A 115,343-nucleotide genomic window follows, 5' to 3' on the forward strand; every position below is an offset into this window, starting at 1 on the left:
AACAGGATTTGTGATAAACCGGGCTACATTTTCCGCAAACGTCGGTTCAATCGTTTCCACTTTTGCTTTTTCCAAATTTAACTGACTCAGAAGCTCCGTACGATCTTCTGCAATTCCTTCCGCATACTCAACCTCTACGGCTTCATCCGCCCTTAACGTTAAAAATTCTCCTTCAGGTGCACGATACTCTGGTAAATCAATGGAAGCATCAGCCATGGCTCTTGCATAGAGAGGGTTTCGGTTATTATGTTCAGCAGCAGCTGTTATATCAGCTATCCAGGCTGATTGTGCCTTTTTATCAGCAGCCGTACCATCCGAGTTAATCACTCCGGATGCACCCATTGTAGCTGTAGGCTTCATATAAATTTGCCCAGCATTCAAAGCAATATAAGAACCCGCTGATAAGGCTTCATTTAATACATAAGCTGTATTCGGGATTTCGAGGTTTAATAAAAGATCAGCTATCTCACCTGCTGCATCAACAGCACCGCCTGGTGTATTAATTTCAAAAATAATATGGTCGGCTCCATTTTCCTTTGCCTCTGTTATACTTCTTTCCAGAAATGCTGCCAGGCCCCGCTCAACTTCATTTTCTACCGGTACCACGTATACCAGATCCCCTTGTCCGGTTTCTTCTGCAAATGATGCTTGCAAGGGAACCAGAAGAAGGATGAGTCCTATGAAAAAGAGTAAGCCCTTTCTTCTTTTAAAATTGGCCAACTCTTGCCCTCCTTTCTTTGCCTTATAAAAGATTTACGATTGACTTAAAAATTGGTTTCAAAAAAGATACAGGAAATTCTTTAGATCATCGAAAACTTGCTTTTCTGCTCGAATGATAACGAACGTATATGTATTGTTCCTCCATAAACTGAAGCTGTAACAACAATATCAGAATCCATTTCAGCTTCATACTCAGCCTATAAAAAAAGGTTGCCATAGGCAACCTTTTTTATCCGACCTCATTTTTCTGAGACAGAAATTTTTATATACTTTCTGATTTAAGATAAATATTTCATAACGAGTTGATTCACTTTTGAGCCGTCAGCTTTTCCTTTCACTTTCGGCATCAAAGCTCCCATTACTTTTCCCATGTCGGATTTTGATTCTGCTCCGACAGTCTTTATTGTATCTTTCACTAACTCAGTCAATTCTTCATCAGATAACTGTTCAGGCATGTATTTTTGTAAAACACTCAGCTCATCATTTATCTTTTCAACTAAGTCTTCACGGCCGGCGTTCTTGAATTCCTGGAGGGAATCATTTCTTTGCTTTAACTCGCGCGATAAAACAGACATTTCTTCTTCTTCTGTCAATTGGTCTTTTCCCAATTTTATCGCTTCATTCTGAATGGAAGCTTTTACCATGCGGATAACACTTAAAGCTTGTTTATCCTTGCTTTTCATTGCTTCTTTCATATCATTATTAAGACGATCAAGCAAAGTCACTTATTTACACCCTCTTTATTTTTTACGCTTCCTGGCAGCCTCTGATTTCTTTTTTCTTCTTACACTTGGCTTCTCGTAGAATTCACGCTTGCGGTACTCTGATAAAGTTCCGCTTTTAGAAACCGAGCGTTTAAAGCGACGAAGTGCATCTTCAAGAGACTCATTTTTACGTACGCGAGTATTTGACATGCTTTTTTCCCTCCCTCCAACTACACAAACAGATCATGATATGTACCAGGGTGATACACATCTCCTTGTATTATATTAGAATATAGGATTATGGTCAACTTTATCTTTCCTAAATTCATGATTTTACTCCGTATAAAATAAAAATCGGGCATGAAAGTTCAACTTGTCCATAAAATGTATTGAGGTGAACAGATGTGGAAAGTATCGTGACCATGTTTATTGTCTATATATGGATCTTTTTATTTGGACTATTTATCTTAAAAACAGGTATCCAGCAAATTTCCTACCATAAAATGAAAATGTGGATTAAAAAATATACCTCAAATCCAATAAAAGGATTTTTGATTGGTGTAGTAATAACAGCTATTTTACAAAGCAGTTCCACAACCATTGTTATTATTGTCAGTCTTACATCACTAGGGCTGCTGTATTTTCCAAATGCGATCGCCATTATACTTGGGGCCAACGTTGGCACAACCCTCACAGCCGAGCTTCTGTCTTTTTCAAACTTCTGGCTCATGTGGATTCTATTAATCAGTGGTTTTATTCTTTTATGCATTCATAAACAACGAATCTTTTCCATCGGATGCATGTTATTTGGATTAGGAACAATATTCACTGCCTTATATGGATTTGAAAGTTTAGCAGAGCCCATCCGTCAGACTCCTTACATGGAAGAGGGCTTGTACGACATTAGCAGAGAGACAACCTATAGTATTCTGTTCGGCATGGTTGTAACCGGAATTACTCAGTCATCAAGTGCATTTACCGGTATGATCATGAGTTTTATGAATCAGGAGTTATTGTCACTGCCAAGTGCTATTGCCATGGTACTGGGAGCAAATATTGGGACATGCTTTACTGCGCTGCTTGCAGCGATTGGAAGTAAAATGGAAGGGAAATGGACAGCCTATGCTCATTTATGGGTCAATATTCTGGGCGTTCTATTTTTCATCCCGTTTATAAATTGGTTAGGCGATTTCGTCAGCCACCTGTCGGCAATACCAGGAAGACAACTGGCGCATGCCTCGGTTATTTTTAATCTTATTATAAGCAGTTTCTTCCTGCTGTTCATTAAGCCATTGTCTGCCTTTATTAAAATGACAAGCAGAAAAGCTTAATGTTGAAGCAGATTTTTAGAGTGGGAGTCTTGTTTTGTTAACATAAAAGACGAATTTTGTGTTTAATCCGTCTGTTTGGCGGATTTATCCGTCTGTTTTTGGCCGGAATCAATCAAATGAAGGATTTTATCAACTGGCGGAGTTCGGGGGAGGAGAGTATCTGTCTGCGGGAGCGATGAATCTGTCGTTTTTTATCGGATATCAGGCTGTTTGATCCATATATCCATCAGTAATCATATTCTATCGGTCAAATTGCAAATGTTATCCACCAAGTCAGGATATATCCGTCAAAAGCTTCCGTTTATCAATTAAATTCCTTATTCAATCCCTCGAAATTACTAAGCCATCCGTCTAATCTACCAATCCATCCGCCGTAGCCTCAATGATACGTGGAGTAGGAGAAAAGCCATTAAAAAAAGCCCCTGTCTACTATACAAGGGCTTTTCTCCAACAATGTTAATAAGCTTCGGTTCCTTCTTCACCTGACACAATAGCTACACCTGCACTTGCACCGATACGGGTGGCGCCTGCTTCAATCATATCATTTGTGGCTTTCCCATCACGGACACCACCTGAAGCTTTTACTCCCATATCCGGGCCAACGGTTTTCCGCATTAATGCTACATCTTCAACCGTTGCTCCTCCGCCTGAAAAGCCGGTGGATGTTTTAACAAAGTCAGCACCAGCTTGTTTGGCAATCTCACAGGCCAGCACTTTTTCATCGTTGGTTAATAGGGATGTTTCAATAATTACTTTAACAAGCGCTTTTCCTTTCGCCTCGTTTACAACCGCTTCGATATCCTTTTTAACAGTCTCACGATCACCATCTTTAAGGGCTCCTACATTGATGACCATATCAACTTCTTCAGCCCCATTTTCAATGGCATTTTTTGATTCAAAAGTCTTTACTGCTGTGGTTGTTGCCCCTAAAGGGAACCCAATAACTGTACATACTTTAACTGGTGTATCCTTTAATTTTTCATAGCAATAAGATACCCAATATGGATTCACACAAACAGAAGCAAATTCATAGGTGGCAGCTTCTTCACAAATCTGATCAATTTTCTCCTGCTGTGTTTCCGGCTTCAATTGTGTGTGATCAATTTTTTTTGCTAATTCCTTGTTCATATCTTTCACCTGCTTAAATAAAATTTTATCTGCCTCTTATGATAACATTCCCTGTATATGAATGCTATTTAACACTTTAACGAAAAAAATGGATGCCTGTTTTAAGACATCCATCTTGGAGGAGTATTCTTATCATAATAGATTTCACCGATGTTATGATGCTTTTCAAATTGGTCCTCTTTTAAATGATAGTGAAAATTAAACCAATATCCTTCATGAGGGCGATTTTCCCTTCTCACATCAAACCGGGCAATCTCAGTGTTTGTCCGAACATCATATAAAACAAATATCTTCTCACCATAGCCACTCACAGCTTCCTCGGAAACTCCATAATAACGAATATCCTGTTCATTTATGTTTTTTAATAGAGTATGAATAGCCCTCTCTATGTTTGGGAGAATTTCCGTAATAAACTCATCCTCAACCTGATCCATAATTTTCGGCCCAAGCTTGGCTTTCGTTTGTTCCTTGGCAATTTCAGTAAGTGCTGATTGCGTTGTATGGTGATCATCTGCTTGGGGAACAGGGATCTTGCTTAAATCGAAGTAGTCATTGATTTCATGGGTGATCGTATCGTTTTCTGTCTGAGTATCATTATTTGATTTCGTCTTTGAGGAATCAACCTCTTCACTCTCCGCTGCATCGGCTTCCAGCAAGGCGGGCGGAGTGTACATTCCTAACGTTAATATCGTTATCGCAATTAATAGAAATTTCTTTATCTCGGGTTTCATAGTAAATTTCCCCTTTATCAGATCCTTCTTTTATTTTACCATGATTGAGATAAATGTCTATGAAGCAATCGTAACATGTTCATTACAATTTCTTTTCATAGAATAAAAATACTGGCATAAGTAAGATTTTTTATACAACTTTTCTCTGAAAGTAAATCAGGCCTCCAACGAAAAACAGTAAGAAGCTTCCCCCTACTATAGTGAGAACCTGTTCCCACGGGACAAAAAATACAGCATCTGTTCCCCCGCCGGCATACATCATCAGAAATGGCTGTCCCCATGGATAGACAGGCCCAAATGTTTTTGAATTCACCGCTAAAATCGCCGGTAAAGTAAAAATAACATTCACGGTAAAAGGAGCTGCAAAGCTTTTCCACATCATGGACATCCAGAGCTGCAAAGCAACTAATGGAAAAGTAGCAACCCAACCGCCCAATATACTTTTCCATACAATCGTCATTGGAAATGGATCCGTAATTCCCTTAATTGTTCCAACCAAATAAAGAGAACCCAGAAATAACAATTGAATAAAAAATACAAGACTCATGATCAGTAAAAATTTAGCAATATAGACACGGCCTCTTGTTACAGGCAATGATAACAGCTGCTTCCATCCACCTTCCTGATGTTCGTATCTGCAAATAAATCCGGCAAGTACACCCGTAACTAATGGAAGAAACAGCAATGCATACGTCAGTGTCATCGCCATTAAACTGGCATACCATCCGTTTATTTCCCCCATTCCATCAGCCAGACCTGACGACAATCCAGCAAACAATCCAACTAAGGGAGCTGCCAATATAATAAAACCTATTTTGGATTTTCTGAGCTTATACCATTCAGACCGGAGAATCGAATAGAGCATATTACTTCACATCCCTTCTGGCAAAATCCATCATTCCTGCCATATAAAGCAGAAATCCAACGCTTATTCCAAGCCAGACATTTATCATCGGATCATTCCAATGGTTATTTAAAGAAGGCCATTTCCAGATCACCCAGTCCGGGAGCACATAGGCAGAATAAGCTAAAATCGTTCCTAAAACACCTGCAGTAATCGGCAGTCCCTGATTGGTACTGACCGTTGCAATCCAAAGATGCAGGGCAAGAACGGGTAATGCTGCAAAAAAAGGCAAGAAGCTGGACTTTAATATTTCCACCCATGGAACCTGATCACCCAAGTCCAGAAACAGCCCATAAGCCAATGTAAATACAGCTAGCAGAAACGTTGATAGAAACAATAGTGTGGCCAGCACTGTGAATTTTGATAAATAAACACTCATTTTTGAAACAGGTAAAGCAAGCAGTTGTTTCCATGCATTGGTTTCATTTTCGACACTGGCCGTAAAAGACGTTAGAATCGCAATCCCTAACACAAGTGCCAGCGGGGTAAACACGCTAACATTGCCCATATAGTAGAGCCAATCATTCTCACTCTGCTTTAATAAATAATCCTTGCGCAACCCATAGTTCACCATCTGTAAGGCTACAACACCAAAGGGGCCTAAAAAGGTTAAAAACCAGAATCCTTTTCTTCTTATCTTCATGAAATCAACCATCAACAGCTTACCGATCATTAGGCATCCTCCTTTGACGTCATCTGAAGGAAAATATCCTCTAATGATCGTTTTTCCTCTTCCACACGATAAAGCGAATAACCTTCCTGTACGAGGGAATGAACCACACGGGCAACTTGTTTATCAGTATGGTCATCCAGATAGATGATACCGTCCTGGAAATCAGCCTTTTCTCCTTTGGCCGCTAAAAATTGATAGGCATGATGACTATCATTTACTTTCAGGCTAATCCTCTGTTGAGCATGCTCCCTCATCGCTTCGATCGTATCCTGAAAGATCATTTTTCCTTTAGAGATAATTCCTGCAGAAGTTGCAATCTGATCAATTTCTGACAGCAAATGACTGGATATAAGAACGGTCATTCCATACTCAGCTGGTAATCGTTTAATTAAATCCCTCATTTCAATAATTCCGGATGGATCAAGCCCATTAGTAGGTTCATCTAAAATTAACAGCTTCGGGTGGTTCAATAGAGCAGCTGCAATTCCAAGTCTCTGCTTCATCCCGAGTGAATAACCTTTCACTTTTTTATGAGCAACATCTTTTAATTTAACAATCTCCAAAACTTCATTCATTCGATATTTCGGAACGCCTACAATTTTCCGAAGAGCCTCTAAATTTTCATAACCTGTTAAATGGGGATAATAAGAAGGGCTTTCTACCAGCGAACCTATTCCTTTTAGAATATTTATTTTCTCCTTGTTTAAGTCCTGACCAAAAATCTTCACAGATCCTGATGAAGGTTTCATTAGTCCCAACAGCATCCGTATCGTGGTTGTTTTTCCTGCTCCATTTGGTCCTAAAAAGCCGTAAATTTCCCCCTTTGGTATTTTCATTTCCAAATTCTCTACGGCGGTTTCACTGCTAAACCGTTTCGTTAACCCTTTTGTCTCCAAAATATAATCCATTAACCTCACCTCACATCTATCATAAATAACAAAGGTTAAAATCCGGTATCACCAAAGGTTAAAATTCGTTTAAAAAAGCCGATTGAATTCTCTGTTCAACCGGCTTTGCTATCATTGCTATCATGACAGCTTTTTAGGGCGTTTTATTTTAATTACGGTACCCCGATGACCTGATTCCACTTCCCATTCAAGATCCATTTTCCTGACCATTAAGTCTACAATCGTTAACCCAATCCCTGCTCCTTTTCCATTTGAATGAACCGACATTCCGTTTCCTTGATCGGCTATGATGATGGCTTCATAATCTTTCCCGGCTTCGGTTCTGACCGACAGAAACTTACCGCTTTTGGCGTGCCTTAAAACATTCTGGAGTAAATTGTCGATGATTCGATCCAGCCATAATGGATCCACATTCCACTCGGTTTCATTAAATGGTTTCAGTTCTACATCAATTTCAAAACCTTCTTTTTCGAAAATAGAGTACCAGGATGCCATAGAAGTTCGCAAATGACGAATGATATCAATGCTTTCAGGTTTATAATTCATTTTCCTCGCTGTCAGTAGCGTGTAAGACATAAGATTTTCAATTAACCGGTCAAGCTTTTCCATGGCTTCCTCCATAACCTGTACCGCCTGTACTCCATTCGCTGATAATGTTTCCTTGGAAATTGAATATAGATGAGCCCTCATTTTCGTTAATGGGGTTCTTAAGTCATGGGATAAATTCGCAATCAATTCCCTTCGAAGCTGCTCTTCCTCCTGTTCCCGCTGTTTACTCTCCCTTAATTCACTCACCATTTGATTAAAGGTTGATTCCAGCTGACCGATTTCATCATTCTTTTTTACATCAATCGAAACAGGAAGCCGGTCTGTGTCCCTAATCTCCATGGCTTCCTGCAAGGCAACTAACCGCTTTCTTATACCTCTGAAAAATAGTAGAGAGATCATTATAAAGAATAGAATAATCGTTAAAGCAATGATGGAAAATGTCCGGCCTCCTAATTGGCTGAATTGGTTCGTATCCTGAGATAAAGCTGACCGGGGCAGTTCAAAAACAATAAACCCATGATTCTGGTTATTCCCTGCAAAAGCAATGACTGTAAAGGGATCCTCATCATACCGTTCCTTGATAAATTGCGCTGTAAATGCAGGTGTCCATTCATCCGGCAACTCTGCTGTTACGTCGAGTTGAGCAGACAAATTACCATGGTTATCCACCCAGAACATGGATGATTGAGGATACTGCTGTTTCCATTGTTTAAAATGGTCCAGAATTGTTCCCTTTGTCATCCGTTCTATATCACTTGCTTCATTATGCCACTGTTCCTCGATTGACGCTGCCTGCCTTTCCGTTTCCTCTTGATTACTGGTAAAAATGAACAGGAAGGCAGGTACAAAAAAGCCAATCTGTATAATAAATAAAGCGGTAAGGATGATTAATATATACTTTGCCAGTAAGGATTTAAAGAATTTTTTCATTGTTTTACCCTGTACCCAATGCCACGAATGGTTTCAATAATTTGAGGCTTGGCCGGGTCCTTCTCAAGCTTTTCTCTTAAATACCGTATATGTACCATTAATGTTTTATCCCCTTCTAAGAACTCCTCGCCCCATACCGCTTCATACAATTGCTCTTTTGTTAAAATCTGATTTAAGTGACGGAGAAAATACTGAAAGAGCTGGTATTGCTTACCTGTTAATAAAATTTCTTCATCCGAATCCCGATTTATAATTTGTAAATCCTTTGTATGAATCGTTAGGTGGTGAAGATGGATATGCTCATCACTTTTGTTAAAGCGCCTTAACAGCACTTTAATTCGTGCCGCTAGTTCATCCGGATGAAAGGGTTTGGTTATATAATCATCTGCAAAGCTGAGTCCTTCCACTTTATCCTCAATGGCTGTACGTGCGGAAAGCATTAAGACGGGCAAATCCCTGCTCGTATTTTTTATCCGCTTACCAATGGAGAAGCCATCTAATCCAGGGAGCATTACATCCAGAATGACTAAATCGGCATTGATCATATAGAAATCAATCTCTTCCCCTGATTTGAGCCACTTCACTTCATACCCTTTTTCCATTAAATTCCGGGTGACCCATCTACCTATCTCAACTTCATCTTCTATGTACAAAATATGAATCATTTTATCCTACCCCTGTGCTATTTTTCTTTACTTCATTAAGCAATATCTGTTAACATCGCGATTCATTTGGATGTTTTATAATTCTAAAGGATGTGGAATCTAGGAATTTAGGTACCAAAGATTTGTATAATCAACCCATCCTAACGCATTTATGTGTATGCCTTTTAGATTCCTGGGATATATAGCAAATTGTTGTAAGCGATATAATTGATTCAGTCCGTTTTGTTTGTGAACTCGATCTTCTAAATCCTTTAAAGAGTTTAAAAGATCATATTCTCTCCTTGATTGCAGCAATAAATCTATTTCTTTTAGAAAGCAATCAGGCAGGTGTTTCCTTAATAAACTTTGATTCCCTTTGAAAGTTGATAGATAAGTATAGAGCAGGCTTTCATCAGTAAGCTGTTCTTCTAATAACATATCTGCATGTTCAACTAAATGCTGCTTGTGTAATTCTTCATAAGGTAAAAAGTGAAGGGATACTTTAATCCCTAATTGCTGCAGTTCTTTTTGAATCCATTTTACATCACTTTCATTCCCGGCACCATTATAAGTGAAGAGATTTAATTGCTCTCCATTGTAACTGCTTCTTTTAAGGCAAATCTTTGCAATCGAAAAGTCACGGTCTATAGACCTTTCGTCTTCAAATTGGGATACCATTCGGGAAGCTGGAATAAATCGATTTCCCTTTAAATCACGAATCAACTTTTCAGGTAAGAGAGAATGAAAGATTGCTTTTCGAAGTAGTGGATCATAAGCAAGTATTCCCCGATTCATATTTAAAATCAACTGTTTGCTACCCCGATCAATGACTTTATATTGTTCGAAATACTCTAACTTCTTTTGTTTATATGGATAATGATAAAAGTTCAATTCATTCTCATTTGTAAAAGGGCTCGTATCTTTATTTTCATAAAGCCATGGAAAAAAATAGATTGATACTTCATCTAATAACGGTCGAATATCATAATAATTTTTGAATGCTTGCAATATAAGCTTTTCTTTATTATTTTCTCTTACTTGGAATGGGCCTGTACCAATAGGAATACGTTTAAAGTTCCTTATTTTTTCATTTGGAACAACACTTCCTCCTAAGGAAGCTACTAAATGCAGGAAATATGGAACAGAGGATTCGAGTTCAAATTTTACTGTATACCTGTTAAGAGGAAGTACATTATGTATAAAATCGGTCATCCATTGATAGCCTGAAAAATTATTTCGATGTCTTTCAATACTGTAACAAACATCATCAGCTGTCATTTCTTTACCGTGGTGAAAATAAACATTTTTTCTTAAATAAAAAATCCACGTAGTATAGTTATGATCATGCCGCCAATGGTGTGCCAACTGAGGAAGATGTTGATTCTTTTCCTCATCATAGGTTACTAGTTGATTAAAAATATGCCTCATAAAATGGTTTTCCGTACGACGGTTTATTAAAGCCGGATCCAGTACTGGTAACGTTCGATAAGAGGGGAACTGCAATCGGTCGATTTCACCCTCTTTATAATCGTTACTCTCATCTAAAAAGGAGTAAAAAATCCAATCTATAAATTCTTGTTGTATTTTTGGGTAGTAACTAAACTTACGTATGTAAGTTATGGATTCATCAATTGACTTTAAAGCAATCTCTTTCGCTTTATTCATAACTAAATCATCCAGATTCGCTAATAATCGAATTTTAGAATAATGCCCTCTCCCCTGGCCTGGTTTCCACATAATCCACCCCGCCCCTTCAAGGTTTCGAACAATAACTTTAGCATTGCGAAGTGTGCATGATAATACATTAGCCAGAGTATTCATGGTAATGGGGATATCTTTATTCATTTCTTTTAAATGGTAAGTTAAAACTTCATAATGTTCCAACAAATTCATAAACGTAAAATCCTCCATTTAAAAAAAGGTGAAATAGAATTAAAATAATTATACACTTTTTTTCCTCTTTTAAAAACGTAGAATAACACATAGGAGGATGATGTTATGAATTTTGTACAATTACCCGTAAAAGTCCATAAGAAACAGCAAATGAACTTCATGAGCGACAAATGATGGTTTCCCAAAAGAGTAGAGTTGTCGGTATTGCATTAATAACAGCCATTGGAGTAATGGGCGACTCCATGTTATTTGTTGTTCTCCCTATCTACTGGGAAGAGTTTGGCTTAACCGCTCTCTGGCAAATCGGAATTCTTTTATCTATTAACCGATTTATCCGGTTACCTATCAACCCTTTAGTTGGCCTATTTTATCAACATTATCAGATCAGGACAGGTATGTTCTTCGCTGTAATATTAGCTGTACTTACTACTATGTCTTACGGACTATTACATCAATTTTGGCTACTGGTCATCATGCGTGCTCTGTGGGGAGTGGCCTGGTCCCTTCTTCGCTTAGGTGGATATCTGACCGTCATTGATGTGGCCAATCATCAAAATAGAGGAAATTATGTTGGTTTGTATAATGGATTGTGGGGCCTTGGTGGCTTAGTAGGTATGCTCGCAGGCGGACTCCTTGTTGATCAAACATCAGTTGTTTTTGTTACATCATTGTTTGCTCTTGTTGGATTATTGGTGTTACCAGCGATTTCATTTTTAGTACCAGGGATAAAACACACAAAAAACGAGGAAGAAAAAGAAAAAGATTACGAAAGAGCAAATTGGTTTACGCCTTATATTGGAATGGTCTTACTAACAGGAATGAGCATGGGTTTTATCGTATTCGGACTGTTCGCTTCCACATTAAGTCCTCTTATTGAGCGAGTTTATACAGATGAATGGACGATCTTACAAATCACCCTTGGGGCAGCTACGCTTGCAGGTATGATTCAAGCTATACGCTGGGGATGGGATCCGTTTATAGCTCCATTAGTTGGAAAAATACTGGATTCAGCCAAGTCTATGGTCAGCATTTTGTTTATTCCCTTATTTGGTGGTGGAATACTGCTCATCTTTTTGGGAAATATCGAATCTATCATTATACTAATTGTTGGTCTATTGGTTTTTCAACTCATATCCACGATGTTTGTTACAACAACAGATACCTTGGCTACAAGTGCCGCTGCACGAACTGATCGGGTAAAAATGATTACAGCCCACACCGTTGTGGTTGATGTAGGTGCCGCTTTAGGACCATTTGTTTCCTATTTAATACTTGAATTATACTCATTAACAGCGATTTACTATATTTCAGGAAGTTTGTTGATTTTATTAGGGGGATCCTGGTTCATCTTTAATAGACGACGGCTAAGTGAGTAGTTCTTTCTAAATCACAAAAAAGAGGTTAACTATAAAGTTAACCTCCACAATTTTTAAGAAGATAAAGAAACCTCATCATCAACTGGTGCATCATCCATTACCCTGACAAACTGTCCTTCATTATATGGATAGCCTGATTTGGTAATCTTCACTCTGACAAGTTTTCCAATCATGTCCTCTGTTGCTTCCACTTTTACTTTCAGATAATTATCTGTATATCCAACATAGATATTGCTGTCGGGATCTTCTTTGGAGTGTTCTTCCGGAATAACCTCCAGTACTTCCCCTTCATATTTGGATGCGTATTCTTTAGCTAATTGATTGGAAAGCTCAATTAAGCGATGAACACGGTCATGCTTTGTTTCATCATCTACCTGATCCTTCATACGCGCTGCAGGTGTACCTGTACGCTTTGAATATGGAAATACGTGCAACTCTGAATAACCGATTTCTTTAACAAAGTTATAGGTATCCATAAATTCTTCTTCTGTTTCCCCCGGGAATCCTACAATGACGTCAGAAGTAATCGCAAGCCCCGGAAGAGCTTTTTTGATTTTGTCAATTCTCTGCTTATAAAAATCGGTTGTATATTTTCTGCGCATTCTCTTTAAGACTGTATCTGAACCTGCTTGTAATGGAATATGCAGGTGACGGACAATTTTCCTGGATTTATCCAACACATCAATCACTTCATCGGTAATCTGACTTGCTTCAATGGAAGAAATCCGGATTCGTTTCAGTCCATCCACCTTGCTTTCCAGATCACGTAAGAGCTGGGCGAAGTTATAATCCTTCATATCCTCACCATAGCCTGCTGTATGAATACCCGTTAACACAATCTCTTTATAGCCTGCATCCACCAGCTGCTGCGCCTGTGTTAAAACATCTTCCGGATTACGGGAACGGAGCAGACCACGGGCCCACGGAATAATACAGAACGTACAGAAATTATTGCAGCCCTCCTGAATTTTAAGAGATGCTCGTGTCCGGTCCGTAAATGCGGGTACATCCATCTCTTCAAATTCTCGGGTTTTCATAATTTTTTGTACGCCATTAATCGGCTGACGGGTTTTCTTATATTCCTCTATGTATTCAATCATTTTTTTGCGATCCTGTGTACCTACAATAACGTCCACACCCGGTATTTCCATAATTTCACCGGGAGATGTTTGTGCATAGCAGCCGGTGACACATACTACAGCATCCGGATTTTTACGAACTGCACGACGAATCGTTTGACGACTCTTTTTATCACCTGTATTCGTCACTGTACACGTATTAATGACATATACATCTGATTTTCGATCAAAATCCACTCGTTCGTAGCCGTGTTCCTTGAAAAAATTCCAAATACCTTCCGTTTCATAATGATTTACTTTACAGCCCAGCGTATGAAAAGCTACAGTTGGCACGACCATCACCTCAATTCCTCAAATTGGTACGACATTACAGAAAGAAAATACAATGGAGCTGTTTCCGTTCTTAAAATTCTCGGTCCAAAGCGTGTAAAATAAAAATTCTCTTTCATAAGCTGTTCCAATTCCTGCTGTGAGAATCCTCCTTCAGGGCCTACCACGATGAGAACATGCTCATCAGGTTGAATGGTACTGATAATATTCCCCAAAAGAGTCGGTGATTCCTTTTTTGCTTCTACTTCACTGGCAACAATCAGGTGATCAAATTGATCCGCAGCCAGCAAAAGTTCTTTAAAACTTTTCATATGGTGAATCGATGGAATAGAAGTCCGGTGTGATTGCTCACCCGCTTCCTTTGCTATTTTTTCCAGGCGTCTGATTTTTTTATCAGCTTTCTTCTGATCCCATTTTACAATGGAACGATCACCTTTAAAAGGGATAAAAGCATGTGCCCCCAACTCTGTTCCTTTTTGAACAATTAAATCGAGTTTATCCCCTTTAGGCAGAGCCTGGGCGATCGTAACTTTAACAGGCATCTCTTTATGCTCATTCAGCCAGTCCAAAATTCGTGCAGAAACCTCTTCTGGTGAAACGTCTTCAATTTGACATAAAGCTGCTCTTCCCTTTGGATGATTACATATAATCTGGTCTTCTGCTGTCATCCGCATGACATTGGATATATGGTGTGCATCATCATCTCTTAAAACGACTTTGCTGTCTGTCCATCCAGACTCTGGAACAAAATATCGCTGCACAGTACCGTACCTACTTTCATTCAGAAGGTTTTTTTGCTACAAATGAAATCCAATCCTCCATTTGATTGGTTTCAATAATTTCAAAACCAATCGACTCTAAATTGTTTCTAACCTCTTCTTTTTTGCCTTGTATAATACCTGATGTGATAAAGACACCACCTGGCTTCAGAAGATTAAAGGCTTCCTCGGTAAATTGAACAATGATTTCAGCTAAAATATTGGAAACAATAACATCTGCCTGCACATCTACACCTTTTAGCAGATCGTTCTGCTTCGCTTCGATTTGTTCATGTACTTTATTCAGCTTGGCATTAATGGTTGTGCTTTTTACTGCTATATCGTCTAAATCATAGGCGTAAACCTGTTCAGCACCGAAGAGTACCGATGAAATACTTAGAACACCGGAGCCGGAACCCACGTCCAGAACCGTGTCATCCTTTTGAACGTATTGTTCAAGCGCCTGCAGGCTGAGGACCGTTGTTGGGTGAGTTCCGGTACCAAAAGCCATTCCCGGGTCAAGTTCAATAATAATTTCATCACTTTCCACCGGCTCATAGTCCTCCCAGGTAGGAATAATCGTTACTTTTTCTGAAATTTTTACAGGCTTGTAGTATTTTTTCCAGGCGGTTGCCCATTCCTCTTCATGAATTTCACTGATGGTTACTTTATTTGCACCAATGTCAATGTCAAACTGAATCAAATTATTAATGGCCTGTTTAATTTGATCCACGGTCTCACCCAGGAAACTGTTGACAGGCAAATAGGCTTTTACGTAAACACCCTCTTCCGGATAATCTTCCGGGTCAAGTTCAAACACTTCACCATACATCGAGTCATGATCCTTCACTAAATCATACGCATCTTCAATGACCACACCACTAGCCCCGATCTCATGTAAAATATTCGAGATGGGCTCGATTGCCTCATTTGTCGTATGGATGCAGATTTCAGACCATTTCACAGGTAATCAACTCACTTTATTTTAATTTTACTAACTATACCCTTTTCCACCGGTATTATGCCTCACCTTTGAAAGCCCGTTTCATACGTTGAAAAATATTGTCCTGCTGCTCATCAGTTGCTTCATTGCCGCTGATTTCATTAAATTCACGAAGCAATTCTTTCTGACGGTCACTAAGGTTTTTCGGTGTGATCACGCGAACTTTAATATGCTGATCACCTTGACCACGTCCATGGACATTCGGTGCTCCTTTGCCTCTCAGCCTGAAAAAGGTGCCTGTTTGCGTACCAGCTGGAACCTTTAATTTCACTTTCCCATGGACAGTTGGTACCTCAAGCTCGTCGCCTAAGGCTGCTTGTGTAAATGTCAGAGGAAGCTCACAGCGAATATCATCGCCATCACGCTCAAAGAACTCATGAGGCTGTACTCTTGCTACGACAAACAGATCACCCGCAGGTCCACCATTCACACCAGGTTCTCCGTGACCCGCTACACGAATTTGCTGACCATTATCGATACCAGCTGGAATGGAAATGTGAATCTTTTTGTGGGTTTTCACTTTACCAGATCCACCGCAAGTATTACATTTGTCTTTAATAATTTTTCCAGTTCCCTGACAATAATGACAAACACGACGGTTAACCACGCGACCAAACGGAGTATTCTGCTCCTGATTTAGTTGGCCTGAACCGCCACAGTGAGAACATGTTTCCGGATGACTTCCAGCCTTTGCTCCTGTTCCGTTACACGTATCACAGTTTTCCTCTTTTGGTATTTGGATATCAGTTTCTTTTCCAAATATAGCTTCTTCAAATGTTAAATCCATGGTGTACTGAAGATCTGCACCCTGTCTTGGTGCATTTGGATCACGACGTCTGCCACCGCCGAAGAACATATCAAAAATATCACCAAATCCGCCAAAGTCTTCGGCACCAAAGCCACCGAATCCACCCTGACCGGCACCACCATTGGCACCTGCATGACCGAATTGGTCATACTGAGCCCGTTTCTGCTCGTTACTTAATACTTCATATGCTTCTTTTACTTCTTTAAATTTGTCCGCTGCATCTTCTTCTTTACTTACATCCGGGTGGTATTTTCTTGCAAGCTTCCGGTATGCTTTCTTAATTTCGTCTTTTGAAGCATCCTGGGATACTCCAAGTACTTCATAATAGTCTCGTTTACTCACTTGCCAATCACTCTCCCGACTCTTCTCACATAAAGTTTATCATAACATTACTGGTTAATGATGTGCAATCTAACAGCGATTTACAGTTACTGAACTTAACGTGTAAAAAAGCCAAAGCCAAGATATCCCCTGACTTTGACTTTTTCAATAAATAGATCAGTTAAATGGAAGCTTTATCATTTTCAGCTTACTTATTTTGATTATCGTCGTTTACTTCTTCATAGTCTGCATCTACTACATCATCGTTTGAACCTTCTGCAGCACCCTGCTCTGCTCCCTGAGCCTGATCAGCTTGCTGTTGAGCCTGCTCGTAAAGTTTTACAGAAAGAGCTTGAACCTGTTCTTCCAATGCTTCCTTCTTCGCTTTAATCTCTTCCATATCTTCGCCTTCAAGTGCTTTCTTCAATGCTTCTTTTGCATCTTCAGCCTTTTGCTTTTCTTCGTCTGTTACTTGTTCACCTAAATCCTTGATGGTTTTATCTGTTGTAAAGACGAGCTGATCAGCTTCATTACGAAGATCAATTTCTTCACGACGCTTTTTATCTTCCTCGGCATTTTCTTCCGCTTCTTTAACCATACGCTCTACTTCATCATCGGAAAGACCGGAAGAAGATTTAATGGTAATAGACTGTTCTTTATTTGTACCCTTATCCTTCGCACGAACATTTACAATACCGTTCGCATCAATGTCAAAGGTTACTTCAATTTGTGGTACACCACGTGGTGCTGGTGGAATATCGGTTAATTGGAAACGGCCAAGAGTTTTATTGTCTTGTGCCATTTCTCTTTCGCCCTGCAGTACGTGAATATCAACAGCAGTCTGATTGTCAGCGGCAGTTGAGAATACTTGAGATTCACTTGTTGGGATGGTTGTATTCCGTTCAATCAGTTTGGTTGTTACGCCACCCATCGTCTCGATACCAAGAGATAGTGGGGTTACGTCTAATAGTACAACATCATTAACGTCACCTTGCAGCACTCCACCTTGAATAGCTGCACCAAGAGCTACTACTTCGTCCGGGTTTACGCCTTTAGAAGGATCTTTTCCGATTTCCTTACGTAGAACTTCCTGAACAGCTGGAATACGGGTAGATCCACCTACAAGAATAACTTCATCAATATCACTTGAACTTAAGTCTGCATCCTGAAGCGCACGGCGAGTAGGTCCCATGGTACGTTCGACTAAGTCATTGGATAGCTCTTCAAACTTAGCACGGGTTAAATTCATTTCCAGGTGTAATGGGCCTGCATCTCCTGCTGTAATAAATGGCAGGGAAATTTGGGTCTGACTTACACCAGATAACTCTTTCTTCGCTTTTTCCGCGGCATCTTTCAGGCGCTGCTGAGCCATTTTATCTTTGGAAAGGTCAATACCATTTTCTTTCTTAAATTCAGAAACCATGTGATCAATAATCACCTGGTCAAAATCGTCACCACCAAGACGGTTATCACCTGCAGTGGAAACAACTTCAAAGGTACCGTCACCAATATCCAGAATAGATACGTCAAAAGTACCTCCACCAAGGTCATATACTAATACAGTCTGGTCTTTATCCTGATCGATTCCGTAAGCTAAAGCGGCAGCAGTAGGTTCGTTAATAATTCGCTCTACTTCCAGACCGGCAATTTTACCTGCATCTTTAGTTGCCTGACGCTCTGCATCGTTGAAATAGGCAGGTACAGTAATAACCGCTTTTTCTACCGTTTCACCTAAGTAATCTTCAGCATAGGACTTTAGATGCTGAAGGATAATCGCAGAAATCTCCTGAGGCGTATATTCTTTACCTTCAATTTCTACCTTATAGTCTGTTCCCATATGACGTTTAATAGAAATAATCGTATTTTCATTGGTGATGGCCTGACGCTTAGCCACTTCTCCTACTTGACGTTCACCATTTTTAAACGCTACAACAGATGGTGTTGTACGGTTTCCTTCAGGGTTTGGAATTACTTTTGATTCGTCGCCTTCCATAACAGCAACACAAGAGTTTGTTGTACCTAAGTCGATTCCAATAATCTTACTCATAATCCTTCTTCCTCCTTTAATTCTATTTATGTAGACAGGTTACTGGTTTACTTTCACCATTGCCGGACGAATGACACGGTCCTTTAACATATAACCTTTTTGCAAAACTTCCGTAACGGTGTTCGATTCTTTTTCCTCATTTGAGTCCTGCATAACAGCCTGGTGTATATTCGGATCAAAGGTTTTTCCTTCTGCCTCTATTTCTTCAACTCCAGCCTTTTCCATAGTTGAAACGAGCTGGCGATAGATCATATTCATGCCATCAACGAAGTTTTCCATTGATTCCCCATCAACATCCACCTGCAGGGCACGCTCAAAGTTATCTAATATTGGCAGAAGTTCTGTAACCACTTCCTGAGATTTATACTTAAGGTCATTTTCCCGATCTTTTTTTGCACGACGCTTAAAGTTATCAAAATCAGCTTGTACTCTTAATAGTTTATTTTGCATCTCATCTTTCTCTTTCTTTACAGCTTCAAGCTCTTCCTCATGTGCCTGAGAATTGTTATCTTGTGTATCATCCTGCTGTATTTCCACTTCTGCATCTTCAACTGTCACTTCTTCTGCAGTGTTCTCCTGAGTGTCATCTTCAGTTCTGAGTTCTTCCTGTTCATCCATGTTTTCCACTGCTTCTTCTTTGTTTTCCTCGCTCATTACTGTCACCTCTCTTTCCCTCAAACAAAATAACCGTTTTAGAATATATCATGAAACATTAAAGATTTAAAGAACAAAGCATATAGAGATGTAAGTCTTGATTATAAAAATATACTAAGTAATATACCAAGTTAGTTAAACCAAAAAGATGGATGGGGCAAAACTGCCATCCCCATCTATTATCTATTGCCTATTCTAAGAGTTTTGATACCATGCTCTGAAGGTTTTACTCATTTGTCCAGAAAGAACATTTAACAGTGACACCACTTTGGAATAGTCCATACGGGTCGGACCTAATAAAGCAATGGTTCCCATGTGCTCATCACCTAATGTATACGAAGCAGTAATTAAACTGCAATCCTTCATAGCCTCCAGTTCATTCTCATGGCCAATGACAACATTGACTCCCTGATTGTGGGACCTGAGCAAAGGAGCAATTTCTCCTTCTTCATCAATCGCTGAAAATAAATCCCGCACCTTATCGATATCTTTAAACTCCGGCTGATTCATAATATTTGTCCGGCCGCTCACATAAAGCTTGGCGGGCTGCTCACTGAATAGTGCAGCCTGAATATAGTCATAGGTATTCTTAAAATTGTTCGTATGCTTCCTCAGTAATGTCACCACTTCACTCTCAATCTTCTGGTTTAATTTATAAATAGGTACACCCTGTAGCTTCTCATTTAAAATACGAACCGTTTTTTCAATCTCAGATGGATCCAGTTCAACCGGAATTGTAAAGGAGCGATGTTCTACATGTCCAGTATTGGTAACCAGAATCGCAACAGCTGAATGTTTATTTAATGGCAGAATTTGCAGTTGTTTGAGTTCTGTCTCAAATACTTCCGGTCCTAAAATAATCGACGTATAGTTGGTCAGATCAGAAAGAATTTGGGCAGACTTATTTACCACTCGTTCAAATTCCATCAGCTGTTCGCCAAACATCGTATGAATTCGTCTGATGTCCTTATTTGATAACGAGAATGGTGACATTAAGTGATCAACATAAAACCGATACCCTCGTTCAGAAGGTACCCGGCCGGATGAGGAATGGGTTTTCTCCAAAAATCCAAGATCCTCCAAATCAGCCATTTCATTTCGAATGGTTGCGGAACTATACTTTACATCATCTCTTTTGGCGATGGCTCTTGAACCTATCGGCTGAGCACTCTGGATAAAGTCATCAATTATCACTTGTAAGATAAGCAATTGACGTTCTGTAAGCAAGATGATCACCTCTGTTAGCACTCTTTCTTATTGAGTGCTAATTCTAATAATAACTTATCAAACGGATATAGGATTGTCAATAATAAAGCTGATAGCAGGAAACATCATAAAGTGATGTTAATGCGTGATAAAGTTAACTGAAGATGACGTCATCATCAAGCAGAAAGGCTGCGAAGACATCATTTCCGAAAAGCCTGCCCTGAGGTGTAAGTTTTACAGCACCCTCTTCTTCTATTAACCAGCCCTTCTCCTTTAGCTCCGTCATTTCTTTGTGATAAAGGTTGTTCATCCTTGTTCCATATTTTTTATAGAAGTCTGCTTTGGATACACCACTGGCTTTTCGTAATCCCAGAAACATTTCCTCTTCAATTTGTTCTTTTTTCGTTATGACCTCTTCATGTAAAACAGGTTTTTTATTTTCCATTAAAGAATCAATGTAATGGTTAACTGGACGAAGATTAACCAGCCGTTTCCCTTCGATATAGCCATGGGCGCCGGCTCCAAAACCAAAGTAGTATGCATTATCCCAGTATACGAGGTTGTGCTGGCTTTCATAGCCGGGTTTCCCGAAGTTACTGATCTCATAGTGGAAGAGACCGTGACGTTCCATTTTGTTCACTAGACTTTCATACATATCTGCTTCAACCTCTTCAGGCGGTTTGCTTAATTTCCCTTTTTTGTATCGAATATAAAAAATCGTCTTCGGTTCAATTTGGAGAGCATACGCCGAGTAATGCGGCAATTGATAGTCCAATGCCGCTTGTAAAGTACGATCGAAATGCTCCCGGGTCTGATTTGGCAAAGCATAAATAAAGTCCATGCTAATATTTGTCAAACCATTCGATTGCAGCGCATGTACGGTCTGATCAACGTCTTTTACCTGATGATTTCGGTTTAGCATTTTCAAGAAATCATCATCTAATACTTGAACACCCAGGGAAATGCGATTCACACCATAATGTGAAAGCATTTTTGCTTTTTCCAGGGAGAATTCACCCGGGTTTGCTTCAAGCGTAAATTCACTGCTGCTCACATCAAAGTATTTGTTAACGATTTGCAGGAGCCTTTCAAATTGAGCATTGGATAGACTTGTCGGGGTCCCTCCTCCAATATAAATGGTTTTGACTTTTCGTTTGTTTTCCCCTATATAAAGTTCAATCTCTTTTTGCAGGGCATCCAGATATTGGCTGGCCAGAGATTCATTATAGTAAATTTTTGTGAAATCACAATAATGACAAATCTCATGACAAAAAGGGATGTGAATATAAACTGATTGGACCACTGGCCTCTCACCCTTCGTTATAATTTATTCTAATAGGAAAACCGCAAGAATATATCCTGCGGCAGCTCCTTTCGCTTATCATTAATCATCATCATCCATTTTGAGGACTGACATAAATGCTTCTTGCGGAATTTCTACTTTCCCCACCATCTTCATGCGTTTTTTACCTTCTTTTTGCTTCTCAAGCAGCTTTCTCTTTCTGGAGATATCACCACCATAACATTTGGAAAGCACATTTTTCCGCATTGCTTTAATGGTCGAACGTGCAACAATGCTATTTCCAATCGCCGCCTGAACAGGAACTTCAAATTGCTGTCTTGGTATAATGTTTTTCAGCTTTTCCACAATACTTTTTCCCCGTTCATAAGCGAAATCCCGATGGACAATGAAGGATAATGCATCAATTTGTTCTCCATTTAGAAGAATATCCATTTTTACAAGATTGGATGGTTTATATCCTTTTAATTCATAATCAAAGGATGCATAACCCTTCGTTTGTGATTTAAGCTGATCAAAAAAGTCATAAACAATTTCCGACAGCGGGATATCATAAACAATATTTACACGATTTTCATCTAAGTATTGCATATCCATAAATTCACCACGTTTACCCTGACAAATCTCCATCACCGGTCCGACAAAATCGTTCGGCACCATGATTGTAGCATTTACAAAGGGCTCACGAATTTCAGAAATTATTTGAGAATCAGGCATTAAAGAAGGATTCTCAATGGTTTTTACTTCTTCATTCTCTACCTCTACTTCATAGATAACACTTGGAGCAGTCGTGATTAAATCAATATTAAATTCCCGTTCAATTCTTTCCTGAATGATTTCCATGTGTAAAAGCCCCAGAAATCCACAGCGGAAGCCAAACCCAAGTGCCTGTGAAGTCTCAGGCTCATACTGAAGGGATGAATCGTTTAATTCCAGGCGCTCTAATGCTTCCCTCAAATCATTATAGGCATTCGAATCAACCGGGAATAATCCGCAGTAAACCATTGGGTTCAGCCGCTTATAGCCCGGCAAAGGCTCCTTAGCCGGGTTATTCGCCAGTGTAATGGTATCCCCTACTCTGGAATCTCCTACATTTTTGATAGATGCCGTTAAGAAACCTACATCCCCAACGGACAGCTCATCTTTTGGAACAGGATTGGGATTGAATACACCAAGTTCATTTACTTCAAATTCTTTCCCATTGGCCATCATTTGAATTTTATCGCCAACCTTGATACTGCCTTCTTTTACCGTGATATAACAAATTACACCTCGATAGGAGTCATATAAGGAATCAAAAATAAGTCCTTTAAGTGGTTCGTCCGGATTGCCTTGAGGGGCAGGAATATCTTCAACGATACGATCCAGGATTTCATCAATTCCTATACCTGACTTGGCAGACGCTAAAACAGCATCATCAGCATCAATTCCTATTACATCCTCTATTTCCTGTTTAACCCTCTCTGTATCCGCACTTGGCAGGTCAATTTTATTAATAACCGGAATGATTTCCAGATCATTATCCATCGCCAAATAAACGTTGGCAAGCGTTTGTGCCTCAATTCCCTGCGCGGCATCCACAACTAAAATTGCACCCTCACAGGCTGCCAAACTACGAGATACTTCATATGTAAAATCCACATGCCCTGGGGTATCAATTAAATGAAACACATAATCTTCACCTGATTTTGAGGTGTATTGCAATTGAACAGCATTCAGCTTGATGGTAATTCCCCGTTCACGTTCTAAATCCATACCATCAAGAAACTGTTCCTTCATCTCTCTTTGAGACAGAGCTTTTGTTTTTTCCAAAATTCGATCAGCCAAAGTAGACTTTCCATGGTCAATATGAGCAATGATCGAAAAGTTTCGTATGTTCTTCTGGTTTACGTTAGTCAAAATCCTCACTCCTGTTTTTTGCAACCACAATGCTATGTTGATTATAGCAATAGGAGGAAAATCATTCAATCAAACATCATATACGGGAGGATTTTTCTTTTTCCACCTGCGTTACAATCGGTAAATCAAATCAGATATCTGATAAGCACCTGTGACGAGCAGGTTATAAAACCATTTTACCCCAGTTTCTATGGCAGAAGCTATTTTTCCCGTTAATGATCCTCCTTGAATCTCCTGATAAGATTCTTTTTTTTCCTCTATTGATTTTTTATCCAGTGATTGTCCCATCACTTCAACTTCGTAGGGTTCTTCATTGTTATTAACAACCAGAGCATCATAGTTTTCCGTTTCATTCCCACTTAATTTATTCATTCCTGTTCCAGCCTGATCAAAACCAACAATGACACCTGTTAAAAACAAAATAATCATGAAAAAGAAGATTAACGTAAACCGAATCATTCTATCAGCTCCCCATTTCCTTCATCATCCGAAAAAACTATTCTATGAACTCTATTAAGACTATATGTAAGTGAGATAAATGCTAGAACCTGAAAATATAGAAAAGACATTTACCAGGTCATGCTAAGGAAATTGCGGTTACAGTTGTGGGATGTTTTTGGTTTCAGGTAGGTACGGGGATAAGCCAAAGCCATTCCGTGGCCAAATACATGCCACTCCATGTCTTCGTCTTATCCCGCATGACCTGAACAGTCGCCTCCGCTTTTCTTTGTCCAGCTGCGGCTCCTAGGTCAAGGCGGATATAAGCCAAAGCTATTCCGTGGCCAAAAACATGCCACTTCATGTCTTTGTCTTATCCCGCATGACCTGAACAGTCGCCTCCGCTTTTCTATTTACCTTGTAAAGTTTTCTTTGTTTTCTTTTTGGACGGCTTCGTGGAGGGCTCCATTAATTCCGGATGCTAATAAATGGGCGGTGTCTTCGATAAAACCATCAATTTCTTTTGGTGTAACCATTAGATTGTGTCCTAATGGGGAAAGAACTTCCTTAATTAGCTGGCGTTTTTCGTCTACTGACAGGCCTCCAACAACTCCCATGAAGGTTTGTCTTTTTTCTTCATCAGGTAAATCTTCATCTGTGAATTTTTTCTTTTCTCCAAAATTCAAACCTGCAGGGGTTAATGCCTTAGAAGGTTTTCCCTGTTCATTCATCTCCCGGCCAAAATGCTTCAGAATAAAATCAATGGTGTCACTCGTAATCGTTACAGCATCAACAACGGTAGGAATTCCAATAGAAATGACAGGAATGCCCAATGTTTCTTCACTTAAATCCTTTCGCTTATTCCCTACCCCGGAACCAGGGTGAATACCTGTATCCGAAATCTGAATGGTTGCATTTACGCGCTCAATTGACCTTGAAGCCAGTGCATCAATAGCAATAACAAAATCAGGTTTAACTTTATTGATGACTCCAAAAATAATGTCGCTCGTTTCAATTCCTGTTAATCCCATAACACCAGGGGACAGAGCTGAAACAGGGCGATACCCGTCTGCTACATACTCAGGCTGGAGTTTAAAAAGATGTCTGGTTATAAGAAGATCATCTACCGTATAAGGGCCAAGGGCGTCTGGTGTGACATTTCGATTTCCCAGACCAACAATTAAACAGGAAGCGCTATCGTCTATATTTCGCTTGGCTAAATACCTTTCAAGCTCACGTGCCACGATATTCGCTGTATCTGTCTGCATTTGGGTATCCTGTGTACGTATACTCTGTGTTTCCAGGGTTAAATACGAGCCCGCTTTTTTACCGATGGCTTCAGAGCCTTCTTCATCTATTTCCACATAAGTAATTTTCATGTCGCCTTCTTCCCGTTCCTTAACCTTTACCCCTTTGATCTCTTCCGTTTCCTGTTCTTTATCCTCCTGCTCGACGACCATTTCCCGTGCTTCAATGGCAAGGTCTGTACGAACTTTATATAATTTTTCATTCTTTTCCATCCAACGTCCCTCCATTCATTAACTCATGATTTCCAACTGAAATCTTTCTTATACGATAGACTTCATGACCTCTGATGTGACAAGCATAATTTCTTTACTGATCTATTGAAAACTTGTCTTCGCTTTGGTAAAATGGCTTTTGTTCAACTATCAGAATTTCATAGGTAAAGGATGATAGGTTTACTTCACAAAGTAACTGAAATAACGTATATTTCTTCAGGAGGTGAATCAATTGGCAAATATTAAATCCGCTATTAAACGTGTAAGAATTAATGAAGAATCACGTAACCATAATCAGGCATTTAAAACAGAAATGCGTTCTTCCATTAAACGTGTTGAACAGCTTGTTAACCAGAAAAATGCAGAGGATGCAAAGGCTGCATTAAAAGAAGCAACACGTAACATTGATAAAGCCGTTCAAAAAGGCATTATCCATAAAAACAATGGAGACCGTAAGAAAGCCAACCTAGCGAAAAAAATTAATGAGCTTGGAGCGTAACCGTCTCCAAAGCACAAGCGCCCGTTTGTTCAGCAATCGGGGGCCGGGCTGGACATGGTCATAAAAAAAGGAGCATTCCCTTAAGGGAAATGCTCCTTTTTATTATCTCCTTATTTCGCTGATCTTTTCTCGACAAAACGATACAACAGCAATTCGAATGCCAGCTCTTTCTCCATTTCTCCTCTTTTCATTTGTTCATCCGTATTGGTCAGCAGTGACATCATTTCGTATAACTGCTCCACACTAAAATATCGCTCCCGATCAAGGGCCATCTTTATTGCGTATGGATGTGCCTTAATCTGTTTATCCATTTGCTGTTTGGTATAGCCTTTATTCTTCATCAGTTTACATTGCAGAATTAAGCGTATTTGGGAAGCAAGCAAAGCCACGAGGGCTATCGGCTCTTCATTTCGCTTCGACAAATCTTTAAAAACCGCAATAGCCTCCGTAATATCTTTTTTCATTAAAGCATCAATCATCTTAAAGGCAGATGATTCCGTGTGCCGTGACACTAATTTTTCGACCACTTCAATTGTAATGGGCTCTCCCTCATCTACATAAAGAGAAAACTTCTCCAATTCCTTTTGAACAGACATTAAGTCAGTACCAATTTCCTCTATGAGCTTTTGTGTTGCCTGAGGTTCAATATGTATACCTAAATCTTTGGCTAGCATATCAATCCAGGTTTTCAAATCATATTCTCTTGGGGACTCACATTTTACCACACGTCCGGTTTTTTTCAGTTTCTTTACGATTTTTTTTCGTTCATCAATTTTTTCATATGGGGCAATGATAATGATAACCGTGTGATCCACCGGATGGTCCAGATACTTTTCCAGGACACTCAAATCATGTTCCACCTTGATTTTATCCAGTTTAGCCTTAAAGAATGAAGCGTTTTTTAATAGCAATACCTTTCGATCGCCGAAAAAGGGAAAGGTTTCGGCATCAAGAATTGCTTCCTGTATCGGGGTTTCCTCCATATCAAAGGCATTAAAATTCATACCTTGTTCAGGCTCTTCATCTAAAACAGACTGGATAATTTTATGTTGTAAATCCTGTATTAAATAGGATTCATTACCAAATAATAAATAAAGAGGAATATATTTTGACTCTTTCAGGGATTTTACAGCTTCTACATAAGACATCTCTCTCACCTCATATTATGCTTGTCCTTTAAGTATAAAGAATTTTTATTTATATGACTATAATCCGAGATGAGAAAAAATTTTCAAGAGCTCTCGCTTTGTGATATGATAAAGAGGGAAACGGTGGTGGCCATTTCCCCCAAAATCTATATGAACGTCTGAATCACAGTCCCGGGAAACTGACATTCAGACGATGTTTGCTTACATAATTAGAATGTGTTTTTAAGTATGGTTTTATAGGTGTTAAGTGTTGACAAAGCAGGAATTGGAAAATCATTTGTGAACTTTTTTTAAATCATATAGATTTTTCAGAGCATTTTGCTTATACTAGGAAATGATATAGGAGGGGTAATCGTGAACGAGTTTGAAAAAAATGTTCAATCTAAAAACCACGATGTGATTGACTCAATCAAAGGATTCACCTTTTCATTTTTATTCTTTATGATAATTTTCTTTATTGGTGTTGTTTTTCAAGTTATAGGCGGTTAAGAAGAGAGACTGTTTTTACAGTCTCTCTTTTTTTATGGCCTCATTAAGTAAACCATTTATGGCTAAGAAATCATGAGAGGCCACGTCCGGCTCCAGCGCCCAGCGACTAGCGAGACTTCCTTCACTTCCGTCCGATAAGTCAACATCGACTCACGCTGTTCGTCGTGTTTCCGTTATCTCCTCCGGCTCAGTCCAGTCCGTACGTCGCTAAACGGGCGCTTCCGCCTTTGTTCTATTATATTTTATGGATTCATGGTCCGGAATGTGCTACCCATTTTATGAAACCGATACTGAATCGCTCCGTGAATGTCTGTGCGCAGAATTTTCGTATGATTTTGCTGAAGTCGGGCAAGGGTTTCAGGAGCGGGATGACCATATAAATTATGTTCACCTGCTGAAATCAGGGCAAAATCAGGTCTTAATGCCTCCAGAAATAACTGAGATGAAGAATATTTACTGCCATGATGAGGAACTTTCAGAATATCCACCTGTAACTCAGGATAGTCTGCAATGATTTCTCTTTCTGTCTCCGAGCCGATATCGCCGGTAAACAGCCAGGTCCGATCTCCTAATTTGGTATATAAAACGATGGAGCGGTTGTTTTGATCTAATGGTGAAGTACCCTCATCATGCGGAGATAAAACATGAAAAATATAATCATCAATCATTAATTTCATCCCTTTTGTGAGTATGTGTGGGTTCAACGATGGCTGAGCAGGCAAAAATTCTTCAAAATCAGGGTTTGTATACAATTGGTCAATATTGAAATGCTTTTGCAAATAAGTGTAACTGCCAAAGTGATCCTGATCAAAATGAGTAACAATAAGATGATCAATGGTTGTGATTCCTTTTGACCATAAGTAAGGCTTTATCGCATATTCTGCCGTTGGATTGCCAGGATTCTTTTCATCGCTTTTATTCAAAGACATTTCCTTTGCTGCATCAATCATGACAACCCCCTCTCGATAAGGCAGTTCAATCACAATTGTATCTCCCTGCCCTACATCCAGCATGGTAACCGTCCCTTTACTGTCCAGATAAGGCTGAAGCTGAACCACGATCAATAGAACAATAAGCAACGTGGCTGTAAAAAGTGCTTTCATTTTCTGATTGACCTCAAGCAGCTTCATAAACAGAAACAAACCGGCAAAGTAAGCTATTATTGCAATCACTGATATTTCTCCAATCACCCATAAAAGCTGAATTTCTTTAACTTCATTCAAAAGCCAAACCAGCATTGGCTCATGGAACCTGGAGAAATAAAAATCAATCACATCTGTAAAAGGAGGTGGAAGCCATGAAAATAAAACAGCGATTAAAGACACAGGGATGACCAGGGCGGAAAAGTAAGGAACAAAAAACAAATTGGCAAAAATGGACAAGGGGCTGATGTAATAAAAGTTGAGTATTTGAAGTGGGATTAAGACCATTTGGCTGATAAAGCTGATATAAATCATCGTCCAGAGGTATGAAGGAAGTCTGCGGAGAATATTTCCGGACATGATTAGACTGAAGGTAACCAGAAAAGAAAATTGAAATCCTAACTGATAGATAAGCAGTGGATTCTGCAGTAATAATAAAATAGCGGTTATACTCACAACATCCGTGACTGGCCATCTGCGTCCCAGGATTGAGAAAATAAACAATAACTCAGCCATCATTACCGCTCTTAATACAGGCGGGTTTCCACTTGCAAAAACAGCATAGACAGGAAGAAAAATCATGATGATATATCTGCTCGTTTCGATGGAAAGTTTACACACTCGATTAAGGATTGTATAGATAAAAAGTATGATTAATCCTGCATGAAGGCCGGAGATGGCTAACAAGTGGGACAAATTCCAGTGCTGAAACTCCTGTATGATCTCCTCGGAAAGAAAATCCTTATCACCGAAAATCAAAGCCTGTATCCAATGATAGCTCTCATCCGTGTACTGCTCCTTTAAGAACTGTAAAAGATGATTTTTGACTTGTAATGGATAGGCCATCCAGTCCTTTCCCACACAATGGATATCCTTTTGCTGAATATTCATTTGCAGATAAATCCCCATACTTTTTAAGTAGGAACGATAGTCAAATGCCCCTGGATTTCGTGCTTCTTCAGGTACCTTCATTTTTCCTGTTACCGTACACTTGGCCCCGTGCTGGTAAGAAGACTTTTGGAGGGATTCCGATTGCTCACTATAGATGTTAATTAGCAGCTTTTCAGACGTATTCGTTTCTTCAAGAGTTAAGGAGATGTAGCCTTCCTTTATGCTTGGATTGGATGTGATCGTTCCCTGAATGAGGGTGGATTCCTCATGTGAATGGTCTTTCCATAATGAGGATTCAAAGGGAGGCAAGAGGGAGAAGTAGATCAAAAGAACAGAGGAGAAAAAGAAAAACAGCCAGGATCCAGGTCTATTCTTATACAGAATGTACGAAATAAATAAAAAAACCCACAATCCCAGCCATAATAATAAGTACTCATTCCAAATTGAAAACAAGGCTATCAACAAAAGATAATGCCATTTTCCTTTCAATAACTTCACCTGGTTTCTTAATTAAGGGTGGTAAATAGGTGATGGGCCTCTTCACGCAGTTCCTTCATCTCTTCTTTACCGGCACCTGAGGCCTCCAGTTTGTCCAGCATCCTGGATAAAAACTTCACCTTTTCCTGTGCTTTTGTATCAATATTTAAGTATTCAAGCTCTACTTTTTTTACTTCAACTCCAGCTTCTTTAAAAAGCTCGATAGCATAAGGATGGTTATGATAATCTGTTGCATAAAATAGTCGTTTAATCCCGCCTTGTATAATAGCCTTCGAGCACTGAAGGCATGGGAAATGAGTAACATAGAGCTCAGCACCTTCTGTCGGTACACCAAATTTCGCACATTGTAACAAAGCATTAACTTCAGCATGAACCGTTCGGACACAGTGGCCATCAATAACATAGCATCCTTCATCTATACAATGGACACTGCCTGTCACACTCCCATTGTATCCGCCTGCAATAATTCGTTTATCTCTTACAATCGTGGCCCCGACAGCTAATCGCTCACAGGTACTTCGCATAGCAAGCAGATGACTTTGAGCCATGAAATATTGATCCCATGCTATTCGTTCCATTTGTATCCCACCTTTTGTCGATTAATGTTCTTTTACAAGTTTACCTATTCTGTATCATTCGTGCAATTACGGAATGAGAATTTCATCTTTAAAATTTTCAACCGTTTTTTCACCAATGCCTGAAACATTAACTAATTCTTCGGTATTACGGAATCGGCCATTTTCTTCCCGATATTGAATAATTGCCTGTGCTTTGGCCTCACCAATTCCCCTTAACTCCATCAGTTCCTCCGCAGATGCATCGTTTATACGGATTTTACTGCTACCGTCGCTTTTTTCTTCAGCCTCTCTGTATTGATTGGCCTCCAGGACGACAATCGCCATCTCATCATAAACTTTTTCTGCTAAATTCACCGATAATGGATCTGCTGTTTCAGATAGTCCTCCTGCCATCGTTATGGCATCATCTACTCTGGCATTAGCAGTCAGCTCATAAACACCCGGGTTCTTAACCGCTCCTTTTATATCTACGACTATAGCAGAATTCTTCTTTTTCTCTTCTGCATTCAAATCTTTTTCTTCCACCAGATTGCTGTCAGAATCAGCCACACCCGTATCTTCCTTCACGACTTTCATATCATCCTGATTGTTACTTGTAAAAATCAAAATCAGCATAAAAGTGACGATGATACTACCTAACCATATTTTAAATAAAATTTGCTTATTCACTTTCATTTTTATTTTCATGACCTCTTTTCATAAATAAAGATTTATAATCATACAAATAGAAAAGACAATAGGCTGTAAAGGAGGGTGCGGAATGAAATGGGGAGTCATCGGAACAGGAAACATGGGAAGTGTGCTCATTGACGCATGGTTAACAAGCGGGGTAATTGAACAGGATGATTTGTGGATTCATAATCGAACATTATCCAGAGCCTTTGACATTGCAGACCAGTATCCTTCCATTCATGTATCGACCACTGCAGAAAAAGTTGTTAAGCAGTCGGATATTATTTTTATCTGTGTAAAGCCATTACAAGTGATTCCTTTACTGGAGCAAATCCATAAATATTTACGCCCTGAACAATGTATTGTGTCCATTACCAGTCCAATTTCAGTTGAAGAACTGAATAATACCGTTCCATGTCAGACTGCCAGAATTATTCCAAGTATTACGAACAGAGCCTTACAAGGAGCAACTTTACTGACCTTTCCTGAAGATATTCAGCCGACCATGAAGGCCTATCTTATTCAAAGCTGTAAATTATTTTCAGTTCCGGTTGAAATAGATGAATCCATAACGAGAGTTTCTTCTGATATTGTGTCATGCGGCCCAGCATTCCTTAGCTATTTAATCCAGACGTTTATTCAGGCCGCAAATGACTACGCTCATTTAGACAAAGAACGGGGAATGATTTTTGCTGAACAAATGATTGTAGGGTTTGGAAAGTTGATTGAAGAAGGTCACTATTCACTAAAAAGTCTGCAGGAAAAAGTAACTGTAAAAGGTGGAGTTACCGGCGAAGGTCTTAAAGTGCTGGAAAAAGAAGTCGGGGACTTATTTCATCATATTTATGAGGCAACCCATACTAAGTATTCTCATGACCGAAAAGAAGTTGAACAACAGGTTACTAAATCATAATTCGACATAACCTGAGGAAATCCTTTTATTTTTTCAAATCATCTCCCATATCAGTACAAAGGCACTTAGCAAAAGAGCTGCTAAGTGCCTTTGTGTTTATATATTTCGACCAAGAATCATTAAGTCTCTTTTTGTTCCGTCCATCTCTGCAACACCTGATAAGTGTCCCCATTTTTCAAAATCAAAATGGGAAAACAATCGTAAACTCCGTTGATTATGAGCAAATATAAAAGCAATCAAAACATCAATATTAAGTTCTGGAGATGTACGGATAACTTTCTTCAGCATATCCTTTCCTAGTCCTTTTCCGCGAAATGCCTGGTGAATATAAATACTTATCTCGGCGGTAGCATCATATGCTGGTCTTCCATAGAAAGATTGAAAGCTTATCCATCCGCATAATTGTCCTTCATATTCAGCCACCCACAATGGTCTGCGGTCAGGGGTGTGCTCCTCAAACCAGGGCAAACTGTCACTAACAGTCACAGGCTCCGTATCCGCTGTTGCCATTCTGCCAGGTATGGTTGAATTATAAATATCAATAATGGCTGGCAAATCCTCCGCCCTGGCGTTTCGATATGTAATTGCTGCTGTCATAAAAGGCCTCTCTTTCTACTTCCTGCAGACAAAAAAGATCCGGTCTCCCTGTTCATCCAATTCTTCAGTCGAAAAATCACTATAAATACCGAGCACTTTAAATCCTGCTTCCTCTGCTTTTGATTTATAAAATTCAATAGGGAAAGTCCGCTGAACGTGATACTCATCAAATCTGCTGTAAGAATTATGATCATCCCTGATAAAAAACGTTAAATCATGCTCTACGGATGAAGGATATTCACCTTCATCACAAAACCAGATATAGGATACCTCTTCCCGTACCTCGGCAAAGGTCTCATTAGCAAGAACTTCATTCATGTAAAATTCCGAATGTACATCAAATACAAATAATCCATCCTTTTGAAGCTGCTTATAGACCTGCATAAAACTCTTTTGGATCTCTTCTTCTTCTGTAATATAATTCAGTACATCGCAAAAACTTATCGCCACATCATATTGCACAGGACTTTCAAACGACCGGATATCCTGGTGGACCCAGGTCACGTCGGTACTTTTATTTTGAGCTATCGAAAGCATCTCCTCAGATAAATCCATCCCTGTCACCTCATAATTCAGAGCGTCCAGACGAACGGAGATCTCCCCTGTACCACACCCAATATCCACAATGGAAAGAGCTTCAGGTCGATATTTTTTAAGTGTACTCATGATAAATTGAATCCACAAATCATAAGGGGCCTCACTCATTAATTCATCGTAAACGTACGCAAATTTTTGATAAGACATCGGCTACTCTTCACTCTTCACAAATAAAGTTTCTTCAGGTACCCTCTGTGCATCGCCCCATAAACGTTCCAAGTTATAGTAATTACGCTCCTCTTTATGGAAAATATGACAAACAACATCATCCAGATCGACTAAAACCCAACGAGCCTGCTCATAGCCTTCAAGCTTTTTAACATCCAATCCACTTTCTTCTACTTTATCCTTGATTGCACGGGCTATGGACTGAACCTGACGTTCATTATTCCCATGACATATCAGAAAATAATCAGCAATGAGGGAAACGTCCTTCATATCCAGAGCCACAATGTCTTTGCCCTGTTTATCTTCACATGCTGCTGCTACGATCTGTAATAGATCTTTACTCTCCATTCCTTCCATTCCTCCAATTATGAACTCAAGATTTTTGTAAAATGATTATAAGCATAGAATGTATCAGGATAAATCGTTGCCCCTTTACTCATTAAGAACTCAATTGTATTATGCAGGGACATTTGACAAGCCTCATCCAGGTCCTTCCATGCCATTTCTCTTACTTCATGAACTCCGGGAAAACTCCTTCCAGGCTCAATATAATCCGCTAAAAACACGATTTTTTCTAATTTACCCATATGAGCCCTTCCTGTTGTATGGTACCTGATGGCATCAAGGATTTCCTGGTCTTCTATTCCGTACTTTTGCTTGACTAAATAAGCCCCGGCAGGCCCATGCCATAATTCATGATGGTAATCCAGTAAATCTTTCGGCAGATAGCTTACTGTCTGAATGATTTGTTTCATTTCTTCTTTAGGCCAGTATTTGGCAAGATCGTGAAAGGCTGCCGCTATTTCTGTCTGATATTGATCAGCCTTATAAATCTGTGCAAGCTTGACAGCTGTATCTACTACCCTCTTCGTATGATCAAATCGTTCCTGTTTTAAATACGGCCGAACCTGTTCCAAAGCATCATTCAAATCCATATAAACCCTTCTCCCTTATATAGTCTAATACATCTTCTTTCATCCAGTAATAAACCGGCCTGCCAGCTTCCAGTCGTTCTCGTAGCCGGGATGAAGATATTTCAACAATGGGTACATTTACAAATTTAATCGGATAGGGACTCGATAAAGGATAGCCCTGTCGCTCAACCCCGACAAATTGAACAAGGGAAACTAATTCATCAATTTTATGCCAATGAGGCAGATATTCCACCATGTCTCCACCGATGATAAAATAAAAATCATCATCCGGGTAATCCTCTTTTAGAGCTTTGATGGTATCAAGAGTGTAAGAAATCCCTGCCCGTTCAAGCTCAATCGTTTCCAGGCGAAAATGAGGGTTCCCGCGTATTGATCGTTCAACCATATTTTTGCGATGGTTTGAATCCGTTGTTTTTGTGTCCTTATGAGGTGGAACATAGGTCGGAATAAACCAGATTTCATCCAGTTGAAGCTGTTCATAAATTTCCTCAGCGATAATTAAGTGCCCAATATGCGGGGGATCAAATGTACCACCAAATAATCCGATTCTTCTCATGTTCATCTACCTTTTCTATGGTAATTCAATTTGTTTGTTTTCCGATGATTCCTTGTAAAGGACAATCGTATGGCCGATAAGCTGGACGAGCTCACTTTCAGATTTTTGGGCTATTTCCCTGGCAACATCATTTTTATCCTCAAAATTGTTTTGCAAAATACTGACCTTTATTAATTCCCGTTTTTCCAAAGCTTCCTTTACCTGAATAATTAAATTGTCGTTAATCCCGGCCTTTCCAATTTGAAATATTGGCTTTAAATGATGGGCCTGAGAACGTAAATATCTTTTCTGTTTTCCGGTTAACATGGTGAACCACCTTTCAATTTCTGCTCTAATTCCTGAAGTATATGCGCTGGATGAATGCTTCTGCCTGTCCAGAGTTCAAATGCAAGGGCTGCCTGGTATAGAAGCATTCCATGACCATAATGAATCCTTGCACCCTTTTCCTTTGCTGTTTTTAAAAAACAGGTTTCGATTGGATTGTAAATAATATCACTAACTATTGTGTTCTGTTTTAGGGTTTGTAATTGAAGCGGCATCATTCCATCATTTGGAGCCATTCCAATACTGGTGGTTTGTATAATCAAATCATATTGATGAAGATTCTGCTCTGCTTCTATCAGGGTGTATAGGCTGGTTTTTACATGAGCTTCTCTGATATCAAGCAATCCTTCTGCACGTTCCCTTGTTCGATTTGCTATATCGATAACCGGAAACGCCTCCTGATTTAAAGCATCGTATATCCCTCTGGCAGCTCCCCCTGCACCAATTAGTAATACAGATTTCACACTTGTATCCAACTCAGGGAAGCTTTGCTTTAAAGACCTGATGTAGCCTCTTCCATCGGTATTATACCCTTTCCATGTCCCATCCTGATTTACAACTGTATTGACTGCACCAATGGCTCTGGCACGAGGATCCAGGATATCAGTAAACCGGGTGATCGTTTCCTTATACGGGATCGTAACATTAAACCCATCCACATTCATCCTTCTGAAAGTATCAAAGCTCTCCTTAAGTTCTTCTTCCTTAATTTCATAAGGGCGATAAATTCCATTGATTCCGGTTTCTTTCATAAATTGCTGATGGATCCACGGAGACAGCGTATGTTTTATCGGATTCCCAATCACACCTAACAAGTATCCCACTATAAAACTCTCCCTATGATTGAAGTTTCACTTTTCCTATGTTCATGATTCCCCTTTTATTACCGGGCCAGCAGGCAATATTCATCGATCCATTCTAAATTAATGCCTTACGTACAGATACCCGTACTCCATCCGGAATATAGGCCGTAACTGTCGTATTTCCTTCTGTAACAGTGACCCAGCCCAGCCCGGAGAATACAATATCGGATTTTTCTTTAATATGAAAGGTTTTCGGTTTTAATTCCGGCAGATGTTGCAACGTCTCGTTATTGGGTGGAGACAGCATATCTCCCACGTGATCGGCATACAGTTGATCAGCCTTCTCCGTTTTGGTCCGGTGAATCATTAATTCATTTGAAAAATAACAGACATAGGATCCGTTATTCCCCTTTTCAATATCCAGTCGGGCCAACCCTCCAAAATATAAAGTCTGCTGTTCATTTAATTGATACACACGTGCTTTAATTTCCTTTTTCGGTGTTATCGTCTTCAAATCCTGTTCCGATATATAATGAGCCATCTGATATCGATTGATAACACCTGGTGTATCATACAAGGATGCCTGGTCATCAAGAGGAATATCGATAAACCCTAAAGTTGTACCTGGAAAATAGGACGTTGTAATGGCCTCTTTTTCTCCTGTGGTATCCTGTATCAGATAATTAATAAAGGTGGATTTTCCTGTGTTTGTAGCCCCTACAACATATACGTCCCGTCCACGTCCGAGATCTTCCATTCCTTCTTTGACTTCCTCAATCCCCATTCCTTTTTTTGCGGAAATTAAGAAAACATCCTGAACCTTAAGCCCCAAATCTTTGGCCTCTTTACGCATCCACTGCTTAATTTTATTCGGATTTGTCGATTTCGGTAACAAATCCGCTTTGTTTCCTACTAATAAAATTGGATTATTTCCTGTAAAACGAGGCAGACCTGGAATAAAGCTTCCATTAAAATCAAAAATGTCCACGATATTTACAATTAAAGCATCGGATTGACCGATTTCATTCAGCATTCTTAAAAAGTCATCATCCGTTAAAGACACATCTTGAACCTCGTTATAATGCCTTAATCGAAAGCAGCGTTTACAGGTTATATCTTCACGATTTAATGCGGATGCAGGGGCATATCCTACCTCATTGGGATCCTCTGTTTGTATCTTTGCCCCGCATCCCTGACAAATGATCTCTTCCATATGTTATTCCTCCCAGGTGATTAGGCCTTTTTTGCGGAACCAATTTAAAATCAGTCGCTCTATTTTACGATTCACCTTTGTCATCGCTCCATCTGTTTCTACAACCGGTACGACTAAAATGGTATAGAAACGTGAGGAATTACCGCCTAACACATCTGTTAATAATTGATCACCAACAACCACGATTTCCTCTTTTTTTAAGTTCATTTCTTTTTGTGCTTTTTTAAAAGCTCGGGATAATGGCTTTCTGGCTTTATATACAAAAGGGACATTTAAGGGTGTAGAAAAATGACGAACCCTTTCTTCATTATTATTAGATATCACAGTAACCTGAATACCATGATCTTTCATTAACTTAAACCACGCGACAATCTCTTCTGTGGCATCCTTTTGATCCCAGGCTACCAATGTATTATCCAGATCTGTAATAATCCCTTTAATGTTCTTTTCCTTGAGATTTTCCGGTGTGATTTCAAACACCGTTTTCACATGTTCATTCGGCAGGAACTTCTTTAGCAACACCTTCACCTCTGATTCTACTCTAGTAACAATAACATCATATACAATTTATACATATTGTTCAAAGAAAATTCGTCTATTTAACCTAACTATTTATATGCTGTTCGGTTTTAGTTTTGCCAAAAACCTTTCGACATTTTCCACAAAAATTCGAGTGTGGATAACTTTATTCACACAATCAACAGCTATAAACCAGCACTTTTTATCATTCACACACAACTTATACACATCTTTGTGTGGATAGGTGAATGATTGTGCAATCTTTTCTTTCGTGATAAAGTAAAAATATAAAATTGACAAGCACATGAAAACCGCTCTGTGACAGCGTTTGTCCCTGGTTTTTTATATTATTACAAGGGATGTCAGGAGTTTATGTTAGGAGGTGACCTGCCTTTTATTGGCTTCCCATATGGAACATTTATCTGACGAGCTATTAGTTGAGTCCTATTATAAGGCATGTGAATTAGACTTAAGCAAGGAGTTTATTGCATTAATTGAAAAAGAAATAAAAAGGAGATCCCTTACTCATAAAATTAGACAAACCAGTTAATATGGATGCTCCGTTTATATATTCATCCCCTGGTACAAATAACTTTGTCCCAGGGGATTTTATTTGCTACCCTGCAGGTTTTGTTTGTAGAATAAATGGTATATGAGTCATAGATTCATGATAAAATGAGAAAGATATGTGTGTTCAATCTTTGGCAGGGAGGATTTCGATTCAATGATTTATGCAGTTTTTGCCCCATTAATCATTACATTACTTATACCTTTATTCAGTAAATGGAAAGAAAAAATACATACAGGGTGGTTCCTTCTTCCTGTACCGTTTTTCATTTTCCTTTATTTCATTCGATTCGCCGGTGAAAACTTTACACCTGTATCTGAAGTCTATCCATGGATTCCTTCTTTAGATATTTCCATTGACTTTTATCTTGATGGTTTAAGTCTATTATTTGTTTTATTGATCAGCGGTATTGGCACTCTTGTTGTACTTTATTCCATTTACTACTTACATAAGTCAGAACAACTGAAGCAATTCTATATCTATTTATTCTTGTTCATGTTCTCCATGCTCGGTGTCGTTCTTTCCGATAATGTTTTTGTTCTTTATACATTCTGGGAATTTACATCCCTTTCATCTTTCCTTTTAATCGGGTTTTGGCACCATCGTGAAGGGTCAAGGTATGGAGCACTCAAATCTATGCTAATTACGGTGTTAGGCGGATTTAGTCTATTGGCCGGAATCATTATGTTATCCGTTATAACAGGTACGACAAGCATTCAGGAAATGATTGCACAGACCGATGTGATTGTGAACCATCCGTTCTTTCCACTTTTATTTGTGTTTCTTGTTCTTGGTGCTTTTACCAAATCAGCTCAATTCCCATTCCATATCTGGCTTCCGGATGCAATGGAAGCTCCTACTCCAGTGAGTGCTTATCTGCATTCCGCTACAATGGTTAAGGCTGGTATATTTCTAATTGCCCGTTTCTCACCAATCCTGGGCCAGGAGCCATTATTCTTTGGTGTTATTACTACGGTCGGCCTGATTACTCTGTTCTGGGCTTCCTTTATGGCTGTACGCCAGACGGATTTGAAGGGGATTCTGGCCTTTTCTACAGTCAGTCAGCTCGGTATGATTATGGCTATGCTAGGCTTTGGAACGGAAGCAGCGATATTTGCCGCTGTCTTCCATATTTTAAACCATGCCACTTTTAAAGGAAGCTTATTTATGATTGCCGGAATTGTAGATCATGAAACCGGAACGAGAGATATTCGTAAGTTAGGTGGACTTATGACCTTTATGCCGATTTCAGCAACACTTGCTGTATTTGGGATCTTTTCAATGGCCGGTTTTCCTCTCCCATTCCTGAACGGTTTTTACAGTAAGGAAGAATTTTTAGGGGCCACAGTAGACTTAAATGAATATACAGGCGGATTTCTCGGATTCTTGCAGGAAGCCGTACCTTACATAGCAGTCATCGGAAGTATTTTTACGTTTGTTTATTCTATGTATTTCTTCTTTGGAACCTTCAGAGGCAAATATAAAGAACAGGAGTTGGAAAAGAAACCACATGAGGCACCTGTTGGCATGCTGATTCCTCCTGCTATACTTGTATTAGGAGTTATCCTGATTGGTTTATTCCCAAATGCAGTGAACCAGCCTTTCCTGGTCCATACTGCTGAAGCCGTGTTAGGCGGGGATATCCATACGCATGAATTGAAATTCTGGCATGGGTTCTCTCCAGCCTTTATTATGTCGTTGATTATCGTGGGTGTCGGAACCATTCTTGCTGTAACACGGAAGAAATGGTCCACCGTTTATAACATCTTTCCGCGAAAAGGATTTAATGAGCTCTATAACTTTATCGTGGATTCGATTGAAAGTGGATCAAAGAAGATCACCAATACCTACATGACAGGATCCTTACGCCACTATATGGCCTATATTTTAGGCACAATTTTCGTAATCAGCTTTATCATAATGCTTATGTCAGATGGTTTTGCCATTGATTTCAGCCAGACAGCTGCTATTACCATTCCGGAAATCCTGGTTGGGCTAGTCATGGCGATTGCTGCCATAGCTACCATTTTTACAACCAATCGTTTAGCTGCCATTATTACGGCTGGAGTTGTTGGCTATGGATTATCCATTTTATTTGTACTTTATCGGGCACCTGATTTAGCCCTTACCCAATTGATCGTAGAAACGGTTTCAATGGCATTATTTCTGCTCTGTTTCAAGCATTTACCTGAGTTCAAAAAACTTCCAAGTCACCCTGGTGTTAAATCTGTAAACAGCCTGATTGCCATTGGTTTTGGAGGTTTAATGACATTAATTGGAATTAGTGCACACAGTACAAAACTGTTTAGTCCTATTTCCGACTATTTCTTAGAACAGTCTGTTCCTCAGGGCGGAGGACACAACGTCGTCAATGTGATCCTCGTTGATATGCGTGGGCTTGATACACTATTTGAAATTACCGTTTTAGGTATAGCAGCCCTTGCCATATATGGACTTATTAAATTACGGCATGACAAGGGGGCGAAATAAACATGGAAATATTAATGTCTATTTTAGCTGGTATTCTTTTCGCAACCGCTATTTATAACCTGTTACAAAAACAAATGCTGCGAATTATCATAGGAACCCTTCTTCTGTCTCATGGTGCCCACTTATTCATCCTTACCATGGGACAGCTAAAGGCAGGGAAACCGCCTATTATTGTGGAAGGGGTTGAACAATATACCGATCCCTTGCCACAAGCACTTATTTTAACATCCATCGTTATCAGCTTTGGTGTAACCAGCCTATTATTAGTACTGAGCTATCGGGCATCCAAGCTTAACGGATCAGACAATATGGAAGAATTAAGGGGAAGTGAACATGAGTAATCTAGCCGTTTTACCAATTATCATTCCATTAATATCCGGAATTCTGGCTATATTTTTTGCCAAAAAAACGATAGCTGTCCGGGTCTTTGCACAGGTACTTACAATTGTCAATTTAGCCGTTTCTGTCGGAATTGCGCTTTACGTTATACAAAACGGAACTGTCACTCTGGAAACAGGTGGTTGGTCAGCCCCCTTTGGGATCATTCTGGTCGCTGACCCACTGGCCATCTTTTTGGTGGTCACAACAAATATTATTGCAACAGCAAGTGTGTTTTTTGCGCCAAATTCCTTGTCCCAAAAGCAGGAGCAGTTTTATTTTTACACCTTTTACTTTTTATTGATAAGTGGTGTATCAGGAGCATTTCTTACAGGGGATTTATTTAACCTGTTCGTGTTTTATGAAGTATTACTAATGGCTTCCTATGGCTTAATTGTCTTAGGTGGAGAAAAAGTTCAGTTACGTGAGTCGCTTAAATATGTATTGCTGAATTTATTTTCCTCCATGCTGTTTGTCACAGCTATCGCCTTCATTTATTCCGTTACGGGGACGGTTAATATGGCACAGCTGGGAGAACGCATCCAGGAGGTTGAGCAAACCGGAATTTTAACGACTATCGGGGTAGTGCTGTTCTTTGTTTTTGCGACCAAGGGAGCAATTTTCCCACTTTATTTCTGGATGCCCAAGTCCTATATCGTCCCAAATGCTGTGGTGTCCGCTTTATTCGGTGCCTTACTGACCAAGGTGGGGATTTATTCCATTCTCCGTACCTTTACATTAATATTTTCTCATAATCCTGAAATCACTCATGAGCTGTTCCTATGGTTAGCTGCACTTACGATGATTTTTGGTGTGATTGGTGCCCTTTCAACAGACAATGTAAAGTTGATTATCGTATACAACATTATTCCGGCTGTCGGATGGATGCTAATGGGAATCGGATTATTGAATCATGATGGACTTGCAGGATCTGTCTATTATCTGTTACAGGATATTATCATAAAGGCTGGCCTCTTTTTAATGGTTGGAGCCCTTGTTTATGTAGCTGGAACTTCTGATCTTAAGAAGATGAAAGGACTGATCCATCATTACCCCCTGTTAGGATGGATGTTCTTTATTGGGGGACTTGTCCTGGCAGGCGTACCACCATTCAGCGGTTTTATTGGAAAACTGCTCTTATTACAAGGAGGTATTCAGGAAGGTCGATATGGAATAGTGATCATTGGTTTACTTTCAAGTCTGCTCATTTTGCTATCCATCATGAGAATCTTTACAAGAGCTTTCTGGGGAGAAAAAACAGAGCTTACGAATCCGAATATACAGCTGAATAAGGCACGTCGACTTACGATTCCTGCCTTGGGATTATTGTCCGTTACTGTCATTTTAGGAGTCGGCGCGGAGTGGTTTATGCCTCACATAGAAACGATAACCACCCAATTGATGAATCCTGAAATCTATATTGATTCTGTGTTAAAGGAGTAACCGACTATGGCATTGCAAATTCTTTTTAACTTAATTATTGCCTTTATGTGGATGTTTTTGGAGGAACAATATCAATTTTCAACGTTTTTCTCAGGTTATCTGGTCGGGATTTTACTATTGTTTCTCTTAAGACGTTTTATTCCCGATGCCTTCTATCTGAAACGTGTTTTTAAAGTCATTCGTTTAATTCTCTTGTTTGTTAAGGAACTGATTTTATCAAACTTTAACATTCTAAAGCATGTTTATAAGCCAAAATTCAACGTTAAGCCCGGGATTTTTGCTCTTCCTACAGAATTAAAAAGCCAATGGGAGATAACATTGCTTGCAAATTTAATTTCCTTAACCCCGGGAACCTTGACAATTGCTGTGTCTCATGATTATTCACACCTCTACATACATGCTATGGACATACCAGATGTAGAAAAAGAAATCCGGTCAATTAAGGATACGTTTGAGAAGGCTATATTGGAGGTGACAAGATAAATGGGAGAGGAAGCATTTTTATCCCCAATGTTACGAGCGGTAACGATCATATGTATAGTTGGTATTTCGGTTTCCATTTTTATTTTAATTTATCGGGTTCTAAAAGGGCCTACTAACCCTGACCGTGCTGTTGCACTGGACGCTATTGGTATTAATTTAATGGCTCTGGCTGGTTTACTGGCCATATTATTGGTTACTACTCAATTTAATGATGTTATTCTGCTCATTGGAATTTTATTATTTATTGGTACCATAGCAATAGCGAAATTTTTAGAAAAGGGTGTTATCATTGACAGAGATCGTGATTAGTGTCTTTCTGATTATCGGTACCTTTATAACATTATCTGGTTCTTTAGGTATTTTACGCTTTCCTGATGTCTATACAAGACTACATGCATCCACCAAGGCTTCTACATTAGGAGTGGCCGGCATTCTCATCGGTGCGTTTTTATTTATGTACTTTGATGTTGAAATCATCAGCGGAAAATTGATCCTGGGTATTATCTTTATTTTACTTACTGCTCCTGTCTCAGGGCATATGATTTCCAGGGCAGCCCATAATACAGGTGTAGAGCTTTGGGATGGAAGTATTAAAGATGCTTACAGTGAAGAGAAACAAGATCAGAAGAAATAATGAACATGAGGCTGGAACATAAAAGTTTTCGCTGAAGTAAATTCGAATTATGATAGGTGCAGGGACCACCGCTACAGAAATATACTTCGCTTTCACCCAAGGGCACAAGTGCGACATCTATTCAAACTCCCAAAGGTCGTTTTCATAGTGTCTTCTTTGCCGTGGGCGGCTGGTGAGCCTCCTCGCGCTATCGCGCTTGTCCTGTTACGGCTCTCTCAGGCCCAAGCAGTCATAAGCAGAATCCACTACGTGACAGATAGCGTGTCACTCCATGGATTGCTTATGCTGTCGGGCCTAAACGGTCGCCTTCACTTTTCATTGCGAAGTCTCACCTAGGCCTTCCTCCCACGACGAACAGGACGTTCTAGTGTCGGTGTTGGCACAGGACGTGCCGTTTTAACCGACCAGGAGTCTACGTATATTTCCTCCGCTAAGGTACCCTATACTCTATAATTCGGTTTATGACAAGGCGAATTAGTTATGTCACGGCCTCTTTTTTTTTGATTAATTAAAAATAGAAGTTGATTGCTCATACTTCAGCACTGGCAAAACAAAACAGGTACTTTCACCTATTGTTAAAAATAATTAAAGGTCGGACAGACACAATATTGCACACCTCCTCATAGGCTTTACAATATAGGCTTTTGCCTAAATGTCTCATGGAGGTGTCTTGCTTGTTAAGTATCTTGAAAACACTCGCTGTATTTTTAAAAGAAATGTTCTTTTTTGCCTCCTACATTAAAAACAATGCTTTTCCTCAGCCACTGTCTTCGGAGGAAGAAGCAAAATACTTAAAATTAATGAAGCAGGGAGATGAGCATGCCAGAAATATGCTGATTGAGCATAACCTGAGACTTGTTGCACACATCGTGAAAAAGTATGAAAATTCCCGTGAGGATCAGGAAGATCTTATTTCGATTGGAACCGTCGGATTAATTAAAGGTATTGAAAGTTATTCTCCTGATAAGGGTACAAAGCTGGCAACGTATGCAGCTCGTTGTATTGACAATGAAATTCTTATGTTTTTAAGATCTCTGAAGAAAACACGAAAGGATGTGTCCTTGCACGATCCCATAGGTCAGGATAAAGAAGGAAACGAAATTTCATTAATGGATATTTTAAAAATGGATAATCCAGATATGGTTGAACAAATTCAGACGAACATGGAAATTCAAAAGGTCCATGAATTCTTAAACTTATTAGATGAACGGGAAAAAGAGGTTATAATGAAGCGTTACGGATTAGGCCGTTATAAGGAACTGACTCAACGGGAAATTGCAAGGAACTTAGGGATTTCAAGAAGCTATGTTTCGAGGATAGAAAAACGTGCATTAATGAAGATCTACCATGCCTTTCACCGGGAAAGCCGTAATACAAAGTAATTTTTCACCAATTGGGGGAATGTCCTGTACAGTTTGTTTGTCCCGTGAATAATTTATAATAAACCCAGGGACTAGAGGTGATGGGCAAATGTTCTATGGTGGGTTCTATCCCTATGGATACCCATTTGGATATGGCTCTCCGTACGGTTATGGCAGTTACGGAGGATACGGATACAGCGGTGGAGGATACTGGCTGGCTTTAGCCGTTGTCCTTTTAATCCTGTTAATCATTTTCGGTGGATATTACTACTACAATTACTAATCAGGAGGGTGCCAACATAGCACCCTCCTGATTTTATAATTTGTTCAGCATACTCATAATTAACGTTGCCGCGTTTTTTGCAGCTTTATCTAAAAACTGATCAAAGGAAACAGAGGATTCCTTACCAGCGATATCAGACAATGCACGAATGATCACAAAGGGTGTTCCATACTGATAGCATACCTGGGCGATCGCTGCCGCTTCCATTTCAGATGCCTGAATTTCCGGAAACTGACGACGAACAAACTCCACTCGCTCAGGCTTATCCATAAATGAATCCCCAGTTGCAATTAATCCTCTGACAGACTCTACATCCTGCAAATTAGAAACAGCATTAACTGCCAGGGAAATAAGTGTCTCATCTGCCTTAAAAGAAGCAGGCATTTGAGGAACTTGTCCATATTCATAGTTAAAGGCCGTAACATCTACATCATGGTGGACAATGCGATCTGAGATGACCAGATCTCCCACATCCAATGCTTCGGCAAACCCTCCGGCGGAACCTGTATTGATGACATAATCAGGCTGGTAGCGTTCCAATAAAATGGTTGCAGACATTGCGGCATTAACCTTTCCAATGCCTGATTTTAACAGAACGACACCATGTCCCTCTAAAGTACCTTTATAAAATAAAGAACCAGCTATCTTTTCTTCATGTTCAACTGTCATACGACTCTTTAAAAGTTCAATTTCTTCATCCATTGCTCCTATAATACCGATCATCATGTTCATTCACCACTTTCCTGTTGTTGACCTTCCTCTTTTTCGCTTTCCTCCTGGTCTGTATCTTCCCCTTCAATGTCATCACTAAAATGCTTTTGTTTGATATCATTTTCCTTTAATACTTCGACTTTTTCCGGTTTCCATCCTTCATTTGGGACCCATTGCAAATAGACTCGGTAGGTTTGAGTCTCAGCTTTATCTGAAATAGTTATCTTCACCCTTTGCGGACCGCCTCCATTGGTTACCCACCAGGAAATATAATCTGATCCAAGGCCGGTTGCATAAGCCGCTGCACTCCACATTTCTTCCCAGTCAGCTGTACCTTTTTCGTATGTTGTTTCGTGGGGTTCCTCCTGCTCGGTTCCAATAGGTTCCCAGTCCTTTTCAATGACCTTTAATACATTCGGATCTTCGCTTTCAGTTACAGTAGCTTCTTCTGTGTTCAAATCTGAATTCTCTTCTGTCTGTGAAGAGGATTCATCGTCAGCATTTTCCTGACCTTCATCACTCGTCCCGTTTTCGGTTCCTGCTTCAGATTGCTCTGATGAATCATTTTCATTACCAGTATCAGCTCCTGTTTCTTCTGACTCTGTCTGCTGCCTGGTATCAGACTCACTCTTATTGGCCTGCTCTTCATCATCATTAAAGACAAACGTAAAGACTAAAAATACACTAAGCAGTACAGCTAGTACAATTAAAGTATTCATCAGTTTGGTATTTTTTCTTCGTTTACTAAAACGATCAACTCTTGAACCGTCATCAAAAAATGAATTTGACACCGTATCTCTCTCCCTTCTTCCTTATTATACAACGGTTTTGGCTTGTAACCAACCGCTTTTCGCAGGGGTATTATAGTCCTTACTCCATGACATATGGACAAATGTCCGTCGATTTTCATTTTTTTATGTCTAAATTCTTCTAGTTTTGACATAAGAGAAGGACTTGCCACATATACATCTAATATTCTATGAGAAAAGGGGGCTTTACTATGAAAAAAACAAGTTTTGACCAGGACTTGTGGGGACTCACTCAATTTAATGAAATTGGTTATGATAAATGTCAGGGTAAATTATTTATCTTTTACTTTTCTGGAACAATCCTCGAATTTCAGGAGGTAACAGAAGAGGATGTCTTTAAAATCATTACTTCCCCTAATAAGGAAGACTTGGTTGAAAACGCCTTTAAGAAATGTTTCCCTTTTGTCCACCATCAAAGTCAGGCAGCACTTTCAGGATAAAATGAAAATTGTCATAAAAAACTCCCTTTTCATGGCTGCAGGTTTCCATGAAAAGGGACGTGACAGGTTATTAGGTTATTCATTCTTCTTTAAAATAGCGTCAGCCATTTTCTTATAAATTTGTAAATGGTGTGTTTGTGCTCCAGGTTTATGTCTTAGATCTACTACTGCCATGGCATATTTCGGTTTTTTCTCAGGAAAATAACCGACAAACCATGAATTCTCAAATTCAATCTTTTCATCGTCATCGATATTCAATTCGGCTGTGCCGGTTTTTCCTGCAATGGGCAATTCTCCTAGTGTACTTGCTGTTCCGGAATTTCCAGTAACCAGCTTTAATAAGGAGCGTAGACGTTTAGCTGTCAGGGGACTAATTTGCTGTTCCTTATCCTTATTATTTTTTTGTGAGAATGAAGCCATTTCGGCACCATTTTGATATAAAATCTGATCAGCTATGCGTGCGTCCTGTCTTTTTCCATTGTTTGCAATGTTCGCCATCATATTGGCTGCTGCTAAAGGAGTCACCTTCACATTTTTTTGTCCAATAGCTGTTTGAAAGATGGCGTCTTTTACATGACGGTCAGATTCATCTGCCCAGATTGTTCCTTGTTCTTCATCAGGAATCTGGGTAAAATCCTCATAACGAAACACATCACCTGACCAACCAACCGGACCTATGATTCCTAATTTTTTCGCATACTTATCAATAATCTGTCTATCAGACTCCATTAATTCCAGTGCCAGCTTTGCAAATGTACGATTGCAGCTCTGAGCAAAGCTCTGTTTAAAATTCAACCTTCCTAAATCACGGTCAGCCTCTTCTTCTCCATAGACACCTTTGGAACAGTTAAAACTTCTTGGTTCATCAACAAGTCCCTTTTCTATAGCAGCAGCGGCAATCACTGTTTTGAATACGGAGCCAGGAAAATCTGCCGTAATCGTGTGGTTTCGTATACTATCATTTCCGTATGGATTCTCTGTATCTACATTCGGGCGACTAACCATCGCCAGCACATCTCTGGACTGAACATCCAGCAGAACAAGGCCGCCCTGATTCACTTCATACTGATTAAATAAATCCTCAGCTTTTTTCTGTAGTGGTACATCTAAGGTTGTTTTAATTTTAGCCGGATAAAAATGATTATTATCTCCGGCATACTTTAAATCAAAACCAAACATCGGCCTTCCATGACCATCAACATGAAACAAAAGCTTTTCCTGTTCCTGCGCGACCAAAAAAGGATCAAATGCCTCTTGAAGCCCTGAAATTCCAACAGGTACGGTTTCCTTTTGAGAATTTTCATCATACCTTTTCTGATAAAGAGCGGGATTTTGCCTGACAAATCCCAGCAGATGCTGAGCTAATTGAGGATCTTCATTTTTAAAACGTTCCATCAGGCGAATTCCTTTTAAGTCCATTTTCTTTAACTCATTAAACTGTTCGGACTTTATGCTTGTATCCATCAGACTTGTTAAAAAAGCAGGCTGATCCAGGTTATGTATCTTCTTTTGCAGTGATTGGGCGGAAATATTTAATACCCCGGAAATCTTTTTATAGGTTTGTTCAGCGTTTAACTTTGGAAACAGGATGATATCAAATATTTTTTTATTGGTTAGCGGTTCTCCCTGTCTGGATAGTATTTGTCCCCTGCCGGTCGATAAAACCATTTGATGAGAGCGCTGAGCTACACTTCTTTCTAACAGATTAACATTATCCGGACCAAAACTCTTCGTTGAAAACAGCTGAATATCTGCCAAACGATATATAAGAATACCAAATAGAATGAGGACGATTGATAATAAAATATAGAGTCTTTTTTTCATTGCTGTCACCCAGTAAAAGTGTACCCATGCGGACTGCAATTAAAACAAAAAAAGAGCAAAATGCGTTTACGCACTTGCTCTTTTTTTCTCTAATCCACTTTAATAATTTTTACATTGATTTCCCCGGCTGGAGTGGCTACGGGAACTTCTTCACCCACTTCGCGGCCAAGAAGGCTTTTCGCCATTGGAGAGTCATTGGAAATCTTTCCTTCAAAAGGATCAGACTCTGCACTTCCTACAATGGTGTATGTCTCTTCATCTCCATCAGGGAGTTCCTGAAATGTGACAGACTTCCCTAACTGAACAACATTCTGATTTTCGGTATCATTTTCTATAATCACAGCGTTACGAATCATTTTTTCAAGCTGGGCAATCCTGGACTCAACAAAAGCTTGTTCGTCTTTAGCTGCATCGTACTCAGAGTTCTCGGATAAATCACCAAATCCCCGTGCAATCTTGATTCGCTCTACGACTTCCTGACGCTTTTCCGTTTTTAATTCATGAAGTTCCTGTTCTATTTTTTCTTTTCCTTCTTCTGTCATGTAATAACTTTTTTCTGTTGCCATACCCCAAAACACTCCTTCATCATTAACCATTCAATCAACATTTATGAATGTATTCCAAATTCATTACCAAATTATAGTTACTCTTCTATACTATGGCAGATTTTTTTGATTTTTTCAATACCTATGTTCATATAATCGAACGTTTTTCAAGTATACTACGAACTTTGGTTGTCATCAAATCGATGGCGACCAGATTTTGACCGCCTTCAGGTATAATAATATCGGCATAGCGTTTTGTCGGCTCAACAAATTGCAAATGCATAGGTCTGACAACATTTTCATATTGTTCAATAACCGATTCAATGGATCTTCCTCTTTCTTTAATATCACGCATTAACCGACGAATAATCCGAATATCAGCATCCGTATCTACAAAGACCTTAATATCCATTAAATCTCTAAGGGCCTTATCTTCAAGAACTAAAATCCCTTCAATGATAATAACATCTCTTGGTTCAACCGGAATAACCTTGTCCGATCTTGTATGAAGTTTATAGTCATAGACAGGTTTTTCAATCGACTCACCATTTATCAGCTTCTTAAGATGTTCAATTAACAGATTATTATCAAATGCCAGCGGATGGTCATAGTTTGTATTTAGTCGCTCTTCCAGCGGTATATGACTTTGATCTTTATAGTAATAATCCTGTTCAATGATTAAAATGGACTTATCGACAAAATGCTGGTGTATTGATCTTGTGACAGTAGTTTTACCAGACCCTGTACCTCCAGCAACCCCGATCACAACTGGTTTTTCTGACATGCCGTATAAGCTCCTTTCTCGCCCAATAAGCTAATTTTTCATTCATCTTCTTTCACACTCACCGCAACTCCGTCTCCCACAGGAACAATCGTTGTGGAAAAACTCGGCTGCTGTATCAGCCAATCGTTATACACACGAATTTTCTCACCAATTTTCTTCATTCGGGTGTTTTCTCCGGGTGTTGAAGCAACATATCCCTTAAAAAGGACGTTATCTGAAATAATCATACCACCCTTAGGGACAAATTTTTCATATAGGGTGAAGAATTTCTGATATTGACCTTTGGCCGCATCTATAAAAAGGACATCATAGGGTCCCTTTTTCTCAACAAGGTTCGTTACCTCCAGGGCATCTCCAAAAATAACATCCACATGGTTCTCTTCCTGAGCCTTATGTATATTTGACAGTGCATCCTCATAACGATCTTTGTCTCTTTCAATCGTTACAATATGTGCTGACGGTGCAGCTTCAAGCATACGTAACGCAGAATAACCAATGGCCGTACCAATCTCTAAGATGTTTTCCGGCTGTTTTATACGAATCATCTGCTTTACAAATTCCATGCTTAACGGTTCCATGATGGGAACCTGATGTTCTTTCGCATAGGCTTCCATCTCTTTAGTTAAATTACTTTTTACTGGTAACGTCCCTTGCAAATAACTTTCCAGAGAATCATCTCTCACACTAAGACCTCCTAAGAGCAGTGCTAATAACGATATTAGTTTATCATAAGAAAAGTAGGGTATGCGAATGAAATTCACATGACCCTACTTAAAAGTTTTGCTCATGTAACGACATTTAATCGATATATTGAGCTTTTTTCCTATTATGTTCTTCCAGGGATTTGGAATAGTGAATTTTTCCATTGTCTGTTGCAGCAAGGAAGTATAACCAGTCAGATTCAACAGGCTTTACCACTGCTTCTAATGAGGTCTCGGCAAAATTGGATATAGGACCAATAGGTAAATCTGCATACATATAAGTATTATATGGGGAATCAATTTCCAAATAATCATAGATAACTTTTTCTTTGTGTTCTCCAAGTGCATAGAGAACAGTAGGATCCGTTTGCAATGGCATGCCTTCATCCATACGATTATAAAATACGCCGGCAATTTTTTGACGATCTTCAAAAGTAGTGGCCTCATTTTCTACAAGAGATGCCATGGTTATGGCTTCATGTACAGAAAAATTATGAGCCTCAAATTGGTCCATATATTGAACCACTACCTCTCTCGTTTTATCCAGCATCTTATGAACAATCTGGTCTACAGAAGGATCCTCAGTGTAAAAATTGTATGTAGCGGCAAATAAGTATCCTTCCAGTGGCGCTTTAATGCCTTCTTTTAAAATTGCATCACTTAGTATAACAGGATATGCATCAATCAGATCCTTAACGAATTCTTTATCATTCACCTTCTCCAGAAATTCTTTTTCTGATACTGATGAACGTTTCGAGTAGATATTTGCAATCTCTTCAACGGTTTTACCTTCTGGAATGGTTACCGTAATAACAGGATCTTTCTGCACTGTTCCTGTCTTCAGGTTATCTATAATCTCATCCAGGGTCATCGATGGTGATAGCTCATACTCCCCGGCCTGAAAATCATGTTCATTTTTAAACTTTACATAATAACGAAAAATGGTATCATTTTTGATAATGTCCGCTTCTTCCAGGGTACTTGCAATTGTTGAAACGGTTGATCCTAATGGAATTTCCACTTTTTTAGTTTTATCACTTGAAGGATCGACTGGTTGTAACGCGGATTTTACATAGAAGTATCCTGAAAATCCAATTGCAGCTATAACAATAACGGCTATAGTTAATACAGTGAAAACGATTTTCCGAACCGTTCTGGCCTCTTCATATTGAGTTTTTTTCTTCTTTTTGAAATCATTATCCGAAGTAGACACTTGTCTCCTCCTTTCATCTGGTACATTATACTACAAAATATAGCATGATTCTATTTTTTTAATAAAATTCTCATATTCCCTTTTCATCAAATTATGGGTTCCTAAGATCAAAAAAAAACTGCCTCTTAAAAGGCAGTTTTTCTTCTCACACTCTTTTTCAGGATTCTTCCTCATCTTCCTCTGTAAATGTATTTAACATCTCTTCAATCATATCCCACTCTTCATCAGTCTCAATTTGATAGAGCGTCAGATCATTATCCTTTTCATCCTCTTCAAATCGAAAAGCGAATACCTCCTGCTCTTCTGCCTGTGCCTGTTCTACCGGGACAACAACCATATAAGATTTTTCTGTCTGATCCACATCGAATGTGAATAGTACCTCAAAGAGATGTTCTTCACCTGCTTCATCAGGGATAATAATACGCTCTTTCTCATCTAAAGCCATTCCAATGTCCTCCTTAGCTTTTTGCATCTAAATAACTCTGTAAAATCATCACGGCAGCCATTTTATCGATGACCTTTTTTCGTTTTGCCCGACTCATATCAGCCGATAGTAATATACGTTCTGCAGCCATTGTTGTTAACCGCTCATCCCATAGTTCAACGGGTAATTGGAACTCTTCCTCCATTTTACCGGCAAAATCTTCACAGGCTTTTCCTCGCTCACCAATTGTACCGTTCATATTTTTAGGATGACCCACGACTACCTTTTTTATTTGATGCTGAGTAATGATTTGACGAAGCTCGTCCACTACCTGATGAAACTCTTCTGTCCAGCGTATGGTTTTAATACCCTGAGCTGTCCAGCCAAGCTCATCGCTGACAGCTACGCCAATTGTTTTTTCACCTACATCCAATCCTAATATTTTCATTTATTCGCCTCTTCATGTTGTTCCAGGTAATATTTTACTAACTCCTCAATTAACTCATCCCGCTCAATTCTGCGGATTAACTTCCTGGCATCCTTGTGTCGAGGAATATAGGCCGGATCCCCTGATAACAGGTATCCGACAATTTGGTTTATGGGATTGTAGCCTTTATCCTGTAAAGCAGAATGTACCGTCAATAATATTTCATTAACATCCTGCTCAAAAGGTTCTTCCGAAAAATTAAACTTCATTGTTTGATCATTTGAGCTCATGCCGATTGACACTCCTTATTGGAAAGAAATTCATTTATATTCATTATAAAGCTTTTAGGGTCAATCAGGAAACCGTTTGAACATATTCTTTTGCATATTCTATGGCCTCATCAATCTTTTCAGGCTGTTTTCCGCCTGCCTGAGCCATATCCGGACGGCCGCCACCGCCTCCACCACAGCGGGATGCAGCTTCTTTAATCAGATTACCTGCATGATAACCCTGATCCATTAGATCTTTGGATACGCCTGCAGCTAATTGTACCTTACCATTGCTTACCGCTCCCAGTAAAATAACTGCTGAACCCAGTGTCTGTTTCATTTCATCCACCATGTTTCTGAGAGCATTCATATCGGAAACATCAACTTTGGCAGCAAGCACAGAGACACCGTTAATTTCCTCAACAGAATCGGTAATACTCTTGGCCTCTAAGCTGGAAAGTTTGGCTTTCAGTGACTCATTTTCCCGTTCAACATCTTTCATTTCTGCAAATAATGTGTCAATACGAACCGGAATCTGTTCAATGGTTGTTTTCAGTTTTGAACTTGTTTCCTGAAGAAGCTGTTCACGGCCTTGCACCCATTCATAAGCACCTTTTCCTGTTAATGCTTCTACACGCCGAGTACCTGCGCCAATTCCTGATTCAGAGGTAATTTTGAACATTCCAATTTCAGCAGTATTGGAAACGTGACAGCCTCCGCATAGTTCGATGCTGTAATCGCCAACGGATACAACACGGACTGTATCCCCGTATTTTTCACCAAACAGAGCCATGGCTCCCATTTCTTTTGCTTCTTTAAAGGATTTGATATTGATATTAACAGCGATTGACTCCCATATTTTCTCATTAACTTTTTGTTCAATTTCCTTTAATTCATCTTCGGTTACAGCGTTAAAATGGGAAAAATCAAAGCGTAAACGGTCCGGTGCTACCAGCGATCCTGCCTGATTTACGTGGTCACCGATGACATCTTTAAGTGCCTGATGCAGAAGATGAGTGGCCGTATGGTTTTTAATCGTATGACCCCTTAAGCTTTGATCCACTTCTGCTTCAACCTGATCACCTTTTTGTAAAGTGCCCTCCTCAATGATGACTCGGTGCATGTTTTGTCCATTTGGAGCTTTTTGCACATCTTCAACACGTGCTGAAGCATCGCTGGTTTTAATCGTCCCCTTGTCGGCAACCTGACCTCCACTTTCCGCATAAAAAGGAGTCTGGTTCATGAACAGATAAATTTCTTCGCCTGATTCAGCTTTGTCTGTCCGTTCATCATTCTTAACCATTTCCACAATAGTGGACTGGGTTTTCAGCTGGGAATATCCTGTAAATTCACTATCAAAGGTCAGGTCACGAAGAACACCACTTTGTACCTTCATGGACTCAACCTTTTGTCTCGCCTGCCGTGCACGGGAGCGTTGTTTTTCCATTTCCTGATTAAAGCCTTCTTCATCAATGGTGAAACCTTCATCCTCTACGTATTCTTCGGTTAGCTCTTTAGGAAATCCGTACGTATCATAAAGCCTGAAGACTTCTGTACCCGGAAATACAGAGCTTCCCTTTGTTTTCTCTTTTTCAATGACTTCCTTCAGAATAGCTAAACCATCATTTAAGGTTTCATGGAATCGCTCTTCCTCTGTCTTTATCACGTTGGCTATGAAGGATTGCTTTTCCGTCACCTTTGGATAGAAATCAATCATAATGTCAGCTACATCTTTCACTAACTGATACATAAACGGATCTTCTATACCTAAGTATTTCGCATAACGTACGGCGCGGCGTAATAGTCTTCGTAGTACGTAGCCGCGACCTTCATTGGATGGCAAGGCTCCATCCCCCACCGCAAAGGTTACCGTACGAATATGGTCTGCAATCACTTTAAATGCTGTGTCGTATTCATCCTTCGTTCCATATTTTATCCCAGCAATATCAGACGTATGGTCAATAATTGGCATAAACAAGTCGGTTTCAAAATTTGTTTTTGTATCCTGGATCACACTTACCATGCGTTCGAGTCCCATACCTGTATCAATGTTTTTTTTAGGAAGTGGTGTATATGTATGATCCGGATTATGGTTAAATTGTGAGAACACAAGATTCCAGATTTCTAAATAACGTTCATTTTCCCCACCAGGATAGAGTTCCGGGTCCTTTGGGTTATTTCCATATGCCTCTCCACGGTCGTAGAATATTTCCGTATTTGGACCACTGGGACCTTCTCCAATATCCCAGAAGTTTTCCTCTAAACGAATAATACGCTCCTCCGGCAGTTTGACATCATTCAGCCAGATTTCATATGCCTCATCATCTTCAGGATGGACCGTAACGGATAAACGTTCAGGATCGAACCCTATCCATTTTTCACTGGTCAGAAACTCCCAGGCAAACTCAATAGCTTCTTTTTTAAAATAATCCCCGATAGAAAAGTTACCCAGCATTTCAAAAAAGGTATGGTGACGAGCTGTTTTCCCGACATTCTCAATATCATTGGTACGAATTGATTTTTGTGCATTACAGATTCTTGGATTTTCCGGAACAACAGATCCATCAAAATACTTCTTTAATGTCGCGACACCGCTGTTAATCCAAAGCAACGTTGGATCTTCAACCGGCACCAATGATGCACTTGGCTCTATACTGTGACCTTTTTCTTTAAAATAGTCCAGAAACATCTGTCTTACTTCAGCTGATTTTAAATGCTTCATTTTCTTTTCCTCCTTCAATTTTATCCATAAAGATTGTGTTTCCATCATTCGTTGCAAATCCGATTCCAATTCATATGTGCGTCCACAAAAGTGTTCAAAAGAAACAGCAAACTTTCTGAAAAGGACTTAAAAAACATCAAGTATAAAAAAACTCCCATCTCTGCAATAAATGCAGGGACGAGAGCTGAGGTCGCGGTACCACCCTGATTATGGATTATCATCCATCACCTTTTGCGTTCTAACGGCACGCTGCCGGCGGGGATTAGCCGCACTCCGGATTAGCTTTCCAGGACCTTATATCTGAAATTCCTTCCAGCCAATGGGAATCTCTCTCTAATTATGGGATCATCCCCATAACATTAGATAGTATCCTGTACTCAGATCCTTCAACGATTTCCTATACTCGTATGATTATGCCGATATTATAGACAACTTTCAAAAACATGTCAAATGGAACGAAAAGCGGAGGCGACCGGTTAGGCCCGACGGCATAAGCAGAATATCCGTAGTGGCCGCTTTCTGGCCATGGAGGGTATTCTGCTTATGACCGCTTGGGCCTGGGAGCCGCAGCTGGACAATAGAAAAGCGAAGGCGACTGTTAAGGTCATGCGGTATAAGACGAAGACATGGAGTGGCATGGGTTTGTCCACGGAATGGCTTTGGCTTATATCCGCCTTGACCTAGGAGCCGCAGCTGGACAAAGAAAAGCGAAGGCGACTGTTAAGGTCATGCGGGACTTATAAGATTATCGATTGGCCTTCTTAGACCTCCATGCTTCTTTCATATTTTTCACAATTGGAGTTGGTTCTGCAAAAACTTTAATGACCGTTAGTACAGGAACAGCTAGAATCATTCCAGCAATACCAAATGATTCTCCCCCTATTAACAGAGCAAGAATGATTAAAACAGGGTGCACATGCAGAGATCTTCCGACGATATACGGCGACAGAAGATTTCCTTCAATCAGCTGGACACTGACGACGGCCAGAATCACATACAGCACCTTATTGGCTGATATCGTGAAAGCAATTAAAACAGCTGGGATGGCGCCTAATACCGGACCAAAATAGGGAATAATATTGGTGATTCCCATGAAGGTACCAAGCAATAAGGGATATTTCATATTGATCAGCCACATCAATAAAAAGGAAATCACTCCAACAAATAAACAGACTAAAAATTGCCCCCGAAGATAGCCGCCAAGATTCCGGTCAATATCTTTTAGTACCGATTGATAATGTCCCTTTTTATTTTCTGGACCAATCGCTAAAAAGGATGCTCTGAATTTTGGAAAGTCTTTTAAAAAATAAAAAACAAGGATGGGAATCACCGCAATCATAACGATTACATCCGTGATTCCGGTAAGGGAATAGGCAATATTGGTTAATAAATCTATAAGTCCCTCTTCCAGCTTCAAAAATGCTTCGTCCATTTTATCGTGGACATCTTCAGGGAATTCTGAAGTACTGACATAAAGGTTGTAAATCCATTCCTGGTAAGTGTCAAACAATTGGGGCAATGAATGAATTAAACCCTTTAATTGTTTGACAAATGTGGGAATCGCTTTATAAATGGCAGCCCCAATCCCACCAAAGATGACAATATAAATGACCAGAATGGCTGTCCACCTTGGCATAAAGCCATCAAGCCAATTGATCAGGGGATAGAGTAAGTAGGCAATGATCGCGGCAATTAAAATCGGAGTTAAAATCGTCATTAAAAAAGAAAAAGCAAATTGATAAAAAGGATAGGTTTTTAATAATAAATAAAACAGAATCGAAACAATAACCGCAATCCCGAGTATATATAACAGTCTTTTCTCTCTATTCGTCATCCATAACCCCCTCAATCGGGACTAATTTACGCGAAAATGAAAGGAGGACAGCATATGCAGCTGCCCTTTCTTCTGACTTTTTCATTTTTAACTGATAAAGATCTTACCTATGTATAAGATTTTGGCGTAAGCTCTTCATCATTGAACAAATCATCTAAAGAGGATAAAGTTCCATCCTCTTCTACTTCATGAACTTTAATTCGATCATTGTCCAAGGAAAGTTCGATAAAGCAATTCCAGCAATAAAATTGGTTATGTCCTATTTTCCCTAAATTTTGACCTTGACAATTTGGACAGTTCACTTTTCGGGCAACTCCTTTGAAGATAATCTAGTATAAGAGTTCCCCACGTGTTTCTTAAATATACATACTTCACATAAAATCATACGGAGACAGTTCTTCTTGGTCTGCATCCTCCACATCTTCTACCTTTTCGTCACCCGCTATTGGTTCACCGGCAAACATCTGTTTAATACGTTGGGATAGAGTTGTATTCCGTACATTCTGGTCCTCTGTGCTTACACCCTCTAAAAACGCTCGCTGATCTCCACATATAATTAGTGACTGCTTACTTCTCGTAATCGCCGTATATAAAAGGTTTTTCTTAAGCATACGCCGGAATTCCGGAACTACAGGCATGACCACAATCGGAAATTCGCTACCCTGCGATTTGTGAATAGATATACAGTATGCATGCATGAGCTGATGAAGCTCAGAACGAACATAACGGACTTCTTTACCATCAAAATCAACGACCAGCTGTTCCTGATTTTCCTCTGTTTCATCTGCCTTCAGAATCGTTACCGCATGGCCAATGTCCCCATTATAGACACCCTTCTCTGGTTGATTGACAAGCTGTATCACTTTATCACCGGAGCGAAACACCTGTTCATTAAATTTCAGCGTTCTTTTCCGGCTATTCGCCGGATTAAGGAGCTCCTGTAATGATTCATTTAATTTATTAATTCCGACATTGGAACGATACATCGGTGCCAGTACCTGAATATCCCTTATAGAATATCCCTTATCGACAGCCTTTTTTACTATATCCTGTAATAAGGACAGTGTATTTGTTCCCTGTGACCGGAAAAAGGAAAAATCCTCACCTCTTTTTAAGGATTGCTGATCACATTGATGATTTTTTATTTCATGAGCCAGCTCTACAATTCTCGAGCCCTCTTTTTGCCGATATATTTCGGTAAGCTTGCAAGTCGGAATAACCCCTGAAGATAGCAAATCCGTTAACACCTGTCCAGGGCCTACAGAGGGCAACTGATCTTCATCACCTACCAACACAATCTGTGCCTTACTGGGGATTGCCCGAAAGAGTTGATTGGCAAGCCATATATCTACCATAGAAAACTCATCTATAATGATCAGATTGGCATCCAACTGGTGACTTTGATTAAACTCGAATTCTTCACTTCCTGACCAGCCCAGCAACCGATGGATGGTTTGTGCTTTATGACCGGTTGCTTCTGTCATACGCTTCGCTGCCCTGCCTGTTGGTGCTGCCAGAACAATCGGAGACTCATCTTTTTCCTCATTATTGTTTTTCGGATTCAGTCGTTCAAAAACTCCGATAATTCCTTTGATAACCGTCGTTTTCCCTGTGCCGGGACCCCCGGTTAAAATCACAGCCTTTGAGTTTAAGGCCTGCTCAATAGCTTCATATTGTTCCCGTCCATAGCTTATGGTTTCCTTTTCTTCTATTTCGCCTAATGCTTTTAAAATATCAGCTTGTACGAATTCCGAGTCCAATTCAATATCCATAATCCTTTTTAATTGAGAGCTTACCCCTTCTTCCGAGAAATAAAGGGAAGGAAGGTAGACTCGGTCATCTTCTATGATGAGGTACCGTTCTTCTGACAACTCTATCATCTTCTGTTCTACCAGATCATTAGTTACAGACGGTTCCGTTTCATTCAGTAATTTCCGCACGTCATCACAGAGCTGCTCAAGATATTCATAAACATGACCAAATTGGGATTGCTTCTGTAAGATATGGATACAGCCAGCTTGTATTCTGGCAGGATGATCACCCGCAATGCCAATCATCTTAGCAATGTTATCCGCTCTTCTGAATCCAAATCCCTCAACTTCAAACACAAACTGATAGGGATTTTCCTCCAGCAGCTTCAGTGTATCCTCTTTATAAACAGCATAAATTTTTTGTGTAAGCTGAAGCCCAATCCCATAATCAGCTAAGGCCATCACCACTCGCTCAAACCCTTGATTTTCACGAAGGGTCTGACTAAAGGATGAAATCACATTTTTAGGAAATCCAGGGATTCCAGCTAATACATTTTCATCTTTTAAAATTTGATCGATGGCTGTTTCGCCAAGAACATCCACGATCTTTTGGGCGCTTTTTTTCCCTACACCATAAAAGATGTCACTGGACAAATAACGTACGAGACTATCCTTTGTTTTGGGGATTTCCCTTGTATATGTAAAAACCTGATATTGCTGTCCAAATCTGTTGTGCTGATAAAGATTCCCATAGAAAATATATTCCTGCTCCTGTTCAAGTGGTGGAAAATGACCTTTCACAACAATTTCTTTATCCTGAAATGGTTCGTTCGTATCCACAATCCGGATTAAGGCAATGGAAAACTTCTCCTCCGCATTATGAAAAATTGTACGGAGCAGTATCCCCTTTATATAACCTTTTTCCTCATTTACCAAATCCATTGCCATGTGAATATACTCCCTTTTTACTCATTCTCGTTATTATTCTGTTTCAACATTTCAAGTACTTTTTCCTTTCCATTCCCGGCAAGTACATGATCAGGCTGAATACGCAAGGCTTCATCGAAGTGATGCAGTGCCTTATCGGTATCTGCATAATATAAATGAGCCACACCTAAATTATAATGGGCATCACTATGTTCTGTCTCTAATTTTAGCACTTCTTTCATCTGGTCCATAGCTAAATCAATTTGCTGTGATTGGGCCAGGGCAAGTCCATACTGAAATTGTGCATCGACATCTTCTGTATTAAGCTCTGCAGCACGCTGTAAATATGGGAGGGCAAATCTTGACTTGTCCTGTTGTACCAAAGTCATACCCAGCATAAAGTAAACATCACCATTCTCCAGCCCTTTTTGCAGTGCGGCCTCAAAGTTCTGTTGTGCTTTACCAAACTGTTCCTGTTCAAAATACATATTACCCAGGCCATAGTAGGCTGTCATCGCATTCTCATCCAGTTCAATAGCCTTTTCAAAAAAGTTTTTGGCCCGCTCAAAGTCCTGAAGATGAAGCAACAGATTACCAAAATTAATATAACCTACCGGATTGCCGGGATCTTCATCAATGGCCTCTGTAAAGGCTTTTGCAGCATCTTCAAATTTTTGATTTTTCAAATATTCAATTCCTTCTTCCATTTTACCCATAAATCTTTCCCCCTAAAAGTTTCAAAAAAGGAAGGTCAGAATTAACAGGGTTCATCCTTGTTTTCCATTCTGACCTCAGTTTTTCCTATTGTATTTTAAGCCAAATGCTGAATATATTTTTCGTTTTTGATGACTCGGTCGATGGTTGCTCCACCAAGACAGACTTCACCATCATAGAAAACCACGGCCTGACCTGGTGTAATGGCGCGTTCTGGTTCAGCAAATTCAACCCGCACCTCACCATTTTCCCGCGGATAAACCGTAACTTTACTGTCCTGTTGACGATAGCGGAATTTAGCCGTACAGGTAAAAGGCTCATTGGATTCTATCGGTATAATCCAATTGCTGTCGGTAGCCTCAAGTGCATCAGAATATAAATGGTCATTATGGAAGCCCTGACCTACATATAACACATTTTCCTCGAGATTTTTACCAATCACAAACCATGGGTCACCTGAACCACCTATGCCTAATCCATGTCTTTGACCAATGGTATAGTACATTAAACCATCGTGATCTCCTTTTACTTCGCCAGCCAGTGTTTTCATTTTCCCTGGCTGGGCAGGCAGATACTCACTTAAAAATTCCTTGAAATTACGCTCCCCTATAAAACAAATGCCTGTACTGTCCTTTTTGGTTGCTGTAGCCAGATTATGCTTCTTTGCAATTTCACGTACTTCTTTTTTATCAATTTCACCAAGCGGAAACATAACTTTTGAGAGTACGTCCTGGGATAATTGATTTAAGAAATAGGTCTGATCTTTATTTTCATCAACACCTCGAAGCATTTCATATCGGCCGTTACGTTCACGGACTCTTGCGTAGTGTCCGGTAGCCAGATAATCGGCCCCTAATGATAAGGCATGGTCCAAAAAGGCTTTAAATTTGATCTCTTTGTTGCACATCACATCAGGGTTTGGTGTCCGGCCGGCTTTATATTCATCCAGGAAGTACGTAAAGACTTTGTCCCAGTATTGCTTCTCAAAGTTTACTGAGTAATAAGGAATATCCAATTGGTTACAGACACGTACCACATCTTCAAAATCTTCCGTTGCCGTACAGACGCCAAACTCGTCTGTATCATCCCAATTTTTCATAAAAATACCGACAACATCATATCCTTGCTCTTTCAACAAGAGAGCGGCTACAGAGGAATCCACACCACCTGACATTCCGACCACTACTCTTGTATCTTTTGGTTCCTTTTTCATGTTTTCACTCCCTCTTAAGTTAAGCGATGGATAATTTCTGAAACCTTCTTTGCACTGGTCTCTATTTGCTGTTCATCATTTGCATTTCCGAAGCTGAAACGAATGGAATTGGTTGTCCGTTCATCTTCAGAGCCGAACATTTCCGACAATACATGCGATGGCTCCACAGAACCTGCTGTACATGCCGATCCGCTTGAAGCGGCAATACCGGATAAATCAAAATTGGTTAATAAAATTTCCACATTCGTGCCAGGAAAACTGATGTTTACAATGGATGATACACAATGATCTTTATTTCCATTAATAGAAAATTCCACTTGCTCTTCTTCTAGTATCTGCAAAAAACGTTTTTTAAAAGCAAGATACCTTTGATTTCGATCTGTTCTTTCCTGTTCAACCAGTTCAACAGCCTTCTGAAGGCCTTTTACAGCCGCAGTGTTTTCTGTTCCGGCCCGGCGTTTACGCTCCTGTTCTCCTCCATGCTGCAAGGATTGAAGTTTAACACCTTCACGAATATACAAAAACCCAATCCCTTTAGGTCCGTATATTTTATGTGCCGAGGCACTTAACAGATCCACACCAAGTTCTTTCACATCTATCGGAAGGGTGCCAAAGGCCTGAACCGCATCTGTATGAAAATAAGCCGGATGCTCCTGTAACAGTTCTCCGATTTCTTTGATGGGTTGAACGGTACCTACTTCATTATTTACATACATCATCGAAACGAGAATGGTATCCTCGCGCAGGTGCTTTTGAACATCACTTACAGCCACCATTCCGGTCTCATCAACAGGCAAGTAGGTAACTTCAAAGCCTTCATTTTCTAAATATTCGGCCGTACGTAGTGTAGCATGATGTTCAATGGAAGTTGTAATAATATGTTTACCCTCGTTCTCTCTCTTCCGGGCCACACCAATAAGCGCCATATTATCCGCTTCTGTACCACCACTTGTGAATACAATCTCTTTTTCAGTTGCCCCAATACTCCGTGCAACGGTATAACGGGACTGATCCATGATTTTCCTCGCTTGTCTGCCATAGTGATGGACACTGGACGGATTCCCATAGGTATTTTCCAAAACCGGAACCATTTCCTTAACGACCTTAGGGTGAACAGGTGTGGTTGCCGCATGATCCAGATATATCGGTTCCATCGTTTCACCTTCTTTTCTATCTTAAAATTGCCTTATTACAGTTAAATATAAAACATGTAGCCATGCTGGTCTCCGCTGTCTTCAAAGTTTGCCAAATCTGCAAGGGTTGTTGTATCCAGTACATCCTTTACAGCATTACGAATACGTACCCACAGTTCCTTTTTCGCTGGCTCTTCCTCTTCAATGCCTTCAACGATGAAGATTGGACCCTCCAAAATACGAATTATATCACCTGCAGTTATATCTTCAGGTGCCTTGGTTAGCAGATATCCACCGTATGCCCCACGGATACTTCTGACAAATCCTGCATTTCGTAAGGGCGGGATTAATTGCTCCAAATAATGTTCAGAGAGATCATGATCTCTTGCAATAGCCTTTAACGACAACGGCTTTTTATCACCAAAATTTTTTGCCAAATCAATCATGATCGTTAAGCCGTACCGTCCCTTCGTTGAAATTTTCACTAGATTTCCTCCTCCAAATCAAATACTCCAATAAACGTTCAGACTGTGGCAGCGAAAAGCCGACAATGGATCCTAATAATACAGATGCAATCACCGTACCAATTCCAACCGGTCCTCCAAGGAGATATCCCAGGATTAAAACAATGACCTCAAGTCCGATACGAACCCATTGCACTTTCCAGCCTGTTTTTTCCGTTAATAAAAGCATCAGTGTATCTCTTGGGCCGGCTCCTAATTTAGCCGCTACATATAGGCCTATACCGTAGCCGGCAATCAGAAGTCCCACCATTAACGTAAGAAAATCCATCCACAAAGCACCCGGATCGGGTAGTATAAATAAAAAGAAATCGATAAATATTCCTATAAAGACCATATTTAAAATCGTACCAATTTTTGGCCATGTTTTTCTTGCAGCACATGACAGACTTACAATAAAAATACCGACAATAATACTCCAGGAGCCGACAGTTAATCCGAATTGTGTGTAGAGTCCATAGTGCAGTACATCCCAGGGACTAATTCCGAGATCTTTTGCCTTTATCGTTAATGATATCCCAAATGCCAATATGATAATCCCGACAAAATAGACGAACCATCTCATCCATAAATGCTGCCGGTCTTCGTATGAAAGCTTACTCATTCTCCACTCCCTCTCACTGATGTCCAGTCGCCTCCGCTTTTCTCTGTCCAACTGCGGCTCCCAGGCCCTAGCGGTCATAAGCAAAATCTCCTCCATGGCCAAAAAGCGGCCACTCCGAAGATTCTGCTTATGCGGTCGGACCTAACCGGTCGCCTCCGCTTTTCTGTAAACCATTGATATTATAGCATGAAACCCTCCACCCTTGCATTTTAAACACACGAGGATTACGGTAGAATTAAATTAGCACGCTTTCAATGTTTGTTTTTAAAGGAGAAGAGAAAATATGAGCTTACAACCCTTAGCTTACCGAATGCGACCGAAGAGTATAGACGATATTATAGGGCAGGAACATTTAGTCGGACAAGGAAAAATGATTAGAAGAATGGTTGAAGCAGGCAAATTATCTTCTATGATTCTTTTTGGCCCTCCAGGAACTGGAAAAACTAGTATGGCTATGGCTATCGCCAAAAGCATGGATTACCCTTTTAAACAGTTAAATGCGGTAGTAGATAAGAAAAAAGATATGGAAATCGTTGTGGAAGAAGCCAAATTTTCAGGCAAGATGATTTTAATTTTAGATGAAGTACACCGACTTGATAAAGGGAAACAGGATTTTCTTCTTCCCCATTTAGAGAGTAATCTAATCACCCTTATCGGCTGTACGACGAGTAATCCATACCATTCTATTAACCCGGCTATACGGAGCAGATGTCATTTATTTGAGCTGGAGAGATTAGGTCTGGAGGATATAAAAAATGGAATCGTACATGCTCTGGAAGACAAGGAGCTGGGAATGGGCGGATATAAAACTTCATTAACAGACGAGGCTCTGGAGCATTTTGCTTTCGCATCCAACGGCGATCTGCGCGCGGCACTTAATGGCTTGGAGCTTGCTGTAACCTCTACAGAAAAAAATGAAGAAGGTGTTATCTCCATCGACCTGGCTACTGCCGAAGAATGCATGCAGAAAAAAAGCTTTTCACATGATAAGGACGGTGATGGTCATTATGATGTTCTATCCGCCTTTCAAAAGTCCATTAGAGGGAGCGATGTCAATGCAGCCCTTCACTATTTGGGACGTTTAATAGAAGCAGGTGACCTTGATAGCATTGGCAGACGCCTGGTGGTATGTGCCTATGAGGACATTGGTATTGCCAGCCCTCAGGCGGGACAAAGAGCACTTGCAGCTGTACAGGCTGCAGAAAGACTTGGTTTTCCCGAAGCCCGAATTCCCTTGGCTGTATCTGTTGTAGAGCTCTGTCTTTCCCCTAAGTCAAATTCTGCTTATAAAGCTCTGGATGAAGCGCTCCAGGATATTCGTAATGGAAAAAGCGGAGACATCCCCAAGCATTTAAAAGATGCTCATTACAGTGGTGCAAAATCTTTAGGTCGGGGAGTAGAGTACAAATATCCTCATAACTATGAACAGGGCTGGGTAGCTCAGCAATATTTACCGGATTCTATTAAAAACAGGGAATATTATCAGCCGAAAAAAACGAGTAAATTTGAAGCATCTCTTAAACAAGTATATGAAAAAATTCAGGGAATAAATAGAAATTCCCAATAAATAGAGTATAAACTCCTCTTTTATTGAACAGACTAGAAACAAAACAGTGATGAATAACTATTATGATAACTATTAAAAAATGAAAAGAATAAAAGAGGAGTGAAATACAATGGCGAAAGTCAGACAAGATGCATGGTCCCATGAAGATGACCTCCTGCTCGCAGAAACCGTTCTGCGGCATATACGCGAAGGCAGTACCCAGCTAAATGCCTTTGAGGAAGTAGGAGATCAATTAAATAGAACTGCAGCAGCATGTGGTTTTCGCTGGAATGCTGAGGTAAGAAGACGGTATGAGAAAGCGATTGAAATTGCCAAGCGTCAGAGAAAGGAAAGAAAACGTGCAATTGCGCAGCAGCAAAAACTGCAGCAGCAAACTCAGTCTCCATCCGTACCAGCGTACCAGCCGGCTGCTGGAACTGTTCCAGCACAGCAGGATTTACAGCCGCAGCAGTCAGAAACAACGGCCCAACCAGAACCAATGGAGCAGAAGCAACAAACTCAGTCTATTGCAAATCAGCAATCGGTTCCGTCTATTGATGATATTATAGTAAGCTTACAAGAATTTAAATCTAATTTTGAACATAACTATCAAAAGCATGCGAATATTGATCAACTACAGCAGGAAAATGAAACATTAAGAGCAGAAAACGAGGAGCTTGAAAAACGACTGAAAAAAGTGGAAAAAGAATACGAATCCATGCAGGAAGACTATCAAGTATTAATGTCCATTATGGATAAGGCGAGAAAAATGGTGGTATTCGACGACGATGCCGAACCATCTCAAGCCTTCCGAATGGATAAAAACGGAAACCTGGAGCAGGTGGCCCGATAAAGTGAAACTTCCATCAGTGGGGGTTTTCTCCATCCCCCACTGATGGTTCGTTGAACTTATCAGGAATTTACTGGCCGTTTATCCCCCGCTTAATCCTGGGTTGGGATACCCTCAAGACTTGAAGTGGGGGTATTACGGCCAGTTAATGCGTGATAAATAAAAGATGCTGTCTTTATCATAGACAGTATCTTTTTTTATGGAAAATGACATTTTTACCATTGAATTTTTATACTTAATAATGCATAATAATTCATAAACATTTTAATTTTTTCACTATTTCGTCATAAAGGGAGAGATTGTTCATGGAGAAAAAAAGAATCGTTTTAGCTTATTCCGGTGGATTGGATACTTCAGTTGCAATCAAATGGCTTCAGGATAAATACAATTATGATGTGATTGCCGTTGCTCTGGATGTAGGTGAAGGAAAAGATCTGGAATTTGTTAAAAATAAAGCCCTTGATGTTGGCGCGGTTAAATCCTATGTGGTTGATGCCAAGTCAGCCTTTGCAAAAGAATATGTAGCGAAGGCTTTAAAAGCAAATCTTTTATATGAAGGGAAATATCCTCTTGTCTCTGCACTATCCCGTCCGCTTATTGCAAAGATTCTTGTTGATATTGCCAAACAGGAAGGCGCAGTAGCTGTTGCCCATGGATGTACAGGAAAAGGAAATGACCAGGTAAGATTTGACGTATCCTTTACAGCACTGGCTCCTGAACTGGATGTAGTAGCCCCTGTACGTGAATGGGCCATGTCTAGAGATGAAGAAATTGCCTATGCAAAAGAAAACGGAATCCCTATCCCTGTTGACTTGGAAAGTCCCTATAGTGTGGACCAGAATCTGTGGGGCCGCAGTAATGAATGCGGGATTCTCGAAGACCCTGCGGTTGAACCCCCTCAGGATGCTTATGAATTAACAGTTGATCCTGTTGATGCACCAGATGAACCTCAATATGTGGACATTGAGTTTGATAAAGGAGAGCCTGTTGCAATCAATAATGAAAAGTTACCTTTAGATGATCTGATTTTAAAACTGAATAAAATTGCCGGTAAGCATGGGGTCGGACGTATTGACCACATTGAAAGTCGTTTAGTTGGGATAAAATCACGCGAGGTCTATGAGTGCCCTGCAGCCCTGACTCTTATTGCAGCTCATCAGGAATTAGAAGCCTTAACATTACCAAGAGAGGTTGCCCAGTTTAAACCGACAATTGAACAGAAGCTTACCCAGACGATTTATGACGGATTGTGGTATTCTCCATTAACCAATGCTCTACATGCCTTTATTGACCAGACTCAGATCTATGTTTCAGGAAATGTGACAGTAAAACTCTACAAGGGGCAGGCACAGGTAACAGGACGCTCGTCTGATTACTCACTCTATGATTTCGGATTAGCAACTTATAAGCCGGACGATGAATTCGATCATAATGCAGCTTTAGGGTTCATACAGCTATGGGGGCTTCCAACAAAAGTCCACTCATCTGTAACCAATGAATATCAAAATACAGAATTTCAAAATAGCAATATAAAAATGGAAAAGAAAGAAGCGATTAAACCATGAAACTATGGGGCGGGAGATTTACCAAACCTACCAATGAACTTGTAGATGAATATACCTCCTCTATTCAGTTTGATCAAAAGCTTGCACAGCAGGACATAAAAGGAAGTCTTGCCCATGTCGGCATGCTTGCGAGCTGTCAGATTATATCAAAGGAAGAAGCAGCTACCATTTCTAAGGGATTAACTGCTGTTGCAGAAAAGATACAAAACGGAGATGCTGAATTATCGGAGGATCACGAAGATATTCATATGAACATTGAAAAGCTGCTTATTGAAGAAGTTGGCCCTGTGGGAGGAAAACTGCATACGGGCAGAAGCCGTAATGACCAGGTCGCATTGGATATGAGACTGTATTTAAGAGAATCCATTGTTGTGCTTACTGATTTACTCGTTCAAGTCCAGGAATCACTGATTGGGCAGGCAGAAAAAAACATTGACACCATTCTTCCAGGCTATACCCATTTACAGCGTGCCCAGCCCGTTCGTTTTGCCCATCATCTAATGGCTTATGTATTTATGCTTCAGCGCGATGCGGATCGGCTGAAAGACAGCTATAAACGCGTAAATCAATCCCCATTAGGTGCAGGTGCCTTAGCCGGGACTACATTTCCGATTAATCGTGAGCAGGTAGCTGACAGCCTGAATTTTGATGGAATATGTGAAAATAGTCTGGACGCTGTCAGTGATCGTGATTTTGTTGTTGAATTTTTGTCGAATGCCTCTTTAATCTCCATGCATCTGTCAAGGTTATGCGAGGAGCTTGTTCAATGGTCAAGTGCGGAGTTTAATTTCATAGAACTGGATGATGCCTTTTCTACGGGAAGCAGTATGATGCCCCAAAAGAAAAATCCGGATGTGGCTGAACTGGTCCGTGGGAAAACAGGCAGGGTGTACGGACATTTAATGGGGATGCTAACGACTTTAAAAGCACTGCCATTAGCTTATAACAAGGATATGCAGGAGGACAAAGAAGGGATGTTTGACACGGTGGACACTCTAAAAGGGGCTTTGTCTCTCTTTGCCCCTATGATATCCAGTATGCAAGTGAAAAAGGACGAAATGTATGATGCGGTACAGAAGGACTATTCCAATGCTACAGATTTAGCAGATTACTTAGTACAGCAGGATATTCCTTTCCGTGAAGCCCATGCAATTGTCGGTCAAATTGTACTTTACAGCATCGAGCAGAATAAATACTTATTACAGCTGACATTAGATGAGTTTCAGCAGTTTTCAAGTTCAATTGGTGAAGATATTTATGAAGCTTTAAAACCTGAATCCGTTGTAAATGCAAGAAATGTTAAGGGAGCAACATCCAGAGATCAAGTCAAAGAGCAATTTCATCATGCGTATCATTTTATCGATGGTAATAAAAGCTGGATTCAGAGTTATGAACAGAGTGCCGAGAACTCTAATTTTTTATCGTTTTAATGTATAAAAATGTACCAAAATGTATATTCATACCATTCTTGTGAATTTTGCTTGGAGAGGAGATGATGTCTATGGATGAGCATACGGGCTATCTAACGTTAAATACGGGGCATGTTTTTGAAGGGAAATGGTTATATAAAGATGATCAGACAGAGGGGGAAATGGTATTTAACACAGCAATGACCGGATATCAGGAGGTCATGACTGATCCATCCTATGCGGGGCAGATCGTGACCATGACCTACCCTTTAATCGGGAACTATGGATGTAATGACTGGGATAATGAAAGCTGGAAGCCCTCATTGGCCGGCTTAATTATTGCATGTCCCTTTTTAAATCCGATTCATGAAGAAACGAAACACTCTTTACAGGAAATGGTGAACAGACATAATATTCCCACGCTGTACGATATGGATACCCGTGCCTTAACCCGTATAATCCGAAAGCATGGAGAAGTATATGGAAAGTTCACATCAGACCCAAACGATTTCCCGGCAATGAAAGAAATCGAATCGGACATTGTTCGTAAGGTAGCCATAAAAAAATCATTGATTGTCAAACCTGAAAATCCTTCATCCAGTACTCAAAAAATAGCTGTGATTGATTTTGGTTACAAGCATTCCATCGTAGAAACATTCCGGAAATTAGACTGTGAAATTCACGTAGTCCCCTTCCATGTTACCTGGGAGCAGATCAAGGAAATAAATCCTGATGCAGTTGTATTATCCAATGGTCCAGGAAATCCAAAAGACCTCATGTATCTATTTGATAACCTTAAACCAATCATTAATCATTACCCAACTCTTGGGATTTGCCTGGGACAGCAAATTATAGCTCTAGCAAACGGAGCACAAACCAAGCGTCTGCCATTCGGTCATCGGGGCAGCAATCATCCAGTCAAGGATTTAACAACAGGGAAAGTTCTCATTACCTCTCAAAATCATGGCTATACAGTAGATGAGAAATCGCTTCATAAGCATGAGTGGAAGGTGACACATCTCAATGTTAATGATCAGTCCGTCGAAGGAATGATGCATCGCTATAAGCCGATTATGTCTGTACAGTTTCACCCCGAAGCACATCCGGGACCCATGGATTCCTTTTATATTTTTAAACATTTTTTAGCTTTGACTCATACTAAAGGAGAGAAGCAGCATGCCTAAACTGCCATCTATTAAAAAAGTTCTGGTCATAGGTTCCGGCCCTATTGTTATTGGTCAGGCAGCTGAATTTGACTATGCAGGTACACAGGCCTGTTTAGCCCTGAAAGAAGAAGGTATTGAGGTTGTGTTGGTGAATAATAATCCCGCAACAATAATGACAGACCCACAGTTTGCCGATCATATTTATTTAGAGCCGTTGACCTGCGAATCTGTAACGAAAATTATTAAGCAGGAAAAACCTGACGGACTCCTCCCTACCCTTGGAGGTCAGACAGGTTTAAACCTGGCCCTTTCTTTAACGGAGGCTGGGGTTCTGGACCAATATGAAGTGGAGTTACTCGGAACACCTCTGAACTCTATTCAAAAAGGAGAAGACCGGGAGCGGTTCAAATCTATGATGATAGATATAGATGAGCCTATTGCTCACAGTGTTCCCGCAACGTCAACGAAGGAAGCCATTGAGTTTGCTGATCAGACCGGCTATCCCATTATGATTCGACCCGCCTATACCCTGGGTGGATCAGGCGGTGGCGTTGCAGCCAATCAAAAGGAATTAGAATCAATCGTCATGAACGGTCTTCAATTAAGTCCTATTCATCAGGTCTTAATTGAACAGAGTGTAAAAGGCTGGAAGGAAATTGAATTCGAGGTTATGCGTGATGCCAATGATACCTGCATTATTGTCTGCAGCATGGAAAATATTGATCCTGTTGGAGTCCACACAGGAGACAGTATGGTAGTGGCCCCTGTCCAAACATTGACTGATCGTCAGTACCAAATGCTTCGAACAACCTCCTGTAAGGTTATCAGGGAGCTTGGTGTAGTGGGAGGCTGTAATATCCAATTTGCAGTTCACCCTGAACGTGATGAATATGTCATTATTGAGGTAAATCCGCGAGTGAGCAGATCAAGTGCACTTGCTTCAAAAGCTACAGGTTATCCAATTGCAAGAATTGCTGCCAAGCTGGCCCTGGGCTATCATCTGGATGAAGTCCTGAACCCGATTACAGCAAATACGTACGCAAGCTTCGAGCCAGCCATTGATTATATTGCCGTGAAGCTTCCCCGGTTGCCTTTTGATAAGTTTACGGATGCTGACCGAAAGCTCGGTACACAGATGCAGGCAACCGGTGAAGTGATGGCAATTGCACGGAACCTTCCTGCAGCTATTCAAAAAGCCATACGCTCGCTGGAAATTGATGTAGACCAATTGCATTTGCCCTCTGTTCATCACTTATCCAATGAACAGCTGCAATTGCAGTTAGCCGAGGCATCTGATGAACGCTTATTTGTCATTGGAGAAGCGTTACGTCGGGGCTTTTCGATTGAAACCATCCATGGGATAACAGACATTCATCCATACTTTCTATATGAGATATCAGCCATCATCAAGCATGAAAATGATCTTTCCGATAGGGTATGGGAAGAAATGGAGGAAAAGGATTGGTTAAAAGCAAAACAGCTTGGCTTCACGAATAAAACGTTAGCCAAACTATTCAAAGTCAGCGAGCATGAAATAGCAGCTGAAATCTCTCACCTCCCTGCCTATAAAATGGTAGATACGTGTGCTGCAGAATTTTCTGCGGACACTCCTTATTATTACAGTTCCTGGAATGAAATGGATGAGGTTGAAGAATTAGATGGGAGTCAAAAAACCGTTGTGATTGGTTCCGGTCCAATTCGAATCGGTCAGGGCATTGAATTCGATTACTGCTCTGTCCAGGCTGCTATGTCTTTAAGAGATCAGGGAATCGATTCCATTGTAATTAATAACAATCCTGAAACGGTCAGTACTGACTTTCATACGGCTGATCATTTATACTTTGAGCCTTTAACCGCCGAAGATGTCATTCACATTCTGCAGAAAGAACAAGCAGATCATGTAATGGTTCAATTCGGTGGTCAAACAGCCATTAATCTGGCAGAGGACTTGAAGAACGCTGGTTTCCATATTGCCGGTACCTCCCTTTCTTCCATTCAAAAGGTGGAAGACAGAGATCAGTTTTATCAAATGCTTACCGAACTGAATATTCCACATATACCTGGCGAGACCATTTATGCCTTTCAGAATGCACATGATGCAGCGCAAACGATTGGTTTTCCCATGCTTGTCCGCCCTTCTTATGTTATTGGTGGAAAAGGAATGAAAGTTATCCAAAATGAAAATCAATTAGATGAATATGTACATGAGCTCGAACATGAATTATCCGCAAATTCCATTTATCCGCTGCTCATGGATCGTTTTATTACAGGCAAGGAATTCGAAGTGGATGCCGTTTGTGATGGTTCTGACATCATTATTCCCGGCATTTTTGAACATGTGGAAAAAGCAGGTATTCATTCAGGTGACAGTATGGCCATCTTTCCCGCTCCATCATTAACGGAAAAGGAGAAGGAAACCATTTTCAACTATACACAAAAAATCTCCTCAAGGCTTAATGCCAAAGGGTTGATGAACATTCAGTTTGTCATGGATGAAGCCACGAAGGACATCTTTGTACTCGAGGTAAATCCACGAGCTTCAAGAACTGTTCCGATTGTATGCAAAATTACGGGGATTCCCCTTATTGATTTAGCAACAAAGGTTCAATTGGGAGAACCTCTTCAATCACAATCTTACACATTGGGGCTGCACGATGATATACCTTATTACACCGTTAAAATGCCAATCTTTTCAACGGAAAAACTGAGTGGTGTCGATCCAATTACAGGGCCTGAAATGAAATCCACCGGAGAAGCCATTGGTATTGGAAAAACCGTCCCACAGGCCATGGCCAAGGCCTTTCATTGGTCAGAAAACAAGGGAACTGCTCCCGATGAAAAGGACTGGATACTCATGACTGGCAGCCTGGCTGATGATAACAACAGCAGTCAGCTCTGTACGTTTTTAAGAAAGGCAGGCATCAATATTGCTGCAACACATGAAACTGAACAGACACTAAAACACTATGGAGTTGAGGTTGCTGAAATTCTGACAAAAGAAGAAGCGAAAGATCGATTCTCGAAAAAAACCTTTACCCTTCTCTTTACAAATCAAATGGAGGACTCATTTCAGCGGGAGCTACGGGAATATGCTTTAAAAAAAGGAATAAAGAGTTTTACAGCACCGGAAACCCTAACAGCCTTTCTTATGGCATCAGTCGAGTCCCTTCACCCGCCATTTTCGATACAGAACTATAATAACCTGATAGATTACAATCAAACGGAGAAGGAGAGTGTTTAATTTTGGATATAGCCCTGGATAATACGATTCAATCTATGAAGAATAAAGATTTCCTGACATTAAAGGATTACTCCAAACAGGAGATAAACAGTTTACTAAAATTAGCCAGTGAATTAAAGCAACTGCAAAAGCAGGATATACGACCTCAAATGTTAGAAGGAAAAACATTAGGAATGATATTCGAAAAAGCTTATACCAGAACACGGGTGTCTTTTGAAGCAGGAATTTATCAATTAGGAGGATCAGGGCTGTTTTTAAACACTCAGGATATTCAGCTGGGACGTGGAGAAACAATAGCTGACACGGCAAAGGTTCTTTCCTCTTATCTCGATGGGATTATGATCCGTACCTATAGCCAGTCAGCTGTTGAACAGTTGGCAGAGCATGCAGCCATTCCCGTCATAAATGGACTGACGGATTTGTATCATCCCTGTCAGGTGCTTGCAGATCTTCTGACGATTCAGGAACAAAAAGGAAGCCTGAGTGGATTAACGTTAACCTACATCGGGGATGGAAATAATATGGCTCACTCGCTTATGATTGGGAGTGCAATAATGGGAATGAATGTTCACATTGTAAGCCCAAAGGAGTTCCAGCCAAACTCTGCTATTACAGATCAGGCTCAGGCAATAGCTAAACAAAATAATAGCTCGGTTATGGTCACTCAGGATATCCAAAAAGCTGTACAGGATACAGATATTATCTATACGGATGTATGGGCAAGTATGGGACAGGAAAATGAACAGAAGGAGCGTGCTGAAATCTTCAAGGTCTATCAGGTCAATGACAGTCTGATGGCCAAGGCTAAGCCAGAGGCTATCTTTATGCACTGTCTGCCTGCGCACCGGGGCGAAGAAGTTACGGCCAGGGTGATTGATGGAGAGCAATCTGTAGTATTTGAAGAAGCAGAGAATCGTCTCCATGCACAAAAAGCATTGATGGTCGCACTCATGAGCAATCATTAAGTTTCACACATGTTAAAATTCCTCAGGGTATATACCCTGAGGAATTTTTTTCCTGGTGCAGTCAGTTATAAAAAAGATGTCTGTAGATAACAAAACATACGCTTTTGTTAGCACTGTATTATGTATTACAATCCCAATCGTGCCGTCACCCTGTAACGTTTTGAACCCGCTCTCGGCAGGTGGGTGCCCTGTTCCATGCTTTGTACTTCCACACATGTTGGAGGCATGTACGCCACACAGAAACTCCAGGCTCCCTTTTACGTTGTTGTTCGGTCAAAACTGGTTGGTTGTGACGAACACATCAGGATTGCTATCTAATTTCTATTGCAATTGAATCTTAGCATAATACCCCTGTTTATTTCAAGGCATTATATTATGGTAAGATTACAAGTTTTTAACAATTTTATTTCACTTCCCGATTAGAAAGCTTTAACTTTAACTCCTGTAACTGATTCTCATCCACTTCAGAAGGTGCTTCCGTTAATAAATCGGATGCAGATGCCGTTTTAGGAAAGAGAATAGTATCTCTTAAATTATCTCTTCCAGCCAATAGCATGATAAAACGATCAAAGCCAAGAGCAATTCCTCCATGTGGCGGAGCTCCATACTGTAATGCTTCCATTAGAAAACCAAACTGTTCATTGGCTTCATCTTTTGTAAATCCAAGGGCTTCAAACATCTTCTCCTGAAGCTCGTAATCATGAATACGAAGGGAACCGCCTCCTAATTCATACCCATTAAGAACTAAATCATAGGCCTCTGCTTTCATTTCTTCAGGAGCGTCATTAAACTTTTCCAGTGCGCCAGGGGCAGGCATTGTAAATGGATGATGAGCCGCAAAATATCGTTCAGAGTCTTCATCATATTCAAGTAATGGCCAGTCGGTTACCCACAGGAAATTAAATTTCGCTTTATCAATTAAGTTGAGCTCACGGCCCAGCTTCAGACGAAGGGCGCCCAGACTTTCATAAACCACCGTTGTTTTATCAGCAACGAATAAAAGAAGATCGCCATTTTCGACATCCATGGTTTCCTTTATACCGTTTACTTCCTCTTCAGACAGGAATTTTGAGATAGGTCCTGTTAACCCGTTATCTTCCGCTTTTAACCAGGCCAGACCTTGAGCACCGTAAATTTTCACAAAGTCCGTTAATTGGTCAATATTTTTTCTTGAATACGCAGAAGCCTGCCCTTTCACATTGATTCCACTGACTTTTCCACCGGATTCAACAGCCGTGCGGAATACTTTGAAATCAGAGTTCTGCACGACTTCAGATACGCTATTGAGCTCTAGGCCAAAACGGGTATCAGGTTTATCAGAACCATAACGTTCCATAGCTTCATCATATTTCATTCTTGGAAATGGTGTTGAAATATCCAGTCCTTTAACTTCCTTCATTACCTTCTTCATCATGCGTTCCATCATGTCCATAATATCCTCTTTAGACATAAAGGAGGTTTCAATATCGACCTGAGTAAATTCCGGCTGACGGTCTGCGCGCAGGTCTTCATCACGGAAGCAGCGGGCAATTTGATAATATTTTTCAAAGCCGGATATCATAATCAGCTGTTTAAACAACTGAGGGGACTGTGGCAATGCATAAAATTCTCCCGGGTGTACACGGCTGGGTACTAAATAGTCTCTTGCCCCTTCTGGTGTGCTTTTCGTTAACATAGGCGTTTCCATCTCCAGGAAGTCCTCATTGTTCAGGAAATTCCGGATTGCCTGTGTGGTCTGATGACGGAGCTTAAACGTTTCCTGCATCGGTTTCCTTCTAAGATCCAGATAACGATACTTCAGACGAACTTCCTCTGTTGTATCTGATTCTTCCTCTAAAGTAAACGGTGGTGTTTTTGATTTATTCAGGATCGTTAATTCCTTCGCTTCCACTTCAAGTGCACCGGTTGGCATATTCTCATTAATGGTGTCTTCTTCTCTCGCAACCACTTTCCCTGTTACTTCAATGACAAACTCGCTGCGTACTGAGTCTGCTTTTGCCAAGGCGTCTGGGCTGATGGAAGGATTAAACACAATCTGCACCAATCCTGAAACATCACGCAGGTCAATAAAAATTAATCCACCAAGATCACGACGCTTCTGTACCCATCCTTTTAACAGGACCTCTTCACCAATGTTTGCTTTCGTTAAATTTCCACAATAAAAGCGTTCACTCATTCTCTGTTCCTCCTTGTACAGCCTTTTTTAAGTAGGAGGCAACCTGATCTAATGGCTGATCACTCTGCTCTCCTGTTTCCATATTTTTAATGGCTACTTTGCCTTCATTTAATTCGTCTTCGCCCATAACAATCACATAACGGGCTTTTAACCGATCTGCAGCTTTGAATTGTGCCTTCATCTTTTTATCCATATAGTCCATATCCGTTTTTATCCCCTGATGTCTTAAGGAAAGCTGCAATTTCACAGCTTCTTTCTTAGCCAGATCTCCCATCGCTGCAATATAGCAATCAATGGCTTCATCAAATGGAAGATTAATGTTTTCAGCATCTAAAGCGAGCAATAAACGTTCGATACTCAAAGCAAATCCTATACCAGGGGTTTCAGGACCGCCCAGTTCCTCAACAAGTCCGTTATAACGACCGCCGCCGGATAATGTAGTAATCGCGCCAAATCCTTCAGCATCACTCATGATTTCAAATGCAGTATGATTATAGTAGTCCAGACCTCTTACCAGATTAGGGTCTACCACATAATCAATTCCCATTTGCTCCAGATAGGTTTTCACCTGTTCAAAATAGGTATGGGAATACTCATTCAAATAATCCATAATGGAAGGGGCTGTTTCCATCGCCGGGTGGTTTCGGTCCACCTTACAATCTAAAACCCGTAAAGGATTTTTTTCGAGACGATTTTGGCAATCCTGACATAGCTCCTCTTTATGTGGTGTGAAGTGCTCGATTAAAGCATTACGATGGTTGGTCCGGCTCTCCATATCACCAAGACTATTGATCACTAATTTTAATGATTTTAACCCTAAGGATTTGTAGCAGTCCAGAGCGAAAGCCAGCACTTCAGCATCAATCGCAGGGTCAGCACTTCCTAAAGCTTCGATTCCAAACTGTACAAACTGACGTGTACGCCCTTTTTGCGGACGTTCATAACGAAACATAGGTCCAAAATAGAATAATTTAGTTGGCTGCTGGGGTGCGCCATGCATTTTATTTTCAACGTAAGAACGTACTACAGACGCTGTTCCCTCAGGTCTCAAGGTAAGGCTTCTTCCTCCCCGATCAGTAAAAGTGTACATTTCCTTTTGGACAATGTCTGTCGTGTCACCTACCCCTCTTTGAAATAATTCTGTGCGTTCAAATATAGGGGTTCGAATCTCATGGTAGTTATACAAACTCGCTAATTCCTGAAGCTTTTGTTCGACATACTGCCATTTTTTGGACTGTTCTGGTAAGATGTCTTCTGTCCCTCTTGGTACGTTAATCATCCTTGCTCCTCCTTCGTTATATGTAAAATACATACCATAAAATGTCGTATAAACATCAACTGCTGGAATCCTTTTAGAAGAAATAAAAAAATCCCGTCCCTTTCAAAGAAAAGGGACGGGATTTCACCCGCGTTGCCACCCTAAGTTGAAGCAGTATAATCCTTGGGATCATTGCTTCCCCTTAATTTCCATTAACGCATGGGTAACGTCTGCATCTAATAAGACTCACCGTTCGATACAGAACCTCCAGAATGTCTTTCATTAAGGGAGTATGGAGAAATGCTCACAGCCCGGGGCATTTCCTCTCTGGCCACCTCTTCCTTAATTACTCTTTCCTTCACAGGATTTCCGTACTATAATTTTTGAATTGATTATAACTATAATGTTGTGAAGACTAAATGTCAAGAACGAGTTAGCCTTTCTTTTAAGTTTTTTACATCTTTTAAGGATAAACCAAATTCCTGCGCCAATTCCATTGAAGACTGTTCCTTTTCCGAGTTCATAAAGTGATGGAAATCGATTTGAAAAATTCCCTGATCTGAATAAGATAGTGCATTACGGTTTCCGCTTGTTCTCATGTGAGGAACCTCCACTCTTTGGTTTTGTTCTTAGCTTGTTCAATAAGGAGAATTTATTTACAATAAATTTAGGAATTTTTCCAGGTGATTCAAGCCTTAAACAGGATTTATACTTAGTGAGACTTCTATCAGTAAGTGGTTTTACAATATACGTCATATAGTGAGGGGAAAAATGATGAAAAAAAGAATGATACTACTTAGCTTAGTTATAATTGTGGTTCTCAGTACCGTTTTGCAGCTTGCTCCTTCTTCCCGGGAGTCTCATGTATACGCTGAGGAAGGAATAATTACCGCAGATGATTTAAATGTCAGAAGTGGCCCAGGATTGGAATATGACGTTATCGGACAAGCCAGTCAAAATACATCAGTGCAAATTCTGGAACAATCCGGGAATTGGTTTAAGGTGCAATTTCAGAATTTCGCAGGCTGGGTTTCAGGGGATTATGTTCGTCAAAGTCCTGAGCAATCTCAATCACTGGAGACTTTGCATATTTCAGTAAAGGATACGGAAATTGTCGTACATACCGAACCTTCCATCACCAGTCCAACTATTAAAAAAATCAGTTCCGGTCAAACCTATCCTATTACTGATAAAAAGAAGAATTGGTATCAGATTCAATTCACAAATGGGGATCGTGGATGGGTAGCAAAATGGCTTGTTGAATCCAGTTCAGACCGTCAGGATGAAGAGCAGACGAACCCGTTAAAAGGCAAGGTGATTATTGTTGATGCCGGACACGGAGGAGCAGATACAGGAACAATCAGTGCCTCAGGAGATTACGAAAAGTTTGTTACAACTGTTACAGCCAGGACGCTTGCAAATAAATTGGAAACATTGGGTGCCCGTCCGGTTCTGACAAGAACAAATGATACATTTTTACCTTTGGAAAACCGAGTGGCTCACGCACAGACATACCAGGCACATGCTTTTATAAGCATACACTATAACAGCTCACCCCAGTTCCCGAGTGTAAACGGAATCGGAACTTATTATTATCACGATCGACAAAAACCCCTGGCAACCAGTATACACCAGGAGGTTCTCAAAACGACAGGATCCAGTGATCGGAAGGTTAAGTTTGGCAACTATATGGTCATCAGAGAAAATCAAAGGCCCGCGGTATTAATCGAATTAGGATTCTTATCAAATCAACAGGAGGAAGCAAAAGTTAATACGAAATCCTTTCAGGAAAAAGCAACAAATGGGATTATCCGCGGATTAAGGAAGTATTTCAAATGAGACAACCTCGATTCCATTTTTGGGTTTCGTTTAATTTGTAGTGAGTAAAAGGCTGCATGTTTTCCACCATCCTTTTACCCTTTACTATCTCCACATTTCTATAATATTTACGAAAAAAATGAGCATCGAATTGCAAGCCAATTCGATGCTCATTAAGCTACTTTTATATGTTCCTGCTTATTTACGGTCATCACTGTCGATAATCAATGTCACAGGCCCCTCATTCGTTAAGCTGACATCCATCATTGCTCCAAACTCACCGGTTTCTACAGGAATACCTTTAGATTCAACAAGAGCATTAAACTTATTATACAACTGTTCAGCCGGCTCAGGCTTTGCTGCTTTCATAAAATTAGGTCTTCTACCTTTTCTGGTATCTCCGTATAATGTGAACTGAGAGATAGATAATACGGACCCTTTAACATCCTTTAAAGACAGGTTCATTTTCTCATTTTCGTCCTCGAAAATTCGCAGGTTCACACATTTATCCGCAATATATTCACAATCTGATTCATCATCCTCATGGGTTACACCCAGGAGGACCACAAGTCCATTCTCAATTTGTCCGGTTATTTCTTCATCTACTTTTACATTTGCCTGATTGACTTTTTGAATAACAGCTTTCATCATTAATCTCCTTACTGAATCTTTCTCCGTACAGTATAAACATCATGAATTTGTTTTATCCTGTCCACAATTTTTCGCAGGTGACTAATATTGTGAATCATAATGGTAATATTAATGGTTGCCATTTGCTTCTGGTCAGATTTACCAGTCACAGCCGTTATACTTGTTTTCGTTTCATTAATCACTTGTAATACTTCATTTAACAGACCGTGGCGATCGTAGCCTGTAATCTCGATATCCACACTGAATTGTTTGCTGTTTTCACCAGCACCTTCCCACTCTACCTCCAGCAGTCTTCCTTGAATTTCTTCGGTTTTTACATTCGGGCAGTCAGCGCGGTGAACAGATACACCTCTCCCCTTGGTAATGTACCCGACAATTTCATCACCAGGGACAGGGTTGCAGCATTTGGAAAGGCGGATTAATAGATTATCGACTCCTTTTACTTTAACGCCTGAATCCGCTTTATGCTTCTTTTGAGTCCCTACCTCCTGTTTAACCTCTTCCAATGCTTCTTCAAAATCCTGAGTTTTCTTTTGCTCCCGCACTTTATCAGCTAAACGATTGGCTATTTGAGCAGCGGTAATTCCCTGATATCCAACCGCAGCATACATATCTTCTTCATTATTAAAGTTGAATTTTTCCCCGACTTTACGCAGGTTTTCCTGAGTAAGAACGTCTTTTAAATTGACATTCAGATTGTGGAGTTCCTTTTCAACCTGTTCTTTCCCTTTAGCGATGTTTTCATCTCTTTGCTGTCGCTTGAAGAATTGTTTAATTTTATTCTTCGCCTGTGATGTCTTCGTGATGGTCAGCCAATCCCTTGACGGACCATAAGAATGCTTCGAGGTCATAATTTCAACGATGTCGCCGGTCTTCAGCTTATAATCAAGCGGCTCCATTTTGCCATTCACCTTGGAACCAATGGTTTTATTCCCTATTTCCGTATGAATGCGATAAGCAAAATCAATAGGGACAGAACCTGAAGGCAACTCAATTACATCGCCTTTTGGGGTGAATACATAAACCATGTCTGAAAATAAATCCATCTTCAGGGTTTCCATAAATTCTTCGGCATCATGTGTATCATTCTGCCATTCGAGAATTTCTCTGAACCATGTTAACTTATCTTCAAAGGAGCGTTTGGGTTTATCCGGTTGCTTTTCCTCCTTATAAGCCCAATGAGCGGCAATCCCATATTCGGCAATATCATGCATGTCTTTCGTTCGTATCTGAACTTCCAAAGGATCCCCTTTTGGTCCAATGACTGTGGTGTGAAGGGATTGATATAAATTCGGTTTTGGCATGGCAATATAATCTTTAAAACGCCCCGGCATCGGCTTCCAGCAGGTATGAATAATCCCCAGAACAGCATAGCAGTCCTTTATGCTGTTTACAATGACACGTACAGCTAATAAGTCATAAATCTCATTAAACTGTTTATTTTGCATAACCATTTTTCGATAAATACTATATAAGTGCTTGGGGCGCCCGGAAATTTCCGCCTCTATTTGTACATCTTTTAACTGTTCCTGTATTTCATCCACGACATCGTGAATGTAATATTCCCGCTCATTACGTTTTTGCTTCATCAGGTTCACAATCCGATAGTACTGCTGTGGATTGAGATAACGTAATGCGGTATCCTCCAGCTCCCATTTAATGGTAGATATGCCTAATCGATGAGCAATTGGCGCAAAAACTTCCAGCGTCTCATTAGCGATTCTCCGTTGCTTCTGTGGTGGTAAATGCTTAAGTGTACGCATATTATGAAGACGATCGGCAAGTTTGATTAAAATCACTCGAATATCCTTCGCCATAGCTACGAACATTTTCCGGTGATTTTCAGCCTGCTGTGCTTCTTTTGATTTATATTTAATTTTCCCTAATTTTGTGACACCGTCAACAAGCATAGCCACTTCTGCATTAAACTCATTTTCCAGGTCTTCAATGGTCACATCCGTATCCTCGACTACATCATGGAGGAAGCCGCAAGAAACCGTATCTACATCCATTTCCAGTTCAACTAAGATACCTGCAACCTGAATCGGATGATGAATATAGGGTTCCCCGGATTTGCGAAACTGCTCTTTGTGAGCATTCTCAGCAAACTGGTAGGCATGCCGGACAAATTCAACATCCATTTCGGACATATATTCAGAAGCGCCTTTAATCACTTCGTCTGCTTTTAATAACTTATCAGTAGACATGAAATCACCTTATATTTCAAAAAAATAAAATTTTTGATGTTTTATACATTATTATTGATATCGTACACTTTGTAAAGCAAAAACCTTAAAACAAGTTAAAGAAGAGTACTCTGTCTGAGCACTCTTCCCTAATATTCCATTAATGTCAGGACATCATAGCCCTGCAACTTATCCCGGCCGTGTAAATAGGAGAGCTCGATTAAAAATGCACAGCCAACGACAACTCCGCCCAATTGCTCAACGAGATTTATCGTTGCTTCAATCGTTCCACCTGTGGCCAGCAGGTCGTCCGTAATCAGAACTCTTTGTCCCGGTTTTATGGCATCTTTATGAATGGTCAAAACGTCCTTTCCATATTCAAGACCATAATCCACCTTTATAACCTCGCGTGGAAGTTTCCCTTCTTTACGCACCGGTGCAAATCCCACTTCAAGCGCATAGGAAACAGGACAGCCTATAATAAATCCGCGTGCCTCAGGGCCAACAACCACATCAATATTTAATCGATCTGCATAGTCAACGATTTCATCAACGGCTGATTTAAATGCTTTCCCATTATCCATTAAAGTGGTGATATCTTTAAATTCGATTCCTTCCTTAGGCCAATCGTTTACAACCGTAATATATTTCTTATAATCCATGTACAACTTCCTCCTTCAAGCGGCCTTCCCCCATCTTTGAGTTCAACCACTTTTTCAGTTCAATATAAGTTGAATAATAGAGTGTCTTTTCAACCTCAATTTGGTTCATCTTTAGCTGATAGGTTGCTGATTCTGTTAAATCTTTTTTTGCCGGTTTCGTCACATATATGAGTTCTCTATCCTCCATTTTAACAAATTGCAGCTCTAAAAACACTTTTATCATAAAGTCCACAAAATTTAAGGACCAGCCGCGTGACCGGGCAAGTGCAGCTCTATCTTTATCCAGATTCAGCCTTCCCCTTTTCATCATCATCCCATAAAACCATTTAAAATGATCCCTGTTGGGAATTTGACTAAAGTAGTTTTCTTCATTCATCTTAAAATACGCATAAATGTTTTTTGGCTTCACTTCATTTAAAACATTTGACAACTGTTCCAAAGATAGAGGAAGATCAACAAACCATAAATGGGACACATCTTCAGATGAGAGATTTTTCCATTGATCAATATGGATAACTTGTAATTGATCATCCATCCAATCTTCAATCTCAGTTGAAGAATCAAAGTAAAGGGCAACATGTTTTTCTGTGTCCAGCCCCTGAATCTGCTTCTGCAAATGCCTGGAGCCTCTAAAGTCAAACAACTGCCATTCTTTGATGCTTAAATCCTTCATCATAATCTGGAGCTTTTTACGTCCATTCCATTCATTAATGCCCAGTTCTCCTACAATGGACATTTTCGCATGTGGGGAAATTCCCGGATAAAGGTGCCCCATACCAAAGCCAACTGCGTCGATGGACTTTGTATCCTTCTGAAAATTCATTTTCAAATGATTCTGTTTGGATCCAATTAAACGAATTTCACTTGCGTCATGTTCCGCAAGTTGAAAAAGAGGTTTGGGATTGCCCATTCCAAATGGAGCCAGCTTCTCTATTTCCTGAATAAATTCAAGGCTGATATCCTCCATATCCAGTTGCTTATCGATCCTTAGTACGGGCTGAAAATCCTCACTGGACAGTTTTTGATTGGCTAATTCATTAAGATCCTGACGAAGCAGTGATATGTCATCCAGTGAAACCGTCATGCCAGCTGCCTGGGCATGTCCACCAAAACTGATAAAACGATCCTTTATTTCCATGCAATTTTCAAAAAGGTTAAAGGTCTCAATACTTCTGGCGGATCCCTTTGCCTGCTTTTGATCATGGTCTATACCGAGTACGATGGCCGGTTTTGAATAGGACTGAACGAGACGAGAGGCCACAATTCCCAAAACACCGGGATTCCAACCTTCACCGGCTAAAACAACAACAGAGTCCTCATGAAACTGACTCTCTTCAATCATCTTTTCTGCTTCCTTTGTGATATCAGACACTAATTGCTGCCGTTGCTGGTTGAGGTTTTGCACTTCCTCAGCTAATTCCCGCGCAACGTCCAGATCCTGCTCCAGCAATAAGTCTACGGCAAGTTTCGCATCCTGTAAGCGGCCAACAGCATTTAATCGCGGACCAATCCCAAAACCAACATTCTCTTCTGTTACATTCCCTTCGATTCCACATACTTCTTTTAACATCTTAATTCCGGGTCGCGTGGAAGAAGTTAACGCTTTAAGACCATAATGAACAAGAACACGATTTTCATTTTGCAACGGAACAAGATCCGCTATTGTTCCGATGGCCGCAAGCTCTAAAAAATGCCGAGGAAGCTTACCTAATAGTGCATGGGCAAGCTTGAAGGCAACTCCAACTCCCGCCAGTTCATCAAAGGGATAAGTGTCGGACACTTTTGGATGAATCGTGGCCACTGCTTCAGGTAATTCCTCCTGTGCTTCATGGTGGTCTGTAATGATCAAATCCATGCCAAGCTCTTTCGCTATATTTGCTTCATGAACCGCAGCGATTCCTGTATCAACAGTAATGATTACGGAAACATTGGCTTCTTTTGCCTGACGAAAGGCTTCTTCGTTCGGTCCATAGCCTTCTGTGAAACGGTTGGGTATGTAAAAATCCACAATCGCTCCTTTTTCTCTTAAGGCTTCCACTAAAACCGTCGTAGAGGTTACACCATCTGCATCATAATCTCCAAAAACCAATATGTTTTCATTGTTCAGTATAGCATTTTCAATTCTTTCTATCGCTTTATTCATATCTGAAAATAAAAAGGGATCATGGGAGATCCTCTAAGGTAGGTGATAAAAATCTTTTTGCTGTATTTGTATCCTTAATGCCTCTATTCTTTAAAAGATCCTTTGTAAAGTCTGATATAGGTAAGTCAATGACACCATCATCATTCTGTTCTTCAATGACCTGCCATTGTGCTTTACTATCAATCATAAATTCACCCCTAACGAACCTATTATACTAGAGGTTGTCAGGGGTAGCAAATTGAATTTTTCCTTGCTATTGTTTTGAATGGTTCGTGTCTGCCTCATCTTCATTGCTTTCTTCATTAGAGTCCAATAGTTCCTGTTCACCATAAGCTGTATTTTCCTGCTTCTCCTGTTTCAACTGTCTAATGGTTCTCTGCAACTGGTAAATTTTTACGAATCCGAAAGATGCCGTAATCATACTTCCCATTAAAACAGAAATTAAAATGATTAGAATTAAAGGGGCCTCTCTCGTAAAAAACAGAAAATTAACAGGGACAGCATTTACATTAATAACAGCAAAAGTTGCAACAAGTAATGCAAAAATGATGGCAAGTATAATAGAAGTTTGTGCTTTCATTCATGTTCACCTCATATATTAGACTGTTATTGTTTTTCCCCGTTCATACATAATATAAACCCTTGTCCGAATCAATTGGACAAGGGTTTATTTGAACGCAAAAATATCAGCTCATAGTGCTTTGCGGCTCGAGTCGCCTCCGCTTTTCTATGTCCAGCTGCAGGGCCTAGCCCCTAGTCGATATAAGCAAACCTCATTACGTGGCAAAAAGCGCCACTCCATGAGGTTTGCTTATACGACCGGGGCTAACCAAGGCCCTTCCGCTTTTCTATGTCCAGCTGCGGCTCCCAGGTCCAGGCAGTCATAAGCGGAATCCACTGCGTGACAAAAACTGTGTCACTCCGTGTATTCTGCTTATGCTGTCGGACCTAAACGGTCGCCTCCGCTTTTCTTTATACCTGCGGGCCGCCGGTTTGTTTTTTCTTTTCAAATTGAATAGGCTTCTTATCAAGCATTTTCCCTCTCCATACAAGCCAGATTTGGGCAGCAAGGAATAGGGAGGAATACATTCCGACAAGTAACCCGACTACAAGGGCAAAGGAGAAGTTTGTAATCGCTGTTGCACCGAAGATTAGCAGCATCAGTGCAGCGGCCATGGTTGTAATTGTAGTATTTACACTTCGGGTCAGGGTTTGCATTAAACTCTTATTAACGACAGTCGCCAGCTCTTTAAAGGACCTGACTCGTCTCTTCAAACGCAAATTCTCTCTGATCCGGTCAAAGGTGACAATCGTATCATTGATTGAGTAACCCACAATGGTCAGAATGGCTGCAATGATGGTAATATCAAATTCCAGCTGGAAGATGCTAAACAGCGCGAGTACAAAGAAAGCATCATGGAGCAATGCAATAATTGCTGTAATCGCAAAGAAAAACTCAAATCTTATGGTGACATAAATAATAATTCCGATGGATGCAAATAAGACAGCGAGTACGGCATTCTGGGCCAGCTCCTGACTAACCTCAGGTGATACGGTACTTACACTTGGTTCATTTCCATACTTATCATTAAAATGAGCTTTTACATCTGCAATGGTATCCTCAGACAATACCGAATCAAAACGAACCATTACAATTTCGTTCTGGTCACCAGCCCGTGTATATTCCACAGGTTCAAGTCCTAATTCATCAAATCCATTTTCGACTTCTTCAACGGTTATCGTTTGATCGGCAAGCACCTGTATACGGGAACCATGAGTGAAATCAATCCCCAGGTTTAACCGGAAAGCAGCAAGGAATATAATCCCTATTACGACTAATATGGTTGAAGCCATAATGAATTTCTTCCGGTGTTTTACAATATCAAAGAACCTGCCGAGGAATCTCGGTTCAACTTCCTCACCTTTTTTAATATCTTTTATTTCATCATTCTTAACACCAAACCATCCCGGTCGTTTATTCAAGGCTTTACTGTTCACCCAAAGCCCCATTAACAAACGGGTTCCATACACGGCCGTAATAAAGCTGACTAAAATACTTACAATTAACATGGTCGCAAACCCTTTTACAGAGCTTGTACCATACATGAATAATACAGCCGCGGCGATTAATGTTGTAATATTGGCGTCAAAAATGGCTGATAGGGATTGTTTATTCCCGGAACGATACGCCGACAGCATACTTTTTCCGGCTTTCAACTCCTCTTTAATCCGCTCAAAGGTAATAATATTTGCATCGACAGCCATACCAACTCCGAGTACTAATGCTGCCAGTCCCGGAAGCGTTAAAACCCCATTCATAAGATTAAAAATGAGTAAGATTAAGAAGATGTAAGCACTAATGGTAATCACAGACACTACACCTGGGAATCGGTAATAGCCAATCATATATAGGAAAATTAAACCAACGCCAATTGCACTGGCAAGAATGGTCTTATCCAATGATTGCTCCCCGAATTGCGCACCTACAGAAACTGAATATAGTTCTGTCATATTCACAGGCAAGGAGCCGGCATTAATAATATCCGCAAGCCTTTGTGCTTCATCAACGGTAAATTCACCTGTGATCATGATATTCTTACTGTTAATGGGACCTTCTGATAAGCCTGGTGCTGAGATATATTTTGGATCCTCTTTTTTGGCCTCTTCTTTATAAGAATCCCCTTCCTCATAATCCATCCAGATGACTAGTTTATCGTTAGGGGCACCCCGTTCATAAAGCTTGGTTGTGACCTCTTTAACTCTTTCAGCACTTTTCATTTCCAGGGTAACAATCGGCTGTTTCGTTCTTGGGTGGAAATCCTGTTTCGCACTCTGCTCCACCACATTAGAGCCATCTAAAAACTCTTTATCATTCACACCACGAAAGGATAAGCGTGCCTGTGTGGATAGCAGCTCACGAGCTTCAGTCTGATCCTGAATGCCAGCTAATTGAACACGTATCCGGTTATCCCCTTCAATATCGATTTGAGTTTCACTAATCCCGAGTACGTCGACCCTTTCACGCAGCGCCTTTACTGTGGCTTTTAAATCATCACCAGTTATATTCTGGTCTTCATCTACAGGTTCAACTTCATATAAAATTTCAAATCCACCCTGCAGATCAAGCCCCAATGGAATGCCTTTTGAAATATCTGTTGTCGTTGTCCCGATCACTCCTGCCAGTATAAATGTGATCAGGAAAAAAGCAATAATTCTACCTTTTTTTACCATGGTGTCGTGCTCCTCCTTCTATTACACCTAAAAACAAAACTATGATTATGTACAAATAAATGACTATTCTGCATTTCCTTTTCCAGTTAGTGCCTCAATCTGTGCCATTAAATCATCATTTCGTTCCTGATAAATTTCCCGAGCTAAATAGCTCATAAAAACACCTGAATCTAAATGAAGAATATCCTGGACGATCTCATACAGTCTTTTTTCGACTTCTTTTTTCCAAACTTTCTTTTCCAGGCAATCCCACACCTGCTGTTCCGTTGCTTTGTCATAACCTAATACATGAAGTTCATCAACTTTACTCGTTAATACGGGTGTGACAAAAGGCCGCCATTCCTTTACATTTCTGACCTCTTTCATAAACCTGCCCCCTAATTTAATCGTGTGTATAGCGTTTATGCTCATTTATACCATTAAGCCAAAATTTTGCCCCACGGCTTCATTACCACCACGAACTGGTTATGGTTAAATATCGTATGTTCACGCATCATGATAAAACCGAAAAGCTTCATCGGGCTTGTCATGCTTGACCACCCTTCATGCATATACATTCATTGTATATGATTTTTACATTTTTGAGAAGGCAGGGCAAACATATGGCAAAACAAACATTCATACAGGGTACTCTTGTGTTAATCATTGCTGGATTAATAACAAGGTTTTTAGGATTTATTAATCGTATCGTTGTTGCACGAATTATGGGTGAAGAAGGCGTGGGTCTCTATATGATGGCCCTACCTACTCTATTTCTGGTTATAACCATTACCCATTTCGGTTTACCTGTGGCCATTTCTAAAAGAGTTGCAGAAGCTGATGCTAATGGGGATCGGCAAAAAATAAAAAAGATTTTACTCGTCTCTTTTTCATTAACCTTTATACTAAGCACAATATTTACCATTATATTTATTCTCATATCACCAGTTGTAGCCCAATACCTGTTAACTGATCATCGAACCTTATATCCTTTACTCGCTATCAGTCCTATTATACCTATTGTAGCGATATCAGCTGTGCTGCGAGGCTATTTTCAGGGACTGCAGAATATGAAGCCTCAGGCCATTTCCCAGGTGATTGAACAAATTGTACGTATAACACTTGTGGCTTTTTTGACCAAGCTATTATTGCCATACGGCGTTGAATTCGCTGCCAGTGGAGCCATGATTTCAGTCATCATAGGCGAATTTTGTTCTTTGATGTTCATCATTTATCAATTTAAAAATAAAAAGCGAATCAAATTAAGACGAAACATTGGACAATCTCTGCAAAAAGCCAAAGGAACTTTAAGAGAATTAATGTCAATTGCGCTCCCGACAACAGGCAGTGGCATTGTTGGAAGACTTTCACACTTCCTCGAGCCGATTCTCGTGTCACAAAGCCTGGCCATTGCTGGTTATACCGTCACTCAAAGCACTAAATTATATGGAGAGTTAACTGGTTATGTGCTCCCATTGCTGTTTCTGCCAACGTTCATTACAACATCCTTATCAACTGCTCTTGTTCCATCAATTAGTGAAGCTGATGCCAAAAATCAAGTAAAGCTGATTCACTTCAGAATTCACCAGTCCATTCGGCTATCCTTTGCATCAGGCGCATTTGCAACCATCATTCTCTTTATTTTCGCCAAACCAATACTTGCTTTTATGTACAATGATCCTGATGCTAGTCGATTTGTAACATTAATGGCACCGTTCTTTATTCTGTTATACTTTCAGGCACCGCTTCAGGCTGCTCTGCAGGCCTTGGATCTGGCCAAACAGGCAATGTACAACAGCATTATCGGCTCTGTTGTGAAGCTGTCTACGCTGATCATTCTGGCTTCACAGCCGCAGTTTGGAATCATGGGCGTTGTCCTGGCTATCATCGTAGGAGTAATCCTTGTCACTCTTTTACATTTTGCTGTTTTATTCAAACATATTCAATTCAGACTTCCATTTGGCGATATTGTTAAGATGATGAGTCTGCTTCTTATTACCTATTACATGGGAAACATGCTTTACAATCTATTCCCAGGTGCAGAGCAGAATTTGCTTCCCCTATTCATAGTTCTTATCATCTTAGCTGTATTCTATATCATTCTGTTATTTATTTTCCGCTTTATCACAAAGGATGAATTAGCTCAGCTACCTGTTTTCAATAAGCTTAAATAAATGAAAAATCTTTCGAGTTTAGTGGTAAATTTTGCAGATGAGAGTAACATTGCCTGCGGACTTAAAAAATCAATAAATTCAAAATAAACCCCGTACTGTTTATCAGTACGGGGTTATTGCTGCACAGGATTGTTCACATTAAAAAGCTGTTTGACTACTTATCAAGGTTTGATTCATCAATGTGAAGCGTTCCATCTTTATTCAACGAACAGTAGGATATGGAATCTAATTCATGATAACCTGATTCCTTTAATTTCTCCCTTAACCATTTCTCATCCTTCCCCATCTGTTCCAGAACATGGTGCTGGATAATTCCATCCGAGATTAGTGGTGAATAAATTTTTACAGGATTATCTTTTTTCTCAAAAACCGATAGCTTGCCGTTTGGCTCCAGAATGGCCAGTTCCACATCCTGAACGAGCTGAATCCCCTTTTCATGGAGATTAATAAGCAAATCATCCATATTGTAACGCTGGTATTTCATTTCTTTTTCATCAATTTTCCCATTTTGAATAATTATGGATGGTTTTCCGTCAAGAAGCTCCCTGACTTTCTGACTTTTTAACGAAATCCTGGCAGAGATCCTTTGAATAATGAGCAGAATAATCATTGGTAAGATACTTGAAAAAAATCCTTTTTCTAAATCCTCTATCGAAATAACGGCCATTTCAGCCAGCATCACGAAAATGACTAAATCAAAAATGCTAATCTCGGCAAGTTCTCTTTTTCCCATGGAGCGTAAAATAATAAAAATCACAAAGTACATCCCTATGGTTCTAAGCACAACAATTCCTAAAGATTCCACACTTCCCACATCCCTTTACATAACACTTCCTTTATGTTTTGATATCATGCAGCTATTTATACAATAGATCCATGTAAATAAGGGAGAAGATAGCGCAAGAATAAATAAATGGTTGCAATAACCAGGGAAAACAGAACAATTGGGACTCCATACTTCATAAAACGGAGAAAGGAAATTCCTTTCCCATAGCTGGCTGCGATTCCTGCAACAACGACATTGGCCGATGCACCTACTAATGATCCATTTCCACCCAGGCAGGCACCCAAAGCTAAGGCCCACCATAATGGATCCAAATTAAGCATCCCAAAATCTTTGAACTCTTCTATTACAGGAATGGTAGCTGCAACAAATGGAATATTATCAACTACCCCTGAAAATAAACCGGCGATCCATAAGATCAGTAAGGCGGTTGTGGGCAAATCCCCTTCTGTTATATCGATAATGCCTTTCGATATTTCGTCAATGACACCTGTTGCCTGCAACCCTCCAACCAAAATAAACAATCCCATAAAGAAAAATAAGGTCAGCCATTCCACTTCCTTAAAAACCACTTCTGCATTTAAGTCCTGATCCGTAAGCAGGAGTAATAATAAAGCGCCACTGACAGCAATCGTCGTTAAATCCACATGTAAAATGGGATGAAGCAAAAAGCCCACCACAGTTAAGGACATCACAGATAATGATTTATATAACAGGGGGGATTTCACTAAATATTCTTCCGGATTTAGCTGTTGAACCTTCCTGATGTTTTCAGGATTTGACAGTAATGATTTTCGAAACAGCATCACCATTAAAAATAGTGTACCTATAAAAATAATGATGACAATCGGTGCAAGGTTGGTTAAAAAGGATACAAACGTTAAATGCTCAACAGCTTGACCAATCATAATGTTTGGCGGATCCCCGATTAACGTGGCAGTACCCCCAATATTTGAGCTGAAAATAATCGTAACCAGATAAGGAAATGCGGGTTGTGCCAACATAGAAGTCAAATTCAGAATAACAGGAACAAATAATAATACCGTTGTCACATTATCCAATAAAGCGGAACCCAAAGCTGTAAGAACGGCTACCACCATTAGCAGTTTCACAGGCTCCCCCTGTACCCTCTGTGCCAGCAATAAAGCAATATATTCAAAAAACCCTGTCTTTTGCGTGATGGAAACAAGGACCATCATGGAAAATAGCAGCGAAATTGTGTGCCAGTCAATGTAGGACGTAAAGGCATCATCCCACGTGAACAGGCCTGCACACAGCATTAATATGCCACCTGTCAAAGCAACCAATGCACGGTTAACCTTTTCTAAAATGATAAAAAGATAACTGATCAAAAATATCGCAATTGAAAATATAGCATCCATACCATTTCTCCTTTTTCCCTTTTCTGACAATTGGAACATTTACTTCCTGAAAATCATTCCTTAAATCTATATATATTCTTGTCCTTATACAAAATATTTTCATTCTATTTTAAATATTCATGAATACAATCATTTAATAAGTGGACAAACAAGGGGGAGTGTAAAATGGTAATGAGAAGATTTACGGCCTTACTGTATGGGTGGATTACCATTTTCCTATTGATGCTGGTAAGCAGCTTTATTCTCGCGTTAATCATACGCTTTTCGGAAATGGGAGAATCAACCCTGCATTGGCTGACATTCGGATTAGGTATTGTATATGTTTTTGCAGGTGGAATTTTTGCTGGTATTAAGGGAAAAGAAAAGGGCTGGATGTTAGGAGCACTAACCGGATTAGGCTATAGTCTATTTATCTTTCTTTATCAGTTCTTAGCCTACAACCAGCTATTTGATGGACAGCAATGGCTTTATCACGGCCTCTTTTTAACCGCCGCCATCTTAGGAGGCATTACAGGAGTCAACTTTCAGGGAAATCAGGAATGAAACAAAGGCGGAAGCGCACATAAAAAAGAGGATGCCATCCAGTTATGGTCCATCCTCTTTTTTCTTTATTCGTTATTTTCTTTTTCTTCACTGCTTACTACTTCACGAACTGCTGAACGATCATATGTAAGCTTTGTACCATCATCCACTCTTACAACAATAGTACCTTCATCCAATGCATGAATCGTTCCATGCATTCCGCCAATGGTAACAATCTTATCTTCTTTTTGTAAGTTATTTTGCATTTCCTGTACTTTCTTTTGTCGTTTCTGCTGTGGACGAATTAAAAGGAAATAAAAGATAACGAAGAACAATACAAGCATAATTAATGGTTCCATGTTTGTTTCACCCCTTTCGGCTTAGAAGTTTTTGGCATTTGGCTTGTTAAAACCATATTGTTCAAAAAATTGTTCGCGAAAGTCCCCAAGACAATCATCTTTAATTGCTTGACGTACTTGTCCCATCAATTTTACCAAAAAATATAGATTATGATAAGTAGTAAGTCTAAATCCAAAAGTTTCATTGGTTTTGACCAGATGACGAATGTAGGCTCTTGAATAATTACGGCATGTATAACAGTCACAATGTTCATCAATCGGTGAAAAGTCTCTGGCAAATTTCGCATTGCGCACAACAAGACGTCCATTGGAGGTCATACATGTTCCATTACGGGCAATTCGGGTAGGTAACACACAATCAAACATATCAACCCCTCTTATCACACCGTCAATAAGAGAATCAGGTGATCCTACCCCCATTAAATATCTCGGTTTATTTTTTGGTAACAGTGGTGCCGTATAAGATAGCACTTCATTCATAACATGCTTCGGTTCACCAACCGACAAGCCACCAATCGCATATCCTGGTAAATCAAGCGATACTAAATCTTTGGCACTTTGCCGCCGTAAATCCTCATATTCCCCGCCCTGTACAATTCCAAACAGACCTTGTTCATCAGGACGCTTGTGAGCTCTAAGACACTTTTCAGCCCACCGGCTCGTCCGTTCCACTGACGCCTTCATATAATCATATTCAGCTGGATATGGCGGACATTCATCAAAGGCCATCATAATATCTGAACCTAAAGCATTTTGAATTTCCATCGCTTTTTCCGGAGACAGGAAAAGCTTTTCTCCGCTTAAATGATTTCGAAAATGTACGCCTTCCTCTGTTATATCCCTCATATCACTGAGGCTGAACACCTGAAAACCGCCCGAATCTGTAAGGATGGAACCATCCCAATTCATAAACGAATGGAGACCTCCAGCTTCCTTAATAATATCCTCTCCAGGACGCAGCCACAAGTGATACGTATTGGAAAGAATGATATTAGCACCCATTTCCTTCAATTCCTCTGGACTCATCGTTTTTACTGTTGCCAGCGTCCCAACCGGCATAAATACAGGAGTTTCAAAGGATCCATGCGGGGTCGTCACCCGTCCTAAACGTGCTCCAGTCTGTTTATCTTCTTTAATTAGTTCATATTTGATTGCCATTCAATACACTCCTATGTTTATTCGATGTACATCGCATCCCCAAAGCTGAAGAACCGATATTGCTCATTTACCGCTTCTTTATAGGCATTTAAAATAAATTCCCGACCTGCAAAGGCACTGATCATCATAATTAGCGTTGACTTTGGCAAATGGAAATTTGTAATTAATGCATCGACCGCACGGAATTGGTAGGGGGGATAAATGAAAATATCTGTCCAGCCTGATTGGGCTTTAAAATCCCCATCCTGATCCCTGGCTATCGTTTCTAACGTGCGAGTAGATGTTGTTCCAACCGTGATCACTCGATTTCCTTCCTGCTTAACCTTATTCAGAAGCGCCGCCGTTTTTTCATCCATATGGTAAAACTCGGCATGCATGTCATGATTCTCAATATCCTCCACACTTACAGGACGGAATGTACCCAGCCCTACATGTAAAGTCACATAGGCAATATGTATGCCGCGCTTTTCAATATCATCCAGCAATTCCTTCGTGAAATGCAGACCTGCTGTGGGTGCGGCTGCAGAGCCTTTCTCTTTTGCATAAACCGTCTGATACCGGTCCTGGTTATCAAGCTGTTCCTTAATATATGGCGGAAGAGGCATTTCGCCAAGCTTGTCCAGCTGCTCGTAAAAAATACCCTCATAATGAAATTGAACAACCGCTCCGCCATGCTCCTTCTTTTCCTTGCAGACGCAGGACATAAGGCCATTTCCAAACTCCACGGTGGTCCCTTCTTTGATCTTTTTGGCCGGCTTCAACAAAACCTCCCATTGATCTCCTTCGATCTGGTGCAGCAATAATAATTCAATCTTTGCCCCTGTATCCTTTTTCGTACCAAACAGACGTGCAGGTAACACCTTTGTATTATTTAATACCAGACAATCACCTGGATTCAGATATTCTGTAATATTGTAAAAATGACGATGCTCCATACTCTGTTTTTCACGATTCAAAACCATTAATCTGGACTCTGCCCGGTTTTCCAATGGTGTCTGGGCGATAAGAGATTCTGGTAAATCAAAATCAAAGTCTTCTACTTTCATGATGTATTCAAACTCCTCTAACGAAATTTACTTATAATATAAAAGATGAGAGATAGAACAATGCTGACAACGATGGAAGTCATAATGGGAAAGGAAAAGGTCACATTGCCTTTTTTAAAGGTAATATCACCTGGAAGCTTCCCAATCAGATTCCAAATCAAGCCAATCACCACGAAAACAATGCCAATCACAATCATTATTTTCCCAAAATCATTCAACACCAGGAACCTCCCGATTGAAATGATGGTAAGCATTTGGCGTCACAACTCGTCCTCTTGGAGTACGCTGGATAAATCCAATTTGCAGTAAAAATGGCTCATATACATCTTCAATGGTCTGGGATTCCTCACCAATCGTAGCTGAAATCGTGTCCAGACCAACAGGCCCGCCCTGGAAATGATCGATAATGCCTAATAATAGCTTATGATCAATGTGGTCGAGACCTTGTTCATCCACTTGCAGCATTTTCAGGGCCTTTTTCGTCGTTTCCATCGAAATGGTGGATTCACCGCTAACCTGAGCAATATCACGGACCCTCTTCAGCAGACGGTTGGCAATTCGCGGTGTACCTCTTGAACGTCTGGCTACTTCTGTTGCCGCATCATATTCGATACCGATGTGAAAAATATCTGCAGTTCGTTCTACAATATTTCGCAAATCCTTGGTTTCGTAAAAATCCAGGCGGCTTAAAACGCCAAACCGATCTCTTAATGGAGCTGTCAGAAGCCCTGCTCTTGTCGTCGCTCCAACCAGAGTAAAGGGGGGTAAGTCAAGCCGGACAGACCTGGCACTTGATCCCTGCCCTAAAACAATGTCCAGGCAAAAATCCTCCATCGCAGGGTATAACACCTCTTCTACGGAGCGGGGAAGTCGATGGATCTCATCAATAAAGAGAACATCCCCAGGCTCAAGTGAGGTTAAGATGGCTGCTAAATCTCCCGCTTTCTCAATCGCAGGACCTGAGGTAGTACGAAATTGCACCCCCATTTCATTCGCAATAATGGTAGCCAGTGTGGTTTTCCCTAAACCAGGCGGGCCATAAAGCAAAACATGGTCCAAAGCCTCATCCCGTAACTTAGCCGCTTCAATAAATATACTTAAATTTTCTTTAATTTTTTCCTGGCCAATATATTGACTTAACGTCTCAGGTCTTAAGCTGTACTCAATTGATGAATCTTCCTCCTGAAGTTCCCCGGAAATCATCCGTTCCTCCATAAAATTGACCTCTCCTTATTCCTTTAATTACGAATTCTTCTGTACCATTAACGATAAGCCGGTTTTTACATACTCATCGATGGTTGTGCTGTCTGACTGTCTTAATTGCGGTGTGATTCGCTTAATTTCCCGATCCGAATACCCTAATGCTTTTAATGCTTCCAGGGCTTCATTTAATACCTCCTGGTTGGAATCTGATGGTTTATCTTCGCCCTTGGCATTTGCATTTTGAGGTATGTCTGCCGAACCATTCATCCATTCAGCCACTTTTCCTTTTAAGTCCAAAATCATTTGTCTGGCTGTTTTTTTACCTACGCCGGGAAATTGTGTCAGGAGCTTTTCATCCTCTTGTTCAATAGCTACAGCAATATCGTGAACACTTGTTGATGCTAAAATACTCAGAGCTCCTTTTGGTCCAATACCTGAAACATTCAATAGTTTAGCAAACAATTGCTTTTCTTCATATTGTTTAAACCCATATAATATCTGTTGATCTTCCCGTATATAATGATATGTATAAATGCGGACAAATTCATTTTGCAGATGCTGGAACTGAAAGGGGTTTGCACAAACCACTTCGTAACCTAAACCATTCACAACGACAAAAACCGAGCTTTCATCTATTGCATCAATTTTTCCCTCTAAAAAAGCAATCATCGTTATTTTCCCTTCTCTCTATACTAAACGCCTCCTCTTATTTTATCATAATTATTGCTTATTAAAGAAGGAAAACTCTGATTCCAGTGGCTGTTCCTACACGTTCAAAAAGGCTGACCCAGGAGATCTGAAATCTCATGAGTCAACCGAATCATCAACAGGCTCTGAACTTGCATATTCCTTGTATGTCTGAATAACCGTTTGAAAGGTTGATTTCTTATCTACTTTGATTCCGGATTTTAATTCGTCTTTACGAAAGCTTTCCAATTTCTCTACATCAATTTGGTAAAACGCTTTAATCACTTCACTATTCTCAGGCTTCCCATTAAAAATAGAGAGGACATTATCCTCATTTAACCCAAAGTAGCCATTCTTCTTAACTTCTGGTGACAAATCTTCAATCTCTTTTTCGAAAACAACACGCCCCTCCTGTTGTTTTTGAAGATTCCACGTTTTATAATTTGCCCAAAAATCCTGAAGTGACCAGATGGTTTCATTTTTCACTTCTTTTTCTATGTTTCCATCAAGATACTTTCTTTTTAACACGACTTCCAGTTCCAAAGGTTCCTGCTCCCAGGCTTTCTTCTCTTCGGCACTCTCCTGCTTACCTGCAGAAGTAACGTTTTCACTTGTGCCAGAGGCGGCTAATCCATTTAATGTAAAGAAAAATAATAAACATACAACCATAGGGAATATGGAACTTTTCCATTTCATGTCCATCACCCCTTCTTCATAAAATATATCTGATGCTAACCATTAATGGTTACATCAGTTACTGGAAAATGAAAAAAGCTCTATTTCCATTTTTTCCAGAAATAGAGCTTTTAATCATTTTCTTAGGATTTATAGATATTAAGCGTCCATATTATGATAGATATCCTGAACATCTTCACTGTCTTCAAGCATATCAATTAATTTATTCATTTTATGCTGCTGATCCTCAGACACGGCCGATGTGGTTTGTGGAAACATGGTGACTTCTGCTGTATCAAATTGATAGCCTTTTTCCAGCAATGTATCTCTAACCTCTGTAAAGGCCTCAGCATCTGTATAAATTTCAAAGGCTTCCTCAGAAGTTTCCATTTCGTCTCCTCCAGCTTCCAGTACATCCATCATAAGATCGTCCTCATCAACATCATGTTCACTTCGGTCGACCACCAGGTATCCCTTCCGATCAAACATAAAGGAAACACAGCCATTTTCCCCTAAATTTCCACCATTTTTAGAAAAAGCATGACGGACTTCTGATGCGGTACGATTTTTATTATCGGTCAGAACCTCAACCATAACAGCAATACCGCCAGGACCGTAGCCTTCATAGACAGTTTCCTCATAATGAACACCATCAAGTCCACCTGTTGCTTTTTTAATCGCACGATCTATATTATCATTCGGCATATTATTAGCCTTTGCTTTTTCAATCACGGTACGAAGATTTGGGTTGGTTTCCGGGTCTCCCCCACCTTCTTTAGCTGCAACGTATAAATCCTTGGCATATTTCATAAAGATTTTACCTTTTTTAGCATCCTGTGCATTCTTTCTACGTTGAATATTTTTCCATTTTGAATGACCAGCCATTGTTCATCTCACCTCTCCACTTCATGCATACTTTCATTAATACTATATCATATTCCTTAAAATCGAAAAAGAAGCAGAGTGCCGGGACTCTGCTTCTTAATTAGCCAGTTTATGGTCTTGTCAGCATATTTCTTACGCGGTTGAAATAAGCTTCGTCAGTGTAAACCGAAACATTTTTGTCATCCAGTTCATATCTTTCAATAATATCACGCACGCGATTCGGGATAACAGGATTGGCTCTTTGGCGGTTTACGATATCAAGAGCCACAACCAAACGGTCATCCTCGAATACGACTTCTGCCTGGTTAACTCCATCCACCTTCATAATTTCCTCTTTTAACCGTTTCGAGGTCTCATTATCTGCCTTCTTCATATTACGGTCAGGTGCATCTATATTGGTATATTCACGTACACTATCCTGTCTCTTTGGATCGTTCTGCTGAGTTGTATCATTACTGCGGTATTGCATCGGCTGTGTATTCATGGTGTTATTTTGAGCGTTTTCTTCCTGGTTTCCTCCACATGCTGCTAAAAACATGACGCCTGTCATTAAAATAAGAAATAGGACTCTTTTCACCAGAAAAAGCACCTCCTTTTCCTTCTTATTGTGCAAAAAGGAGGTGCTTTTTACTCACTGCATGACTGAATTTCCTAAAATTTTGGCGGGGATTTTGGCAGCTCACGTTTATGAGCTGTTCGCTTATGCATATTTTCGATCGTATTCCTATCCTGCTCCGGGACGGGTTCTCCCTGTATATACTGATCTATTTTGGCATAAGTGGTACCCATTTCGTTTTCATCGGTCTGACCTTCCCATAATCCGGCACTTGGAGCTTTGTGAATAATTTCATCAGGTACTCCAAGCTCTTTGGCAAGTTCACGTACTTCGCCTTTTGTAAAGTGAAGAAGTGGGACGAGATCAACACCACCGTCACCAAATTTTGTAAAATAGCCGGTATACCATTCTGCGGCATTGTCTGTACCCGTAACTAAATAGCCATAATTTGTAGCCAACGTATATAATGTACTCATTCGAAGTCGGGCTCTTAAATTTGCATCTGCAAGACGATCCTGAGCTTCATTCCATTCGTTGGCCTCGTTTAATTGGCTTTGAACAGTTGAAAAGAGAACCTCATGTGTCTCGGTCAGATCGATGGTCATACTCTTAATTCCTGAACTTTCCACTACTTTTTCAGCTGCTTTCTGATCATCAGAATGACTTTTACACGGCATAATAACCCCTAGTGAATCATCTGGAAAAGCACGCTTAATCAAGTGAGCTACGACAGCGGAATCAATTCCCCCACTAATACCTACCAACAGGCCATTAACGCCTGCCTCTTTCACCTGATTCTGCAACCATTGTGTTAAATGCTCCACCTGTTTCTTCATATCCTGATTCCTCTCTTTAATGCTATAATGATTTATTTTACCATATTTTGTTGCCAGTTCAAAAAATTTCTGACGTTGATGCCACTGCTGCTGGAATTTCTGCAAATAACTTGAAACCTGAGCTTGAGAAGGATTTTTACGCAAAAAATGAAGCCATTCCCGAAACAGGTCACTTGGAAATATCGTACCGTAATAAAAGTAGGACTGTCCCTTAAAGGATTGAAAGACTGGATACTGAAATAAATCTTCAAACTGGTCCAAACCTTCAAATAAGAAACGCTGAGCTAACTGAATCCATTCATATTCGTAAGGCGCATACTGTATCAAATCAAAATCAAACAGATAAATTCCATCCTGATTACGGATAAAATTATGACCCGCATTGTCTCCGTGAATAATAAACCGTTTTCTATTTGCCTTTTCCTCTATTTTTCTCCACTTTAATTTTTCCATTCGCTCTAATATATCCCGGGTCTGCTTAACAATATTCTGGTAAAAAAGCGTTGCCTGATGCTGGGTGAAAATATCCTTTGTACGTAAAAAACGCCGGTATCTTTCCGTGGATTTTTGCAGGAAGGGCTTCGTTTTTGTCTGTTTGATCGGTAATCCTTTTGCAGTGTCGTGAAAGTCCTGTAAAAGATTTATAGCAGCTAACCGATCTTCATGATACGTATAATTTAACTTCCGGCCCTCTATAAATGGACTTAAACACCAGTATTGTCCTAACGAATCCTTAATCCACCTTTCGCCATTAGGAAAGGGGACAAAACTGACAAAATTTTTCTGATCCTCGATTTGTAAAAATAATGACCATATTTTTATCGCATGAGAGTGATAACACTTTACAATCCACCATTGACTCTCCGCATATACCTTGAATACGTTTTTCTTTACAGGAATCATTTCCTGACAATCAAGATCGCCCTTTTCCTTTAAAAAATAATGGAGACGATCCATAAATGAATCGTCTCTCCAGGAGTTTACTTTCATTTGTCCCCCTCATGATCCCGACCCCAATCGTAGGACTGAGGAAACTGCCCCTGGCCATAAGGATTTTGGCTCATGTTTTGCTGGTATGGAGCCTGCTGGCTATATGGGGAAGGGTAGCCATACGGTGCTCCTCCCGGAAAAGGGCTTTGACCTTGTGCTTGATATGGTGCACCCCACTGTTGTGCCGGCTGATTCATACCTGATCCCCATGGCTGTTGCTGCTGATAACCCGGCTGACTATTCCACTGCTGCTGGCCATATGGGGTTGGCTGTTGATTGCTCGTTACCCACTGATTTGTGTTCCATTCATCTGGCAACTCCGGTATTTCCAATGAAGAGGATTCCTCGTTCATATCCAGATTCATTTCCTGATAATTTGCGGTATGATGGACATTCTGGCTAGGTGCTGGCATTTGACCCGGCATATAACCCGGCATTTGCATATTAGATGGCATCTGCATAGGATTCATTCCACTCATCTGCTGCTGGGGATAGTACGTTGGATACACAGGCATATAATAGGTGTTCATACCACCTCCGCAGCCGCATGGCTTTTTTGGAACATGATGATAACCCATGTATTGCTGCTGTGGTACCTGTGGATAGTGAACCTGCTGATGCATATAAGTTTGTGGGCTATAATGATAAGTCTCCACGCTGATACTTTCCTCTTCGTTATTTTCAATCATCGGCATTTTTGGCATCGAAGGTAACGGCATTTCCTTTTGTTCAGCTTTTTGAGGCTTCTGCTCATATGGCATCATCACCTTATCCATTGGCTTTTCATCCTCTTTGATGACTGGTGACATTTCTGGTGATTTATCAATGTAAGGATGCTTTGCCGGCTGTTGCTTGGCAGGCTGGGTGTCAGGCTTAGGCTTAGCCTGCTGAACGGGCTTTTTGGCCGGCTGTTTCTCTGCTCTTTCGTTTTCTTCCGCACGTTCCATTTTAACCGGTTTTGTTGCTGAAGGTACTTTAATTTTCATCCCCGGCAAAATTTCTTCCGGGTTTGATAGTTGTGTATTAAATTCTTTTAATGTTTCAAGATTAACATCATATTTTTGAGCAATCTCCCTTAAGGTTTCGCCTTTTTGTACAACATGAATTTTCAATTGAATGGCTCCTTTCTTTCAATTTACAATCTCTTACACGAATCCCATATCAATACCAACATATGCACAGATTGAAAAATGTTGAGGCATTGGTCTATATTTATGAGGAAATTTTTTAAACGGCTGCTTTCCCAAGGGGTATTGCCAATCCTACCGCAGTGAAAGACAACTAACTCATAGAAAACAAAAGACTGCTCCAAATCTGGAACAGTCTTTTGTTACTTATTAAGTGATTTTATTTTTTCTGTTGTGATCATGTATTTAGGATAAGTACCTAAAACCGTTACCTCACACCCCAGGGCCTGTAATTCTGCTTGGACTCCAGGGAACAATACATCGTCATATTCCTGATCTACATCAATGATAAAAAAGTAATTACCCAGACCTGTTTTCATCGGACGGGATTCAATTTTGGACAAATTCATTTTCCGCCATGAAAAGGCCGATAATACCTGATGAAGGGCTCCAGCGTAGTCTCGGGGCAGGGTGACCATAATCGTTGTTTTAACCCCCTGCTTTTCCATATCCGGAATATCCACGGCTTCATCCCTTTTCCTCAGCACGACAAAGCGGGTATGATTGTTCGCATAGTCATGAACATCAGATTGCAGAATTTTTAAGCCATATTCATTTGCTGCCCTTTCATTCCCAATAGCAGCCAGATTCCCCCCCTGCTTATATACGACCAGTGCCGCTTCACCTGTAGAAGTTGTATAATCTAAATCAGCCTGAGGGATATTTTGATGTATGAACTGATGACATTGGGCAATCGCTTGTGCATGGGAATAAATTTGATCAATTTCCTTCATATCACCTTCAAAGGAAGGATGGACTAATAAATGCTGCCTAATTGGGACTATCGCTTCTGCAACAATCGGCAAGGGTACCTGGTGAATTAAATAATCCAATGTTAAATGTACAGATCCCTCGATTGCATTTTCTATAGGGACCACTCCAAGGTCTATTTCACCCTTATCTACTGCGTCAATACAAGCTGGTATGGTTTTATAACTAACACTTTGAACTTTATCCTCAAACAGGCCATTTACAGCCATCTCCGTAAATGTACCTTTTGGACCTAAATAACCGACTGTATTCACTGTTTTTCCCCCTGATTCTTAAGCTCCTGAACTTAATATTTCAACCCGAATGACAAAATCAAGCTTTTTAAGCTGCTGCAGCAATTGATCAATCTCTATACTCATTAATGACGTATTAATTGACAACGTTACATTGGCTTTTCCCTGTAGTGGTATGGTCTGATGTATAGTTAAAACATTACATCCGGCATTCGCTACGATACGGAGTAAGTTTGAGAGTGTACCTGCCCGGTCCTCCAGGTAAAAGAATAATGTAATCATTCTCTCTTTTACCATAGCCTGAAAAGGAAATACCGTATCCCGGTACTTATAAAAAGCACTTCTGCTTAAATCCACTTGTTTAACCGCTTCATGAATAGAAGTAACCTTTTCCCGTTCGAGGAGTTCCTTTACTTCAAGCGTTTTTTTCATAGATTCCGGTAAAACGTCGCTTCTTACTAAATAAAATTTCTCATCCATTTGTGCCATAATTTCTTCCCCTTTTTTATGGCTTTTGTAAAGGCTGTCCATCTGAGAAACCGAACGTTTTCAAACAGTCCTATTCACAGAATTACTGTATTACTCGATAAATTCAAATTCAAAATCCAATAAGCGCACGGTATCCCCGTCACTTGCTCCTCTTTTACGGAGAGCGCTGTCCACTCCCATTTTTCGAAGCTGTCTGGAAAATCTTTGCACCGACTCATCATGGGAAAAGTCCGTCATTTTAAACAATCTTTCAATTTTACTGCCTGAAACAACAAATGCACCGTCCGGATCCCTGGTAATTTTGAAGTCATCGTCCTTCTGCTTATGACGGTAAACCACACGCTCTTCTTCCTGTTCTTCCTGCATCTCAAATTTCGGTGTCCTGTCTAATAAATCAGCAATTGCAAATAGTAAATCATGAAGTCCCTCTTTTGTAAAGGCTGATACTGGATAAATTTGAATTTTATCATCTATTTTTTCTTTAAATGCGTTCAAATGCTGATCTGCTTCAGGCATATCCATTTTATTCGCAACCACAATCTGTGGTTTTTCTTCTAAACGCTGATCATACTGGGCCAGCTCCCGGTTAATGGTGACATAATCATCATAAGGATCTCTCCCCTCAAAGGAAGACATGTCAATTACGTGAACAATCACACGTGTTCGCTCAACGTGCTTTAAAAACTGATAGCCAAGACCTACTCCCTCGTGAGCCCCTTCAATTAATCCAGGGAGATCAGCCATGACAAAGCTTCGGTGATCACTTGTCTCAACAACCCCCAAATTAGGTGCCAAAGTGGTAAAATGATAATCGGCAATTTTCGGCCGGGCAGCACTGACGACAGATAACAGCGTTGATTTCCCTACACTTGGAAATCCGACCAATCCAACATCTGCCAGTAATTTTAATTCAAGCTGTACTTCAAACTCTTCACCCGGCTCCCCGTTTTCGGCAATCTCCGGGGCACGGTTTCTTGCGCTGGTAAATCGTATATTTCCCCGACCGCCGCGGCCACCATTGGCAATGACAGCCGTCTGTTTATGAGTCACTAAATCGGCTATAACCTCTCCTGTATCTGCATTTTTAACCGTTGTTCCAGGAGGCACGGAAACTTTTAAAGGATCCGCATTTCTGCCATGCATTCCTTTCCCCATGCCATTTTCACCACGTTTTGCTTTGAAATGGCGCTGATAGCGGAAATCCATCAAGGTATTGAGACCTTCGTCAACTTCAAATACAACATCACCGCCGTTTCCGCCATCCCCGCCAGCGGGGCCTCCTTTAGGTTCGTATATTTCACGGCGGAAGGCTACACTGCCATTCCCACCATCTCCTGCTTTTACATAAACTTTAACCTGATCAACAAACATACTCTCACCTCTACATTAGCCGTAATCTTATGCTGCAGCCTTGTTCATTCATGTCAACATCCTGTATAAACGGTTTGTTCACCAGAGAGCTTTTTAATTCCTGCTGGTTTAAAAACTCCCCTTCAAATCTTATCATCATCCTAACCGAATGATTTTGTTTATAAATGGACAGTTTTCCATTATAGATTTGCTCGTCCAAAATATGTTTATGTAGCTCCTTTATTATTTCTTCACAATGATGTGTAAGAGTTCGATCAATGGATGAAAAATCTGCATGATCAAGGTCTATTTCATAGGATAACCGAAACGAGTCATATGTAGAATTAAAATTCATCATCCATAATGTGAAATTGGGCCCATTCAAATTGGAAAGCTTTCGTTCCTGCAATAAATCATCCAATAATTCCGTTGTTTTTTCCTTCACTTTATCCAGTTTATCCATTTGAGCATAGCCCTGTATTAACTGCAGATGATTCAATAAATCATGTCTGTAATGCCGAATCATATCAACAACCTCTTCGTCTCTCATCGAACTCCCCCTTTCATACACCTTCGTAAAATAGCATATCAATGAAAATTATAGCAAATTTTGGGGATGAAGGATAGCATAGCCACATGGAGTGGACAGATTCTGTTACGGGATGTGGATTGACCAAATCAGTAGCAAATAAAGATGGAGACGAATGGATGAAGAAGACCAGTCAGACCAGGCTGGTTTACCATAAAAAAAGACTTCAGCCTCATTATGAGGATGAAGTCTTTTTAAAAGTGTGTATTATGCTTCTTGTGCAACAGGGTACACACTTACTTTTTTACGGTCACGTCCGTAACGCTCGAATTTAACAACACCATCAATTTTTGCAAAAAGGGTGTCGTCTCCTCCGATACCAACGTTCACACCTGGGTAAACCTTTGTACCGCGTTGACGGTAAAGGATGGAACCACCAGTTACAACCTGGCCGTCAGCACGCTTTGTACCAAGACGTTTGGACTCAGAGTCACGACCGTTTTTAGTACTACCCTGACCTTTTTTCTGTGAGAAAAATTGTAAATCTAAACGTAGCATGTCCTGCACCTCCTTATTTAATGGATATGTGTTCATGATAATCACGTTCAATCGTCTGCAATGAAACCACCATGCCTTCAAGCAGGTGCTGGGCTTTATGATAGGCTTCCTGATTGATATTCAGCGGAAGCTCCATTCTTAAATAGCCCCCTTCTTCTACATCCTGCTCAATCCGGGGTTCCACATCACAAAGTTGAATGACTGAATTGACTGCACCAAAGGATACAGCTGAAACCGCCGCACAGACTAGATCGTGTCCATATGGTCCACTCTCAGCATGACCCTTTAATTCAAACGATTGAATTTCATTTTGATCATTACGATCAATGTGAACATGAATCATATAGAAAATTCCTTATGCATTAATTTTATCAATAACCACTTTTGTATACGGTTGACGATGACCCTGTTTACGCTGATAGTTTTTCTTTGGCTTATATTTGAACACCGTAATTTTCTTGCCACGGCCTTCTTTATCCACTTTAGCTGTAACACTTGCACCATCTACATATGGTGTGCCAACTTTTGTGTCCTCTCCACCAACGAAAAGAACTTTATCAAACGTAACGGTTTCGCCGGCATCAGCACCTAATTTTTCAACGAAGATTTCCTGACCTTCCTCTACTTTCAGCTGCTTTCCGCCTGTTTCAATAATAGCGTACATACTTGCACCTCCTCTTAGACTAAGACTCGCCATTCAGGTACTCAAGGCTGACCTGAGTTTTAAAACCTGTTCTGAGCGGTTGTAGCATACAGGTGCTACGACAAATACAACATTAAAATATTAGCATCATTTATATGAATTTGTCAATAGCGATTGCCATTGTATGACTACGTTCCAACCATTTAAGGTCACCAATAAACTTTATCACAAATTCACGAGTTTCTAAAGGGTTTTTTTCAAGATAAATCGGGATTTTCATTCGTTTAGACAGGTCCTTGATATGAACATGCTTAATAAATGCATCGAACACATCCGGCCTCACTTCAACCAGAAAGGCCTCACAATCCTTTTTGCGGTATGAACATAACTCTCTTTCTAATTGATAGGCATGCGTTCGGGCTGTCCATGTTATTTCCTGCCGCTCACAAACCAATGAGGGGACATCCATCCCTTCCCTTTTTCGGGTCAGTTCAAGTATCCCCAGTCTTGTAAATCCCAAAACTTCGCAATAGACAGAATCCTGTTTTGCCTGCTTCTTCATTTCTGCGAGTACCCGCTGCTCATCCTGTTTGTTTTTCATACTGATAAAATCAATAAAAATCATCCCGGACAGGTTTCGGAGCTTTATCTGTCTGGCCGCTTCTTTAGCCGCTTCTAGATTTGCACCTAAAACCGTTCGCTCCTTTGTCCACCTGCCCTTAAACTTTGCTGTGTTTACATCAATCACTGTCAGTGCCTCAGTTCTTTCAATAATAAGCTCAATACCTGATGTTAATTTTACCGTCCTTTGTGTAAGATTATTGATTGCCTGATTAACAGAGAGAGGCATTTCCTTATCCAGGTTATCTGTCCAGCGCACTTGGTCTGCTACATAAGGGTATTCCTGTTTGATAGAGCGGGCAGCCTCAATGTCATCAAAAATAATCTCCTCAACTGACACGGTTGCATATTTTCGAATCACACGTTCAGGGATTTCCCTGTCTGCGAATAAAAGACCCGGCTTTTTAACAGACTTAGCCTGATGGTATAGTTTCTCCCACTTTTCCTGCAGTCGCTTCCATTCCTTTTCCAGGTCGTCTTGATCAGCCTGCAATGCTGATGTTCGAATAATCGCTCCTTCACTTGAAGCAGACGAATCTTCAACGCTTGACTGCACTCGAAGTTTTTCCTCTTGATTGATTCGTTTGGAGGCTGCCCAATAGCTGCTATACGGCATATAAATGAAATAGTGCCCGGGAACGGTTACATTTGCGGTTACCCTTGGGCCCTTCTGATCATAAGCATCCTTTGTCACCTGAACAATAATATTCATGCCTTCATGAACATAGTGCTCAATCGGTTGTCCTGTGTCTTTTCGTGCAGCAGGTATCTCTTTTTTCGGTAAAAAGGAAAGCTTTTTCTGTCCGATATCAACAAATGCCGCCTGAAGACCATGATCGACTCTTCTTATCCTTCCAGCATAGATGTTTCCCACTAACGATGTCTGATCAGATCGGTCAATAAAAAAATGCTCCAGTTGATGACCATCCATAAGCAGGGCTGTTTTTTCAGTTGTTCCGGTTTGAATGTACAGCTTTTTCACGTTGATCGCTCCAATTATGTGTACCCAATCTTTGCAAGCTCCTTCATTTGTATATGGGGAGACTTTCGTTCAAAAAACGCCCGCAGACATTGATCCTCTTCTACAGTAGCTGATGAGTCGGTATCAAATTGCACATTAATTTGATGGTGTCTTCCTTTATAAAATTTCTGTAGCACCTCATTTACGGTTTCTGAAGAGGAAGCTGGTACCAGCAGGTTTCGATTGCTATGAGATTGGGGCTGATGATAGCGTGCCATTAAATGACGAATAAAAACATAGTGTTTTCGTTTCCATTCTAGACGATTTTCAATAAAAAGAAAACCAGCCAGAAGCAACGTGTGAAAGGTCAGCCAATGATTTACCGTGGCAATCGATAATCCAATCAGAATACACAGAACAGATAGATAAATTGTATATCCCAATACCTTTTTAAAAGGCAGTTTATAGGATAAGAGCAATAATAGAATTCTACCCCCATCTAACGGATAAATGGGAAGGAGATTAAAAAATAACAGCTGCAGATTATATACGATCGCGTACTCTAGAAGATATACCGGAAACAGCTCTACTGCCATCAATTGTGTTAATAAAACATGAATCCAGATATGCTGAATAGGCCCTGCAAGAACAACCAGGAACTCTTCTTTATAGGAACGAGTAAAATATTCTTCTGTATCCATCACGCCGCCAAAGGGCCAGAACATGACATTAGTAATCCTCCAGCGAAAAAAAAGAGCCATTCCTACATGGCCCATTTCATGAATGAAAATCAAACAAAAAATAATGGCAATTTCAACAAAAGATCCTGTTATTACCCCTAAAAACAGGACCAGCCAAAGTAAAGGATGGATATGAAATTGTGATAGAAATTTAGGCCTGGTCATCAACTTGCATCACCTTCACAGGATCTATAAAACGCTGATCCTCCTGAATTGCGAAATATAAAGTCGGCTGTCCCTCACTTGATTGTGAATCCAAACTGCCGATTACTTCATTCTGGGAAACAAACTGATATTGAAAGACGTCAATTTCATTCAAGTGTCCATAGATGGAATTCGTACCATCTGCATGCTGGATAACAATCGTTTTCCCCGTATCCCGTTTATTGCCCGCGAATATCACCGAGCCTGCCTTCATGGAGGTAACTTCCATGTTATCTGTATTTCCTACTTCAATAAGTACCCCCTCTCCATTTTGCTGAAAGGACTGACTAATAACACCATTTACGGGCAAAATCAGACCATTTTCACCTGCAGCCCGCTCAACATTTTTTTCATTTTCCATAAATGCAAAAGGGGTACCTAAATTCTCCCGATACCAGCCCTGAACCTTTGCAAATGGAAATTCATCTGTCAAAGCATTCACAAGAAAGGCTTTTGGTCTTTGGAATGCCTCTGAATCCACTCTCAAAATAATAGCAGTAGAAAAAAAGATGATAGCTGCCAGAAGTGCCTTAAAAACAAAAGATGGGATCCAATTTTTTTCTGTCTGCTGTTTCCCATTTCTATGATCAGGATTTCTATTTGAATGAATAGAAGGAAAATAACCGTGCTTCTCTTCTTCTTGAACCATGGAAGCACTCCAGTGGGAGCTTGTCCCATTTCTCTTTTTCAGATTTTTCCGTTTAGCAATATTCTGACGGACTTCACGAATACTTTTACGGCTCAATTTACCTCATCCCTTACATTAAGTGTTTGTACAAGTCTATTCAATTCCTTGCAAATTATGACTTGGAGATAGAAAAGCGGAGGCGCTTTGACTATATCAGGTGATAAATGTTCAAAATGTGCGTTTTTTAGCACTAAAAAAAATAATTTTCATAAATAATCTTGCAATTCCTAAAATTACGTTATATCATATTACACAAGATGTTAATTTTCCTAACATTAAGTGGGGGTGAAAAAATATGAAGAAAATTGAATGCATTATTCGACCTGAAAAATTCTCTGAACTACGTCAAAAACTGGGTGATTTTGGTATTTACGGTCTTACAGTAACGGAAGCAGCAGGATGTGGACTACAGGAAGGAAAAACAGGTGTGTACAGGGGGAATGAATACGAGATTAATTTATTTCCGAAGATCAAAATTGAAATGGTCCTTACAGAAGACATGACAGGTGAAGTCATTACATTAATTAAAGAAATTTGCGGTGAGGGAAATGTAGGAGACGGAAAGATTTTTGTCATGCCTGTAGAAGATGTGATTCGTATTCGAACAGGTGAAAATGGCGTTGGGGCAATAAGCTCTTAAAGTGACTTTGGATATAAAGAATAAAAGGAGATGAATGGAATGGAATCTGTTGATATGTCATGGGTCATGCTCGGAACAATTTTAGTCTTTTTCATGCATGCTGGTTTCTCTATGGTAGAGACGGGTTTTACCCGCTCTAAGAACTCTTTAAATATCCTGATGAAAAACTTCCTGACGATATCCATTGGAGCTGTATTATACTTTATTGTCGGATATGGCTTCATGTTTGGTACCGATGCATTTGGATTTATTGGTACAGATGGATTCGTATTAAACGGCGTGGAAGATATCGGATTTTTTATCTTCCAGTCAATGTTTGCAGCTACATGTGCAACGATTATCTCTGGTGCAGTTGCAGAACGCATCAAATTAAATAGTTATATTTTACTAACTATCGTTATGACTGCTTTTATTTATCCAGTTGTAGGTCACTGGGTATGGGGAGGAGGCTGGCTTTCTGAATTAGGTTTTGTTGATTTTGCCGGTTCTACTGTTGTTCACTTTACTGGTGCTGCAGGTGCCATCGCTGCAGTCATGCTGTTGGGTGCCCGTATTGGTAAATATTCCAAAGATGGCAAGAGCAATGTTATACCAGCCAGTAATGTTCCATTAGGGGCATTGGGTGTCTTCTTACTATGGTTTGGCTGGTTTGGATTTAATGGAGGCAGTGCTTTAGCAGCTGACGTAACTGTAGTACCTCACGTTATTTCCACAACCATGCTATCCGCATCAGCCGCTGTTATAGCATCTGCCTACTACTCATCACTAAGATATAAGAAGATTGATGCATCATTAACCCTAAATGGTGCCCTTGGCGGTCTAGTGGGGATTACTGCAGGTACCGCTGCTGTATCGTTAACTGGTTCGATAATCATTGGGCTTATATCAGGTATCGTTTTAGTTGAGGGAGTTGCTTTTGTTGACAGAAACTTAAAGCTTGATGATCCTGTTGGGGCTATAGCTGTTCATGGTGCATGCGGAATTTGGGGTACAATTGCCGTTGGATTCTTCGCTACTGATGGTGGACTGTTCTATGGTGGTGGTGCCACTCTATTAGGGATCCAGGCTCTGGGAGTTGTTGCTACTTTTGCATGGACGTTTATTATGACTTTCATCGTGTTTGGTGTGATAAAAGCAGTAGCCGGTATAAGAGTATCCGAAGAAGAGGAAATATCGGGACTTGATTTTGCTGAGCACGGATCGCAGGCGTATGAACTGAAGGATATCATGGTTACAACTCCTCCAGCCAGACAATCTAATACGGGGCCTACCGGAGCTACCTTAGTTGAAAGGCTGGATCAATTGCATGGAAAATCAATCAAAATGGATTAAATCCGCTTAAAAATTAAAGAAACTTTATAAAATCATTGAAAAAATATAGGCCCAGTGAACATTCACTGGGCCTTTTGTCGGTCATATTTAATAATTCTTGTTTAAAAGCCATCCAGGTAAGCAAATGATTCAAATTACTTTTACATCATAAGTCCGTAACCAATAATTAATCTGACATAGATGTGCAATTAATTGTGGTCCCTTCATTAACTGACCAAACCACGGATCTTTAAAATCTGCCCCCTCACTTCTTATAATGTCTTCTATTTTTCTTCTTTGTATAAACTCAAATAACGGAGCATCTGAATCCTCTAAAATTTCCTTCATCCACTCTGTAACTGCTTTGGTATATTCCGGCTGAAACGTTTTAGGATATGGACTTTTTTTACGATAAAGAATTTCGTTTGGCAATAATCCTTCTAACGCTTTACGTAAAATTCCTTTTTCACGATTTCCATACATTTTTAAATCCCATGGGATATTCCACACATACTCCACCAATTTATGGTCAGCAAATGGAACGCGTACTTCCAGACTAGCTCCCATACTCATTCGATCTTTTCGGTCCAACAGTTGCTGCATGAACCATTGCATATTTAAATAAAACAATTCCCGGCGTTTAGTATCTTCCGGTCTTTCCCCTTCTAAATAAGGGGTTTCTTCTATCGTTTCCTGATATCGATCGTTAACGT

Annotated in this window: 117 protein-coding genes, 1 other RNA gene, 1 pseudogene and 2 other annotated features (2 of these 121 running past the window's edge); of the genes and pseudogenes, 28 read left to right on the forward strand and 91 right to left on the reverse strand. The window is 40.2% G+C overall.

The window, feature by feature from the left end:
• The 3 genes from ACZ5OK_RS11455 to rpsU form a co-directional block, all read right to left on the reverse strand.
• Positions 1-720, reverse strand: the 5' portion of a protein-coding gene (locus ACZ5OK_RS11455) for an NfeD family protein (protein ID WP_425542172.1). 609 nt of this gene lie to the left of the window's left edge; only the first 720 of its 1,329 coding nucleotides appear in the window; it begins with the start codon at positions 718-720; its stop codon lies off the left edge, out of view.
• 278 nt (positions 721-998) lie between these two features.
• Positions 999-1,445: a GatB/YqeY domain-containing protein gene (locus ACZ5OK_RS11460; protein ID WP_343837088.1), complete on the reverse strand. Its 447-nt coding sequence runs from the start codon at positions 1,443-1,445 to the stop codon at positions 999-1,001.
• 15 nt (positions 1,446-1,460) lie between these two features.
• Positions 1,461-1,634 (reverse strand): 30S ribosomal protein S21, encoded by a 174-nt coding sequence (gene rpsU, locus ACZ5OK_RS11465; protein WP_343837090.1) that lies wholly within the window; start codon positions 1,632-1,634, stop codon positions 1,461-1,463.
• A gap of 194 nt (positions 1,635-1,828) precedes the next feature.
• Between rpsU and ACZ5OK_RS11470 the strand changes: the two genes are divergently transcribed.
• Complete coding sequence (locus ACZ5OK_RS11470; protein WP_343837093.1) at positions 1,829-2,755, forward strand: Na/Pi symporter; 927 nt, start codon at positions 1,829-1,831, stop codon at positions 2,753-2,755.
• A gap of 58 nt (positions 2,756-2,813) precedes the next feature.
• Positions 2,814-2,969, forward strand: coding sequence for a hypothetical protein (locus tag ACZ5OK_RS11475; RefSeq protein ID WP_343837095.1), 156 nt, complete (start codon positions 2,814-2,816; stop codon positions 2,967-2,969).
• A gap of 242 nt (positions 2,970-3,211) precedes the next feature.
• Here ACZ5OK_RS11475 and deoC read toward each other — a convergent pair whose 3' ends face one another.
• From deoC to ACZ5OK_RS11515, 8 genes are all read right to left on the reverse strand, one after another.
• Positions 3,212-3,883 carry a deoxyribose-phosphate aldolase gene (gene deoC / locus ACZ5OK_RS11480; protein WP_343837097.1) on the reverse strand — a complete coding sequence of 224 codons (672 nt, stop codon included), beginning with the start codon at positions 3,881-3,883 and terminating at the stop codon, positions 3,212-3,214.
• Between the two features lie 101 nt (positions 3,884-3,984).
• Entirely contained in the window at positions 3,985-4,614 is a 630-nt protein-coding gene (locus ACZ5OK_RS11485; protein WP_343837099.1) for a YpjP family protein, read from the reverse strand.
• 130 nt (positions 4,615-4,744) lie between these two features.
• Positions 4,745-5,479, reverse strand: coding sequence for an ABC transporter permease (locus tag ACZ5OK_RS11490; RefSeq protein ID WP_343837102.1), 735 nt, complete (start codon positions 5,477-5,479; stop codon positions 4,745-4,747).
• Between the two features lies 1 nt (position 5,480).
• Positions 5,481-6,191, reverse strand: coding sequence for an ABC transporter permease (locus tag ACZ5OK_RS11495; protein WP_343837105.1), 711 nt, complete (start codon positions 6,189-6,191; stop codon positions 5,481-5,483).
• Positions 6,191-7,099, reverse strand: coding sequence for an ABC transporter ATP-binding protein (locus ACZ5OK_RS11500; RefSeq protein WP_343837108.1), 909 nt, complete (start codon positions 7,097-7,099; stop codon positions 6,191-6,193). Before ACZ5OK_RS11500 ends, ACZ5OK_RS11495 begins: the two co-directional genes overlap by 1 nt.
• 120 nt (positions 7,100-7,219) lie before the next feature.
• Positions 7,220-8,578, reverse strand: coding sequence for a HAMP domain-containing sensor histidine kinase (locus ACZ5OK_RS11505; RefSeq protein ID WP_343837110.1), 1,359 nt, complete (start codon positions 8,576-8,578; stop codon positions 7,220-7,222).
• The gene (locus tag ACZ5OK_RS11510) at positions 8,575-9,243 is read right to left on the reverse strand and encodes a response regulator transcription factor (RefSeq protein WP_343837112.1); all 669 of its coding nucleotides are present in this window, start codon (positions 9,241-9,243) and stop codon (positions 8,575-8,577) included. The genes ACZ5OK_RS11505 and ACZ5OK_RS11510 overlap by 4 nt, the downstream gene beginning before the upstream one ends.
• 99 nt (positions 9,244-9,342) lie before the next feature.
• Positions 9,343-11,115 (reverse strand): ABC transporter substrate-binding protein, encoded by a 1,773-nt coding sequence (locus ACZ5OK_RS11515; protein ID WP_343837115.1) that lies wholly within the window; start codon positions 11,113-11,115, stop codon positions 9,343-9,345.
• Positions 11,116-11,285: 170 nt separating this feature from the next.
• Here ACZ5OK_RS11515 and ACZ5OK_RS11520 point away from each other — a divergent pair, with 170 nt between their 5' ends.
• On the forward strand, positions 11,286-12,491 hold the full coding sequence (locus ACZ5OK_RS11520) for an MFS transporter (RefSeq protein WP_464758186.1): 1,206 nt from the start codon (positions 11,286-11,288) through the stop codon (positions 12,489-12,491).
• Positions 12,492-12,544: 53 nt separating this feature from the next.
• Here the strand turns inward: ACZ5OK_RS11520 and mtaB are convergent, their stop codons facing one another.
• The 11 genes from mtaB to gpr form a co-directional block, all read right to left on the reverse strand.
• Positions 12,545-13,903, reverse strand: a complete 1,359-nt coding sequence (mtaB, locus tag ACZ5OK_RS11525; protein ID WP_343837748.1) for a tRNA (N(6)-L-threonylcarbamoyladenosine(37)-C(2))-methylthiotransferase MtaB — start codon at positions 13,901-13,903, stop codon at positions 12,545-12,547.
• 5 nt (positions 13,904-13,908) lie between these two features.
• Positions 13,909-14,661 carry a 16S rRNA (uracil(1498)-N(3))-methyltransferase gene (locus ACZ5OK_RS11530; protein ID WP_343837119.1) on the reverse strand — a complete coding sequence of 251 codons (753 nt, stop codon included), beginning with the start codon at positions 14,659-14,661 and terminating at the stop codon, positions 13,909-13,911.
• A 16-nt stretch (positions 14,662-14,677) separates the two neighbouring features.
• On the reverse strand, positions 14,678-15,622 hold the full coding sequence (prmA, locus tag ACZ5OK_RS11535; protein ID WP_343837121.1) for a 50S ribosomal protein L11 methyltransferase: 945 nt from the start codon (positions 15,620-15,622) through the stop codon (positions 14,678-14,680).
• Positions 15,623-15,677: 55 nt separating this feature from the next.
• A complete protein-coding gene (gene dnaJ / locus ACZ5OK_RS11540; RefSeq protein WP_343837123.1) occupies positions 15,678-16,811 on the reverse strand; it encodes a molecular chaperone DnaJ in 1,134 nt (377 codons plus the stop codon).
• A gap of 187 nt (positions 16,812-16,998) precedes the next feature.
• Positions 16,999-18,837, reverse strand: coding sequence for a molecular chaperone DnaK (dnaK, locus tag ACZ5OK_RS11545; protein ID WP_343837125.1), 1,839 nt, complete (start codon positions 18,835-18,837; stop codon positions 16,999-17,001).
• A gap of 39 nt (positions 18,838-18,876) precedes the next feature.
• Positions 18,877-19,491, reverse strand: coding sequence for a nucleotide exchange factor GrpE (gene grpE / locus ACZ5OK_RS11550; RefSeq protein ID WP_343837128.1), 615 nt, complete (start codon positions 19,489-19,491; stop codon positions 18,877-18,879).
• A gap of 195 nt (positions 19,492-19,686) precedes the next feature.
• Entirely contained in the window at positions 19,687-20,718 is a 1,032-nt protein-coding gene (gene hrcA / locus ACZ5OK_RS11555) for a heat-inducible transcriptional repressor HrcA (RefSeq protein ID WP_343837131.1), read from the reverse strand.
• Positions 20,719-20,851: 133 nt separating this feature from the next.
• Entirely contained in the window at positions 20,852-22,000 is a 1,149-nt protein-coding gene (gene hemW / locus ACZ5OK_RS11560) for a radical SAM family heme chaperone HemW (RefSeq protein ID WP_343837133.1), read from the reverse strand.
• Between the two features lie 81 nt (positions 22,001-22,081).
• Positions 22,082-23,896: a translation elongation factor 4 gene (gene lepA, locus ACZ5OK_RS11565; protein WP_343837135.1), complete on the reverse strand. Its 1,815-nt coding sequence runs from the start codon at positions 23,894-23,896 to the stop codon at positions 22,082-22,084.
• A 111-nt stretch (positions 23,897-24,007) separates the two neighbouring features.
• Positions 24,008-24,355 carry a DUF3679 domain-containing protein gene (locus tag ACZ5OK_RS11570; protein WP_343837136.1) on the reverse strand — a complete coding sequence of 116 codons (348 nt, stop codon included), beginning with the start codon at positions 24,353-24,355 and terminating at the stop codon, positions 24,008-24,010.
• A 392-nt stretch (positions 24,356-24,747) separates the two neighbouring features.
• A complete protein-coding gene (gene gpr, locus ACZ5OK_RS11575; protein WP_343837139.1) occupies positions 24,748-25,854 on the reverse strand; it encodes a GPR endopeptidase in 1,107 nt (368 codons plus the stop codon).
• A 232-nt stretch (positions 25,855-26,086) separates the two neighbouring features.
• On the opposite strand from gpr, the gene rpsT reads away from it, so the two are divergent.
• Entirely contained in the window at positions 26,087-26,353 is a 267-nt protein-coding gene (rpsT, locus tag ACZ5OK_RS11580; protein ID WP_343837141.1) for a 30S ribosomal protein S20, read from the forward strand.
• A 110-nt stretch (positions 26,354-26,463) separates the two neighbouring features.
• On the opposite strand, the gene holA is transcribed toward rpsT, so the two are convergent.
• A complete protein-coding gene (holA, locus tag ACZ5OK_RS11585; RefSeq protein ID WP_343837144.1) occupies positions 26,464-27,501 on the reverse strand; it encodes a DNA polymerase III subunit delta in 1,038 nt (345 codons plus the stop codon).
• 354 nt (positions 27,502-27,855) lie between these two features.
• On the opposite strand from holA, the gene ACZ5OK_RS11590 reads away from it, so the two are divergent.
• Positions 27,856-27,990, forward strand: a complete 135-nt coding sequence (locus ACZ5OK_RS11590; protein WP_044158225.1) for a YqzM family protein — start codon at positions 27,856-27,858, stop codon at positions 27,988-27,990.
• Positions 27,991-28,232: 242 nt separating this feature from the next.
• Here ACZ5OK_RS11590 and ACZ5OK_RS11595 read toward each other — a convergent pair whose 3' ends face one another.
• From ACZ5OK_RS11595 to ACZ5OK_RS11605, 3 genes are all read right to left on the reverse strand, one after another.
• A complete protein-coding gene (locus tag ACZ5OK_RS11595) occupies positions 28,233-30,476 on the reverse strand; it encodes a DNA internalization-related competence protein ComEC/Rec2 (protein ID WP_343837147.1) in 2,244 nt (747 codons plus the stop codon).
• A 53-nt stretch (positions 30,477-30,529) separates the two neighbouring features.
• Positions 30,530-31,099 (reverse strand): ComE operon protein 2, encoded by a 570-nt coding sequence (locus ACZ5OK_RS11600; protein ID WP_343837149.1) that lies wholly within the window; start codon positions 31,097-31,099, stop codon positions 30,530-30,532.
• 66 nt (positions 31,100-31,165) lie between these two features.
• Positions 31,166-31,786, reverse strand: a complete 621-nt coding sequence (locus ACZ5OK_RS11605; RefSeq protein ID WP_464758187.1) for a helix-hairpin-helix domain-containing protein — start codon at positions 31,784-31,786, stop codon at positions 31,166-31,168.
• Between the two features lie 73 nt (positions 31,787-31,859).
• Here ACZ5OK_RS11605 and comER point away from each other — a divergent pair, with 73 nt between their 5' ends.
• Positions 31,860-32,684: a late competence protein ComER gene (gene comER, locus ACZ5OK_RS11610; RefSeq protein ID WP_343837153.1), complete on the forward strand. Its 825-nt coding sequence runs from the start codon at positions 31,860-31,862 to the stop codon at positions 32,682-32,684.
• A 96-nt stretch (positions 32,685-32,780) separates the two neighbouring features.
• On the opposite strand, the gene ACZ5OK_RS11615 is transcribed toward comER, so the two are convergent.
• The 9 genes from ACZ5OK_RS11615 to ACZ5OK_RS11655 form a co-directional block, all read right to left on the reverse strand.
• Complete coding sequence (locus tag ACZ5OK_RS11615; RefSeq protein WP_343837155.1) at positions 32,781-33,281, reverse strand: GNAT family N-acetyltransferase; 501 nt, start codon at positions 33,279-33,281, stop codon at positions 32,781-32,783.
• Between the two features lie 15 nt (positions 33,282-33,296).
• Positions 33,297-34,025: a class I SAM-dependent DNA methyltransferase gene (locus ACZ5OK_RS11620; protein ID WP_343837157.1), complete on the reverse strand. Its 729-nt coding sequence runs from the start codon at positions 34,023-34,025 to the stop codon at positions 33,297-33,299.
• Between the two features lie 3 nt (positions 34,026-34,028).
• The gene (gene rsfS, locus ACZ5OK_RS11625) at positions 34,029-34,394 is read right to left on the reverse strand and encodes a ribosome silencing factor (protein WP_343837159.1); all 366 of its coding nucleotides are present in this window, start codon (positions 34,392-34,394) and stop codon (positions 34,029-34,031) included.
• Between the two features lie 17 nt (positions 34,395-34,411).
• Positions 34,412-34,981, reverse strand: a complete 570-nt coding sequence (gene yqeK / locus ACZ5OK_RS11630; RefSeq protein ID WP_343837161.1) for a bis(5'-nucleosyl)-tetraphosphatase (symmetrical) YqeK — start codon at positions 34,979-34,981, stop codon at positions 34,412-34,414.
• Positions 34,968-35,537: a nicotinate-nucleotide adenylyltransferase gene (locus ACZ5OK_RS11635; RefSeq protein ID WP_343837164.1), complete on the reverse strand. Its 570-nt coding sequence runs from the start codon at positions 35,535-35,537 to the stop codon at positions 34,968-34,970. The genes yqeK and ACZ5OK_RS11635 overlap by 14 nt, the downstream gene beginning before the upstream one ends.
• A 15-nt stretch (positions 35,538-35,552) precedes the next feature.
• The gene (gene yhbY, locus ACZ5OK_RS11640; RefSeq protein WP_343837166.1) at positions 35,553-35,843 is read right to left on the reverse strand and encodes a ribosome assembly RNA-binding protein YhbY; all 291 of its coding nucleotides are present in this window, start codon (positions 35,841-35,843) and stop codon (positions 35,553-35,555) included.
• The gene (gene aroE / locus ACZ5OK_RS11645; protein WP_343837169.1) at positions 35,837-36,685 is read right to left on the reverse strand and encodes a shikimate dehydrogenase; all 849 of its coding nucleotides are present in this window, start codon (positions 36,683-36,685) and stop codon (positions 35,837-35,839) included. Before aroE ends, yhbY begins: the two co-directional genes overlap by 7 nt.
• A 94-nt stretch (positions 36,686-36,779) precedes the next feature.
• Positions 36,780-37,877: a ribosome biogenesis GTPase YqeH gene (gene yqeH / locus ACZ5OK_RS11650; protein WP_343837170.1), complete on the reverse strand. Its 1,098-nt coding sequence runs from the start codon at positions 37,875-37,877 to the stop codon at positions 36,780-36,782.
• Between the two features lie 3 nt (positions 37,878-37,880).
• Complete coding sequence (locus tag ACZ5OK_RS11655; protein ID WP_343837173.1) at positions 37,881-38,396, reverse strand: YqeG family HAD IIIA-type phosphatase; 516 nt, start codon at positions 38,394-38,396, stop codon at positions 37,881-37,883.
• A gap of 409 nt (positions 38,397-38,805) precedes the next feature.
• On the opposite strand from ACZ5OK_RS11655, the gene sda reads away from it, so the two are divergent.
• The 9 genes from sda to ACZ5OK_RS11700 all read left to right on the forward strand — a co-directional run bounded on the left by sda (position 38,806) and on the right by ACZ5OK_RS11700 (position 46,036).
• A complete protein-coding gene (gene sda / locus ACZ5OK_RS11660) occupies positions 38,806-38,946 on the forward strand; it encodes a sporulation histidine kinase inhibitor Sda (RefSeq protein WP_343837175.1) in 141 nt (46 codons plus the stop codon).
• 174 nt (positions 38,947-39,120) lie between these two features.
• Entirely contained in the window at positions 39,121-41,454 is a 2,334-nt protein-coding gene (locus ACZ5OK_RS11665) for a Na+/H+ antiporter subunit A (RefSeq protein ID WP_343837178.1), read from the forward strand.
• Positions 41,455-41,456: 2 nt separating this feature from the next.
• Entirely contained in the window at positions 41,457-41,795 is a 339-nt protein-coding gene (locus ACZ5OK_RS11670; RefSeq protein ID WP_343837180.1) for a Na(+)/H(+) antiporter subunit C, read from the forward strand.
• Positions 41,788-43,275 (forward strand): Na+/H+ antiporter subunit D, encoded by a 1,488-nt coding sequence (locus ACZ5OK_RS11675; RefSeq protein ID WP_343837182.1) that lies wholly within the window; start codon positions 41,788-41,790, stop codon positions 43,273-43,275. The genes ACZ5OK_RS11670 and ACZ5OK_RS11675 overlap by 8 nt, the downstream gene beginning before the upstream one ends.
• A gap of 6 nt (positions 43,276-43,281) precedes the next feature.
• Positions 43,282-43,758 carry a Na+/H+ antiporter subunit E gene (locus ACZ5OK_RS11680; protein WP_343837183.1) on the forward strand — a complete coding sequence of 159 codons (477 nt, stop codon included), beginning with the start codon at positions 43,282-43,284 and terminating at the stop codon, positions 43,756-43,758.
• Entirely contained in the window at positions 43,759-44,067 is a 309-nt protein-coding gene (locus ACZ5OK_RS11685) for a Na(+)/H(+) antiporter subunit F1 (protein ID WP_343837185.1), read from the forward strand. It begins immediately after the preceding gene.
• Entirely contained in the window at positions 44,048-44,392 is a 345-nt protein-coding gene (gene mnhG / locus ACZ5OK_RS11690; protein WP_464758188.1) for a monovalent cation/H(+) antiporter subunit G, read from the forward strand. The genes ACZ5OK_RS11685 and mnhG overlap by 20 nt, the downstream gene beginning before the upstream one ends.
• Positions 44,393-45,051: 659 nt before the next feature.
• Complete coding sequence (sigK, locus tag ACZ5OK_RS11695) at positions 45,052-45,774, forward strand: RNA polymerase sporulation sigma factor SigK (RefSeq protein ID WP_425542175.1); 723 nt, start codon at positions 45,052-45,054, stop codon at positions 45,772-45,774.
• Positions 45,775-45,862: 88 nt separating this feature from the next.
• Positions 45,863-46,036, forward strand: a complete 174-nt coding sequence (locus tag ACZ5OK_RS11700; RefSeq protein WP_343837187.1) for a hypothetical protein — start codon at positions 45,863-45,865, stop codon at positions 46,034-46,036.
• Between the two features lie 33 nt (positions 46,037-46,069).
• Here ACZ5OK_RS11700 and mtnN read toward each other — a convergent pair whose 3' ends face one another.
• Positions 46,070-46,762, reverse strand: a complete 693-nt coding sequence (gene mtnN / locus ACZ5OK_RS11705; protein WP_343837754.1) for a 5'-methylthioadenosine/S-adenosylhomocysteine nucleosidase — start codon at positions 46,760-46,762, stop codon at positions 46,070-46,072.
• 2 nt (positions 46,763-46,764) lie between these two features.
• Positions 46,765-47,538, reverse strand: coding sequence for a YrrS family protein (locus ACZ5OK_RS11710; RefSeq protein ID WP_343837189.1), 774 nt, complete (start codon positions 47,536-47,538; stop codon positions 46,765-46,767).
• Positions 47,539-47,747: 209 nt separating this feature from the next.
• Here ACZ5OK_RS11710 and ACZ5OK_RS11715 point away from each other — a divergent pair, with 209 nt between their 5' ends.
• Positions 47,748-47,996 carry a hypothetical protein gene (locus tag ACZ5OK_RS11715; protein WP_343837190.1) on the forward strand — a complete coding sequence of 83 codons (249 nt, stop codon included), beginning with the start codon at positions 47,748-47,750 and terminating at the stop codon, positions 47,994-47,996.
• Positions 47,997-48,071: 75 nt separating this feature from the next.
• On the opposite strand, the gene ACZ5OK_RS11720 is transcribed toward ACZ5OK_RS11715, so the two are convergent.
• From ACZ5OK_RS11720 to ACZ5OK_RS11800, 17 genes are all read right to left on the reverse strand, one after another.
• The gene (locus ACZ5OK_RS11720) at positions 48,072-49,820 is read right to left on the reverse strand and encodes a peptidoglycan D,D-transpeptidase FtsI family protein (protein WP_343837191.1); all 1,749 of its coding nucleotides are present in this window, start codon (positions 49,818-49,820) and stop codon (positions 48,072-48,074) included.
• Between the two features lie 89 nt (positions 49,821-49,909).
• Entirely contained in the window at positions 49,910-50,386 is a 477-nt protein-coding gene (greA, locus tag ACZ5OK_RS11725; RefSeq protein ID WP_343837193.1) for a transcription elongation factor GreA, read from the reverse strand.
• 127 nt (positions 50,387-50,513) lie between these two features.
• The gene (udk, locus tag ACZ5OK_RS11730; protein WP_343837195.1) at positions 50,514-51,149 is read right to left on the reverse strand and encodes a uridine kinase; all 636 of its coding nucleotides are present in this window, start codon (positions 51,147-51,149) and stop codon (positions 50,514-50,516) included.
• Between the two features lie 38 nt (positions 51,150-51,187).
• The gene (locus tag ACZ5OK_RS11735; protein WP_343837197.1) at positions 51,188-51,832 is read right to left on the reverse strand and encodes an O-methyltransferase; all 645 of its coding nucleotides are present in this window, start codon (positions 51,830-51,832) and stop codon (positions 51,188-51,190) included.
• A gap of 115 nt (positions 51,833-51,947) precedes the next feature.
• Positions 51,948-53,063, reverse strand: a complete 1,116-nt coding sequence (mltG, locus tag ACZ5OK_RS11740) for an endolytic transglycosylase MltG (protein ID WP_343837199.1) — start codon at positions 53,061-53,063, stop codon at positions 51,948-51,950.
• A 157-nt stretch (positions 53,064-53,220) separates the two neighbouring features.
• Complete coding sequence (locus tag ACZ5OK_RS11745) at positions 53,221-53,508, reverse strand: DUF1292 domain-containing protein (RefSeq protein WP_044158276.1); 288 nt, start codon at positions 53,506-53,508, stop codon at positions 53,221-53,223.
• A gap of 13 nt (positions 53,509-53,521) precedes the next feature.
• Positions 53,522-53,935, reverse strand: a complete 414-nt coding sequence (ruvX, locus tag ACZ5OK_RS11750; protein WP_343837201.1) for a Holliday junction resolvase RuvX — start codon at positions 53,933-53,935, stop codon at positions 53,522-53,524.
• Positions 53,932-54,204 carry an IreB family regulatory phosphoprotein gene (locus ACZ5OK_RS11755; protein ID WP_044158278.1) on the reverse strand — a complete coding sequence of 91 codons (273 nt, stop codon included), beginning with the start codon at positions 54,202-54,204 and terminating at the stop codon, positions 53,932-53,934. Before ACZ5OK_RS11755 ends, ruvX begins: the two co-directional genes overlap by 4 nt.
• Positions 54,205-54,268: 64 nt before the next feature.
• Positions 54,269-56,905 (reverse strand): alanine--tRNA ligase, encoded by a 2,637-nt coding sequence (gene alaS / locus ACZ5OK_RS11760; RefSeq protein WP_343837203.1) that lies wholly within the window; start codon positions 56,903-56,905, stop codon positions 54,269-54,271.
• A gap of 745 nt (positions 56,906-57,650) precedes the next feature.
• Positions 57,651-58,739, reverse strand: a complete 1,089-nt coding sequence (locus tag ACZ5OK_RS11765; RefSeq protein ID WP_343837205.1) for an AI-2E family transporter — start codon at positions 58,737-58,739, stop codon at positions 57,651-57,653.
• A gap of 107 nt (positions 58,740-58,846) precedes the next feature.
• Entirely contained in the window at positions 58,847-59,041 is a 195-nt protein-coding gene (locus ACZ5OK_RS11770) for a hypothetical protein (RefSeq protein ID WP_343837207.1), read from the reverse strand.
• 69 nt (positions 59,042-59,110) lie between these two features.
• Positions 59,111-61,438: an SF1B family DNA helicase RecD2 gene (gene recD2, locus ACZ5OK_RS11775; RefSeq protein ID WP_343837209.1), complete on the reverse strand. Its 2,328-nt coding sequence runs from the start codon at positions 61,436-61,438 to the stop codon at positions 59,111-59,113.
• 17 nt (positions 61,439-61,455) lie between these two features.
• On the reverse strand, positions 61,456-62,133 hold the full coding sequence (locus tag ACZ5OK_RS11780) for a tetratricopeptide repeat protein (RefSeq protein ID WP_343837211.1): 678 nt from the start codon (positions 62,131-62,133) through the stop codon (positions 61,456-61,458).
• A 95-nt stretch (positions 62,134-62,228) separates the two neighbouring features.
• On the reverse strand, positions 62,229-63,344 hold the full coding sequence (gene mnmA, locus ACZ5OK_RS11785) for a tRNA 2-thiouridine(34) synthase MnmA (protein ID WP_343837213.1): 1,116 nt from the start codon (positions 63,342-63,344) through the stop codon (positions 62,229-62,231).
• Positions 63,345-63,358: 14 nt separating this feature from the next.
• On the reverse strand, positions 63,359-64,498 hold the full coding sequence (locus ACZ5OK_RS11790) for a cysteine desulfurase family protein (protein WP_343837215.1): 1,140 nt from the start codon (positions 64,496-64,498) through the stop codon (positions 63,359-63,361).
• Between the two features lie 41 nt (positions 64,499-64,539).
• Positions 64,540-64,962, reverse strand: coding sequence for a cysteine metabolism transcriptional regulator CymR (cymR, locus tag ACZ5OK_RS11795; protein WP_343837217.1), 423 nt, complete (start codon positions 64,960-64,962; stop codon positions 64,540-64,542).
• A complete protein-coding gene (locus tag ACZ5OK_RS11800) occupies positions 64,916-65,602 on the reverse strand; it encodes a YczE/YyaS/YitT family protein (protein ID WP_464758792.1) in 687 nt (228 codons plus the stop codon). Before ACZ5OK_RS11800 ends, cymR begins: the two co-directional genes overlap by 47 nt.
• Positions 65,603-65,885: 283 nt before the next feature.
• Between ACZ5OK_RS11800 and ACZ5OK_RS11805 the strand changes: the two genes are divergently transcribed.
• From ACZ5OK_RS11805 to argF, 7 genes are all read left to right on the forward strand, one after another.
• Positions 65,886-67,169, forward strand: a complete 1,284-nt coding sequence (locus ACZ5OK_RS11805; protein ID WP_343837219.1) for a replication-associated recombination protein A — start codon at positions 65,886-65,888, stop codon at positions 67,167-67,169.
• A 109-nt stretch (positions 67,170-67,278) separates the two neighbouring features.
• Positions 67,279-68,001, forward strand: coding sequence for an RsfA family transcriptional regulator (locus ACZ5OK_RS11810; protein WP_343837221.1), 723 nt, complete (start codon positions 67,279-67,281; stop codon positions 67,999-68,001).
• 302 nt (positions 68,002-68,303) lie between these two features.
• Positions 68,304-69,563, forward strand: a complete 1,260-nt coding sequence (locus tag ACZ5OK_RS11815) for an argininosuccinate synthase (protein WP_343837223.1) — start codon at positions 68,304-68,306, stop codon at positions 69,561-69,563.
• Positions 69,560-70,993, forward strand: coding sequence for an argininosuccinate lyase (gene argH / locus ACZ5OK_RS11820; RefSeq protein ID WP_343837225.1), 1,434 nt, complete (start codon positions 69,560-69,562; stop codon positions 70,991-70,993). The genes ACZ5OK_RS11815 and argH overlap by 4 nt, the downstream gene beginning before the upstream one ends.
• Before the next feature lie 71 nt (positions 70,994-71,064).
• On the forward strand, positions 71,065-72,156 hold the full coding sequence (locus ACZ5OK_RS11825) for a carbamoyl phosphate synthase small subunit (protein ID WP_343837227.1): 1,092 nt from the start codon (positions 71,065-71,067) through the stop codon (positions 72,154-72,156).
• Positions 72,149-75,379, forward strand: coding sequence for a carbamoyl-phosphate synthase (glutamine-hydrolyzing) large subunit (gene carB / locus ACZ5OK_RS11830; RefSeq protein WP_343837229.1), 3,231 nt, complete (start codon positions 72,149-72,151; stop codon positions 75,377-75,379). Before ACZ5OK_RS11825 ends, carB begins: the two co-directional genes overlap by 8 nt.
• Before the next feature lie 35 nt (positions 75,380-75,414).
• On the forward strand, positions 75,415-76,344 hold the full coding sequence (argF, locus tag ACZ5OK_RS11835) for an ornithine carbamoyltransferase (protein ID WP_343837759.1): 930 nt from the start codon (positions 75,415-75,417) through the stop codon (positions 76,342-76,344).
• A 126-nt stretch (positions 76,345-76,470) separates the two neighbouring features.
• Here the strand turns inward: argF and ssrS are convergent.
• The 4 genes from ssrS to ACZ5OK_RS11855 all read right to left on the reverse strand — a co-directional run bounded on the left by ssrS (position 76,471) and on the right by ACZ5OK_RS11855 (position 80,377).
• Positions 76,471-76,655, reverse strand: a non-coding RNA gene (gene ssrS, locus ACZ5OK_RS11840) — 6S RNA.
• Positions 76,656-76,747: 92 nt separating this feature from the next.
• On the reverse strand, positions 76,748-78,520 hold the full coding sequence (gene aspS / locus ACZ5OK_RS11845; RefSeq protein WP_343837231.1) for an aspartate--tRNA ligase: 1,773 nt from the start codon (positions 78,518-78,520) through the stop codon (positions 76,748-76,750).
• On the reverse strand, positions 78,513-79,799 hold the full coding sequence (gene hisS, locus ACZ5OK_RS11850; RefSeq protein WP_343837234.1) for a histidine--tRNA ligase: 1,287 nt from the start codon (positions 79,797-79,799) through the stop codon (positions 78,513-78,515). The genes aspS and hisS overlap by 8 nt, the downstream gene beginning before the upstream one ends.
• Before the next feature lie 108 nt (positions 79,800-79,907).
• Positions 79,908-80,149: a binding site (T-box leader), on the reverse strand.
• A gap of 51 nt (positions 80,150-80,200) precedes the next feature.
• Positions 80,201-80,377, reverse strand: coding sequence for an RNA polymerase subunit sigma-70 (locus tag ACZ5OK_RS11855; RefSeq protein WP_162038827.1), 177 nt, complete (start codon positions 80,375-80,377; stop codon positions 80,201-80,203).
• 172 nt (positions 80,378-80,549) lie between these two features.
• Here ACZ5OK_RS11855 and ACZ5OK_RS11860 point away from each other — a divergent pair, with 172 nt between their 5' ends.
• Positions 80,550-81,617 (forward strand): N-acetylmuramoyl-L-alanine amidase, encoded by a 1,068-nt coding sequence (locus ACZ5OK_RS11860; RefSeq protein ID WP_464758189.1) that lies wholly within the window; start codon positions 80,550-80,552, stop codon positions 81,615-81,617.
• Between the two features lie 177 nt (positions 81,618-81,794).
• Here the strand turns inward: ACZ5OK_RS11860 and dtd are convergent, their stop codons facing one another.
• The 8 genes from dtd to ACZ5OK_RS11900 form a co-directional block, all read right to left on the reverse strand.
• Positions 81,795-82,244 carry a D-aminoacyl-tRNA deacylase gene (gene dtd / locus ACZ5OK_RS11865; RefSeq protein ID WP_343837239.1) on the reverse strand — a complete coding sequence of 150 codons (450 nt, stop codon included), beginning with the start codon at positions 82,242-82,244 and terminating at the stop codon, positions 81,795-81,797.
• Positions 82,245-82,255: 11 nt separating this feature from the next.
• The gene (locus ACZ5OK_RS11870; RefSeq protein ID WP_343837241.1) at positions 82,256-84,454 is read right to left on the reverse strand and encodes a RelA/SpoT family protein; all 2,199 of its coding nucleotides are present in this window, start codon (positions 84,452-84,454) and stop codon (positions 82,256-82,258) included.
• 128 nt (positions 84,455-84,582) lie between these two features.
• A complete protein-coding gene (locus ACZ5OK_RS11875) occupies positions 84,583-85,095 on the reverse strand; it encodes an adenine phosphoribosyltransferase (RefSeq protein ID WP_343837244.1) in 513 nt (170 codons plus the stop codon).
• Positions 85,085-87,238: a single-stranded-DNA-specific exonuclease RecJ gene (gene recJ, locus ACZ5OK_RS11880; protein ID WP_464758190.1), complete on the reverse strand. Its 2,154-nt coding sequence runs from the start codon at positions 87,236-87,238 to the stop codon at positions 85,085-85,087. Before recJ ends, ACZ5OK_RS11875 begins: the two co-directional genes overlap by 11 nt.
• A gap of 19 nt (positions 87,239-87,257) precedes the next feature.
• A complete protein-coding gene (locus ACZ5OK_RS11885) occupies positions 87,258-87,425 on the reverse strand; it encodes a hypothetical protein (protein ID WP_464758191.1) in 168 nt (55 codons plus the stop codon).
• Between the two features lie 66 nt (positions 87,426-87,491).
• Positions 87,492-87,818 (reverse strand): LapA family protein, encoded by a 327-nt coding sequence (locus ACZ5OK_RS11890; protein ID WP_343837249.1) that lies wholly within the window; start codon positions 87,816-87,818, stop codon positions 87,492-87,494.
• Between the two features lie 392 nt (positions 87,819-88,210).
• On the reverse strand, positions 88,211-90,469 hold the full coding sequence (secDF, locus tag ACZ5OK_RS11895; RefSeq protein WP_343837251.1) for a protein translocase subunit SecDF: 2,259 nt from the start codon (positions 90,467-90,469) through the stop codon (positions 88,211-88,213).
• Between the two features lie 63 nt (positions 90,470-90,532).
• On the reverse strand, positions 90,533-90,835 hold the full coding sequence (locus ACZ5OK_RS11900) for a post-transcriptional regulator (RefSeq protein ID WP_343837253.1): 303 nt from the start codon (positions 90,833-90,835) through the stop codon (positions 90,533-90,535).
• 236 nt (positions 90,836-91,071) lie between these two features.
• On the opposite strand from ACZ5OK_RS11900, the gene spoVB reads away from it, so the two are divergent.
• Positions 91,072-92,622, forward strand: a complete 1,551-nt coding sequence (spoVB, locus tag ACZ5OK_RS11905; RefSeq protein WP_343837255.1) for a stage V sporulation protein B — start codon at positions 91,072-91,074, stop codon at positions 92,620-92,622.
• 154 nt (positions 92,623-92,776) lie between these two features.
• Here the strand turns inward: spoVB and ACZ5OK_RS11910 are convergent, their stop codons facing one another.
• Together ACZ5OK_RS11910 and ACZ5OK_RS11915 are read right to left on the reverse strand one after the other, a co-directional pair.
• A complete protein-coding gene (locus tag ACZ5OK_RS11910) occupies positions 92,777-93,427 on the reverse strand; it encodes a DUF421 domain-containing protein (RefSeq protein WP_425542176.1) in 651 nt (216 codons plus the stop codon).
• Between the two features lie 56 nt (positions 93,428-93,483).
• Positions 93,484-94,788 carry an ArsB/NhaD family transporter gene (locus tag ACZ5OK_RS11915; protein ID WP_343837257.1) on the reverse strand — a complete coding sequence of 435 codons (1,305 nt, stop codon included), beginning with the start codon at positions 94,786-94,788 and terminating at the stop codon, positions 93,484-93,486.
• A 165-nt stretch (positions 94,789-94,953) separates the two neighbouring features.
• On the opposite strand from ACZ5OK_RS11915, the gene ACZ5OK_RS11920 reads away from it, so the two are divergent.
• Positions 94,954-95,331: a TIGR04086 family membrane protein gene (locus tag ACZ5OK_RS11920; protein WP_044158336.1), complete on the forward strand. Its 378-nt coding sequence runs from the start codon at positions 94,954-94,956 to the stop codon at positions 95,329-95,331.
• Positions 95,332-95,396: 65 nt separating this feature from the next.
• Here ACZ5OK_RS11920 and yajC read toward each other — a convergent pair whose 3' ends face one another.
• From yajC to ACZ5OK_RS12030, 22 genes and pseudogenes are all read right to left on the reverse strand, one after another.
• Positions 95,397-95,669, reverse strand: a complete 273-nt coding sequence (gene yajC / locus ACZ5OK_RS11925; RefSeq protein ID WP_343837259.1) for a preprotein translocase subunit YajC — start codon at positions 95,667-95,669, stop codon at positions 95,397-95,399.
• Between the two features lie 21 nt (positions 95,670-95,690).
• Entirely contained in the window at positions 95,691-96,827 is a 1,137-nt protein-coding gene (tgt, locus tag ACZ5OK_RS11930) for a tRNA guanosine(34) transglycosylase Tgt (protein WP_343837262.1), read from the reverse strand.
• Positions 96,828-96,844: 17 nt separating this feature from the next.
• Entirely contained in the window at positions 96,845-97,873 is a 1,029-nt protein-coding gene (gene queA, locus ACZ5OK_RS11935; protein ID WP_343837265.1) for a tRNA preQ1(34) S-adenosylmethionine ribosyltransferase-isomerase QueA, read from the reverse strand.
• A gap of 17 nt (positions 97,874-97,890) precedes the next feature.
• Complete coding sequence (locus ACZ5OK_RS11940) at positions 97,891-98,091, reverse strand: DUF2905 domain-containing protein (RefSeq protein ID WP_343837267.1); 201 nt, start codon at positions 98,089-98,091, stop codon at positions 97,891-97,893.
• The gene (gene ruvB / locus ACZ5OK_RS11945; RefSeq protein ID WP_343837270.1) at positions 98,084-99,088 is read right to left on the reverse strand and encodes a Holliday junction branch migration DNA helicase RuvB; all 1,005 of its coding nucleotides are present in this window, start codon (positions 99,086-99,088) and stop codon (positions 98,084-98,086) included. Before ruvB ends, ACZ5OK_RS11940 begins: the two co-directional genes overlap by 8 nt.
• Before the next feature lie 27 nt (positions 99,089-99,115).
• Positions 99,116-99,745 carry a Holliday junction branch migration protein RuvA gene (ruvA, locus tag ACZ5OK_RS11950; RefSeq protein ID WP_343837272.1) on the reverse strand — a complete coding sequence of 210 codons (630 nt, stop codon included), beginning with the start codon at positions 99,743-99,745 and terminating at the stop codon, positions 99,116-99,118.
• 135 nt (positions 99,746-99,880) lie between these two features.
• Positions 99,881-100,459: a BofC C-terminal domain-containing protein gene (locus ACZ5OK_RS11955; protein WP_343837275.1), complete on the reverse strand. Its 579-nt coding sequence runs from the start codon at positions 100,457-100,459 to the stop codon at positions 99,881-99,883.
• Between the two features lie 138 nt (positions 100,460-100,597).
• Positions 100,598-101,323: a YebC/PmpR family DNA-binding transcriptional regulator gene (locus ACZ5OK_RS11960; RefSeq protein ID WP_343837277.1), complete on the reverse strand. Its 726-nt coding sequence runs from the start codon at positions 101,321-101,323 to the stop codon at positions 100,598-100,600.
• 109 nt (positions 101,324-101,432) lie between these two features.
• The gene (locus ACZ5OK_RS11965; protein WP_343837279.1) at positions 101,433-101,900 is read right to left on the reverse strand and encodes a YhcN/YlaJ family sporulation lipoprotein; all 468 of its coding nucleotides are present in this window, start codon (positions 101,898-101,900) and stop codon (positions 101,433-101,435) included.
• Between the two features lie 74 nt (positions 101,901-101,974).
• Positions 101,975-102,715 (reverse strand): NAD(+) synthase, encoded by a 741-nt coding sequence (gene nadE, locus ACZ5OK_RS11970; RefSeq protein WP_343837764.1) that lies wholly within the window; start codon positions 102,713-102,715, stop codon positions 101,975-101,977.
• A gap of 288 nt (positions 102,716-103,003) precedes the next feature.
• Positions 103,004-103,705: pseudogene (locus tag ACZ5OK_RS11975) on the reverse strand (phosphotransferase); the annotation flags it as partial.
• Positions 103,702-104,817, reverse strand: coding sequence for a LysM peptidoglycan-binding domain-containing protein (locus tag ACZ5OK_RS11980; RefSeq protein ID WP_343837282.1), 1,116 nt, complete (start codon positions 104,815-104,817; stop codon positions 103,702-103,704). The pseudogene ACZ5OK_RS11975 and the gene ACZ5OK_RS11980, both read right to left, overlap by 4 nt.
• Positions 104,818-105,035: 218 nt before the next feature.
• Entirely contained in the window at positions 105,036-105,917 is an 882-nt protein-coding gene (gene pheA / locus ACZ5OK_RS11985) for a prephenate dehydratase (protein ID WP_343837284.1), read from the reverse strand.
• Between the two features lie 18 nt (positions 105,918-105,935).
• Positions 105,936-106,385, reverse strand: coding sequence for an ACT domain-containing protein (locus tag ACZ5OK_RS11990; RefSeq protein ID WP_343837287.1), 450 nt, complete (start codon positions 106,383-106,385; stop codon positions 105,936-105,938).
• Between the two features lie 90 nt (positions 106,386-106,475).
• Entirely contained in the window at positions 106,476-107,756 is a 1,281-nt protein-coding gene (gene obgE / locus ACZ5OK_RS11995) for a GTPase ObgE (RefSeq protein ID WP_343837290.1), read from the reverse strand.
• Between the two features lie 10 nt (positions 107,757-107,766).
• Positions 107,767-108,285 (reverse strand): Spo0B domain-containing protein, encoded by a 519-nt coding sequence (locus ACZ5OK_RS12000; RefSeq protein WP_343837293.1) that lies wholly within the window; start codon positions 108,283-108,285, stop codon positions 107,767-107,769.
• A 246-nt stretch (positions 108,286-108,531) separates the two neighbouring features.
• Positions 108,532-108,822: a 50S ribosomal protein L27 gene (rpmA, locus tag ACZ5OK_RS12005; protein WP_093137801.1), complete on the reverse strand. Its 291-nt coding sequence runs from the start codon at positions 108,820-108,822 to the stop codon at positions 108,532-108,534.
• Positions 108,823-108,835: 13 nt separating this feature from the next.
• The gene (locus ACZ5OK_RS12010; protein WP_343837298.1) at positions 108,836-109,165 is read right to left on the reverse strand and encodes a ribosomal-processing cysteine protease Prp; all 330 of its coding nucleotides are present in this window, start codon (positions 109,163-109,165) and stop codon (positions 108,836-108,838) included.
• A gap of 12 nt (positions 109,166-109,177) precedes the next feature.
• Entirely contained in the window at positions 109,178-109,486 is a 309-nt protein-coding gene (gene rplU, locus ACZ5OK_RS12015) for a 50S ribosomal protein L21 (protein WP_343837300.1), read from the reverse strand.
• A 12-nt stretch (positions 109,487-109,498) separates the two neighbouring features.
• Positions 109,499-109,577 (reverse strand) — a sequence feature (ribosomal protein L21 leader region).
• A 39-nt stretch (positions 109,578-109,616) separates the two neighbouring features.
• The gene (locus tag ACZ5OK_RS12020) at positions 109,617-111,068 is read right to left on the reverse strand and encodes an Rne/Rng family ribonuclease (RefSeq protein WP_343837302.1); all 1,452 of its coding nucleotides are present in this window, start codon (positions 111,066-111,068) and stop codon (positions 109,617-109,619) included.
• Between the two features lie 14 nt (positions 111,069-111,082).
• Positions 111,083-111,952, reverse strand: a complete 870-nt coding sequence (locus ACZ5OK_RS12025; protein WP_343837305.1) for a site-2 protease family protein — start codon at positions 111,950-111,952, stop codon at positions 111,083-111,085.
• The gene (locus tag ACZ5OK_RS12030) at positions 111,939-112,736 is read right to left on the reverse strand and encodes a peptidoglycan DD-metalloendopeptidase family protein (RefSeq protein WP_343837308.1); all 798 of its coding nucleotides are present in this window, start codon (positions 112,734-112,736) and stop codon (positions 111,939-111,941) included. Before ACZ5OK_RS12030 ends, ACZ5OK_RS12025 begins: the two co-directional genes overlap by 14 nt.
• 238 nt (positions 112,737-112,974) lie before the next feature.
• Between ACZ5OK_RS12030 and ACZ5OK_RS12035 the strand changes: the two genes are divergently transcribed.
• Complete coding sequence (locus tag ACZ5OK_RS12035) at positions 112,975-113,319, forward strand: P-II family nitrogen regulator (protein WP_343837310.1); 345 nt, start codon at positions 112,975-112,977, stop codon at positions 113,317-113,319.
• 39 nt (positions 113,320-113,358) lie between these two features.
• Positions 113,359-114,651, forward strand: a complete 1,293-nt coding sequence (locus ACZ5OK_RS12040; protein WP_425542177.1) for an ammonium transporter — start codon at positions 113,359-113,361, stop codon at positions 114,649-114,651.
• Between the two features lie 129 nt (positions 114,652-114,780).
• On the opposite strand, the gene asnB is transcribed toward ACZ5OK_RS12040, so the two are convergent.
• A protein-coding gene (asnB, locus tag ACZ5OK_RS12045) for an asparagine synthase (glutamine-hydrolyzing) (protein WP_343837316.1) crosses the window boundary here: on the reverse strand, positions 114,781-115,343 show its final stretch. 1,282 nt of this gene lie beyond the right edge of the window; the window shows 563 of its 1,845 coding nt (coding positions 1,283-1,845); its start codon lies beyond the right edge, outside the window; the stop codon is at positions 114,781-114,783.

Source organism: Salinibacillus aidingensis, assembly GCF_055393355.1.

Bases quoted from the DNA above. Each gene is read 5' to 3' on its own strand.
- ACZ5OK_RS11685 (WP_343837185.1), top strand. From the start codon at position 43,759: ATGGGAGAGGAAGCATTTTTATCCCCAATGTTACGAGCGGTAACGATC.
- ACZ5OK_RS11960 (WP_343837277.1), bottom strand. From the start codon at position 101,323: ATGGCTGGTCATTCAAAATGGAAAAATATTCAACGTAGAAAGAATGCA.
- mnmA (WP_343837213.1), bottom strand. From the start codon at position 63,344: ATGAAAAAGGAACCAAAAGATACAAGAGTAGTGGTCGGAATGTCAGGT.
- argF (WP_343837759.1), top strand. From the start codon at position 75,415: ATGAAGAATAAAGATTTCCTGACATTAAAGGATTACTCCAAACAGGAG.
- mtnN (WP_343837754.1), bottom strand. From the start codon at position 46,762: ATGATGATCGGTATTATAGGAGCAATGGATGAAGAAATTGAACTTTTA.
- nadE (WP_343837764.1), bottom strand. From the start codon at position 102,715: ATGAAGAAACAGGTGGAGCATTTAACACAATGGTTGCAGAATCAGGTG.
- ruvX (WP_343837201.1), bottom strand. From the start codon at position 53,935: ATGAAAATATTAGGATTGGATGTAGGTGAAAAAACAATTGGCGTAGCT.
- ACZ5OK_RS11870 (WP_343837241.1), bottom strand. From the start codon at position 84,454: ATGTCTACTGATAAGTTATTAAAAGCAGACGAAGTGATTAAAGGCGCT.
- yqeH (WP_343837170.1), bottom strand. From the start codon at position 37,877: ATGGAAGAGATCATTTGTCAGGGATGCGGGGCAAAGATACAAACAGAG.
- ACZ5OK_RS11790 (WP_343837215.1), bottom strand. From the start codon at position 64,498: ATGGAACCGATATATCTGGATCATGCGGCAACCACACCTGTTCACCCT.
- ACZ5OK_RS11805 (WP_343837219.1), top strand. From the start codon at position 65,886: ATGAGCTTACAACCCTTAGCTTACCGAATGCGACCGAAGAGTATAGAC.
- secDF (WP_343837251.1), bottom strand. From the start codon at position 90,469: ATGGTAAAAAAAGGTAGAATTATTGCTTTTTTCCTGATCACATTTATA.
- holA (WP_343837144.1), bottom strand. From the start codon at position 27,501: ATGTCTTATGTAGAAGCTGTAAAATCCCTGAAAGAGTCAAAATATATT.
- ACZ5OK_RS11520 (WP_464758186.1), top strand. From the start codon at position 11,286: ATGATGGTTTCCCAAAAGAGTAGAGTTGTCGGTATTGCATTAATAACA.
- ACZ5OK_RS11490 (WP_343837102.1), bottom strand. From the start codon at position 5,479: ATGCTCTATTCGATTCTCCGGTCTGAATGGTATAAGCTCAGAAAATCC.
- ACZ5OK_RS11605 (WP_464758187.1), bottom strand. From the start codon at position 31,786: ATGAAAATAAAAATGAAAGTGAATAAGCAAATTTTATTTAAAATATGG.
- ACZ5OK_RS12025 (WP_343837305.1), bottom strand. From the start codon at position 111,952: ATGACCAGGCCTAAATTTCTATCACAATTTCATATCCATCCTTTACTT.
- hisS (WP_343837234.1), bottom strand. From the start codon at position 79,799: ATGATTAACGTACCAAGAGGGACAGAAGACATCTTACCAGAACAGTCC.
- ruvA (WP_343837272.1), bottom strand. From the start codon at position 99,745: ATGATTGCTTTTTTAGAGGGAAAAATTGATGCAATAGATGAAAGCTCG.
- ACZ5OK_RS11635 (WP_343837164.1), bottom strand. From the start codon at position 35,537: ATGAGAAGAATCGGATTATTTGGTGGTACATTTGATCCCCCGCATATT.
- ACZ5OK_RS11600 (WP_343837149.1), bottom strand. From the start codon at position 31,099: ATGGAACGAATAGCATGGGATCAATATTTCATGGCTCAAAGTCATCTG.
- ACZ5OK_RS11720 (WP_343837191.1), bottom strand. From the start codon at position 49,820: ATGAAAAAAAGACTCTATATTTTATTATCAATCGTCCTCATTCTATTT.
- ACZ5OK_RS11510 (WP_343837112.1), bottom strand. From the start codon at position 9,243: ATGATTCATATTTTGTACATAGAAGATGAAGTTGAGATAGGTAGATGG.
- ACZ5OK_RS11900 (WP_343837253.1), bottom strand. From the start codon at position 90,835: ATGAAAGAGGTCAGAAATGTAAAGGAATGGCGGCCTTTTGTCACACCC.
- ACZ5OK_RS11920 (WP_044158336.1), top strand. From the start codon at position 94,954: ATGGTAATGAGAAGATTTACGGCCTTACTGTATGGGTGGATTACCATT.
- ACZ5OK_RS11615 (WP_343837155.1), bottom strand. From the start codon at position 33,281: ATGACAGCAGCAATTACATATCGAAACGCCAGGGCGGAGGATTTGCCA.
- ACZ5OK_RS11990 (WP_343837287.1), bottom strand. From the start codon at position 106,385: ATGGCACAAATGGATGAGAAATTTTATTTAGTAAGAAGCGACGTTTTA.
- ACZ5OK_RS12040 (WP_425542177.1), top strand. From the start codon at position 113,359: ATGGAATCTGTTGATATGTCATGGGTCATGCTCGGAACAATTTTAGTC.
- ACZ5OK_RS11955 (WP_343837275.1), bottom strand. From the start codon at position 100,459: ATGAAATGGAAAAGTTCCATATTCCCTATGGTTGTATGTTTATTATTT.
- ruvB (WP_343837270.1), bottom strand. From the start codon at position 99,088: ATGGAGGAACGGATGATTTCCGGGGAACTTCAGGAGGAAGATTCATCA.
- ACZ5OK_RS11485 (WP_343837099.1), bottom strand. From the start codon at position 4,614: ATGAAACCCGAGATAAAGAAATTTCTATTAATTGCGATAACGATATTA.
- ACZ5OK_RS11505 (WP_343837110.1), bottom strand. From the start codon at position 8,578: ATGAAAAAATTCTTTAAATCCTTACTGGCAAAGTATATATTAATCATC.
- aspS (WP_343837231.1), bottom strand. From the start codon at position 78,520: ATGAGTGAACGCTTTTATTGTGGAAATTTAACGAAAGCAAACATTGGT.
- ACZ5OK_RS12035 (WP_343837310.1), top strand. From the start codon at position 112,975: ATGAAGAAAATTGAATGCATTATTCGACCTGAAAAATTCTCTGAACTA.
- yqeK (WP_343837161.1), bottom strand. From the start codon at position 34,981: ATGGATTTGAATGATGCTTTGGAACAGGTTCGGCCGTATTTAAAACAG.
- carB (WP_343837229.1), top strand. From the start codon at position 72,149: ATGCCTAAACTGCCATCTATTAAAAAAGTTCTGGTCATAGGTTCCGGC.
- greA (WP_343837193.1), bottom strand. From the start codon at position 50,386: ATGGCAACAGAAAAAAGTTATTACATGACAGAAGAAGGAAAAGAAAAA.
- ACZ5OK_RS11860 (WP_464758189.1), top strand. From the start codon at position 80,550: ATGATGAAAAAAAGAATGATACTACTTAGCTTAGTTATAATTGTGGTT.
- ACZ5OK_RS11890 (WP_343837249.1), bottom strand. From the start codon at position 87,818: ATGAAAGCACAAACTTCTATTATACTTGCCATCATTTTTGCATTACTT.
- dnaK (WP_343837125.1), bottom strand. From the start codon at position 18,837: ATGAGTAAGATTATTGGAATCGACTTAGGTACAACAAACTCTTGTGTT.
- ACZ5OK_RS11675 (WP_343837182.1), top strand. From the start codon at position 41,788: ATGAGTAATCTAGCCGTTTTACCAATTATCATTCCATTAATATCCGGA.
- recJ (WP_464758190.1), bottom strand. From the start codon at position 87,238: ATGAATAAAGCGATAGAAAGAATTGAAAATGCTATACTGAACAATGAA.
- alaS (WP_343837203.1), bottom strand. From the start codon at position 56,905: ATGAAGCATTTAAAATCAGCTGAAGTAAGACAGATGTTTCTGGACTAT.
- ACZ5OK_RS11885 (WP_464758191.1), bottom strand. From the start codon at position 87,425: ATGATTGATAGTAAAGCACAATGGCAGGTCATTGAAGAACAGAATGAT.
- ACZ5OK_RS11670 (WP_343837180.1), top strand. From the start codon at position 41,457: ATGGAAATATTAATGTCTATTTTAGCTGGTATTCTTTTCGCAACCGCT.
- sda (WP_343837175.1), top strand. From the start codon at position 38,806: ATGGAACATTTATCTGACGAGCTATTAGTTGAGTCCTATTATAAGGCA.
- ACZ5OK_RS11800 (WP_464758792.1), bottom strand. From the start codon at position 65,602: ATGAGTAAGCTTTCATACGAAGACCGGCAGCATTTATGGATGAGATGG.
- ACZ5OK_RS11755 (WP_044158278.1), bottom strand. From the start codon at position 54,204: ATGAGCTCAAATGATCAAACAATGAAGTTTAATTTTTCGGAAGAACCT.
- recD2 (WP_343837209.1), bottom strand. From the start codon at position 61,438: ATGGCAATGGATTTGGTAAATGAGGAAAAAGGTTATATAAAGGGGATA.
- ACZ5OK_RS11815 (WP_343837223.1), top strand. From the start codon at position 68,304: ATGGAGAAAAAAAGAATCGTTTTAGCTTATTCCGGTGGATTGGATACT.
- ACZ5OK_RS11570 (WP_343837136.1), bottom strand. From the start codon at position 24,355: ATGATTCGGTTTACGTTAATCTTCTTTTTCATGATTATTTTGTTTTTA.
- ACZ5OK_RS11500 (WP_343837108.1), bottom strand. From the start codon at position 7,099: ATGGATTATATTTTGGAGACAAAAGGGTTAACGAAACGGTTTAGCAGT.
- spoVB (WP_343837255.1), top strand. From the start codon at position 91,072: ATGGCAAAACAAACATTCATACAGGGTACTCTTGTGTTAATCATTGCT.
- ACZ5OK_RS11825 (WP_343837227.1), top strand. From the start codon at position 71,065: ATGGATGAGCATACGGGCTATCTAACGTTAAATACGGGGCATGTTTTT.
- ACZ5OK_RS11620 (WP_343837157.1), bottom strand. From the start codon at position 34,025: ATGTCTTATCAAAAATTTGCGTACGTTTACGATGAATTAATGAGTGAG.
- rpsU (WP_343837090.1), bottom strand. From the start codon at position 1,634: ATGTCAAATACTCGCGTACGTAAAAATGAGTCTCTTGAAGATGCACTT.
- ACZ5OK_RS12000 (WP_343837293.1), bottom strand. From the start codon at position 108,285: ATGAGAGACGAAGAGGTTGTTGATATGATTCGGCATTACAGACATGAT.
- dtd (WP_343837239.1), bottom strand. From the start codon at position 82,244: ATGAAAGCTGTTATTCAAAAAGTCAATCAGGCAAATGTAAAAGTAGAT.
- sigK (WP_425542175.1), top strand. From the start codon at position 45,052: ATGGAGGTGTCTTGCTTGTTAAGTATCTTGAAAACACTCGCTGTATTT.
- tgt (WP_343837262.1), bottom strand. From the start codon at position 96,827: ATGGCAATCAAATATGAACTAATTAAAGAAGATAAACAGACTGGAGCA.
- ACZ5OK_RS11700 (WP_343837187.1), top strand. From the start codon at position 45,863: ATGTTCTATGGTGGGTTCTATCCCTATGGATACCCATTTGGATATGGC.
- ACZ5OK_RS12010 (WP_343837298.1), bottom strand. From the start codon at position 109,165: ATGATTCATGTTCACATTGATCGTAATGATCAAAATGAAATTCAATCG.
- argH (WP_343837225.1), top strand. From the start codon at position 69,560: ATGAAACTATGGGGCGGGAGATTTACCAAACCTACCAATGAACTTGTA.
- gpr (WP_343837139.1), bottom strand. From the start codon at position 25,854: ATGGAAAAGAATGAAAAATTATATAAAGTTCGTACAGACCTTGCCATT.
- ACZ5OK_RS11765 (WP_343837205.1), bottom strand. From the start codon at position 58,739: ATGACGAATAGAGAGAAAAGACTGTTATATATACTCGGGATTGCGGTT.
- obgE (WP_343837290.1), bottom strand. From the start codon at position 107,756: ATGTTTGTTGATCAGGTTAAAGTTTATGTAAAAGCAGGAGATGGTGGG.
- yhbY (WP_343837166.1), bottom strand. From the start codon at position 35,843: ATGTTAACCGGAAAACAGAAAAGATATTTACGTTCTCAGGCCCATCAT.
- ACZ5OK_RS11715 (WP_343837190.1), top strand. From the start codon at position 47,748: ATGAAAAAAACAAGTTTTGACCAGGACTTGTGGGGACTCACTCAATTT.
- queA (WP_343837265.1), bottom strand. From the start codon at position 97,873: ATGAAAGTAGAAGACTTTGATTTTGATTTACCAGAATCTCTTATCGCC.
- udk (WP_343837195.1), bottom strand. From the start codon at position 51,149: ATGTCAGAAAAACCAGTTGTGATCGGGGTTGCTGGAGGTACAGGGTCT.
- ACZ5OK_RS11915 (WP_343837257.1), bottom strand. From the start codon at position 94,788: ATGGATGCTATATTTTCAATTGCGATATTTTTGATCAGTTATCTTTTT.
- comER (WP_343837153.1), top strand. From the start codon at position 31,860: ATGAAATGGGGAGTCATCGGAACAGGAAACATGGGAAGTGTGCTCATT.
- ACZ5OK_RS11780 (WP_343837211.1), bottom strand. From the start codon at position 62,133: ATGGGTAAAATGGAAGAAGGAATTGAATATTTGAAAAATCAAAAATTT.
- rsfS (WP_343837159.1), bottom strand. From the start codon at position 34,394: ATGGAGAGTAAAGATCTATTACAGATCGTAGCAGCAGCATGTGAAGAT.
- ACZ5OK_RS11515 (WP_343837115.1), bottom strand. From the start codon at position 11,115: ATGAATTTGTTGGAACATTATGAAGTTTTAACTTACCATTTAAAAGAA.
- deoC (WP_343837097.1), bottom strand. From the start codon at position 3,883: ATGAACAAGGAATTAGCAAAAAAAATTGATCACACACAATTGAAGCCG.
- rplU (WP_343837300.1), bottom strand. From the start codon at position 109,486: ATGTACGCTATTATTGAAACAGGCGGAAAGCAGCTGAAAGTAGAGGAA.
- ACZ5OK_RS11665 (WP_343837178.1), top strand. From the start codon at position 39,121: ATGATTTATGCAGTTTTTGCCCCATTAATCATTACATTACTTATACCT.
- ACZ5OK_RS11680 (WP_343837183.1), top strand. From the start codon at position 43,282: ATGGCATTGCAAATTCTTTTTAACTTAATTATTGCCTTTATGTGGATG.
- ACZ5OK_RS11855 (WP_162038827.1), bottom strand. From the start codon at position 80,377: ATGAGAACAAGCGGAAACCGTAATGCACTATCTTATTCAGATCAGGGA.
- yajC (WP_343837259.1), bottom strand. From the start codon at position 95,669: ATGGAACCATTAATTATGCTTGTATTGTTCTTCGTTATCTTTTATTTC.
- rpmA (WP_093137801.1), bottom strand. From the start codon at position 108,822: ATGCTACGTTTAGATTTACAATTTTTCTCACAGAAAAAAGGTCAGGGT.
- ACZ5OK_RS11875 (WP_343837244.1), bottom strand. From the start codon at position 85,095: ATGGATTATAAGAAATATATTACGGTTGTAAACGATTGGCCTAAGGAA.
- ACZ5OK_RS11810 (WP_343837221.1), top strand. From the start codon at position 67,279: ATGGCGAAAGTCAGACAAGATGCATGGTCCCATGAAGATGACCTCCTG.
- ACZ5OK_RS11745 (WP_044158276.1), bottom strand. From the start codon at position 53,508: ATGGCTTTAGATGAGAAAGAGCGTATTATTATCCCTGATGAAGCAGGT.
- ACZ5OK_RS11495 (WP_343837105.1), bottom strand. From the start codon at position 6,191: ATGATCGGTAAGCTGTTGATGGTTGATTTCATGAAGATAAGAAGAAAA.
- grpE (WP_343837128.1), bottom strand. From the start codon at position 19,491: ATGAGCGAGGAAAACAAAGAAGAAGCAGTGGAAAACATGGATGAACAG.